This window comes from Pseudomonas sp. G1002 (assembly GCF_013385455.1).
Lineage (GTDB): Bacteria > Pseudomonadota > Gammaproteobacteria > Pseudomonadales > Pseudomonadaceae > Aquipseudomonas.
In genome coordinates this window covers 1-93,266 of sequence record NZ_JACAPY010000020.1, presented here as the reverse complement: position 1 = coordinate 93,266, position 93,266 = coordinate 1, and the positions used below count along the sequence as shown (strand labels likewise).

Annotated in this window: 89 protein-coding genes, 1 tRNA gene and 2 pseudogenes; 48 read left to right on the top strand and 44 right to left on the bottom strand. The window is 62.0% G+C overall.

The window, feature by feature from the left end; all coding sequences use genetic code 11:
• Positions 1-419 precede the first annotated feature (419 nt).
• Complete coding sequence (locus tag HX801_RS10885) at positions 420-1,910, bottom strand: aldehyde dehydrogenase family protein (protein WP_177022060.1); 1,491 nt, start codon at positions 1,908-1,910, stop codon at positions 420-422.
• A gap of 13 nt (positions 1,911-1,923) precedes the next feature.
• A complete protein-coding gene (locus HX801_RS10880) occupies positions 1,924-2,313 on the bottom strand; it encodes a cytochrome c family protein (RefSeq protein WP_003212617.1) in 390 nt (129 codons plus the stop codon).
• Positions 2,314-2,539: 226 nt separating this feature from the next.
• Between HX801_RS10880 and HX801_RS10875 the strand changes: the two genes are divergently transcribed.
• From HX801_RS10875 to HX801_RS32275, 3 genes and pseudogenes are all read left to right on the top strand, one after another.
• A complete protein-coding gene (locus tag HX801_RS10875) occupies positions 2,540-3,862 on the top strand; it encodes a hypothetical protein (protein WP_177022059.1) in 1,323 nt (440 codons plus the stop codon).
• Positions 3,863-3,915: 53 nt separating this feature from the next.
• A pseudogene (locus HX801_RS32280) lies at positions 3,916-5,202 on the top strand (HAMP domain-containing protein); the annotation flags it as partial.
• Between the two features lie 24 nt (positions 5,203-5,226).
• Entirely contained in the window at positions 5,227-6,057 is an 831-nt protein-coding gene (locus HX801_RS32275) for a methyl-accepting chemotaxis protein (protein WP_371316564.1), read from the top strand.
• Positions 6,058-6,186: 129 nt separating this feature from the next.
• On the opposite strand, the gene hpaC is transcribed toward HX801_RS32275, so the two are convergent.
• Positions 6,187-6,699, bottom strand: a complete 513-nt coding sequence (hpaC, locus tag HX801_RS10865; RefSeq protein WP_003212611.1) for a 4-hydroxyphenylacetate 3-monooxygenase, reductase component — start codon at positions 6,697-6,699, stop codon at positions 6,187-6,189.
• A gap of 219 nt (positions 6,700-6,918) precedes the next feature.
• Here hpaC and HX801_RS10860 point away from each other — a divergent pair, with 219 nt between their 5' ends.
• Entirely contained in the window at positions 6,919-7,524 is a 606-nt protein-coding gene (locus HX801_RS10860) for a response regulator transcription factor (protein WP_003212609.1), read from the top strand.
• A 146-nt stretch (positions 7,525-7,670) separates the two neighbouring features.
• Here HX801_RS10860 and feaR (HX801_RS10855) read toward each other — a convergent pair whose 3' ends face one another.
• The 9 genes from feaR (HX801_RS10855) to HX801_RS10815 form a co-directional block, all read right to left on the bottom strand.
• A complete protein-coding gene (gene feaR / locus HX801_RS10855; protein ID WP_023658728.1) occupies positions 7,671-8,591 on the bottom strand; it encodes a transcriptional regulator FeaR in 921 nt (306 codons plus the stop codon).
• A 60-nt stretch (positions 8,592-8,651) separates the two neighbouring features.
• Positions 8,652-9,602, bottom strand: a complete 951-nt coding sequence (locus HX801_RS10850; protein ID WP_177022057.1) for a PDR/VanB family oxidoreductase — start codon at positions 9,600-9,602, stop codon at positions 8,652-8,654.
• Between the two features lie 100 nt (positions 9,603-9,702).
• Entirely contained in the window at positions 9,703-10,443 is a 741-nt protein-coding gene (locus HX801_RS10845) for an SDR family NAD(P)-dependent oxidoreductase (RefSeq protein WP_003208858.1), read from the bottom strand.
• 139 nt (positions 10,444-10,582) lie between these two features.
• Positions 10,583-11,074 carry an aromatic-ring-hydroxylating dioxygenase subunit beta gene (locus HX801_RS10840; RefSeq protein WP_008431075.1) on the bottom strand — a complete coding sequence of 164 codons (492 nt, stop codon included), beginning with the start codon at positions 11,072-11,074 and terminating at the stop codon, positions 10,583-10,585.
• Complete coding sequence (locus tag HX801_RS10835) at positions 11,071-12,354, bottom strand: Rieske 2Fe-2S domain-containing protein (protein WP_003208861.1); 1,284 nt, start codon at positions 12,352-12,354, stop codon at positions 11,071-11,073. The genes HX801_RS10840 and HX801_RS10835 overlap by 4 nt, the downstream gene beginning before the upstream one ends.
• Before the next feature lie 24 nt (positions 12,355-12,378).
• Positions 12,379-13,506 carry an amidase gene (locus tag HX801_RS10830; RefSeq protein ID WP_177022056.1) on the bottom strand — a complete coding sequence of 376 codons (1,128 nt, stop codon included), beginning with the start codon at positions 13,504-13,506 and terminating at the stop codon, positions 12,379-12,381.
• Entirely contained in the window at positions 13,503-13,973 is a 471-nt protein-coding gene (locus tag HX801_RS10825) for a nuclear transport factor 2 family protein (protein ID WP_008431069.1), read from the bottom strand. Before HX801_RS10825 ends, HX801_RS10830 begins: the two co-directional genes overlap by 4 nt.
• A gap of 3 nt (positions 13,974-13,976) precedes the next feature.
• Complete coding sequence (locus HX801_RS10820; RefSeq protein WP_003208867.1) at positions 13,977-14,348, bottom strand: hypothetical protein; 372 nt, start codon at positions 14,346-14,348, stop codon at positions 13,977-13,979.
• 17 nt (positions 14,349-14,365) lie between these two features.
• Positions 14,366-15,514 (bottom strand): acyl-CoA dehydrogenase family protein, encoded by a 1,149-nt coding sequence (locus HX801_RS10815; protein WP_003208868.1) that lies wholly within the window; start codon positions 15,512-15,514, stop codon positions 14,366-14,368.
• 211 nt (positions 15,515-15,725) lie between these two features.
• Between HX801_RS10815 and HX801_RS10810 the strand changes: the two genes are divergently transcribed.
• The 6 genes from HX801_RS10810 (at position 15,726) to HX801_RS10785 (ending at position 20,706) form a co-directional block, all read left to right on the top strand.
• On the top strand, positions 15,726-16,850 hold the full coding sequence (locus tag HX801_RS10810) for a sensor histidine kinase (protein ID WP_177022055.1): 1,125 nt from the start codon (positions 15,726-15,728) through the stop codon (positions 16,848-16,850).
• A 344-nt stretch (positions 16,851-17,194) separates the two neighbouring features.
• A complete protein-coding gene (locus HX801_RS10805; RefSeq protein WP_003208872.1) occupies positions 17,195-18,343 on the top strand; it encodes an amine dehydrogenase large subunit in 1,149 nt (382 codons plus the stop codon).
• Positions 18,344-18,355: 12 nt separating this feature from the next.
• On the top strand, positions 18,356-18,895 hold the full coding sequence (locus tag HX801_RS10800) for a MauE/DoxX family redox-associated membrane protein (protein WP_003208874.1): 540 nt from the start codon (positions 18,356-18,358) through the stop codon (positions 18,893-18,895).
• A 3-nt stretch (positions 18,896-18,898) separates the two neighbouring features.
• Positions 18,899-19,519, top strand: a complete 621-nt coding sequence (mauD, locus tag HX801_RS10795) for a methylamine dehydrogenase accessory protein MauD (protein WP_003208875.1) — start codon at positions 18,899-18,901, stop codon at positions 19,517-19,519.
• Between the two features lie 19 nt (positions 19,520-19,538).
• The gene (locus HX801_RS10790) at positions 19,539-20,060 is read left to right on the top strand and encodes a methylamine dehydrogenase light chain (protein WP_003208877.1); all 522 of its coding nucleotides are present in this window, start codon (positions 19,539-19,541) and stop codon (positions 20,058-20,060) included.
• A gap of 124 nt (positions 20,061-20,184) precedes the next feature.
• Positions 20,185-20,706, top strand: a complete 522-nt coding sequence (locus HX801_RS10785; RefSeq protein WP_177022054.1) for a cytochrome C — start codon at positions 20,185-20,187, stop codon at positions 20,704-20,706.
• A gap of 130 nt (positions 20,707-20,836) precedes the next feature.
• On the opposite strand, the gene feaR (HX801_RS10780) is transcribed toward HX801_RS10785, so the two are convergent.
• From feaR (HX801_RS10780) to paaY, 3 genes are all read right to left on the bottom strand, one after another.
• Entirely contained in the window at positions 20,837-21,751 is a 915-nt protein-coding gene (gene feaR / locus HX801_RS10780) for a transcriptional regulator FeaR (protein ID WP_003208881.1), read from the bottom strand.
• A 76-nt stretch (positions 21,752-21,827) separates the two neighbouring features.
• Complete coding sequence (gene paaX, locus HX801_RS10775; RefSeq protein ID WP_003208883.1) at positions 21,828-22,751, bottom strand: phenylacetic acid degradation operon negative regulatory protein PaaX; 924 nt, start codon at positions 22,749-22,751, stop codon at positions 21,828-21,830.
• 61 nt (positions 22,752-22,812) lie between these two features.
• Positions 22,813-23,403, bottom strand: coding sequence for a phenylacetic acid degradation protein PaaY (gene paaY, locus HX801_RS10770; RefSeq protein WP_134326259.1), 591 nt, complete (start codon positions 23,401-23,403; stop codon positions 22,813-22,815).
• A 361-nt stretch (positions 23,404-23,764) separates the two neighbouring features.
• Between paaY and paaG the strand changes: the two genes are divergently transcribed.
• The 12 genes from paaG to paaZ all read left to right on the top strand — a co-directional run bounded on the left by paaG (position 23,765) and on the right by paaZ (position 35,862).
• Positions 23,765-24,556, top strand: coding sequence for a 2-(1,2-epoxy-1,2-dihydrophenyl)acetyl-CoA isomerase PaaG (paaG, locus tag HX801_RS10765; protein WP_177022053.1), 792 nt, complete (start codon positions 23,765-23,767; stop codon positions 24,554-24,556).
• 14 nt (positions 24,557-24,570) lie between these two features.
• Positions 24,571-25,020: a hydroxyphenylacetyl-CoA thioesterase PaaI gene (gene paaI / locus HX801_RS10760; protein WP_177022052.1), complete on the top strand. Its 450-nt coding sequence runs from the start codon at positions 24,571-24,573 to the stop codon at positions 25,018-25,020.
• Positions 25,013-26,224: a 3-oxoadipyl-CoA thiolase gene (gene pcaF / locus HX801_RS10755; RefSeq protein WP_177022051.1), complete on the top strand. Its 1,212-nt coding sequence runs from the start codon at positions 25,013-25,015 to the stop codon at positions 26,222-26,224. The genes paaI and pcaF overlap by 8 nt, the downstream gene beginning before the upstream one ends.
• Before the next feature lie 101 nt (positions 26,225-26,325).
• Positions 26,326-27,651: a phenylacetate--CoA ligase PaaK gene (paaK, locus tag HX801_RS10750; RefSeq protein WP_102368711.1), complete on the top strand. Its 1,326-nt coding sequence runs from the start codon at positions 26,326-26,328 to the stop codon at positions 27,649-27,651.
• Positions 27,652-28,064: 413 nt separating this feature from the next.
• Positions 28,065-29,054: a 1,2-phenylacetyl-CoA epoxidase subunit PaaA gene (gene paaA, locus HX801_RS10745; RefSeq protein ID WP_003208897.1), complete on the top strand. Its 990-nt coding sequence runs from the start codon at positions 28,065-28,067 to the stop codon at positions 29,052-29,054.
• A gap of 27 nt (positions 29,055-29,081) precedes the next feature.
• Positions 29,082-29,363, top strand: coding sequence for a 1,2-phenylacetyl-CoA epoxidase subunit PaaB (paaB, locus tag HX801_RS10740; RefSeq protein ID WP_003208899.1), 282 nt, complete (start codon positions 29,082-29,084; stop codon positions 29,361-29,363).
• An 8-nt stretch (positions 29,364-29,371) separates the two neighbouring features.
• Complete coding sequence (gene paaC, locus HX801_RS10735) at positions 29,372-30,133, top strand: 1,2-phenylacetyl-CoA epoxidase subunit PaaC (RefSeq protein ID WP_003208901.1); 762 nt, start codon at positions 29,372-29,374, stop codon at positions 30,131-30,133.
• Entirely contained in the window at positions 30,120-30,653 is a 534-nt protein-coding gene (paaD, locus tag HX801_RS10730) for a 1,2-phenylacetyl-CoA epoxidase subunit PaaD (RefSeq protein WP_003208903.1), read from the top strand. Before paaC ends, paaD begins: the two co-directional genes overlap by 14 nt.
• Positions 30,654-30,686: 33 nt before the next feature.
• Positions 30,687-31,763: a 1,2-phenylacetyl-CoA epoxidase subunit PaaE gene (gene paaE, locus HX801_RS10725; RefSeq protein ID WP_177022050.1), complete on the top strand. Its 1,077-nt coding sequence runs from the start codon at positions 30,687-30,689 to the stop codon at positions 31,761-31,763.
• A 63-nt stretch (positions 31,764-31,826) separates the two neighbouring features.
• Positions 31,827-32,135, top strand: coding sequence for a DUF485 domain-containing protein (locus HX801_RS10720; RefSeq protein WP_003208907.1), 309 nt, complete (start codon positions 31,827-31,829; stop codon positions 32,133-32,135).
• Positions 32,132-33,778, top strand: a complete 1,647-nt coding sequence (locus HX801_RS10715) for a cation acetate symporter (protein ID WP_177022049.1) — start codon at positions 32,132-32,134, stop codon at positions 33,776-33,778. Before HX801_RS10720 ends, HX801_RS10715 begins: the two co-directional genes overlap by 4 nt.
• A 29-nt stretch (positions 33,779-33,807) precedes the next feature.
• Positions 33,808-35,862 carry a phenylacetic acid degradation bifunctional protein PaaZ gene (gene paaZ, locus HX801_RS10710; RefSeq protein WP_177009351.1) on the top strand — a complete coding sequence of 685 codons (2,055 nt, stop codon included), beginning with the start codon at positions 33,808-33,810 and terminating at the stop codon, positions 35,860-35,862.
• 135 nt (positions 35,863-35,997) lie between these two features.
• Here the strand turns inward: paaZ and HX801_RS10705 are convergent, their stop codons facing one another.
• The 5 genes from HX801_RS10705 to HX801_RS10685 form a co-directional block, all read right to left on the bottom strand.
• A complete protein-coding gene (locus HX801_RS10705; protein WP_177022048.1) occupies positions 35,998-37,029 on the bottom strand; it encodes a GNAT family N-acetyltransferase in 1,032 nt (343 codons plus the stop codon).
• Positions 37,030-37,043: 14 nt separating this feature from the next.
• A complete protein-coding gene (tauD, locus tag HX801_RS10700; RefSeq protein WP_003208917.1) occupies positions 37,044-37,877 on the bottom strand; it encodes a taurine dioxygenase in 834 nt (277 codons plus the stop codon).
• Between the two features lie 2 nt (positions 37,878-37,879).
• On the bottom strand, positions 37,880-38,866 hold the full coding sequence (gene tauA, locus HX801_RS10695; RefSeq protein WP_177022047.1) for a taurine ABC transporter substrate-binding protein: 987 nt from the start codon (positions 38,864-38,866) through the stop codon (positions 37,880-37,882).
• 165 nt (positions 38,867-39,031) lie between these two features.
• Positions 39,032-39,901 carry an oxaloacetate decarboxylase gene (locus HX801_RS10690; protein WP_003208921.1) on the bottom strand — a complete coding sequence of 290 codons (870 nt, stop codon included), beginning with the start codon at positions 39,899-39,901 and terminating at the stop codon, positions 39,032-39,034.
• Between the two features lie 142 nt (positions 39,902-40,043).
• Positions 40,044-41,168, bottom strand: a complete 1,125-nt coding sequence (locus HX801_RS10685) for an alpha/beta hydrolase (protein ID WP_177022046.1) — start codon at positions 41,166-41,168, stop codon at positions 40,044-40,046.
• A 163-nt stretch (positions 41,169-41,331) separates the two neighbouring features.
• Between HX801_RS10685 and HX801_RS10680 the strand changes: the two genes are divergently transcribed.
• Together HX801_RS10680 and HX801_RS10675 are read left to right on the top strand one after the other, a co-directional pair.
• Positions 41,332-42,171, top strand: coding sequence for an EcsC family protein (locus HX801_RS10680; protein WP_177022045.1), 840 nt, complete (start codon positions 41,332-41,334; stop codon positions 42,169-42,171).
• A 216-nt stretch (positions 42,172-42,387) separates the two neighbouring features.
• Positions 42,388-44,148, top strand: coding sequence for an EAL domain-containing protein (locus tag HX801_RS10675; protein ID WP_003208926.1), 1,761 nt, complete (start codon positions 42,388-42,390; stop codon positions 44,146-44,148).
• A gap of 44 nt (positions 44,149-44,192) precedes the next feature.
• Here HX801_RS10675 and katG read toward each other — a convergent pair whose 3' ends face one another.
• Positions 44,193-46,463: a catalase/peroxidase HPI gene (gene katG, locus HX801_RS10670; protein WP_177022044.1), complete on the bottom strand. Its 2,271-nt coding sequence runs from the start codon at positions 46,461-46,463 to the stop codon at positions 44,193-44,195.
• A 278-nt stretch (positions 46,464-46,741) separates the two neighbouring features.
• Between katG and HX801_RS10665 the strand changes: the two genes are divergently transcribed.
• From HX801_RS10665 to HX801_RS10635, 7 genes are read left to right on the top strand one after another with little or no spacing between them, the layout of a single operon-like run.
• Positions 46,742-47,332, top strand: coding sequence for an amino acid synthesis family protein (locus HX801_RS10665; RefSeq protein ID WP_087694298.1), 591 nt, complete (start codon positions 46,742-46,744; stop codon positions 47,330-47,332).
• A 41-nt stretch (positions 47,333-47,373) separates the two neighbouring features.
• Entirely contained in the window at positions 47,374-48,207 is an 834-nt protein-coding gene (locus tag HX801_RS10660) for an alpha/beta fold hydrolase (protein WP_087694299.1), read from the top strand.
• On the top strand, positions 48,204-49,685 hold the full coding sequence (locus tag HX801_RS10655; protein WP_087694300.1) for an aldehyde dehydrogenase: 1,482 nt from the start codon (positions 48,204-48,206) through the stop codon (positions 49,683-49,685). The genes HX801_RS10660 and HX801_RS10655 overlap by 4 nt, the downstream gene beginning before the upstream one ends.
• A gap of 12 nt (positions 49,686-49,697) precedes the next feature.
• A complete protein-coding gene (locus HX801_RS10650) occupies positions 49,698-50,183 on the top strand; it encodes a flavin reductase family protein (protein ID WP_010567340.1) in 486 nt (161 codons plus the stop codon).
• A gap of 11 nt (positions 50,184-50,194) precedes the next feature.
• The gene (locus HX801_RS10645) at positions 50,195-50,584 is read left to right on the top strand and encodes a carboxymuconolactone decarboxylase family protein (RefSeq protein WP_087694301.1); all 390 of its coding nucleotides are present in this window, start codon (positions 50,195-50,197) and stop codon (positions 50,582-50,584) included.
• 23 nt (positions 50,585-50,607) lie between these two features.
• Entirely contained in the window at positions 50,608-51,360 is a 753-nt protein-coding gene (locus HX801_RS10640) for a GntR family transcriptional regulator (protein WP_087694302.1), read from the top strand.
• Positions 51,361-51,362: 2 nt separating this feature from the next.
• The gene (locus HX801_RS10635; protein WP_102368699.1) at positions 51,363-51,926 is read left to right on the top strand and encodes an NUDIX hydrolase; all 564 of its coding nucleotides are present in this window, start codon (positions 51,363-51,365) and stop codon (positions 51,924-51,926) included.
• A 47-nt stretch (positions 51,927-51,973) separates the two neighbouring features.
• On the opposite strand, the gene HX801_RS10630 is transcribed toward HX801_RS10635, so the two are convergent.
• Positions 51,974-52,267, bottom strand: coding sequence for a DUF1330 domain-containing protein (locus HX801_RS10630; protein WP_087694313.1), 294 nt, complete (start codon positions 52,265-52,267; stop codon positions 51,974-51,976).
• Positions 52,268-52,335: 68 nt separating this feature from the next.
• On the opposite strand from HX801_RS10630, the gene ribBA reads away from it, so the two are divergent.
• The 5 genes from ribBA to HX801_RS10605 all read left to right on the top strand — a co-directional run bounded on the left by ribBA (position 52,336) and on the right by HX801_RS10605 (position 57,601).
• On the top strand, positions 52,336-53,445 hold the full coding sequence (gene ribBA / locus HX801_RS10625; protein WP_087694304.1) for a bifunctional 3,4-dihydroxy-2-butanone-4-phosphate synthase/GTP cyclohydrolase II: 1,110 nt from the start codon (positions 52,336-52,338) through the stop codon (positions 53,443-53,445).
• 228 nt (positions 53,446-53,673) lie between these two features.
• A complete protein-coding gene (locus HX801_RS10620) occupies positions 53,674-54,699 on the top strand; it encodes an ABC transporter substrate-binding protein (RefSeq protein ID WP_177022043.1) in 1,026 nt (341 codons plus the stop codon).
• Positions 54,696-55,613: an ABC transporter permease gene (locus HX801_RS10615; protein WP_168197505.1), complete on the top strand. Its 918-nt coding sequence runs from the start codon at positions 54,696-54,698 to the stop codon at positions 55,611-55,613. The genes HX801_RS10620 and HX801_RS10615 overlap by 4 nt, the downstream gene beginning before the upstream one ends.
• A 6-nt stretch (positions 55,614-55,619) precedes the next feature.
• Positions 55,620-56,429: an ABC transporter permease gene (locus HX801_RS10610; RefSeq protein WP_087694306.1), complete on the top strand. Its 810-nt coding sequence runs from the start codon at positions 55,620-55,622 to the stop codon at positions 56,427-56,429.
• Positions 56,430-56,446: 17 nt separating this feature from the next.
• The gene (locus HX801_RS10605) at positions 56,447-57,601 is read left to right on the top strand and encodes an ABC transporter ATP-binding protein (RefSeq protein ID WP_087694307.1); all 1,155 of its coding nucleotides are present in this window, start codon (positions 56,447-56,449) and stop codon (positions 57,599-57,601) included.
• 182 nt (positions 57,602-57,783) lie between these two features.
• Here the strand turns inward: HX801_RS10605 and HX801_RS10600 are convergent, their stop codons facing one another.
• Positions 57,784-59,190, bottom strand: a complete 1,407-nt coding sequence (locus tag HX801_RS10600; protein WP_087694308.1) for a cytosine permease — start codon at positions 59,188-59,190, stop codon at positions 57,784-57,786.
• A 321-nt stretch (positions 59,191-59,511) separates the two neighbouring features.
• Here HX801_RS10600 and HX801_RS10595 point away from each other — a divergent pair, with 321 nt between their 5' ends.
• On the top strand, positions 59,512-59,997 hold the full coding sequence (locus tag HX801_RS10595; protein WP_087694309.1) for a flavin reductase family protein: 486 nt from the start codon (positions 59,512-59,514) through the stop codon (positions 59,995-59,997).
• Positions 59,998-60,039: 42 nt separating this feature from the next.
• Here HX801_RS10595 and HX801_RS32270 read toward each other — a convergent pair whose 3' ends face one another.
• Together HX801_RS32270 and HX801_RS32265 are read right to left on the bottom strand one after the other, a co-directional pair.
• On the bottom strand, positions 60,040-60,768 hold the full coding sequence (locus tag HX801_RS32270; protein ID WP_371132431.1) for a methyl-accepting chemotaxis protein: 729 nt from the start codon (positions 60,766-60,768) through the stop codon (positions 60,040-60,042).
• A gap of 129 nt (positions 60,769-60,897) precedes the next feature.
• A pseudogene (locus HX801_RS32265) lies at positions 60,898-61,830 on the bottom strand (cache domain-containing protein); the annotation flags it as partial.
• A gap of 344 nt (positions 61,831-62,174) precedes the next feature.
• Between HX801_RS32265 and HX801_RS10585 the strand changes: the two are divergent.
• Positions 62,175-63,218 (top strand): LLM class flavin-dependent oxidoreductase, encoded by a 1,044-nt coding sequence (locus tag HX801_RS10585; RefSeq protein WP_102368697.1) that lies wholly within the window; start codon positions 62,175-62,177, stop codon positions 63,216-63,218.
• Between the two features lie 297 nt (positions 63,219-63,515).
• Here the strand turns inward: HX801_RS10585 and HX801_RS10580 are convergent.
• The 5 genes from HX801_RS10580 to HX801_RS10560 form a co-directional block, all read right to left on the bottom strand.
• A tRNA-Gly gene (locus HX801_RS10580) sits at positions 63,516-63,591 on the bottom strand.
• Positions 63,592-63,654: 63 nt separating this feature from the next.
• Positions 63,655-64,215 (bottom strand): CDP-diacylglycerol--glycerol-3-phosphate 3-phosphatidyltransferase, encoded by a 561-nt coding sequence (gene pgsA, locus HX801_RS10575; RefSeq protein ID WP_003208929.1) that lies wholly within the window; start codon positions 64,213-64,215, stop codon positions 63,655-63,657.
• A gap of 32 nt (positions 64,216-64,247) precedes the next feature.
• Positions 64,248-66,086, bottom strand: coding sequence for an excinuclease ABC subunit UvrC (gene uvrC / locus HX801_RS10570; protein WP_218166150.1), 1,839 nt, complete (start codon positions 66,084-66,086; stop codon positions 64,248-64,250).
• A gap of 1 nt (position 66,087) precedes the next feature.
• Positions 66,088-66,729 carry a UvrY/SirA/GacA family response regulator transcription factor gene (gene uvrY / locus HX801_RS10565; RefSeq protein WP_008436066.1) on the bottom strand — a complete coding sequence of 214 codons (642 nt, stop codon included), beginning with the start codon at positions 66,727-66,729 and terminating at the stop codon, positions 66,088-66,090.
• Between the two features lie 151 nt (positions 66,730-66,880).
• Positions 66,881-67,246, bottom strand: coding sequence for a helix-turn-helix domain-containing protein (locus HX801_RS10560; RefSeq protein ID WP_032899473.1), 366 nt, complete (start codon positions 67,244-67,246; stop codon positions 66,881-66,883).
• A gap of 81 nt (positions 67,247-67,327) precedes the next feature.
• Between HX801_RS10560 and HX801_RS10555 the strand changes: the two genes are divergently transcribed.
• Positions 67,328-67,567, top strand: coding sequence for a DNA-binding protein (locus tag HX801_RS10555; RefSeq protein WP_008436063.1), 240 nt, complete (start codon positions 67,328-67,330; stop codon positions 67,565-67,567).
• Positions 67,568-67,631: 64 nt separating this feature from the next.
• On the opposite strand, the gene HX801_RS10550 is transcribed toward HX801_RS10555, so the two are convergent.
• Together HX801_RS10550 and HX801_RS10545 are read right to left on the bottom strand one after the other, a co-directional pair.
• Positions 67,632-68,066, bottom strand: a complete 435-nt coding sequence (locus HX801_RS10550) for a GNAT family N-acetyltransferase (RefSeq protein WP_134326247.1) — start codon at positions 68,064-68,066, stop codon at positions 67,632-67,634.
• Positions 68,067-68,079: 13 nt separating this feature from the next.
• Positions 68,080-68,832, bottom strand: a complete 753-nt coding sequence (locus HX801_RS10545; protein ID WP_177022062.1) for a carbon-nitrogen hydrolase family protein — start codon at positions 68,830-68,832, stop codon at positions 68,080-68,082.
• Between the two features lie 145 nt (positions 68,833-68,977).
• On the opposite strand from HX801_RS10545, the gene HX801_RS32005 reads away from it, so the two are divergent.
• Positions 68,978-69,112: a hypothetical protein gene (locus tag HX801_RS32005; RefSeq protein ID WP_017475425.1), complete on the top strand. Its 135-nt coding sequence runs from the start codon at positions 68,978-68,980 to the stop codon at positions 69,110-69,112.
• A 338-nt stretch (positions 69,113-69,450) separates the two neighbouring features.
• Positions 69,451-70,527, top strand: a complete 1,077-nt coding sequence (locus HX801_RS10540) for a 3-deoxy-7-phosphoheptulonate synthase (protein WP_003208943.1) — start codon at positions 69,451-69,453, stop codon at positions 70,525-70,527.
• 124 nt (positions 70,528-70,651) lie between these two features.
• Here the strand turns inward: HX801_RS10540 and HX801_RS10535 are convergent, their stop codons facing one another.
• The 11 genes from HX801_RS10535 to HX801_RS10485 all read right to left on the bottom strand — a co-directional run bounded on the left by HX801_RS10535 (position 70,652) and on the right by HX801_RS10485 (position 83,863).
• A complete protein-coding gene (locus tag HX801_RS10535) occupies positions 70,652-71,350 on the bottom strand; it encodes an NAD(P)H-dependent oxidoreductase (RefSeq protein WP_177020177.1) in 699 nt (232 codons plus the stop codon).
• A 9-nt stretch (positions 71,351-71,359) separates the two neighbouring features.
• Complete coding sequence (locus HX801_RS10530) at positions 71,360-72,979, bottom strand: ABC transporter ATP-binding protein (protein WP_177022042.1); 1,620 nt, start codon at positions 72,977-72,979, stop codon at positions 71,360-71,362.
• Between the two features lie 2 nt (positions 72,980-72,981).
• The gene (locus HX801_RS10525; protein ID WP_177022041.1) at positions 72,982-73,809 is read right to left on the bottom strand and encodes an ABC transporter permease; all 828 of its coding nucleotides are present in this window, start codon (positions 73,807-73,809) and stop codon (positions 72,982-72,984) included.
• A 3-nt stretch (positions 73,810-73,812) separates the two neighbouring features.
• The gene (locus tag HX801_RS10520) at positions 73,813-74,772 is read right to left on the bottom strand and encodes an ABC transporter permease (protein WP_003208950.1); all 960 of its coding nucleotides are present in this window, start codon (positions 74,770-74,772) and stop codon (positions 73,813-73,815) included.
• A 165-nt stretch (positions 74,773-74,937) separates the two neighbouring features.
• Positions 74,938-76,524 (bottom strand): ABC transporter substrate-binding protein, encoded by a 1,587-nt coding sequence (locus tag HX801_RS10515; RefSeq protein WP_177022040.1) that lies wholly within the window; start codon positions 76,522-76,524, stop codon positions 74,938-74,940.
• A 12-nt stretch (positions 76,525-76,536) separates the two neighbouring features.
• Entirely contained in the window at positions 76,537-78,147 is a 1,611-nt protein-coding gene (locus tag HX801_RS10510) for a 5-guanidino-2-oxopentanoate decarboxylase (RefSeq protein ID WP_177022039.1), read from the bottom strand.
• 11 nt (positions 78,148-78,158) lie between these two features.
• Positions 78,159-80,258, bottom strand: coding sequence for an acetate--CoA ligase family protein (locus tag HX801_RS10505; protein ID WP_177022038.1), 2,100 nt, complete (start codon positions 80,256-80,258; stop codon positions 78,159-78,161).
• 18 nt (positions 80,259-80,276) lie between these two features.
• Positions 80,277-81,437 carry an acyl-CoA dehydrogenase family protein gene (locus tag HX801_RS10500; RefSeq protein ID WP_008436052.1) on the bottom strand — a complete coding sequence of 387 codons (1,161 nt, stop codon included), beginning with the start codon at positions 81,435-81,437 and terminating at the stop codon, positions 80,277-80,279.
• A gap of 41 nt (positions 81,438-81,478) precedes the next feature.
• A complete protein-coding gene (locus HX801_RS10495; RefSeq protein ID WP_177022037.1) occupies positions 81,479-82,270 on the bottom strand; it encodes an enoyl-CoA hydratase/isomerase family protein in 792 nt (263 codons plus the stop codon).
• Positions 82,271-82,424: 154 nt separating this feature from the next.
• A complete protein-coding gene (locus HX801_RS10490) occupies positions 82,425-83,063 on the bottom strand; it encodes a TetR family transcriptional regulator C-terminal domain-containing protein (protein ID WP_003208961.1) in 639 nt (212 codons plus the stop codon).
• Positions 83,064-83,104: 41 nt separating this feature from the next.
• Positions 83,105-83,863 (bottom strand): class II aldolase/adducin family protein, encoded by a 759-nt coding sequence (locus tag HX801_RS10485; protein WP_177022036.1) that lies wholly within the window; start codon positions 83,861-83,863, stop codon positions 83,105-83,107.
• A 131-nt stretch (positions 83,864-83,994) separates the two neighbouring features.
• Between HX801_RS10485 and HX801_RS10480 the strand changes: the two genes are divergently transcribed.
• The 7 genes from HX801_RS10480 (at position 83,995) to HX801_RS10450 (ending at position 92,123) form a co-directional block, all read left to right on the top strand.
• Positions 83,995-85,950, top strand: a complete 1,956-nt coding sequence (locus tag HX801_RS10480; protein WP_177022035.1) for an FAD-dependent oxidoreductase — start codon at positions 83,995-83,997, stop codon at positions 85,948-85,950.
• A complete protein-coding gene (locus tag HX801_RS10475; RefSeq protein ID WP_371316563.1) occupies positions 85,938-86,516 on the top strand; it encodes a helix-turn-helix domain-containing protein in 579 nt (192 codons plus the stop codon). Before HX801_RS10480 ends, HX801_RS10475 begins: the two co-directional genes overlap by 13 nt.
• Before the next feature lie 121 nt (positions 86,517-86,637).
• A complete protein-coding gene (locus tag HX801_RS10470; RefSeq protein WP_003208968.1) occupies positions 86,638-86,826 on the top strand; it encodes a hypothetical protein in 189 nt (62 codons plus the stop codon).
• 3 nt (positions 86,827-86,829) lie between these two features.
• Complete coding sequence (locus tag HX801_RS10465) at positions 86,830-87,657, top strand: hypothetical protein (RefSeq protein WP_087694888.1); 828 nt, start codon at positions 86,830-86,832, stop codon at positions 87,655-87,657.
• Positions 87,658-87,838: 181 nt separating this feature from the next.
• A complete protein-coding gene (locus tag HX801_RS10460) occupies positions 87,839-89,227 on the top strand; it encodes an amidase (protein WP_008436038.1) in 1,389 nt (462 codons plus the stop codon).
• A 95-nt stretch (positions 89,228-89,322) separates the two neighbouring features.
• Complete coding sequence (locus HX801_RS10455; RefSeq protein ID WP_008436037.1) at positions 89,323-90,675, top strand: citrate-proton symporter; 1,353 nt, start codon at positions 89,323-89,325, stop codon at positions 90,673-90,675.
• Between the two features lie 101 nt (positions 90,676-90,776).
• On the top strand, positions 90,777-92,123 hold the full coding sequence (locus HX801_RS10450) for an OprD family outer membrane porin (protein WP_102368688.1): 1,347 nt from the start codon (positions 90,777-90,779) through the stop codon (positions 92,121-92,123).
• A gap of 9 nt (positions 92,124-92,132) precedes the next feature.
• Here HX801_RS10450 and HX801_RS10445 read toward each other — a convergent pair whose 3' ends face one another.
• Positions 92,133-93,035, bottom strand: coding sequence for a LysR family transcriptional regulator (locus tag HX801_RS10445; RefSeq protein ID WP_003208975.1), 903 nt, complete (start codon positions 93,033-93,035; stop codon positions 92,133-92,135).
• Positions 93,036-93,266: the final 231 nt, after the last annotated feature.

Sequence of the window (93,266 nt, the reverse complement as noted above, 5' to 3'; positions counted from 1 at the left end):
CCTGCGATGGCATCAACTGGGTCTGCCTGATGCACCGAGTTGTCTGCATCGCCGGCAAGCCAGCTCCTACAGAAAAGCAGCTCTGCTTTCGCTCTGGTTTTTGATCTGGCTTTTAACACTCAGGTCGGCTTTCAGGCCGCCGTGCTTTTGCTTTTGATTTTGATCTTGATCTGACTGCCCCNNAACGCAGGTATTGCGGAGCGGGTAAACCGGCAGGACGCCGGTTTAGCCGCGCCGGGCCATGGATGGCCCGTCGCGGCGGCCCGCGGAGTAATGCCGGAGTGAGGGAACGCCGAGCCTAGGCGAGGCGCCGACAGGCGGGGCAGAGCGCTTTGGTTACTTTGCCGCTTTTGCAAAGTGACTCGCTGTAAGAGCGAAACCATAAGTCGCCGTGACCTAAATAACGGATATGCCCCCAATCAATGCGCAATACACACCGACTTCAGCTCGGTATAAGCCTCAATCACCGCCCGCCCAAACTCCCGCCCCATCCCCGATTGCTTCACCCCGCCAAACGGCATCGCCGGGTCCAGCAACACATGCGCATTCACCCAAACCGTCCCCGCCTCGATCCGCGGCACCAGGTTCATCGCCTTACCCAGATCATTGGTCCAAAGACTGGCCGCCAACCCATACCGATTGTCATTGGCCAACTCAATCACCGCATCCTCATCATCAAACGCCATCACCCCCAACACCGGCCCAAACACCTCCTCCCGGGCCACCGCCATCCCATGATCGATATCCGCCAAAATCGTCGGCCGCACATAAAACCCCTCACCCGCAACCTCATCCCCACCGATCACCACCCGCGCCCCTTCAGCCCGGGCCTGCTCGATATGGCGCAGTACCCCTTGCTGCTGCTTGCGCGACACCAACGGATTAATCGCCGCCTCACCATCCATCCCCGCCCCCAACGGCATCACCGACACCGCAGCCGCCAACCCCTCGACAAACCGGTCATACACTGAACGATGCACATAAAAGCGCGAAGCCGCCGCACACACCTGCCCGTTGTTCAGCAACCCACCCAGGATCGCCCCCTGGATCGCCTTATCAATATCCGCATCCGCCAACACGATCATCGGATTCTTGCCCCCCAACTCCAGGGCAAACCGCGTCATGTTCTCCATGCACGCCACCCCCACGCTCTTGCCCACCGCAGTCGAACCGGTAAACGACACCTTGCTCACCAACGGATGAGCAGTCAGAACGCCCCCCACCGAGGCCCCGCCGCCGGTCACCACGTTGAACACCCCCGCCGGAATCCCCGCCTCCAGCGCCAGCTCCGCCAGGCGCATCGCCGTCAGCGGCGTTTCCATCGCCGGCTTGATGATCACCGTGCACCCGGTCGCCAGCGCCGGCATCAATTTCCAGGCCGCAATCAGCAGCGGGAAATTCCACGGCACGATGCCCACCACCACGCCCACCGGCTCGCGCTTGGTGAACGCAGTGAACCTGGCCCCCGGCGGCAAAGGGATGGACACGTCAAAGGTCTGCCCTTCGATCTTGGTCGCCCAGCCCGACATGTAGCGCATGAACTCCACCGCGGCGTTCAGATCCAGCCCCCGCGCCAGGTTGATCGACTTGCCCTGGCTCAGGGTTTCCAGCTGCGCCAGCTCCTCGGCATGGGTCTCAACCAACGCGGTGAAGTTCAGCAAAATCCGCTCACGGTCGGCCGGGCGCAATCCAGACCACACGCGGGACTTGAACGCCGCATGGGAAGACTGCACCGCCTGCTCCACCACGTGCAGCGGCGCGTCGAGGGTTTCGCACAGGGTTTGCCCGGTGGCCGGGTTGATCACCTTGATGTGTTCGCCCTCGGCAAATACCCACTGGCCATCGATAAAGCAGCCATGACGACGGTCCAGGAATGCAGCCACCTGCGGCAGGATTTCAACGTTGCTCATGATTCACCTGTATTCAATGTTGTTCTTTGAGAAAGCAGGCGACCGCTTGGCGATCGTCGGCCGAAGCCAGGCCCATGTAGGGCATGTAGGTGCCAGGCACAAACGCCTGGGGTTGGGTGATGAATTGCGCGATGGTCTCGGCTTGCCACTCGACGTTTTTGTCACGCATCGCCTGGGAGTAGCTGAAGCCCGCCAGGGAGCCGGATTTACGCCCGTAAACGCCTGCCAGGTTCGGCCCCATCATTGTCGCGCCGCCCTTCGCCACCGCATGGCACACGCTGCATTCGTTGGCGAAAACCTGGGCGCCACGGCTCTGGTCAGGGCTGCATTCAGCGGCGAATGCGCTGTGGGCCAGGACCAGCGACAGCAGGCCGGCCAGGGAAAATCTGTGTGCAGTGAACATAGAAAAACGACCTTGGAAATCATCGAAGTTGCCGACGATTGTCAGGGCTCAAGGTCGCTCGGGTTTTGCCCTGCGTGCCAGTCGTATTGGCCGGGCTGCCAAACCGTGGATTCTGGCAAGCACAGTCAAGTCTTTGGCAACCAGACAAAAGGCACGTCACTTCGCCAGCATTAGTATCGCGGCAGACCCCAACCCTGTGGTCATGAACAAGAATGGATGCCACACCATGCTCAAGTCCCCCTTGCTTCGTCTCTCGACCCTCGCGCTGATGATCGGTGCCAACCCGGCCGGCGCTTATGAGCTGTACGCCGATGACAGCAGTCATCTGAACGCCACGCTGGAAGCGGTATTCGGTGCCTTCCACAGCCAGCAGAACTACAGTCAATCCGGCCGCCTGGCCAAGGGCTCCTCGTCCTGGCGCGAGGGCTACGTGAAGTACGGCCTGAGCTTCGACAAAAGCTTCAGCGGCGCCGGCACCACCTACGGTGCGGCCAACCTGCTGAGTTCCGGCACCTGGGGCGACGGCGATGCCGCAGGTTTCAGCGACGGTTCGGAGCGCACCACAAAATTCGAAGACGCCTACCTCGGCTGGCGCTCGGGCAAGTTGTTTGAGGCCTTGGGCGAGAATGGCGTGGACCTGTCCTTCGGCCGCCAGAACATCGTGGTCGGCGACGGTTTCCTGATTGACGGCGACGCGCTGAACTTCGGCAAGGGCGTGGCCGATGGCGACCTCAATCGCGGCGGCGGCTACTACGTCGCCGCCCGCAAGGCATTCGACGAAACCGCCGTGTTGCGCCTGGGCGGCAAGGACGGCTGGCGCAGCGACCTGATGTGGCTCAAGTCCGATAACCGTGCCCAGGCCAAGACCGAGATGTACGTCGCCACCCTCGAACACGTGGCCGCCGAAGGCACCGTGGGGCTGACGTACATCGACACCACCGACGTCGACAAGCAGTACGCCTCCCCCACGCAGCTGGAACGTGATGGCATGAAGACCTACAGCCTGCGGGCCACGGGCAATGCCGGGGTGACCAACCTGTTCCTGTCCGGCGAATACGCCTGGCAGGACAAGCCCCACACCGGCAACGAAGACGCCTGGTACCTGGAAGCTGGCTGGACCTTCTCCGACGTGACCTGGACGCCGTATGTGAGCTACCGCTACAGCCGCTTCTCGGAAGGCTTCGACCCGCTGTTCTACGGTTTCAGCCGTGGCTACGGCACCTGGTTCCAGGGTGAAGTGGCGGGCAACTACGCCGGGCCGTTCAACAACAACTCACGCATCCAGAACGTCACGTTCAAGGTTTCGCCCCTGCAGAACCTCAACGTCGGCGCGGTGTTGTTCGACTTCAAGACCATCGACCGCAACCTCGGCAACAACGACGGCCACGAGCTGGACCTGTACGCCGAATGGCACGTCAACGACCACCTGACGGTGATGCCGCTGATCGGCCTGTACCAGCCGGACAAGAGCGCCGAGCAAGGCGGCACGCAGCTGGGCAACCACGATAAAAACCTCTACAGCCAAGTGGTGTTCGCCACTAACTTCTAAGCCCGGCCGGGGCGGTGGCGCCGCCATCGCCCCGCCTGGCCAAGGCCTTCGCAATGCACAAGAAATTCCTCACGATCCAGAGCAAGATCGCCCTGCTCGCCGGCCTCTGCCTGTTATTGGTAGTCAGCCTGCTGATGAGCCTGTCGCTGTACCAGACCCACCAGAGCAGCCAGCACGTGGCCCAGGCCAGCAGCGACATGCTCGCTGCCGCCGCCAAGGAACACATGCAGGCCCTGGGGCAAGTTCAGGCCATGCAGGTGCAACGCACCTTCATGCAAACCCATGAATACGGCCAGGGCTTGTCGCGTTATGTGCTGTACCTGCGGCAACTGCAACAACAGGGCAAACTGACCCGCCCAGAGTTGCGCCAGGAGCTGAATACCCAGCTGCGCCAGGCCCTGGTCGACAAGCCCGACCTGCTCGGGATTTACGTCATTTTCGAAGCCAATGCCCTGGACGGTGACGATGCCCAGTTCGTCGACCAGGCCGCCGTCGGCAGCAACGAGGCCGGGCGCTTCGCCCAATACTGGGTGCAGGCCACCCCGGGTGAACTGACAGCGGTAGTCGGCGACGAAGCGCTGCTGGCCAATACCTCGCCCGGCCCCAGCGGCGCGCCGTACAACGCCTTCTACACCTGCGCCCGCGACACCGCCAGGGCCTGTGTGCTGGAGCCGTATTTCGACGAGGCTTCCGGCAGCCGCAAGCTGGTGACCAGCATTGCGTTCCCGCTGATGGAGCACGGCAAGGTGATCGCGGTGATTGGCCTGGACATCAACCTGGCGGCCTTGCAACAGGCCAGCCATACCAGCGCCGGGCAACTGTTCGACGGCCACGGGCAAGTCAGCATCGTCAGCCCCAAAGGCGTGATTTCCGCCTACAGCGAGGACGCCAGCCGCCTCGGGCAGCCGATCAGCGAAGTCATGCACGATGGCGCCCAGGTACTGGACGCGTTGCGCCAGGGGCAACCGCAAACCTTTGTCGATCAACAGCAAATCAAGCTACTCGAACCGCTGGCACCGATTGCCGGTGCCGCACCGTGGGGCGTTCTGGTGGGCGTGCCGCAGTCGGTGCTGCTGGCGCCGGTCACTGCGCTGCAACAGCAACTCGATGCCCAAGGGGTGAAAAGCACCGCCCTGGAACTGCTGCTGGGTGGCGGCTCGGCCCTGCTCGGCCTGCTGTTGATCTGGTACGCCGCGCTGCGCATCACCCGGCCGCTGCAAACCCTGACCCGGGTGATGGAGGACATTTCCCGTGGCGAAGGCGACCTGACGCGGCGGCTGGAGGTGCAATCCCGGGACGAGATCGGCCAGTTGGCCAGCGCCTTCAACCGTTTTGTCGAACGCATCCACCAGTCGATCCGCGAAGTGTCTTCAGCGGGGCTCGGGGTCAACCAGGTGGTCAAGCGGGTGCTGCTGGCCTCGAATTCCTCGCTGAACAACTTCGATGAACAGGCGACCCGCACCAACAGTGTCGCGGCGGCGATCAACGAACTGGGCGCCGCCGCCCAGGAAATCGCCCGTAATGCCTCCGATGCTTCGCAGCAAGCCTCCGACGCCCGGCAACAGGCTGAGGACGGGCGCCAGGTGGTGGAGCGCACGATTGCCGTGATGAATGAACTGTCGGGCAAGATCAGCGCCTCGTGCGTGCACATCGATGCGCTGAATCACAAGACGGTGAACATCGGGCAAATCCTGGAGGTGATCAAGGGCATCTCCCAGCAGACCAATCTGCTGGCACTGAACGCCGCCATTGAAGCGGCCCGGGCCGGTGAGGCCGGGCGCGGGTTTGCGGTGGTGGCCGATGAGGTGCGCAGCCTGGCCTATCGCACCCAGGAGTCGGCGCTGGAGATTCAGCAGATGATCGAAGAGCTGCAGGTGGGCGCACGGGAATCCGTCAGCACCATGACCGAGAGCCAGCAGCACAGCGAGGAAAGCGTGAGCATCGCCAACCTGGCGGGTACGCGGCTGGCCAGCGTGACGCAGAGGATTGGTGAGATTGATAACGTCAACCAGTCGGTAGCGGCGGCGACCGAGGAACAGACGTCGGTGGTGGAAGCGCTGAATGTGGACATTACCGAGATCAATATGCTGAACCAGGCCGGGGTGGAAAACCTGCAGTCGACGCTGCAGGCCTGTACCGAGCTTGAGCGTGAAGCGGAACGCTTGAATCAGCTGGTGGGCAGCTTTCGCATCTGACCAACAACTACCCCGCAGGCCCCATGTGGGAGCGGGCTTGCTCGCGAAGACAGAGTGTCAGCCAATGAATAGGTTCTGATACACCGCCTTCGCGAGCAAGCCCGCTCCCACATTTGATCCCCTGCATCTTCAGCAATGGGCGCCAGCATGCTCAATCCGGTGAAACAGCCGGTTGAAGTACACCAGGCTGTCGCCCTGCCCCCGCACCCCAACCCGCGACAATTCCACGAACATCACCGAATGCGACCCTACCTCCTTGCACTCACTGATACGCCCTTCCAGCTGCACCAGCGCATCCCGCAGCACCGGCACCCCCGCCTCGCCTCCGTCCCACAGGTCCCAGGCAAACCGCTCCGCCATGGGCACCTGGGTCATCCCGGCAAAGTGCCGCGCCAGCTCTTCCTGCTCCCCGCACAGCACGTTCACGCACAGCTGCCCATTGGTACGGAACACATCATGGGTCGCACTCCCGCGGTTCACGCACACCAACACCGTGGGTGGCGAATCCGTCACCGAGCACACCGCACTCGCCGTGATCCCGCAACGCCCGCCCGGGCCGTTGGTGGTGATGATGTTCACCGCGGCCGGCAGTTGCGCCATGGCGTTGCGAAAGTCGATTTGCTGCTGGCTCAGGTCGGCCATGTCGGTGCCCCTTTACGGTCCGTGGGTGATGCCACAACACTAAGACGCCCCGTGCGGCGCGACCATTCAGACGATCCCCATGCCGACTAGGTGGTTTCTTTATCGTCAGGGCCGTTCACACTGGGTATTCTGCTGGCAAGGCTCCACAGATGAGCCAATGTCCGCCGCAGCGTGCCCGCGTGCGAAAACAATAATTAGAAATTCTCGTGGCAGTCCCTGATGGAAATTCGCACACCGATTGTTTACATCGTTGATGACGACAAAGACCTGCGTACCTCGCTGGCCTGGCTGCTGGAGTCGGTCAGCGTAAAGGCCCAATGTTTCGCCGGGGCCGAAGAGTTCCTTGCGCATTACGACCCGCGCCAGCCCGCCTGCCTGGTGCTGGACGTGCGCATGCCGCAGACCAGCGGCTTCCAGTTGCAGGAGATCCTCAACCGGCGCGGCAGCACCTTGCCGACCATCTTCGTGTCGGCCCACGGCGACATACCGATGTCGGTCACCGCAATGAAAAACGGCGCGCTGGATTTCGTCGAGAAGCCCTACAACCCGCAACAGATGATCGACCGCATCCAGGCCGCGCTGAAGACCGCTGTACAGGCCCAGGCCGACCAGGAACAGCGCGAGCACCTGCAAGGCAAGCTGGCGCTGCTGACGAGTCGGGAGCGAGAAGTGTTGATGCTGGTGGTGGACGGCAAGGCGAGCAAGGTGATTGCCCGCGAGCTGAACATCAGCGTGAAGACCGTTGACGTGCACCGCACCAAGATCAAGGAAAAGATGGGCGTGACCAGCATCGCCATGCTGGTCCGCGAGGTGCTGTATCCCTAGGGCGCGATGATTGAATGTGGGAGCTGTCGAGCCTTGGCGAGGCTGCGATGGGGTCGCGGCGGTGTACCTGTCAGACCGAGTGGCCTGCATCGCGGGCAAGCCCGGCTCCCACAGGAAAATGCATTCCAGGTTCGGGAGCGGCACCATCAATGATGGCTATAGCGCTTGCGGTACTCGCCCGGTGACACGCCAAAGCGCGACTTGAACGCCGATGAGAAGTAGCTGGAGTCGGAGAAGCCCCAGGCATAACAGAGTGCCGACAGCTTCTGCTCCGCCGGCGAATGGCGCAGGGTTTCGGCGCAGAAATCCAGGCGTCGGTGCTTGATGTATTGCGCCACCACCAGCCCGCGTTTGGAAAACATCCGGTACAGCCCGCGCACCGACACCCCGACTTCCCGGGCGATCAGCTCGGGGCAGAGTTCTTCGGCGCCGATGTGCGCATCGATGTAGGCGATGGTCTTGCGAAACTGCCGTTCCTGGGTGTCCACGCCGTTGTCCCGGGCGCTGATCCCCGGCAGCAGCAGGCTGACCAATGCATCCAGCACGGCTTCGCTTTCCTGCATGCCCAGGTCGTTTTGCTGGCGGGTGTCGAGCACCATCTGGCTGGCCATCAGCGCCAACGGCGTGCGCGCCGAGATCCGCGTCGCGCAGTTGACCGCCGTGAAGTGCGAACCGCGCTCCACCACCTGGCGCGGCAGGATCAGCGACAATTGCCGGGAGTTGTCGTGGTAGGTCATGTCACTGGGGCGGCAGGCGTCGATCAGGGCGATGTCACCGCAGCCCAGTTGCGCACGGTTGTCGCCCTGTTCCAGCTGTGCGCTGCCCTGCAACTGGAACACCGCGTAGTAGTGCCCTTCATTGCCCGTACTGACTTCCTTGCTGCTGCGATACAGATGCACCTGGGCCATATCGACCACGCTGAGCTTGATCGCGCCGCTGCGAAACTCGCTCAACTCCCCATAAAACCCCGCGCCCAGGGCCCTGGCATCGAAGCGTCCACAGGCCTGGTTAACCTGCTGTAACCAACGCTCGAACGATTCGTTACGTTGCACCGTTGAACTCATCATGACCGCAAGGCCTCACATTTTTTATTTTTTTGGTCCCAGCAATCTTACGGGTAGCGCCGATCAAATATCCAATACCAGACGAGCGGATACCGCCCGGGAAACACACGCACAAATCTGCCGGTTGGCGGCCTTCTCCTTGGTCGACAGGCAATTGTCACGGTGCTCGGGCACGCCTTCCAGCACCTCGACAATGCAGGTGCCGCAGAGGCCTTCGCGGCACTCGGTGTCGATGTCGCAACCGTGGGCCTGCAATACGTCCACCAGGCTGGTATTCGCCGGTACTTGCAGCACCACGCCGGAGCTGGCCAGCTCCACCTCGAAACCACCGCTGGGCCCGACATTCACCGCTGGGTCGGCCTGGAAGTGCTCCAGGTGGATCGCTTCCTCGGGACGGCTGCGGGCCGCCACTTCCACCACCTTGTGCATGAACGGCGCGGGGCCGCAGGTGTAGACGTGGGCAGCCGCGCCCGCCTGGTCCAGGCAGGCGCTCAAGGCCGCATCCAGCGCGCCCGGCTCGACGCCATAGTGAAACTGCACATGCTCGCCGAATGTATCGGCCAACAGCTGGGTAAACGCCGCGTACTGCGCCGAACGTGCAAAATAGTGCAGGCGCCACGGCTGGCCGCTGTCGGCCAGTCGATAGGCCATGCTCAACAGCGGCGTCACCCCGATACCGGCGGCAAACAGCGCATGGGCCGGCGCCTCCGGGTCGAGGCGGAACAGGTTGCGCGGCGCGCCCATCTCCAGTTCCATGCCCTCCCGCACCTGCTCATGCAGGGCCAGGGAGCCGCCACGGGATTGCGCCTCTTTCTTCACCGCCACCAGGTACGCGCGGCCATCGTGGGGCGGGCTGCACAGCGAATACTGGCGGGTGACGCCGGTTGGCCCGGTAAGGTCCACATGGGCCCCGGGCTCATAACTGTCGAGGGGCTGGCCGTCACTGCGCACGAGGCGAAAGGAACGGATATCCAGCGCTTCATCGACGATGCGTTCGATCTTCACCTTCATCATTGCAGCACCTGAATCCTGTTGTTTCGGTTGAACGCTAACCTGTGGCGAGGGAGCTTGCTCCCGCTGGACTGCGCAGCAGGCCCACTCTCTTCGGCGATGACTAGCGCATGAACAGCCCGCCGTTGATGTCCCAGCACGCGCCCGTGATCGAGGCGGCGTGGTCGGCGATCAACAGCAGCACAGTGTCGGCGATGGTGTGCGGGTCGCCGAGGGTGCCCGTCGGGATAATCTTGAGGATCTGCTCCAGGCGCTCCGGCGCCACGGTTTCGCGCACTACCGGCAAATCAAGCGGGCCTGGCGAAATGCTGTTGACCGTCACGCCCCGGGGCGCCAGTTCACGGGCGAAGACCTTGGTCAGCGTAGCCACGCCGCCCTTGGCTGCGGCGTAATGCGCGCCAGTGGCAGTTCCGCCGTTTTGCCCGGCGAGGGAGGCGATATTGACGATGCGGCCGAACCCTCGTTCGGCGAAATGCGCACCAAACACCTGGCAGGCCACGAACGTGCCCCGCAGGTTGATCGCCATCGATTCGTCGAATTCCTCGGGTGTGATGTCCATCAGCGCCGCAACTTTCGACACCCCGGCGTTGTTCACCAGGATATCGGTGCCGCCCCAGCGCTCGCTGAGCAGGTCCCGGGCGCGAATAAAATCGGCCTTGTTGCGCACATCCAGCTCGATGGCGACGGCGGTTTCGCCGCGGTTGTCGAGTTCAGAGGCCAGGCGCTGCACGCCGTCCAGGTGCACATCCGCCAGGCCCACGCGGTAGCCTGCGGCGTGCAGGCGCCGGGCGATGCATTCGCCGAGGCCACGGGAGGCGCCGGTTACAAGCGCGATTCGGTTCATCAGGATGTCCTCATCTCAACTGTGGGAGCGGGCTTGCTCGCGAATGCGGTGTGTCAGTCAATGCATGTGGCGACTGATCCACCGCATTCGCGAGCAAGCCCGCTCCCACATTGGTTTTGTGTCGTTGTTTGAATCGTGCTTACAACAGAAAGCCGAGCGCACTCAGGCTGTCGGTGGAATTGATCAGCCGCACCACCTTGCGCTCCAGGGTCGCGACCCCGGCGCTGAACCGGATGCGGTAATTCAGGTCGGCCACGAACGGCGTGTGCACCCCGCGCTTGTAGGCATAGAGCAGCTGCGCACAGTTAACCTCCACCACCTCGCCCGCCGCTTCCACCAGGGTGAATCGCGAGACACTGCGCACGGTTTTCGCCGCATCCACCGCTGACGGTGAATACCCCGCCGTCAGCCGTTCGATGCGCAGGTCACGCATGCGCGCATCGTCATAGGCGTAGTTGAGGTTGGCTTCAAAATCCTCGGTGTCCGGGTCGATCGGCACGACGTAGCGCCCGCTCTCGCTCCACAACGCGGCCCATTGCACGTAGTCCTTGTGGTCCAGCAGTTCGGCTTCACGCCAGATGAATTCGATGGCCTGGGCCAGCGGTGCGGTAAAACCAGTCAGGGTGTTCATTGGCTCATCATCCTTTTCCACATGTCATAGGCCCCGCGCATGCCGCCTTCATCAGTGGCGTGGGATACCTTGTCGCCGTTGTCGGCCAGCACTTCGCGGTTCAGGCCACGGTTGACCAGGATCGGTGCGTCCACGCCGGCATACGAGCCGCGTTGCACCCGGTCCCAGGCTTCGGCGTCGTCGGGGCTACCAAAGCCGAACGGGCCCTGGAAGTGTTCGTGGATGCGCAGGCGCTCGCGGTTGGCAACCTGTGGGCCGCCCTCCATGCCCAGGGCGACGTGGCGGATTTCGGTCTCGGTGACCGACACCGGGCGCAGCACCCGGAAGAACGACATCGACATGGCGACATTGGGAAACAGGTTGAGGTTGAACCCGGCGCCGTGCAGCGAGCGCACGATGCGTCGCACCTGGGCCGGCTCCATGGTTTTCGACAGTTCTTCGGTGACGTGGGCGAAACGCTCCTGCAACTGCTCGGTACCGTCGTCGTGGTCCAGGTCGACATGCTCGGGCACCATCACCATCACACTGTGGCCATTGCCCAGGGAATGGGTGACGGCCTGCTCGTCGGTCATGAACGAGAGCATTTCCGAGGTCTCGGCGTCCACCGACGACATGAACGACTTGTGCACGATCGGGAAGTGGTAGCCGTCGGTGGTGTTTTCCAGCTGGATCTTCCAGTTGCCCTTGAAGCTGAACTTGTGTTCGCCCTGGGTCTTGATCGGGTAGCCGGCGCCCTGCTTCATGAACAGGTCCATCCAGTGTTTGGCGCCGCCGAGAAAGTCGGCCAACGGTTCGATATCGTCGTTGTAGCTGGCGAATACCATCCCGGCGTAGCTGTCCACCCGCAGGCTGGTCAGGGGTAACTCGGACTTTTCCAGGATGCCTTCGTAGCCGTCCGGGTAAGGCAGCGCCCGCAGCTTGCCGTCCAAACCATAGGACCAGCTGTGATACGGGCAGGTGAAGCCGGTGGCGTTGCCCTTGTGCTTCTCGCAAACCGTGGCGCCACGGTGGCGGCAGCGGTTTTCCAGCACGTTGATCGCGCCTTTCTTGTCGCGCACCACAATCACCGGGCGCCGGCCAATGGTCGCGGTCTTGAAGTCGCCGCTGTTGCGCACTTCGCTTTCATGGGCGACCCAGACCCAGGTGCGGTAGAAGATCTTTTCCAGTTCGGCCTCGAACAGCGCCGGGTCGTTGTACAGCGAGACGTCGACGCGATCGTGCTTGACCAACTCGTCGAGGCTTTTCGATTTGGCAATCAGCCGGTATTCATGGGTACTCATGGAGCCCTCCTCAAGGCGTTGTTCTTATTGGCGAGCCGTGATGCTCTGCTGCAGTTGTGCGCCGAGGGCACACACCCATTCGTCCTGGCCCTTACGGCCGACAATCTGTAGCCCCACCTTCAGCCCGCTGTCGGCCAGGGTCACCGGCACCGTCAACGCCGGGTGGCCGCTGAGGTTGAATGGCCGCACCAATGGCGTCATGCGGGCCACGGCCTGGCTGCCGTTGCGGGCTTCGGCCAGGGTCGGCGGCAGGTCTGGCATCGTCGGCAGCAGCAACACGGAGAATTCTTCGAGCGCGGCGTCCACCTGATGACTGAAGCGGGTGCGCACGACTTCGGCTTCGGCCAAATCAGCAGCGCTGGTGCGGCTGGCAGCCAACAAGCGTTGTTCGACATCCGCACCGATCAGGCCCTTGCCGGTGAGGTGACCGAAGGCTGCCCAGTTTTCGACGTTAATCACCGTAAGGCCGGCGCCGAACGCCGTGTCAAAGTCGTCCAGATGCAGACGCTGCTGACGCCAGCCGGCCGCGTCGACGGCAGCCATCAGGCTCGCCTTCAGCCATGGCTCACAGGCCACATCCAGAAAGCCCACCGGCACGCTGCCGGGCGGCGCCGCCTGTGCCTGGAAACCCGGGCAAATCACCTGCATCGCGGCAATCAGGTCCTGCATGTTCGCGGCAAACGGCCCGACGCAATCGAGGCTGGATACCGCCGGTTGCGCGCCAATGCGGCTGACTCGGCCATAGGTCGGTTTCAACCCGGCAATCCCGCAGCACGCCGCCGGCACCCGCACCGAGCCGCCGGTGTCGGTACCAATGGCGATATCCGCCAGGCCCGCCGCAACCGCCGCGGCCGAACCGCTGGAGGAGCCGCCCGGCACGCGGTCTGGCGCCTGGGGATTGACGGGCGTACCGCTCCAGTCGTTGACGCCGGTGACGCCAAATGCCAATTCATGCAGGCTGGTCTTGCCGACGATCTGCCAGCCGGCATCCAGGACCGCCTGCACCACGTGCGCATGCCGCGTCGCCGGCGGAGCATCGGCAAAGGCACGACTGCCCGAGCGGGTCGGATACCCGGCGATGTCGATGGAATCCTTGATGGCCACGCGTCGGCCGCTGCCACCGAGTAAAAATTCGCTGACGAAGGTACTCATGGGTTCACCCCCAACATGCTATTGAACAGGCGCTGCGTACGGAAATGCGCGATCAGCCAGGTGCCGTCGACACGGCGAAAATCGATGGTCAGCCGCGTGCCGAACAACTCGCTGCGCTGGTCGGCGTAGGTGGAAATCTGTTGCATGATCCACTGCCCTGCAGCCGCGCTGCCGTCTACCTGGATCGACTCACTGGTGAGGTAATGCAGGTTCAGCGCAAAGTGTTCCGACGGTGGCAGGTAGCTGCCGACAAACGCCGCCACCGCGTCGCGCCCCCGATGCTGGCCGAAGGTCTGCGCGGTACTTGTGCCAATGCCTTCCCACACCGCATCCACGGTGAACAACTCGGCCAACTCGCGAACGTTGGTCGCCGCCCGGGGCACGTCGCACAGGTCCATGTAGCGCGCCATCAAGCGCCTTACCTGGCTCTCCCCTTCAAGGGTTTCAACACGCTGCAACAGGTCCATGGCTCACACCCTGGCCGCTTCGGGAATGGTCAGCGGGCGGCCGATCCGTGCTTCGACCTTGGCGTAGCGCCACAGGCTGTATTCACCCACCGGCGTGGTACGGAACAGGTTGCAGGCGTCGATCACCGACTGGTGGCAGTCGACGTCGGCCATGATGTAGACGGTCCACGGCGAGGTGGTCGACGGGCCGACCATCAAGCGGTCGTCATCCATCGCCCCCAGCACGTTGATGCCCGGCATGGCGCCGAGGTCGCCCATCATCTGGCTGAAGCCTTTCCACACGCTCAGGCCTTCGCCGGTAGGCAGGTCGAAAAAGTTCTGGGTGATGCCGATGCAGAAGACGACGCGCAGCGGTTCTTGAGTGGCTTGGGACATGGGTTGATCCTTGAAAGTCAGATGTAGCCAGGAAATGGAGGAACGCCGAGGAACACCGAGCCCGCGCCGTCGTACAGGCCTTCGCTGAGGAAGGCGTGCTGGGTCACCACCATGGCGTCGCGCAGGTAGCGTTGCAGCGGGTGGCGCAGGTAGATCGCGGTGGTGCCCGCCAGGCTGTAGGCGCTTTGCACCACGGCGGCGCCGGCCTGGGACACGTGAATGGCGGTCAGGCGCAGCAGGCTGGTTTGCTCGGCCGTGACCGGGTTGCCGGCGAGGATCGAGTTCCACACTTGTTCGGTGGCGCCGTAGAAAAAGCCCCGAGCGGCGCTCAGCCGGGCTTCGGCCTTGGCGATTTCGATGCGCACGTAGGCGCGGTCCGCCAGTTTCGGCGCGCCGGTGATGCCGCTGCCGCTGGCCATGGCGCTGATTTCATCGAGGGCCGCGCGGGCCAGGCCGAGGTTGACCACCGCCAGCACCTGGGCGGCGTAGGCAATCGAGGGATAACGAAACAGCGGCTCGTCGATGGTGGCGGCGCCGCCACGGATGAAGGTCCAGCGCTCGTCGATGTATTGGTCGGTAACTCGCAGGTCATGGCTGCCCGTGCCCTTGAGGCCGACCACGTCCCAGTTTTCGATGATTTCAACCTGGCCGGGCTTGAACACGGCAGTGCGTGGCTTGCCGCCCGCCGCACCGATGCCCACGCCCAGCAGGTCGGCGCCTTTGCAGCCGCTGGCAAACTTCCAGGTGCCGTTGACCTGCCAGCCGCCCTCGACGGTTTCCGCCGGCTGCAACGGGAACAGGCCACCGGCAAACACCAGATCGGGGCTGTCGGCATACAGTTCGGCGAGGGTTTCCTGGGGCAAGGCCGCAAGATAGACGCCGGCGCTGCCGAAGCTGGCGACCCAGCCGGCGGAGCCATCGGCTTCGGATATGCGCTCGATCATCTGCAAGAACGTTGCGGGGGCCAGGGCATCGCCGCCGAAACAACGGGGCGTGGCCGCCCGGTAGATGCCCACCTGCTTGAAGCGTTCGATCATGTCCCGTGGCACGTGGGAGCCGGCGTCGAACTCGTCGCGGCGCTGGCGCACTTCATCGAGCACCTGCTGGAACAGCGTGGGCTGCACGTCGGGTAAAGCGTCTGGTTGCACGAGGGCCGAACGCAGCATGGGCTTTCTCCGTTGTAGTTGTTATGGACGCCGTGTCGGGCGTTGATAGGTCCAGTGTAAAAAGCCCGACCACCGTCAACTATTGGGGCGTGCAGCCCACCGGCTAAAGAAATCCCCTAGTGCGCCCCCGATTACTTCTGAGCGTGCCCCCGGATGCAAACCGGTATAACTTGCCACCGTAGTCGTCCCCTCCACCGCCAAGGGCTACGCGATGTACCTACCCAATAACAATGATTTCCACACCCTGATCGAAGCCATGCCGATCTGCACCATCCTTCACGATGCGCAGAGCAAGGACATCCTCTGGGCCAACACCGCGGCGCTGTCGGCGCTGGGGTTTACCCTGGAAGAACTGATCCCGCTCAAGGCCCCGGACATGACCCGGGACGCACCGAAGTACAAGCGCTCCATCGGCCTGCGTTGGCTTGAGCGCGCGGCCCGCAGTGGCCAGCGCACCATCGAGTGGTGTTATCGCTCCAAGGCCGGGGTGGAGATTCTTTCGGAAGCGGTCGCGACGCTGGTGCACCTGGACGGGCGCGACGTGCTGATGGTGCAGTTCCGTGATATTTCCCGGGAAGACAAGGTGAAGCGGGACCTGATCCGCGCCGAGGAAGCCCGGCGTGTCAGTGAACAGCAGCTTGAATACCTGGCCCGATACAACGCCATGGGCGAGATGGCGGTGGCGATTGCTCATGAGTTGAGCCAGCCACTGGCGGCCACGCGCAATTTTATCGAGGGGGTTTTGATTCGTCTGGGCGATACCCACAGTGCCGACCAGGGGGTGAACTGGGGGCTGCAAAGTGCCGTGCGGCAGGTCGAGCATGCGTCAACGATCATCAAGAGTGTGCGTGATTATGTGGTCAAGCTGGAGCAGAGCGCGGAGTGGGTGGACCTCAATGAGTTGCTGCAGGAAACCCGATATTTCATCAGCCTGCGGGCCGAGCCGAGTCAGGTGCGGCTGGAGATCGTCCCGAGCGCGCAACCGCTGATGGTGCAGTGCGAGAGGGTGCTGATTGGGCAGGTGATTCTGAACCTGGCGTTCAATGCCATTGAAGAGATGAGTGAGCTGCCCGTGGAGCGTCGGGTGCTGCGGTTGCATGCCTGCCGGGATGGAAACGTGGCGCGGTTGAGTGTCGAGGATTGTGGGCGCGGGATTCAGGCCGTGGCGCGGGAGAAAATCTTTGACGGGTTCTTTTCGTCGAAGGTGGGTGGTAACGGGATTGGGCTGGCGTTGTGCAAGAACATCATTGGTCGGCATCAGGGGGATATCTGGGCGCAGAATCTGGAGCCGTGTGGGGCGGTGTTCAGTTTTTCGTTGCCTTTGATGGGGCCGTGAGATTGGGGCATTTGCGAAGCGGCTTTTCTGTAGGAGCCGGCTTGCCGGCGAAAAATGTGAGGTCGCCGCGTTTATTCAGGATGCCAACGTCATCGTTAACGACCATCGCCGGCAAGCCAGCGCCTACAGGGCTGTTCAAAAGTGAGCCGCTGCAAGAGCGGAACCCGTTTCTGCCATAACAAAAATAACGGATATACACCCTACCCCAAACCATTGGCACAGACACACAACCACTTGGCAGACACAACAATTCTTGCAATCGCCCCACAAGGCAGAATCCACTTGCAAGAATCTGCCAAAGCACCCGCGATTAGCAAAACACAATAATTCAGGGAGTGCCCCTAATGCGAAGCAACAGGATCAACGTACAGTCAGCGCTGGGTCTGGGCCTGCTTGTACTCGGCTTGAACAGCGCCCAGGCGGATTTACCGCCAGACACCATCGGCCAGACCACCCTGGCCTTTCCACCGGAAGCCCACCGCGCATTCGTGGTAGACGTCGAATTCGAAAGCTTCGTGGTCGGCCGCGTCACCGTGGTAGATCCCGACAAGAAGCGCGTCCTCGGCATGGTCCCCACCGGCTTCGCCGCGCCCTCGGCCCTGAGCCACGACCAGAAGACCCTGTACAGCGCCGACATCTACTATTCTCGCGGCACCCGGGGCGATCGCACCGATGTGCTCACCGCCTGGGACAGCTCCAGCCTGTCGCCCGCCTGGGAAGTGCTGATCCCGAACAAACGCGCCGAATCCCTGACCCAGCGCTATGGCCTGAAGACCAGCGGCGATGACCGCTTCGTCTACGTCTACAACTTCACACCCTCCACCTCGGTGACCGTGGTCGACACCCAGTCCCGCTCCGTCACCGCCGAAATCGCGATCCCGGGCTGCGTACTCAATTACCCGGTCGGCACTCGCCGCTTCGCCTCCCTGTGCGGTGACGGCAGCCTGCAAGTGGTGACGCTGAACGAGCAGGGCCAGGAAACCTCGCGCAACCGCACGCACTTCTTCGACCCCAACGCCGAGAAGCTCAACGAACGCGCGGTGAACGTGGGCGACACCTACTACTTCACCACCACCACCGGCACCATCCGCCCGGTAGATTTCTCCGGCGATGAGCCGAAAATCCTGCCGTCCTGGTCACTCACCACCGACGCGGAAAAGAAAACCGGCTGGGCCCCGGGTGGCTGGCAGTTGATGGCCGTGGCACCGAAACTCAACCGCATGTACGTGCTGATGCACGACAACCACGAGCCGATGAAGTGGGAAGACCCGAGCACCATCATCTGGGCCTACGACCTCAAGACCATGAAGAAGATAGCCACCCTGGAAGCCCCGACCCCGGTCTGGAGCATGCAGGCCACCGGCGACGACAAGCCCCTGTTGCTGGGCGCCGACGTCGAAGGCGGCTTGCAGATCTTCGACCTCAAGACCAACAAACTCACCGGTAGCATGGCCAAGGTAGCGAAGACCGCAACCCAGATCATGAGCTACTAAAGAGGTTCGGCCATGCATATCGACCCGATCTTCATCATTGCCAGCGCCCTCGCCATCGCGGTGTTGCTGGCCAGTGCCGCGACCCACAAGTTGCGCGCACCGGCACGCTTCGCCCGGCAACTGGCCGATTACCAGTTGCTGCCAGAGGCAGTGACTCGCCCCGCCGCCCGGGTAATCCCGGTGCTGGAACTGGTGATTGCCTTTGCCCTGCTGGTGCCGGCCAGCCGTTCCTGGGCCGCCCTCGGCGCCGCCGGCCTGATTGCGCTGTACGCCGCCGCCATTGGCATCAACCTGTGGCGCGGCCGCCGGGACATCGACTGCGGCTGCGCAGGCCCCGACCAGGCGCAGCCGTTGCGGCCAATCCTGCTGTTGCGCAACGGCGCACTGGTGGCCGTGGCCCTGCTGGCCAGCGTGCTGCCGATTGCCCGTGACCTGGGTTTTTTCGACGGCTTCGTCACCGTCGCCGCCAGCGCCGTCGCGCTGCTGATTTACGCCGCAGCCGATGGCCTGCTGGCGAACTCCCCTCTTCTGCTCAAACTGATTGGTAGGTGATCAATGGAAGGCCTTATTGTTTCCAACGTACTGCTGTGGGTACTGCTGCTGGCGCTGGCGTTTGCCGTGATGGGCCTGGTGCGCCAGATTGGTGTGCTGCACGGGCGCATCGCCCCGGCCGGCGCACTGATGGTCGACAAGGGCGTGGCGGTGAATGAGCCGGCCCCGCAAGTCACCGCTTCCGACCGTAAAGGCCGCCCGGTGAACTTCGGCTATGCCGGTGAGAAGAACCAGTTGCTGTTCTTCCTCTCGCCCACCTGCCCGATCTGCAAATCCCTGTTGCCGGCGATCAAGTCCATCGCCAGGGAACAGGCTGACCGACTCGACGTGGTGTTTATCAGCGACGGCGACATGGAAGCCCAGCACGCGCTGATCACCGAACACAAGCTGGACGACGTCACCTACGTGGTCGGCCCGGAAGTCGGCATGACCTACCAGATCGGCAAGCTGCCGTATGCCGCGCTGATCGACAAGAGCGGCACCTTGCGCGCCAAGGGCCTGGTCAATTCCCGCGAGCACCTGGACAGCCTGTTCGAAGTCGAACACCTGAAAAGCGCGACGCTGCAGGAATACCTCAACAGCCAGCCGCAGCCCCACGACCACAGCCACGGCCATAGCCACTGATTAAGGCAGGGAGACTCTCATGAAATTGCTGGATCTGTTATTCGAGCGCTCGACCCGTCGCCTGGCCGACACCACGTCGCGACGCAAACTGTTGGCCCGTATGGGTTCGCTGATGGTCGCAGGCGCCGCGTTGCCCCTGCTGCTGCCCCTGGACCGCACCAGCAAGGCGCTGGCTGCCGATAACCCGAAAGCCGGTGACCCGGGCGACCCGAACAGTTGCGACTACTGGCGCTACTGCTCCATCGACGGTTTCCTGTGCAGTTGCTGTGGCGGCTCGGTGACCTCCTGCCCACCGGGCACCGAGGCGTCCCAGGTGACCTGGATCGGCACCTGCCGCAACCCGGCGGATGGCAAGGACTACATCATTTCCTATAACGACTGCTGCGGTAAGCAAAGCTGCGCCCAGTGCGCGTGCACGCGTAACGACAGTGAGGAACCGGCATACCGGCCGTTCAACAACAACGATGTGAACTGGTGCCTGGCGGCCAAATCCCACATCTACCACTGCACGGTCTCGATCATTCGCGGCGTCGCGGTTTAACTCACCCTTGTGGCGAGGGAGTTTGCTCCCGTTGGAGTGCGAAGCGCTCCCAAAGATCTTGGGGCCGCAGCACAGCCCAACGGGAGCAAGCGCCCTCGCCACAGGTCAGTGCAAGAGGCTTGTCATGCGTACGTTGTTTTTGCTGAGCTTGATGTGTGTCTTCGCCACCCCGCTCGCCCAGGCTCGGGCCATTCCCAATCCAAACCAGAAGCACGCACCGGGCAATGAGTCGCCGCAAACGCCGATCGCCCAGGCCGGGTACAGCGTGGCGACCAACTATCAGCTGCAGTGTGCCGGCTGCCATCTGGGCAGCGGCATGGGCTCGGCGGCAAACGACACACCGAGGATGACCGGGTTTGTCGGCAACTTTCTGAAGGTGCCAGGCGGGCGGGAGTTTTTGGTACGGGTGCCGGGGATGTCGCAGTCGGCGCTGAACGATGGGCAACTGGCGGATTTGCTGAACTGGCTGATGCGCCCGGACGGGATGGCGGGCGAGAGTACGCCGGTGGATTACAAGCCCTATAGCGCCGAGGAAGTCACTGAATTGCGGCACAAAGCTATGCTCAATCTGCCGGGCACAAGGGCGGGGTTGATCAAGGAGATGCGGGCGCAAGGGATTGCGATTGAAGACGGAATGCCCAACTGAACGAAACGCGATCCAAATGTGGGAGCGGGCTTGCTCGCGAATGCGGTGTGTCAGTCACCCAATGCATCAACTGAACCACCGCATTCGCGAGCAAGCCCGCTCCCACATTTTTGATCGGCGTATCCCCTGATCAGGCGTGTTGTTTGCGGTACTCACCCGGCGCAATGCCGAACCGTGACTTGAACGCCGTCGAAAAATAACTCGAATCCGAAAACCCCCACGAGTACCCCAGCACCGAAAGCTTTTCCTCCACCCTGGATTGGCGCAGGGATTCAGCACACAAATCCAGCCGTCGGTTCTTGATGTACCGCGCCACCACCAGGCCCTTGCGGGCAAAGATCCGGTACAGCCCGCGCACCGACATCCCCACCTCCCGCGCCAGCCACTCGGGGCACAGCTCTTCGGAGCGAATGTGCTGGTCAATGCACTCCAGCGTCTTGCGGAACACTCGCTCATGGGCGTCGCTGCCCTCGCCCGCCTGGCTGATCGCCGGGCGCAGCAGGTTGATGATCGCCTCCAGCGTCGCCTCGCTTTCCTGCAAGGTCAGGTTGTCTTGCCGGGTGGCCTCCAGAATCAGCTGCCGGGACAGCATCGCCATCGGCGACGTCGCCTCGATCCGGTGCCCGCATTTGACCGGGTTGAAACGCAAGGTCTGCTCCACCAGGTACGACGGCAGGATCAACGACAACTGCCGCGAATTCTCGCTGTAGGTGAAGTCGCTGGGGTGCGCCGCATCGATCAGGGTAATGTCGCCGGCGCGCAACAGCGCCTTGCTGTCACCCTGGGCCATGCCGGCCGTGCCGTCGAGCTGGAACACGGCAAAGTACTTGCCGCCCTCGCCCGCCGCGATTTGGCTGGGGGTACGAAACAAGCGAGCCTGGCAGGCGTCGACAAAGCTGAGTTTCAGCGCGCCGCTCTGGTACTCGCGGATCTGCCCGGAAAAACCATCCCCCAGGATCTGCCCATCGAATGCGCCACAGATCTGATTGATCTGATGGATCCATTGGTCGAACCCATCACAGCGCTGTGCAATTGAAGACATCATGTTCAGGCCTCACGCAGGCTTATTTTTATTCTCTACGCCACATCACTCCACCCGTTCTCCTGAACAGCGTCGCTCCTTATTTCAGGCCTCCGAACCGCCGGTAAAAGCTTTCGCCAACGTCCGGCAACGGGCCGTCGGCAGTTTCCAGCGCGCTGTTCAGCCATTCCTCGGCCTTGGCGTAGATCAACCGGTAAATATTGCGGCACAACTGGCGGGCGGCGCGGCCTTCCCAATCGCCGGGAAGCAATTCATCGGGCAATTGCGGGTCGCGCAGCAGCAGTTTGCGGTACTCATGAATAAGCAGGACCCGTGCCAGGAAACAATCCGCAGGCTGTAGCTGTTCCTGCTCGCGAAGCGCTTGCCAGAGCGGTCGGAACAGTTGGATGAACTCGCTGTAATGGGCCGCCAGCTCCTCGATGTTCCAGCTCTCGCGCACCTGCACCCGCAGGGCCTTGGAGGCCAGTACATCCTGGGCGGTGGTTTCGAAGACGATGGTGTCTTCCTGGGCGCCGAGGTCGAGCAAGGTGGCGTTGACGTCGGCGCGGTCGCTGCGTGGGCAGGCCAGCACGGTCGGGGCAATCGCACCAAAACCTTGCCACTCAAGCTCTTCACGCACTTGTTTGCGCTTGTCCTGGGTCAACTGCGTGAGCATCACCAGGCACCATGAACCATCCCATGCCGGCACGCTGGAGCTGTAGACCCGCTTGAAGGCCTTGTCGAAACGCCGACGCCCGGCACCGGTCAGGCTGTAGTAGCTGCGGCGCCCGACTTTTTCGGCGGTCAGCCAGCCTTCCTTGGTCAGGCGGAAGATCGAGGTGCGGATCAGCCGTTCATTGATGCCGATGGGTTCGAGCAACTGGATCAGGCTGCCCAGCCACACCGTCCCGCCGTGGGGTTCGATGGCGTCCCCGTACAAGGTGATGATCAAGGAACTGGCGCGAATCGGCGTCTGCTCCTGGAAGCGGGTAATCAGTTGGTTCAGGGGTGTCAGTGACGACATGGGCGTACCGAGGCAAAAAGAGAAAATATACCGTTTTTAGCGGCGTCGGGATGCAGGCGATTCATCTGCCCTTGGGCCGCAGGCCGCTGTCGCTGATGCGTGGGCGATCAGCTTCCGGTGCGCTCAGGGGGGCGCATTCCTGCATCTGCTCCAGGCAACGCTGAGCCAGGCGCTGGTATTCACGGGTGCCGGTTTGTTTCCAGTGCACCTCTTCATCACTGAGGCTGCGCTTGACGCTGGCCGGCGTGCCCATCACCAACGACTGCTCAGGGCACTCGAAACCGGCCTTGACGAACGCCGCCGCCGAGACGAATGAGCGAGCGCCGATACGGGCGTTGTCCATCACCACCGCATTCATGCCCACCAGCGCATCGGTGCCGATCCGGCAACCGTGCAGCACGGCGCCGTGGCCGATATGGCCGTTGCGCTCGACCACCGTATCGCTGTCCGGGAAGCCGTGCATCACACAGGTGTCCTGCAGGTTGGCGCCTTCTTCGAGGACGATGCGCCCGAAGTCGCCGCGCAAACTCGCCAGCGGCCCTACATAGCAATGGGGGCCGATGATCACGTCGCCGATCAGTACCGCCGAGGGATGGACGTAGGCCGTGGGGTCGACCACCGGGGTCAGGCCGTCGAGGCTGTAGCAAGTCATGGGGATTCCTTTTATGGCGTATTCGCAAAGCGATGCCGATCTTTGCTTATTTTGTATCACATCATTTTTACAAGCACAAAGCCGAAAAAGCGTATCGCTTGAATCATGTGTCGCCGTGGCTTGATATGGTGCCGCTGATAATCAACGTAAAGCCAATAAAATAGGGGATTTATCAGGTATTTACCAACCAGCATAGGGAGCAGTTCATTTTCATCAAACTCAAAACAAGACACACCAAATCAATTTTATCGTTGCATTTATGTATCACGTTGAAGCTATACTCCGGCAAAACCGGCTGACCACGCCGATCCAATAATGAGCCGGCTGACCGCCGAGCGTGCACCGTGAGGGCCTCACGACCATGAACTTCGAACACATCCTGTTTTCCATCGAGGCCGGCGTCGCCCTGCTCAGCCTCAATCGCCCCGACCAGCTCAACAGCTTCAACACGCAGATGCACGGCGAAGTCCAGCAAGCGTTGAAGCAAGTCCAGGAAAACCCCGACGTGCGCGTGCTGCTGCTGACCGGTGAAGGCCGCGGCTTTTGCGCCGGGCAAGACCTCAGCGACCGCAACGTGGCACCCGGCAGCGCGGTGCCGGATCTGGGCGAATCCATCGAGAAGTTCTACAACCCGCTGATCCGCCAACTGCGCGACCTGCCTTTGCCGGTGATCTGCGCGGTCAACGGCGTGGCGGCCGGTGCCGGCGCGAACATCCCGCTGGCCTGCGACCTGGTGCTGGCAGCACGCTCGGCGAACTTCATCCAAGCCTTCTGCAAGATCGGCCTGATCCCCGATTCCGGCGGCACCTGGACCCTGCCGCGCCTGGTGGGCATGGCCCGCGCCAAGGCGCTGGCCCTGCTGGGCAACCGCCTGAGCGCCGAGCAGGCGGAGCAATGGGGCCTGATCTACCGCTGCGTGGACGACGCCGACTTGCGCAACGAAGCCCTGACCCTGGCCCGCCACCTGGCCACGCAACCGACCTACGGCCTGGCGCTGATCAAGCGCAGCCTGAACGCCAGCCTGAGCAACAGTTTTGACCAACAGCTGGAGCTGGAGCGCGACCTGCAACGCCAGGCCGGGCGCAGCGAGGATTACCGCGAAGGCGTCGCCGCCTTCATGGAAAAACGCAGCCCAAGCTTCAAGGGCCGCTGAAAGGAGCGCACCACATGACCAACCATGAAGCCATGAACCTGGCCAACCAGTGCGCCCAGGCCATGTTCAGCCGCGATGCCGCCAGCCAGGCCATGGGCATGCGCCTGCTCTCGGTGGCGCCGGGTTGCGCACGACTGGGCATGAGCGTGCGCGCCGACATGATCCAGGGCCACGGCACCTGCCACGGCGGCTACCTGTTTGCGCTGGCGGACTCGGCATTCGCCCTGGCCTGCAACAGCTACAACGACGCCACCGTGGCGCTCGGCTGCAGCATCGACTACATCGCCCCGGCCCACCTGGGCGACACCTTGAGTGCCGATTGCCGCGAGCAAAGCCGCTCGGGTCGCACCGGCAACTACGACGTCCGTATCGAAAACCAACTGGGCCAGCTGATTGCGCTGTTCCATGGCAAATCCTACAAAGTGCGCGGCACGGTGCTGGCGCAGGAGAATCCGAATGAATGACGCCTTGATCATCGACGCAGTCCGTACCCCGATCGGCCGCTACGCCGGCGCCTTGAGCAGCGTGCGCGCCGACGACCTCGGAGCGGTGCCGCTGCGCGAACTGCTGCGCCGCCACCCGCAAGTGGACTGGAGCAGCGTCGACGATGTGATCTACGGCTGCGCCAACCAGGCCGGCGAAGACAACCGCAACGTGGCGCGCATGTCGGCGCTGCTGGCCGGGCTGCCGGTGAGCGTGCCGGGCACCACCCTCAACCGTTTGTGCGGCTCGGGGCTGGACGCCATCGGCAGCGCGGCCCGGGCGATTCGCTGTGGAGAGGCCGGCTTGATGCTGGTAGGCGGCGTGGAGTCGATGTCCCGTGCGCCGCTGGTAATGGGCAAGGCCGAACAGGCGTTTTCCCGCGATGCGCAGCTATACGACACCACCATTGGCTGGCGCTTCGTCAACCCGCTGATGAAAAAGGCCTACGGGATCGACTCGATGCCGGAGACCGCTGAAAACGTCGCCGAGCAGTTCAATATCTCCCGTGCCGACCAGGACGCGTTTGCCCTGCGCAGCCAGCAACGTGCAGCCGCCGCCCAGGCCAGCGGGCGCCTGGCCAGGGAAATCGTCGCGGTGCAGATCCCCCAGCGCAAAGGCCCGGCCAAGGTGGTGGAACACGACGAACACCCCCGCGGCGACACCACCCTTGAGCAACTGCAGAAACTCGGCACGCCATTCCGCGAGGGTGGCAGCATCACCGCCGGCAATGCATCCGGAGTCAACGACGGCGCCTGCGCCCTGCTGCTGGCCAGCGCGGAAGTTGCCAAGCGTCACGGCCTGGTCGCCCGCGGCCGGGTGGTGGCGATGGCCACCGCCGGCGTGGAACCGCGCATCATGGGCATCGGCCCGGTGCCGGCGACCCGCAAGGTGCTGGAACTGGCCAACCTGAGCCTGGCGGACATGGACGTGATCGAGCTCAACGAAGCCTTCGCCGCCCAGGGCCTGGCGGTGCTGCGCGAGCTGGGCCTGGGGGACAACGACCCACGGGTGAACCCCAACGGCGGCGCCATCGCCCTCGGCCATCCACTGGGGATGAGCGGCGCACGGCTGGTAACTACCGCCCTGCATGAATTGGAGGAACGTGGTGGCCGCTACGCGCTGTGCACCATGTGCATCGGCGTGGGCCAAGGCATCGCGCTGATCATCGAGCGCCTGTCCGACTAAAGATTCGCGATTCCCGGGGAGCCTAGCGGTATCCTTGGGGCATGCACTCAAAGCCCACGGTGTGCGGTGGGCTGATACACAAAAATAATTCGAGTGAACTCATGAACATGCCTATTCCAAACGCCGTGCTTAACCCTGTGCTGGACCCGCTGGAAACCGCCAGCGTCGACGAACTGCGCGCCCATCAACTGGAGCGCCTGCGCTGGAGCCTGCGCCACGCCTACCAGAATGTGCCGCTGTACCGTCAGCGCTTCGACGCGCTGGGGGTGCACCCGGATGACATCAAGTCCCTGGACGACCTGGCCAGGTTCCCGTTCACCACCAAGGGCGACCTGCGGGACAGTTACCCCTACGGCATGTTTGCCGTGCCGATGAACGAGGTGGTGCGCCTGCATGCGTCCAGCGGCACCACCGGCAAGCCGACGGTAGTGGGTTACACCCAGAACGACATCGACACCTGGGCCAACGTGGTGGCCCGCTCGATCCGCGCGGCCGGTGGGCGACGTGGCGACAAGGTGCATATTTCCTATGGCTACGGGCTGTTCACCGGCGGCCTTGGTGCCCACTACGGCGCGGAACGCCTGGGTTGTACGGTGATTCCGATGTCCGGCGGGCAGACGGAAAAACAGGTGCAACTGATCAAGGATTTCCAGCCGGACATCATCATGGTCACGCCCTCGTACATGCTGAACATTGCCGATGAAATCGAGCGCCAGGGCATTGATCCACAGAAGCTGGCGTTGCGACTGGGGATCTTTGGGGCCGAGCCGTGGACTGCCGAGCTGCGCAGTGCAATCGAGGCGCGACTGGGGATTACGGCGCTGGATATTTACGGGCTGTCGGAAATCATGGGGCCTGGGGTGGCCATGGAGTGTGCGGAAACCAAGGATGGCCCGACCATTTGGGAGGATCACTTCTACCCGGAGATCATCGACCCGGTGACGGGTGAGGTGCTGCCGGACGGGCAGATGGGTGAACTGGTGTTTACCTCCTTGAGCAAGGAGGCGCTGCCGATGATTCGCTACCGCACCCGGGATTTGACGCGGTTGCTGCCGGGGACTGCGCGGCCGATGCGGCGGATCGACAAGATCACCGGGCGCAGTGATGACATGTTGATCATTCGCGGGGTTAATGTGTTTCCCACGCAGATCGAGGAGCAGGTGCTTAAAATAAAACAGCTTTCAGAGTGTTATGAGATACATCTGTATCGTAATGGCAACCTGGACAGTGTGGATGTGCATGTGGAGCTCAAGGCTGAGCATCAGCACCTCAATGATGAACAACAGAAAGCCGTCTCCAGCGAACTGAGCAGGCACATCAAGACGTATATCGGGATCAGCTCGCGCATCGTTTTGCAGCCGCTGCATTCGATCAAGCGGTCTGAGGGCAAGGCTTGCCATGTGATGGATCGTCGCCCTAAGGCATGACTGCTGCACCTTTTTGGCCCCGCATTTGCGGGGCTTTTTTTTGCTCGTTTTTTTGGGGTGGGGGTAGAGCACCAGCAAAATCAAAGGCGCACACGGTTCAAATGTGGGAGCGGGCCTGCTCGCGAAGGTCGTTAACGATGACGCGGGCATCCTGATTCAACGCGGCGCACTCAGGTTCTTCGCGAGCAAGCCCGCTCCCACATAAAGCGGCCCTGTTTTTTGCCTACTGGCCCTGCTTACCACGATGACCGGGAACCCTATGCCGCCGTTACCGTAGCGACAGATATCTGCTCCCTTCCCGCAAAGCGATACAAAATCAAATAACGACACCATATTTTGTGTTTGATATTAATTTCCGTATCGCTTATAAAGTCCTCCATGCCTACGACAAAACACAAGGCGGGAGACCCCCCATGTACGCACAGCTTGTAGAAACCGGAGTAAAGCGCATCAAGGACCTCTCCGAGATGTCCGACCAGGAACGCGCTTTCCAGGAAAAAATCGACGCCGAAATCAAGATCGAAGCCAAGAACTGGATGCCCGACGCCTACCGTCAAACCCTGATCCGCCAGATCTCCCAACACGCCCACTCGGAAATCGTCGGCATGCTGCCCGAGGGCAACTGGGTCACCCGCGCCCCCACCCTCAAACGCAAGCTGCAACTGATGGCCAAGATCCAGGACGAAGCCGGCCACGGCCTGTACCTCTACAGCGCCATGGAAACCCTGGGCGCCGACCGCGACGAAGAAATCGCCAAGCTCCACAGCGGCAAGGCCAAGTACTCCAGCATCTTCAACTACCCCACCCTGAACTGGGCCGACATGGGCGCAGTAGGCTGGCTGGTAGACGGCGCCGCCATCGTCAATCAGGTGGTACTGCAGCGCACCTCCTACGGCCCCTACTCCCGGGCCATGGTGCGCATCTGCAAGGAAGAAAGCTTTCACCAGCGCCAGGGCTACGAACTGCTGCTGACCATGATGCGCCAGGGCACCCAGGCGCAAAAAGACATGGTCCAGGACGCGATCAACCGCCTCTGGTGGCCATCGCTGATGATGTTCGGCCCCAGCGACGAACACTCCCCCAACAGCGCCCAGTCCATGGCCTGGAAAATCAAGCGCCAGAGCAACGACGAACTGCGCCAGCGCTTCATCGACCAGACCATCCCGCAGCTGGAGCTGCTGGGCTGCACCTGCCCCGACCCGGACCTGAAGTGGAACGCCGAACGCGGCCATTACGATTTCGGCGAGATCCAGTGGAGCGAGTTCTACGAAGTGCTCAAGGGCAACGGCCCGTGCAACCAGGAACGCGTCGCCACCCGCCGCAAGGCGATTGAAGACGGTGCCTGGGTACGCGAAGCCGCCGTCGCCCACGCCCGTAAAAAACAGAACAAGAACGCCGCCTGACCGGCCACCTGATGTGGAGTCACCGTTATGTCTGAATGGACCCTGTTTGAAGTCTTCGTGCGCAGCAAGCACGGCCTGAATCACAAGCATGTGGGCAGCGTGCATGCCGCCGACACCACCATGGCCATCGAAAACGCCCGGGAGCTGTACACCCGCCGCAGTGAAGGCGTGAGCCTGTGGGTAGTGCCTTCCGCGCTGATCACCGCCTCGTCGCCGGACGAGAAAGACCCGCTGTTCGACCCGGCCGATGACAAGGTCTACCGCCACGCCAGCTTCTACGAGTTGCCGGCCGAAGTCGGGCATATGTGAGGTCGACCATGAACCCTGAAACCGATCTGATCGAATACCTGCTGCGCCTCGGCGACAGCGCCCTGATCCAGGGCCAGCGCCTGTGCCAGTGGTGCGGCCATGCGCCGGCGCTGGAAGAAGAACTGGCACTGATGAACGTCGGCCTCGACCTGGTGGGCCAGGCGCGCAACTGGCTGGAATACGCCGCCGAGCTGCTGGACGACGGGCGCGACGCCGATCACCTGGCCTTCCGCCGGGATGAGCGGGCCTATCGCAACCTGCTGCTGGTGGAACAACCCAACGGCGACTACGCGGTGACCATCCTCAAGCAATTCCTGTATGACGCCTGGCACTTGCCGGTGTTGAGCGGCCTGGCCCAATCCAGCGACGAACGCATCGCCGGCATCGCGGCCAAGGCGGTGAAGGAAGTCACCTATCACCTGCGCCGCTCCGGCGAGTGGGTGGAGCGCCTGGGAGACGGCACCGAGGAAAGCCATAAACGCATGCTCGCGGCGATCCCCGAGCTGTGGCGGTTCACCGTGGAACTGACCGGCGCCGACGACAGTGAACAGCGCCTGCACGCCGCCGGCATTACGCCGGACGCCGCTCAGGTTGCCGCAGCGTGGCAGACCCAGGTCAGCGAAATCTTTACCAGCGCCACCCTGCCCCTGCCGCCTGCTGCGAGCTATTTCTACCTGGATGCACGCCGCGGTTTGCACAGCGAGCACTTGGGAATTTTGTTGGCGGAAATGCAGTTTTTGCCCCGAGCGTACCCCGATGCAACCTGGTGAGCTGATCGCCAGCGACCAGGGCGCACGCCCGGCGCAACCCACCGACCTGGCTGCCGCGTGGGCCACCCTGGCGCAGGTCATGGACCCGGAAGTGCCGGTGGTGAGCGTGGTCGACCTGGGCATAGTGCGCGACCTGGACTGGCAGGCCGGCCACTTGCATGTGGTGGTCACGCCGACCTACTCCGGCTGCCCCGCCACCGAAGTGATCGAGGGCGACATCCGCGATGCATTGGAGCTGGCAGGTTTCCGCGCGCCGCAACTGGAACGCAAGCTGACCCCGGCCTGGACCACCGACTGGATCACCAGCAGCGGCCGCGAACGCCTGCGGGCCTACGGCATCGCACCGCCCCAAGGCAGTAGCAGCAAACGCAGCCTGCTGGGAGAAAGCCCGGTGATTGCCTGCCCGCAATGCGGCAGCACCCACACCGAAGTGCTCAGCGAATTCGGCTCCACCGCCTGCAAGGCGCTGCACCGCTGCCGCGATTGCCTGGAACCGTTCGACTATTTCAAGTGCATCTGAGGGGCCAGCGGCCCGCTTGGTTGGAGAACAACAATGAGCAAATTTCACAGCCTGACCATCAAGGATGTGCGCAACGAGACCCGTGACGCGGTGTCCATCGCCTTCGAGATTCCGCAGCACTTGCAAGACAGCTTCCACTTCACCCAGGGCCAGCACCTGGTGATGCGCACCCAGCTGGATGGCGAGGAAGTGCGCCGTTCCTATTCGATCTGCACCGGGGTCAATGACGGCGAACTGCGCATCGCCATCAAGCGCGTGGCCGGTGGACGGTTCTCCGCTTTTGCCAATGAGCAGCTCAAGGCCGGGCACAGCCTGGAAGTGATGCCGCCCGCCGGGCATTTTCATGTGGACCTTGATCCGGCTCGCCACGGCCATTACCTGGCAGTGGCGGCCGGCAGCGGTATCACGCCGATCCTGTCGATCATCAAGACCACCCTGCAAACCGAGCCCCACAGCCGCGTGACGCTGCTGTACGGCAACCGTTCCAGCTCCGGTGCACTGTTTCGCGAACAGCTGGAAGACCTGAAGAACCGCTACCTGCAGCGCCTGAACCTGATCTTCGTGTTCAGCCGCGAGCAGCAGGATGTCGACCTTTACAACGGCCGCATTAATGCCGCGAAGTGCGAGCAACTGTTCTCCCGCTGGCTCGACGTGAAAGCCCTCGACGCGGCCTTTATCTGCGGCCCGCAGGAGATGACCGAGACCGTGCGCGACAGCCTCAAGGCCAAGGGCATGGCGCCGGAGCGCATCCATTTCGAACTGTTCGCCGCCGCCGGCAGCCAGCACAAGCGCGAGGCCCGCGAAGCGGCGCGGCAAGTGGATGCGGCGGTCAGCCAGATCACGGTGATCAGCGATGGCCGCGCCCTCGCCTTCGACCTGCCCCGCAACACTCAGAGCATCCTCGACGCGGGCAATGCCCAGGGCGCCGAGCTGCCGTATTCGTGCAAGGCCGGCGTGTGCTCCACCTGCAAATGCAAAGTCATCGAAGGCGAAGTGGAGATGGACAGCAACCACGCCCTCGAAGACTACGAAGTGGCCGCCGGCTATGTGCTGTCGTGCCAGGCATTCCCGGTCAGCGACAAGGTGGTACTGGATTTCGATCAGCTTTAAGGACACACCGCTCCTACAGGACGCAGGTTTAACCACAACAACAATAAAAAGGAGCACACCACCATGACCCCCGACGATATCGAGCGCATCCGTCGACATCCCGATTTCATCCAGTTGGTACGCCGCAAACAGAACCTGTACTGGTCGCTGTCGCTGATCATGCTGGTGATCTATTTCGGGTTTGTGCTGTTGGTGGCGTTCTCCCCGGCTACCCTCGGGCAGTCGTTGAGCGGCGGCGTGACCACCGTGGGCATGCTGGTGGGTGTGGTGATTGTGCTGCTGGCGTTCGCGCTGACCGGCTTTTATGTGTACCGCGCCAACCATGTGATCGACCCGCTGAACGACAAACTCAAGCAGGAGTGCACAGCATGAGCCGGCTGGTAGCGTGGTTTCTCCTGCCGCTGGCATTGGCCACGGACCTTGCAGTCGCCGCCGACGGCGCATCCCGGCCACTGAACTGGAACGCCATCGGCATGTTCCTGGTGTTCGTGCTGTTCACCCTCGGCGTGACTCGCTGGGCCGCCCTGCGCACCCGTTCCGCCAGCGACTTCTACACCGCCGGCGGCGGCATGAGCGGCTTCCAGAATGGCCTGGCGATTGCCGGCGACATGATCTCGGCGGCGTCATTCCTCGGCATCTCGGCGATGATGTTCCTCAACGGTTATGACGGCCTGCTCTACGCCCTGGGCGTGTTGGCCGGCTGGCCGATCATCCTGTTCCTGATCGCCGAGCGCCTGCGCAACCTGGGCAAGTACACGTTTGCCGATGTGGTGTCCTACCGCCTGGAGCAGACCCCGGTGCGCCTGACCTCGGCCTTCGGCACCCTGACCGTGGCGCTGATGTACCTGGTGGCGCAGATGGTGGGCGCCGGCAAGCTGATCGAGCTGCTGTTCGGCATCGACTACCTGTACGCGGTGATGCTGGTGGGCGTGCTGATGGTGTTCTACGTGACCTTCGGCGGCATGCTCGCCACCACCTGGGTGCAGATCATCAAGGCGGTGATGTTGCTGTTCGGTACCACCTTCATGGCATTCATGGTGCTCAAGCACTTTGGTTTCAGCACCGAGGCGATGTTCGCCGGGGCCACCGCCGCGCACGCCAAGGGCAGCGCGATCATGGCGCCGGGCGGCTTGCTGTCGAACCCGATCGATGCGATTTCCCTGGGGCTGGGCATGATGTTCGGCACCGCCGGGTTGCCGCATATCCTGATGCGCTTCTTTACCGTCAGCGACGCCAAGGAAGCGCGCAAGAGCGTGTTCTACGCCACCGGTTTCATTGGCTACTTCTACCTGCTGCTGATCATCGTCGGCTTCGGCGCCATCGTCATGGTGGGTACTGACCCAAGCTTCCGGGATGCCAACGGCGCGATCATCGGCGGCGGCAACATGATCGCCGTGCACCTGGCACAGGCCGTGGGCGGCAACCTGTTCCTCGGGTTCATTTCGGCGGTGGCCTTCGCGACCATCCTGGCCGTGGTCGCCGGGCTGGCGTTGTCCGGCGCGTCGGCGGTGTCCCACGACCTGTATGCCTGCGTGATCCGCAAGGGCCAGGCCAGCGAGCAGCAGGAAATCCGCGTGTCGCGCATCGCCACGCTGTGCATCGGCGTGCTGGCGATCATCCTCGGCCTGCTGTTTGAGTCGCAGAACATCGCGTTCCTGTCCGGCCTGGTACTGGCAATCGCCGCCTCGGTGAATTTCCCGGTGCTGTTCCTCTCGATGTACTGGAAGGGCCTGACCACCCGTGGCGCGGTGACCGGCAGCCTGGCGGGACTGGTCTCGGCCATCGTGCTGCTGGTGCTGAGCCCGGCGGTGTGGGTCAACGTACTGCATTACGACAAGGCGCTGTTCCCCTATTCCAACCCTGCCCTGTTTTCCATGAGCCTGGCGTTTTTCAGCGCCTGGGTCTTTTCCGTCACCGACCGCTCGCCCCGCGCTGCCGTTGAACGCGGGCGTTACCTGGCGCAGTTCATTCGCTCCATGACCGGCATTGGTGCCGCAGGCGCCAGCAAACACTAACTCTCATTTTCCAACCCGGAGGAATCGTGATGTCTCACGCCCCTACCCTGCAAAGTTTTATCGCTGGCCGCTGGATCGGCCAACACGGCGCCCAGGTGCTGCGCAGCGCCATTGACGGCCACGAGCTGGCACGCACTCACGAGGAGCGCCCGGACTTCGCCGAAGCCATCGAACACGGGCGCCGCCAGGGTGTCAGCGGGCTGATGGCCCTGGATTTCCAGCAGCGGGCCCAGCGCCTCAAGGCCATCGCGCTGTACCTGAGCGAGCGCAAGGAACAGCTCTATGCCCTCTCCCACCACAGCGGCGCGACCCGTGCCGACAGCTGGATCGATATCGAAGGCGGCAACAGCACGCTGTTCACCTACGCCAGCCTGGGCTCGCGGGAATTGCCGTCGGGCAATATCGTCCACGAAGGCCCGGCGATGCAGTTGAGCAAGCTCGGCAGCTTTGCCGGCACCCATATCCTGGTGCCTCGTGGCGGCCTGGTGGTGCACATCAACGCGTTCAACTTCCCGATCTGGGGCATGCTGGAAAAATTCGCCCCGAGTTTCCTGGCGGGCATGCCATGTATCGTCAAGCCGGCCAGCGCCACCAGCTACCTGACCGAAGCCGTGGTGCGCCTGATGGACGAATCCGGCCTGCTGCCACCCGGCAGCCTGCAACTGGTGATCGGCAGCACCGGCGACCTGCTCGACCGCCTGCAAGGCCAGGACGTGGTGACCTTCACCGGCTCCGCCGACACCGCCGCCAAGCTGCGGGTCAACCCGAACCTGATCCGCAACTCGGTGCCGTTCAACGCCGAGGCCGACTCGCTGAACTGCGCGATCCTCGCCCCGGACGTGAGCCCGGACGACGAAGAGTTCGAGCTGTTCATCAAGGAAGTCGCCCGGGAAATGACCACCAAGGCCGGGCAGAAATGCACCGCCATTCGCCGCGCCATCGTGCCGGCCAAACACATCGACGCCGTCGCCACCCGCCTGCGGGACCGCCTGAAAAAAGTTGTGGTGGGCGACCCGTCGGTGGAAGGCGTGCGCATGGGCGCACTGGCCTCCCACGACCAGCAGAAAGACGTGGCCGATCGCCTGGAAAGCCTGTTGCAGAGCAGCGACATGCTGTTCGGCGCCCGCGACGGCTTTGAACCCCGCGGTGAAAACGTCAGCCAGGGCGCGTTCTTCGCCCCGACCCTGCTGCAAGCCCGCGACCCGCATGCAGAAGGCGGCGCCCACGACATCGAGGCCTTCGGCCCGGTGAGCACGCTGATGGCCTACGACGACCTCGACGAAGCCCTGGCCCTGGCCGCACGCGGCAAAGGCAGCCTCGTCGCGAGCCTGATCACCAAAGACCCGCAGATCGCTGCCAAAGCCATCCCGGTGGCTGCCGCGTGGCACGGCCGCCTGCTGGTGCTCGACCGCGAATCCGCCGCCGAATCCACCGGCCACGGCTCGCCCCTGCCGCAACTCAAGCACGGCGGCCCGGGCCGCGCCGGTGGCGGCGAAGAACTCGGCGGCTTGCGCGCCGTGAAACACTACCTGCAACGCGCAGCCGTACAGGGCTCACCGACCATGCTGGCGGCGGTCACCGGCGAGTACGTACGCGGCGCCAAGGTCATCGAGACCGAAGTGCACCCGTTCCGCCGCTTCTTCCAGGACCTGCAGATTGGCGAATCGCTGCTGACCCACCGCCGCACCGTCACCGAGGCCGACCTGGTGAACTTCGGCTGCCTGTCGGGCGATCACTTCTACATGCACTTCGATGACATCGCCGCCAAGGAATCGCAATTCGGCAAACGCATTGCCCATGGTTACTTTGTGCTGTCGGCGGCGGCCGGGCTGTTTGTGTCTCCGGCACCGGGGCCGGTGCTGGCGAACTACGGACTGGACACCCTGCGGTTTATCAACCCGGTGGGCATTGGCGACACCATCCAGGCGCGGCTGACCTGCAAGCGCAAGATCGACCAAGGCAAGAAGAGCCCCCAGGGCATTCCGCAAGGCGTGGTGGCGTGGGATGTGGAGGTGACCAACCAGCTGGGTGAGCTGGTGGCCAGTTATGACATCTTGACGTTGGTGGTCAAACGCGAGGAGTGAGTGCTGAGACCAATGTGGGAGCTGTCGAGCCCCGGCGAGGCTGCGATGGGATCACCGCGCCGTACCTGCCAGACCGCGGCGCCTGCATCGCAGCCTCGCTGGGGCTCGACAGCTCCCACAGTTGATCTCAGTTGATCAGGAGCGTGTGTTCGTATCCCGTGACGTCCGGCGGTAAACCAGCGTATCGCGTACGCCGAAGTACTCGCAGCGCCGCGCGCCTTGAAGGGTTTCCACCCATTCAAACCCCGTTGCCTCAGCCAGTCGTTGACTGGATATGTTCGCCGAAGAAGTGGTCAGGCGCAGTGTGTGCCCGCTCAACTGCGAAACCAGAGCGTTCAATGCCTCCCTCATCAGCCCATGACCGGCGTGTGCCTGATTGCCCCAATAGCCAACTTCGTAGCTGTGAATCTCATCGGCCAGCGGCAGCAGGCCGATACAGCCCACCAATGCCTGGGGATCGTCGCGAGATAACAGGAAATACCGTTTCTCCCCGACAGGCGCATCGAAGTCTTTTGCCGCGCGCTGCAGGCTTTCCTGCGTGTCCTCCCGCGTCCAGTGCGGCTTGCTCCATACGAGAAACCGGCGGTGCAGTGCGTAGCTGGCGTTCAAGGCATCGGCGAGTTTTTCAGCGAGCGCCACATCAGGCGCAACCAGGGTCATCCGGTCAGTTTGCAGGGTTGTGGGCAGCGGCGCCTGCTGTTCAATGGTTTGCACCCACACGAATCCTTCGTCTTCACTGGGTGGTTCGAGCATGCTGAACACGCTTTTCAGCGCGTCCTCCGGCACCTTTTTGTCGGCATTGCGTTGGACATTTCGCGATAACGCCAGCTCCAGCGGTGCGCTCACCAGGATGCCGATCACCGGGACTGCATAGTGCCTCGCGATGGACAGCAGCTCCTGCCGATGACGACGCGCCGGCAAAGCAGCATCGAAGACGATTGCGCCGTGCCCCAATCGCTCAAGGTTTTCCGCCACCCAGCGAGATTTGCCCGCCCCCTGCACGCCCATGACCACGTACACATGAGTGCCCTTTGCCGCCTGTGACAGCTCGTGCCTCAACCGCGCATACGCGAGCTGCCATGCCTGTCGATTTCGTTCAGGCGTGAATTCCCTGCCGAACTCGGTTTCCAGATAGTCGTCAGGGTTGATCACCAAGGGCAAGTCCATCGACCGATCCTCCATCAAAAAGGCACGTCACCCAACATCGTCGCGCGGTGCATCACCCGCCTTTGCGGTCGGTAATCATCAATCGCGTAATGCTGGGTAATGCGGTTATCCCAGAACGCTACATCATTCGCCTTCCATCGCCAACGCACGGTGAATTCCGGACGGCTCACGTGGCTGAACAATAACCGCAACAACGCATCACTTTCCGCCGCCTCAAGCTCATTGATCCGCGTGGTAAAGCCTTCATTCACAAACAACGCCTTGCGCCCGGTGGCAGGATGCGTCCTGACCACCGGGTGTGACAGCGGCGGGTGATCCTTCCGGGCTTTTTCGTAGCGCGCCAATGCTTCGGGCGTGCTGCCGAAGCGCTCGGTGGGAAATGATTTGGTCAATTCGTGGGTGGCGGTCAGGCCGTCGAGCAGTTGCCTGACGGGGGCCGATAACCCTTCAAACGCAGCCACGCCATTGGCCCACAACGTATCCCCGCCGAACGCAGGCACTTGCCTGGCCGCCAACACGGAGCCCATCGCCGGTGCGGCGAGGAAGGTCACATCGGTGTGCCAGATGGCGTTGTCGCGGACATCGGTCACGGCGGTGTCGATCAGCAGCAGTTCCGGGTGCCGGTCAACGTGCGGGTAAATCGGATGCCGGTGCAAATCACCAAACCGCGCGGCAAATGCCACGTGCTGCCCGGGGGTAATGGCCTGGTTACGGAAGAACAACACCTGGTGCTGCAGCAGTGCTTGCTCCACCCAGTCGTGTTGTTGATCCGTCAGAGGCAGGGCCATATCCAGCCCCTCAACCTCGGCGCCGATGGTAGGGCCAAGGGGATGAAGCGTCAGGCCCATGATTATTCTCCGATGAACTTGTCGCTGACGAAGGCGGAATAGTCAGGCAGGACCTTTTCGATTTTTCCCTGCTCTTTCAGAAATTCGGCGGTCTTGCCGATTTCCCTGGCGGTGCCACCGGCGAGGTATTGCGCGCTTTTTTGTTCGGCGGCCGTCGGGAACGACGAGCCTTCGAGCAGCTCGGGAATGTCCGCAGCGTTGGCGCCTGTGAGTCGGGCGATGCTCTTCACGGGGGCAGAATCAGCGGTCCAGTCTTTTTTATGCGCGGCGTAATCGGCAATCGCCGCCAGGCTGACCCTGGCAAAATCGGCAACGACCTTCGGATTCTTTTCAGCGAAATCCTTGCGCGCTACCCACACCTCAAAGGTCGGGGCGCCCCAGTTGGAAACTTCGGCAGCATCCGTGAGGATCTTGCCGGTCTTGCGGATTTCACCCAGGGCAGGCGACCAGGTAAACGCCCCGTCGATATCGCCGCGGGCCCAGGCGGCGGTGATTTGTGCCGGTGTCAGGTTGACGATGTTGACTTTGCGCGGGTCCAGGTTCCAGTGCTTCAGCGCGCCCAGCAGGCTGTAATGGGAGGTCGACACAAAGGGCACGGCGATGGTTTTGCCGATCAGGTCATCAGGGGTCTTGATCCCGCTGCCGTCGCGAACCACCAGGGCCTCGGAACTGCGAATCTGCGCGCTGACAATGAACGCCACCAGCGGCATGTTTCGCGAAGCCGCCGCGGCCAACGGGCTGGAACCCAGGTTGCCGATCTGCACATCACCGGAAGCCATGGCGGCCAGGACGGCCGGGCCCGCGTCGAATCTGCGCCAATCGATCTTCTGGCCGATACCTTTTTCATATTCGCCATCGGCGATGGCGCGTTTGATCGGGTCGATGCCGTTGATGTAGCCGATGGTGAGGTCAGCGGATTGAGCGCTTAGGGAGAGGACAGCGAGGCCCGCGGCCGAGAGGAGGTTGCGGGCCAGTTTCAGCGTGTTCATTTTTATAGATTCCTGAGCGGATAAGACTTGAACAGCGCGGACTCCGGCTCTCCAAGGGTCAACTCAGTTAGATGATATTGATCTATAAAAAATAAAATAAATAATTTTATGGAATTAGCTTAGAGCTTCTGCAGGAGCGATCAAGCTCGCTCCTGCAGGGTCATGTCACTCTTGAACATCCATGAACTCTTTGGCCCAGCTCACGTAGGTGTCGGGGAACGTGTAGGTGTGGGTCAGTTCGCTGGCGGTCAGGTTTGATGTGCTGCGCGTGAGATTGCGCTGTTCGCGAAGGCTGTCGTAGGTGGCCTTGATCGAGGCGAAGTACGCGCCGTGCCCGGCAACCACAATCCGCACACCCAATTTGGCCAGGCGTTCGTTGTCATTGAGATGCGGGTTGGCGTAGGTCACCAGCATCAACGGCACCGTCAGGCCTTCGGCGATCTGTTCAAGGTGGTCGAAGTCACGGACACCCACCATGCAGATGCCGTCTGCGCCAGCCTCTTGATACGCCTTGGTGCGATGGATAACGTCTTCCACCGGCAATACGGCGGCGTTGGTCCGGGCGATGATCGAAAGCTGCGGATCGACCCGGGCCTCCAGGGCCGCCTTGACCTTGCCCACGCCCTCTTCCGTGCTGATGAGGTCGGTGGATTTGCGCCCGAACTGCGCGGGCAGCAGGGTATCTTCAATGGTCAGCGCCGAGACGCCAGCACGCTCCAGTTCCTGGACGGTGCGCATCACGTTCAGTGCATTTCCGTAGCCGTGGTCGGCGTCGGCGATCACCGGAAGCTGCGCCACCCGGCCGATGCGGGTGGCCTGCTCGACGAACTCACTCAGGGTAATCAGCGCGAAGTCCGGTGCAGCCAGGACCTGTAATGACGCCACCGAGCCTCCCAGGATGCCGACTTCGAAGCCCAGGTCTGCAGCGATCCTGGCGGACATCGGGTCGAACACCGAGGCGGTGTGAAAGCAGTGTTGGGAGGCCAGCAGCTCGCGAAACGAGCGCCGTAGATCCTGGTGGGAAATTTTCGACATGTTCACTCCTCACTGTCGCCGTATACGCGGGAACGACCAGTGCCAATTCAAAAGTAAGGCTAGCGTATCACGCCGGAAAAAGATGGTTGATGACGTTTGAGAAACTTATACATCACGCTTGGCGGGGGGAAGCCCGCCGCCATTACTTCAACCGTCCCGCCTCACCCAGCCAGGTTGACGCGCCCTGTTGCAACCATTCGGTGGCGGCGGGATTGTGTTTGACCCGGCTATCCAGGAACGCCACACCCATGGCCTGAATCGCGGCCACCTGCTTGGGGTCCGGCGCCGGTTCGCCCGCCATCGGGCCGCCGCCAGGTTTGGCGCCGTGCTTGTGCCCTCGACCCTTGGGCGCGTCGCCAGACGAAGCACTGCCCTTGTCGGCCTTTTTCGCCGGCCGGCTGAACAGCTCGCTCCCGGACAAGGTCTTGTGCGTCGCACTGTTCAACTCCAGCTGAACACTGCCCGCCGCTGTCACCGACTCGCCCAACACCTCTCGCTGACGGTAAGAGCTGACCCAGTTGAACGGGTCTTCATCCTGCTGGCCGGTCATCGACAGCACGGGCGTCGTTATCCGGGCGAACACGTCCGGCCGGGCATCGGCGTCCACATAAGGGCTGAGCAGCAACACCGCCTTGGGTTGAATCCCGACGCCCGGGGTGGCCCCGGGCTCCAGCGCCCCGGCGAGTGCCTCAGCGGTCTGCGCGCCAAAATCAAAGCCGGCCACCACCACCTGGTTCCAGTCGATGGCCGCCAGTTGCGCGTCGCCTTTGGCGGCCCGTGCCCGAACTTCGCTCAGGACTTTCTGCAAGATCGACAGCCTGTCACGCAGGGCGGCGGCGGAGTAATGACTGCTCGCCATCCCGCGAAAGTCGCCATATAACGCCTGCTGCGAGGCAAAGATCGACTGATCATGGGCGGGTTCCTGAACCGACAACACCGCATAACCGGCCTGCGCCCAAGCCTTGCGCCACGCCACCCCGCCCGAGGCCGGCTCACCCAAACCCGGCAAGTAGATAATCAGCGGCAGGCGCTCATGGGTCACCGGTGCCAGCCACGCAACGTTCACCGATTGCTTGTCGAGCTGCCAGGTCGCGCCCCAGCCGGACGTTTCATAATGGGACGGTTGATACGCGGTGCTCAGTTCCTTGTTGACCCGCTCGCTGAATTCGGCCCGCGGGTTTGGCGGATCGCCCGCACACCCCGCAATCAATCCCAGGCTGCCCACCAGGGCGCTCACCGCCAGCCAGTACCGAGGTTGAAGGTTCATTCGATTCACACCGCCGTTCAGTTCAAGGTAACTGGCAGCCTAACCGACCCGCCGGCGAACGCAGCACCCGCGCAGGTAAAGAATGGGTAAAGCGTGACGGCACGATGGCCCTCTTCGCGGGTCTTTGTTTTATCAAAGCCGGAAAAATTTCAAGGAGACGCCTGTGAGCATCAGCGACAATCCCGAGGACTATCAGGATCTCAAGCGGGCCGTCGGTTTGTTGGAGTCACCCTCCCTGACGGCCAGGCTGTCCGGCATGATCGGCTCCCCGATTGAAAGCGCGGTAAAGGCATTGCCGGGGGTGGTTTCCAAACGGATCAATGGCGCGGTGGCGGCAGCGCTGCATTCATCCGCCGGCGCGGCGCTGAAAAGCCTCGACAACAGTCCGAGAAAACCGGCCTCGACCCGGCTGCACAAGGCTTTTGCGGCCACCTCGGGCGCCATCGGCGGGGCCTTCGGTTTCGCGGCGCTGTTTATCGAGCTGCCGATCTCCACCACCATCATGATGCGCGCGGTCGCCGACGTGGCGCGCAGCGAGGGTTTCGACCTGGGCGACTTTTCGACCAAACAAGCCTGCATCGAGGTGTTTGCCATGGGTGGCACCAGCCAGGCCGATGATGCAACGGAGACCGGTTACTACATGACCCGCAGCTTCACCACCCAGGCCATGCAACAACTGTCCAAGGAGCTGGCGGGGATCGCCGCCAAGCAGGGCTCCAAGGCCATCAGCAGCTTGTCCCCGGGCCAAGCCGGGAAATGGCTGGCGATCCTCATCGATAAAGTCGCGACACGTTTTGGCTTTACCATTTCCAGCAAGTTCGCAGCCCAGGCCGTTCCCGTGATAGGCGCCTTTACCGGGGCGACAATCAATGCACTGTTCACCCACTTCTACCAGGACATGGCGCGGGGGCACTTCATCGTTAAACGGCTGGAAGAGAAATATGGTTTTGAGCCCATCAAGGATGCGTACATGGCCATCAAGGCGGCGCCACGGGTGAACTAGAAGCGCGGAAATGCCGGAAAAATTTTTAATGCCGTGCATCCACTTCGCTGCCCCGCGCGTACATTCATCCGCAGGGCGCAAGAATTAGGGAGATACGCAGGAAGAGATCACCCGGACGCCATACCCTTGAGCTATCTGATGAATAGAAAAACAACATCATAATGATGGCACTGTCTGATACCTTGTTGTACGAACATAACCACTTTGAGGATTGTCATGGGCGAAGGCGCTCCTATTCCGCCGAATGAAATTGAACGGCTAAAAGAGGTCGCGAAATTTTGTCCAACCGACAGCGATAGTGATGATGTATTTGAAAAGATCGTCGAGATGGCGTCTGCCTATTACAACGCCCCCATCGCACTGATTTCAATTGTCGATAAACACCGGCAATGGTTCAGGGCACGCGTGGGAATTACAGAAACGCAGACACCGCGAGAAGTGTCTTTTTGCGCCTACTCTACCCTGGACAACGCCCTGCTGGAGGTGTCGGACGCAACGCTGGATGCCCGCTTTAAAGACAATCCCCTGGTCACGGGGCCGCCGCATATTCGTTATTACGCGGGCGCGCCATTGATCACGGAGGATGGCTTTACCCTGGGAAGTCTCTGCATCATTGATACTGTCCCCCGCCCTCCCATGAGCGAGCGTGACAGTGCAATGCTCAACGACTTTGCCGAGCTGGTCATGATGCGCATACAGGGCATGCGGTCCCGCAACTTCGTAGACCAACCGACTGGGCTATTCAATCGACTCAGGCTTGAGGAAGATATACGTCAAGCGCTTAAGCTTGAAAACGCGTGCCATGTGTACGCAGTTGACATTATCTCGCCAAAGTTTCTCAACGATATTGTAAAGGCCCTGGGCTACAGCTTTGCCGGAGACCTGGTTCTGGCGATCAAATCTCGCCTGCAAAACCTGTTACCCGCGCAGTGCCTGCTTTACAAAATCAGCCCGACGCGGTTTGGCTTCATCCTAGAGGAGAATCAAACCACCGAGCACATCTGCGAAAGTATTCTCAAGGACTTCAAAAAGCCTGTTGAATGCCACGGCATCCCCATCCTCATGCAAGTCGGGATTGGCGTGCTGCCCATTCACCATTCCGGCCCGCAAGACTGGCTACGCCTGCTGGTGAGTGCGGCAGATGAGGCGCGTGACCGCAAGCTGGGCTGGTCTCTTTATGAACCCCAGTTTGATGCAGCTCAACAACGCGCGTTCATGTTGCTGAGTTCGTTGCCGGAAGCGGTCAGCTGCGACAAACAGTTCAGCCTGGTGTATCAGCCCAAAGTCAAACTGCCCTCGGGAAGCTGTGATTCGGTAGAGGCATTGCTACGCTGGACCCATCCGTTGCTTGGCCCCATCAGCCCTGCCGAGTTCATCCCCCTGGCCGAAAAAACCGCGTTGATACCGTCCGTTGGATTATGGGTGCTCAACGCAATCATCCGGCAAGCCGCAGCCTGGAAAGCACAAGGCGTGCGCCTGCGAATAGCGATGAACATTACCGTCAGCGATCTGGAAAGCTCCGAGTTCGTGGACGCGATGATTGATGAGCTTCACCGGCATGACCTTGACCCTGCCGACTTTGAACTTGAGTTTACCGAAAGCATGTTGATGACCAACCCTGAGGAAGTCATCCGGCAACTGCAGCGCGTTCGGCAGATTGGCATAGAGGTCGCGGTTGATGATTTCGGCACGGGCTACAGCAACTGGGCGTACCTGAAGGAACTGCCGGCCACTACCGTCAAGCTGGATCAATCATTGATCAGCGGGCTGGGCAGCAATCAAAATGACAAGCAGTTGGTTAAAACCCTGATAGGCCTGGCGAAAGGGCTCGGCTACCGAGTCGTTGCCGAAGGCGTAGAAAACCAGGAAATCCTCGACCTCTTGATACAGTGGGGATGTTCCGAAGCGCAGGGCTACCTGATAGCAAAGCCCATGACCGCAACGGACCTGGAAACCTGGATAAGCCAGGGCCGCTAGCGAACAGGCCCACAGCGTGGGCCTGTAAACGTCAGGCGCCAGTGTCAGGCCAGTTCAAAGCGATCCAGGTTCATCACCTTGGTCCAGGCCGCCACGAAGTCCTCGACGAACTTCTCCTCGGCGTCGGCACTGCCATAGACCTCGGACAGCGCCCTCAACTGGGCATGCGAACCGAACACCAGGTCGACCCGGGTGCCCGTCCACTTGACGGCACCGGTCTTGCGGTCATGCGCCTCAAAGGTATCGTGGGTGCCGGTGACTGGCTTCCATTCAACGCCCATGTCCAGCAGGTTCCTGAAGAAGTCATTGGTCAGGGTTCCCGGGCGCTCGGTGAACACCCCGTGCTTGCTTTCCCCGACATTGATACCCAAGACCCGCAGTCCGCCCAACAGCACCGTCATTTCGGGTGCGGTCAATGTCAGCAGTTGCGCCTTGTCGATCAGCAACGCTTCGGCCGACACCTTGTAGTGCCCCTTCTGGTAGTTGCGAAAGCCATCGGCGACCGGTTCAAGGAAACCGAACGACTCGACATCCGTCTGCTCCTGGGAAGCATCCGTGCGCCCTGCCGTGAAAGGCACCGTGGTCTTGCGGCCGGCATTTTGGGCCGCCCGCTCAACCCCCACATTGCCCGCCAGCACGATCAGATCGGCCAGGGAAATCCTTTTGCCTCCCGTCTGTGCGGCATTAAAGTCGCCCTGAATAGCTTCGAGACGCTTCAGTACGCCCGACAGTTGCTCAGGCTGGTTGACCGCCCAGTCCTTCTGCGGAGCCAGGCGCAGGCGCCCGCCATTGGCTCCCCCGCGTTTATCGGAGCCGCGGAAGGTGGACGCCGCTGCCCATGCCGTCGAAACCAGCTGCGAGACCGTCAGCCCGGCGGCGAGAATCTTTTGCTTGAGCGCCGCCACATCCTGCTCATCCACCAGTGGATGATCGACCGCAGGAATCGGGTCCTGCCACAGCAACTCTTCCGCGGGGGTTTCCGGGCCGAGATAACGCGCAAGCGGGCCCATGTCGCGGTGGGTAAGCTTGAACCAGGCACGGGCAAAGGCGTCTGCCAGTTGGTCCGGGTTGGCCAGGAAACGTCGGGAGATCTGCTCGTACGCCGGATCGAAGCGCAGCGCCAGGTCCGAGGTCAGCATGCTCGGCGCATGCCGCCTGCCGGCATCATGGGCATCCGGAACCTTGCCGGCGCCGGCACCGTTCTTCGGTGTCCACTGATGGGCGCCCGCCGGGCTCCTGGTCAGTTCCCATTCAAAGCCGAAGAGGTTTTCGAGGTACTCATTGCTCCATCTTGTCGGCGTCGAAGTCCAGGTCACCTCCAGCCCGCTGGTGATGGTGTCACCGCCCTTGCCGCTGCCGAAGCTGTTTTTCCAGCCCAGCCCCTGCTCTTCCAGGCCAGCCGCTTCCGGTTCCGGGCCGACGTTATCCGCCGGACCTGCGCCGTGGGTCTTGCCGAAGGCGTGACCGCCGGCGATCAGGGCTACGGTCTCTTCGTCATTCATCGCCATGCGACCGAAGGTTTCACGGATATCCTTCGCCGAGGCGACCGGATCCGGAACACCTTCAGGCCCTTCCGGGTTCACGTAGATCAAGCCCATCTGCACAGCGGCGAGGGGATTTTCCAGGTTGCGCTCACCGCCTCCGGTGCGGCTTTCTTCGTTGCCATGGTTCTGCGGTTCAGCCACCAACGGACCATCACCCGGCTGCTGCATTTTCTTTTGCACGCCGTAACGCTCTTCTCCCCCCAGCCACGTGGTCTCGGCGCCCCAGTAAACGTCCTCGTCCGGCTCCCAGACATCCGGGCGACCGCCGGAGAACCCGAAGGTCTTGAACCCCATCGACTCCAGCGCGACGTTACCGGTGAGTACGATCAAATCGGCCCAGGAAATCCGCCGGCCGTACTTTTGCTTGACCGGCCAGATCAGGCGACGGGCCTTATCCAGGCTGACGTTGTCAGGCCAGCTGTTGAGCGGTGCAAAGCGCTGCTGACCGGAACCGGCACCGCCGCGACCGTCGGCGGTACGGTAGGTCCCGGCGCTGTGCCAGGCCATGCGAATGAACAGCGGGCCGTAATGGCCAAAGTCCGCCGGCCACCAGTCCTGGGATTGCGTCATGACATCGCGCAAATCCTGCTTGACCGCTTCGAAGTCAAGGCTCTTGAACGCCTTGGCGTAATCGAAGCCCTGACCCATGGGGTCGCTGAGGGAGGAATGCTGATGCAGGATCTTCAGGTTCAGTTGCTGGGGCCACCAGTCTCGGTTCGTGGTGCCGCCACCCGCAGCGTGGTTGAAAGGGCATTTCGATTCAGTTGACATGCTTGGCACACCTTTTAGTGACGTTTTCAAAGATTAGCCTCGTTCGCAGAAAACTCTAATAGCTGCAACGTTATCCCCTGATAGACCTGTTCTTGGGATTGAAAGCCGTCCTGGGGCCCCGCCCTGCATAAGAGCCACTGGGATCTCAAGACCAGAAAAAGCCATCCGCTCGACCTTTTATCGCGCGAACCCATCTTCAGTTTGCTTGCAGCTCTTGCGCTTGCGGTATTATGGTATACCATCATACACAAACCAATCAGCACCCAGGTGGAGCAGCCATGAGTTTTGAAATCCGCAAGATCGTCAGCTATGTAGAAGAAACCTTTATTGAAGGCGGCAAGGCCTCCGACACGCCAGTGACTATGGTGGGCCTGGCTGTCGTCCTGAAAAACCCGTGGCTGGGTCGCGGTTTTGTCGAAGACCTGAAACCGGAAATCCGTGCCAACTGCTCGGATCTCGGCGCACTGATGGTGGAGCGCCTGATTGGCATTATCGGTGGTGCAGACAACATCGAAGCCTATGGCAAGGCCGCCGTGGTCGGTGCCGACGGTGAAATCGAACACGCCTCGGCAATCATCCATACCCTGCGCTTTGGCAACCACTACCGCGAAGCGGTCAAGGCCAAGAGCTACCTGAGTTTTACCAACAAGCGCGGTGGCCCGGGCACATCGATTCAAATCCCGATGATGCACAAGGATGACGAAGGGCTGCGCTCGCACTACATCACCTTGGAAATGCAGATAGAAGATTCCCCGCGTGCCGACGAGATCGTGGTGGTCCTTGGGTGCGCCGACGGCGGCCGCCTGCACCCACGCATCGGCAACCGTTACATCGACCTGGAAGAGCTGGCAGCCGAGAAAGCCCAGTAAGCAAGACCGGTCACCCAAACAAAAACATGCAGGAGCGCTCCATGATTCAGCTCACCGCTGATCGCACCCCGGCTGGCACCAGTTATCTGGCGACCGGCCAAGGCCAGCCTGTGGTTTTGATCCACGGCGTGGGCCTGAATAAAGAAATGTGGGGCGGGCAAGTCGTTGGCCTGGCCACGAATTATCGCGTGATCACCTATGACATGCTGGGCCATGGCGCCAGCCCACGCCCGGCTGCCGGCACCCCGCTGCTGGGGTATGCCGACCAGTTGCTGGAACTGCTCGACCACCTGCAACTGCCTCAGGCAACGGTGATCGGGTTTTCCATGGGCGGCCTGGTTGCGCGGGCGTTTGCCTTGCATTACCCCGAACGCCTGCAAGGCCTGGTGGTGCTCAACAGTGTGTTCAACCGCAGCGCCGAACAGCGTGCCGGGGTGATCGCACGCACTGCCCAGGCCGCCGAGCATGGCCCGGATGCGAATGCCGAAGCCGCGCTGTCACGCTGGTTCAGCCGCGAGTACCAGGCAGCCAACCCGGCGCAGATCGCTGCGCTGCGTGAAACCCTGGCGGGCAACGACCCCCAGGGCTACCTCACCACGTACGAGCTGTTCGCGACCCAGGACATGTACCGCGCCGACGACCTTAAGGGTTTGCGCACGCCGACCCTGGTCGCCACCGGTGAACTCGACCCGGGCTCGACCCCGGAGATGGCCCGGCAACTGGCCGATCGCATTCCCGGTGCGACGGTTGCAGTGCTGGCCGAGCAACGGCATATGATGCCAGTGGAATCGCCGCGGCTGGTCAACCAACTGCTGCTGGGCTTTCTTGACACGGTGTACACCCAAAAAAATCCAATAAAGGGGATCGTTGCATGACACTCGCACGCTTCCAGATGTGCATCGGCGGTGAATGGGTCGATGCCCTGTCCGGCAAGACTTTCGACAGCCTCAACCCGGCCCTGGCCGAACCCTGGGCGCAACTGCCCGACGCCGACGAGACGGATGTGGAGCGCGCCGTGCAGGCCGCGCAAAGCGCCTTCGACAGCCCGGCCTGGCGTGGCCTCACCGCTACCGCGCGGGGCAAACTGCTGCGCCGCCTGGGAGATTTGATTGCCGAAAACAAGGAACAACTGGCACAGCTCGAAAGCCGCGACAATGGCAAGCTGATCCGCGAGACACGCGGTCAGGTCAGTTACCTGCCGGAGTTCTTCCATTACACGGCAGGCCTGGCCGACAAGCTTGAGGGCGGCACCCTGCCGCTGGACAAGCCGGACCTCTTCGCCTACACCGTGCACGAAGCCATGGGCGTGGTGGCCGCGATCATTCCATGGAACAGCCCGCTGTACTTGACCGCGATCAAACTCGCGCCGGCCCTGGCAGCGGGTAATACCATCGTGATCAAACCGTCGGAGCACGCCTCGGCGACCATCCTCGAACTGGCGCGCCTGGCCCTGGAGGCTGGCATTCCGCCGGGCGTGGTCAATGTGGTGACTGGCTACGGCCCAAGCACCGGCGCCGCCCTCACCCGCCACCCTTTGGTGCGCAAGATCGCCTTTACCGGCGGCGCAGCCACGGCGCGGCACGTAGTACGCAGCAGCGCCGAGAACTTCGCCAAGCTGTCGCTGGAACTGGGCGGCAAGTCACCGAACATCATCTTTGCCGATGCCGACCTCGACAGCGCCATCAATGGTGCGATTGCCGGGATATACGCGGCGTCGGGGCAAAGCTGTGTGTCTGGCTCGCGCCTGCTGGTGCAGGATGAAATCTACGACGAATTCGTCGAGCGCCTGGTAGAGCGCGCCAAACGCATTCGCATCGGCAACCCGCAGGACGACGCCAGTGAAATGGGCCCCATGGCCACCGCACAGCAACTGGCCGTGGTCGAAGGCCTGGTGGCGGATGCCATCGCTGAAGGTGCGCGCCTGCGTACCGGTGGCAAGCGTCCGCAGAACCTGGGCGAAGGCTGGTTCTATGAGCCGACCCTGTTCGAGTGCGACCGCAACTCGATGAAGATCATGCAGGAAGAAGTGTTCGGCCCAGTGGCCTCGGTCATCCGTTTCAAGGACGAAGCCGAAGCCCTGGCCATCGCCAACGACTCTCAGTTCGGCCTCGCCGCCGGCATCTGGACCCGCGACCTCGGTCGTGCCCACCGCCTGGCCCGCGACGTGCGTTCGGGGATTATCTGGGTCAACACCTACCGCGCCGTCTCGGCCATGGCGCCCATTGGCGGCTTCAAGAACAGCGGCTATGGACGTGAAAGTGGCATCGATTCAGTACTGGCTTACACCGAGCTGAAGACGGTGTGGATCAACCTTTCCCAGGCGCCCATGCCTGATCCTTTTGTGATGCGTTAAGAGACCCCGACCATGATCGAACCCGGCATTTACAAAGACGTCATGAGTTCATTCCCGTCCGGGGTGACGGTCGTCACTACCCTCGACCCGGATGGCGGCATCGTCGGCATCACCGCCAGCGCATTCAGTGCGCTGTCGATCGACCCGGCACTGGTCCTGTTCTGCCCCAACTATGCATCGGACACCTATCCGATCCTGCGCGACAGCAAGCGCTTTGCGATTCATTTGCTGTCCGCCGACCAGACCGCCGAAGCCTATGCCTTTGCCAGCAAGGGGAAGGAAAAGGCCAAGGGCATCGAGTGGCACTTGAGCGAACTGGGCAATCCGCTGCTGGCCAAGGCCACGGCGATCATCGAGTGCGAGTTGTGGCGCGAATACGACGGTGGCGATCACGCGATCATCGTCGGAGCGGTGAAAAACCTGATCCTGCCCGAGCAACCGGTCACACCGATGATCTACCACAAGGGCAAGCTGGGCCCGCTGCCCACCCTGGCCTGAGGAGCTGATTGATGAGCGACGACAAGTACCAACGGGGCCTGAAAATCCGTACGCAAGTGCTGGGCGAAGCCTATGTGCAACGTTCGATCGAGAACGCCGACGACTTCACTCGCCCCCTGCAGGAGATGGTCACCGAATACTGCTGGGGCCATGTGTGGGGCCGTGAGGGTTTGTCGCTTAAAGAACGCAGCATGATAAACTTGGCGATGATTTCGGCCCTCAATCGGCCCCATGAACTCAAGCTGCACGTGCGCGGCGCCTTGCGTAACGGGCTGAGTCGTGAACAAATACGCGAAATTCTGCTTCAGGTCGGCATTTATTGCGGGGTTCCCGCCGCCGTGGACAGTTTCCGACTGGCCCGTGAAGCCTTCGCCGAAACCGACGCCGAGGCCTCCAGTTAACCGCAACATTCAGAGCAGCCCCCATGAAACGCCTGCCACTCGACGACAGCTTCAAGGTCAATCACAACCCGGTCACCCTGCGCGAAATCGTGCTGGCAAAACTGCGCAGCGCCATCATGAACTTCCAACTGCTGCCGGGTGACCGCCTGGTGGAACGCGACCTTTGCGACCGCCTCGGCGTCAGCCGCACCTCGGTGCGCGAAGCCTTGCGCCACCTGGAGTCCGAAGGCCTGGTGGAGTTCGCCGATGCCAAGGGCCCGCAAGTGGCGATCATCACCCTGGCCGATGCCGTCGACATCTATGAACTGCGTTGCGTGCTCGAAGGCTTGATCGTGCAGTTGTTCACCCTGCGCGCCAAGGCCAAGGACATCAAGGCACTGGAAAAAGCCCTCGAGGAAAACCGCAAGGCCCTCAAGGACGGTGAGCTGCAACAGGTCATTGATTCGGTACAAGGATTCTACGACGTGTTGCTCGAAGGCTCCGGCAACCACGTGGCGGCCACCCAACTGCGTCAGTTGCAGGCACGTATCAGCTACTTGCGCGCGACCTCGGTATCCCAGGAAAACCGTCGCGGTACCAGCAACCAGGAAATGGAGCGTATGGTCCAGGCGATCAAGAGCGGCGACCCGCTCGCCGCCCACCAGGCCTGTGTCGACCACGTGCGCGCCGCCGCCGCCGTGGCCCTGGATTACCTCAAGCGCAAGCAGGAAGAGACCGGCAAGATCCCCGAGATCACACTGCCCATCGCCCTCAAAGAACCGCGCATAGGTCACTGACCATGCCCAGCCCCAGTTTTTGCCCGACATGTGGCAGCAGTGACCTCGGTCACCAGCTGCCACCGGGTGATACCCATGAGCGCCTGATGTGCCGGGGCTGCGGCTACATCCACTACATCAACCCGAAGATTATCGCCGGCTGCATCATCGAGCGGGACGGCAAATATCTGCTTTGCCAGCGGGCCATCCCGCCGCGTCCTGGCACCTGGACGCTGCCGGCCGGCTTCATGGAAGGTGGCGAAACCACTGAACAGGCCGCACTACGCGAAGTCTGGGAAGAAAGCGGCGTACGCGCGGAGATCCTCTCGCCCTACTCGATTTTCAGCGTGCCGAAGATCAGCGAGGTGTACATCATCTTCCGCGCCATCGCGCTGCAGATCACCGGCCAGTTCGGGCCGGAGACCCTCGACTACAAGTTCTTCGCGCCCGAGGACATTCCTTGGGACAGCATCTACTACCCGGCGATCCGGCAGATCCTCGAGCGTTATATCGAGGAACGCCAGGCTGGGGTGTATGGCATCTACATCGGTAACGACGACAGCGGCAAGATTCACTTCATCCGCTGATCGTCAGACCCGACACGGATCAAAAATGTGATGTATGCCTGATACCCCTAAGGCACCAGCCCTTCCACGATGATGATCTGCGCCTCGCCCGCCCCTTCACGACGCGCCTTTGCCTCCTGATACTCCGCAGACTCATAACAGGCCAGCGCCTGCTCGTAGCTGTCGAACTCGATCACCACATTACGTTGCCTGGCAGGCCCGCCTTCCATCGCGGCGCTGCGCCCGCCCCTGGCCAGGAAGCGCCCGCCAAACTTCGCGAAGGCCGCAGGCGCGCGCTGGGTGTACTGCGTGTACTGCTCTGCATCGGACACATTTACATGGGCAATCCAGTAAGCCTTCATCGTGACATCCTCTTGCTTGGTTTTGTGGTATACCATAATACATACAACCAATAAATCGAGCAGCCACCATGTCTTTCAACAACATCGCAGACATCATCGAAGACTACCGCCAAGGCAAAATGGTGCTCCTGGTGGACGACGAGGATCGGGAGAACGAAGGCGACCTGTTGCTGCCCGCGGTGTGCTGCACCGCCGAGACTATCAGCTTCATGGCCCGGGAAGCGCGTGGCCTGATTTGCCTGACCCTCACCGACGAACACTGCCAGCGCCTCGGCCTGCAGCAGATGGTGCCGAGCAATGGCAGCGTGTTCAGCACCGCGTTTACCGTGTCCATCGAAGCCGCCACCGGCGTGACCACCGGCATCTCCGCCGCCGACCGGGCGCGCACGGTGGCCGCGGCCGTGAATGCCGATGCGGGGCCGGCCGACATCGTGCAACCGGGGCATATTTTCCCGTTGCGCGCCAAGGATGGCGGCGTGTTGACGCGCGCCGGGCACACCGAAGCCGGTTGCGACCTGGCGCGCCTGGCCGGGCACACACCAGCCTCGGTGATCGTCGAAGTGATGAACGATGACGGCACCATGGCACGTCGCCCTGACCTTGAGGTGTTCGCGCACAAGCATGGGATCAAGATCGGCACCATCGCCGATCTGATCCACTACCGCCTCAGTACCGAGCGCACCGTAGTGCGCATCGGCGAGCGCGACCTGCCCACAGTGCACGGCACGTTCCGCCTGATCACCTTTGAGGACCGCATTGATGGCGGCGTGCACATGGCGATGGTCATGGGGCAGTTACACCGCGACACGCCCGCCCTGGTGCGCGTGCACGTGATCGACCCGCTGCGCGACCTGGTGGGCGCCGAGTATAGCGGCCCCTCCAACTGGACCTTATGGGCCGCCCTGCAACGCGTCGCGGCAGAAGGCAGCGGCGTGGTGGTGGTGCTGGCCAATCATGAATCCTCCCAGGCCCTGCTCGAACGCGTCCCGCAGTTGACCCAGACGCCGCGCCAGTTCAGCCGTTCGCAGTCGCGGATCTATTCGGAAGTCGGCACCGGCGCGCAGATATTGCAGGACCTTGGCGTCTGCAAGCTGCGCCACCTTGGCCCTCCGCTGAAATACGCCGGGCTGACAGGCTACGACCTGGAGGTGGTGGAAAGCATTCCGTTCACCGAATGACGGATAACCGGTAAGGCAAAGTGCTTGCACAAAGCTTGGAATACCATAATATGATATTCCATCGACCGAGTACTTTTGCCAAATGCGCATGCCAGGGATAGCGCCAGTAACAAGCCTTGGTACGGTCGACTTTTGAGGCTTCGCAATAGAGGCTTCGAGAGACCTACTGCTCCCGATAGGCGGGCATTACCAGGCCCGCTCAATAACAAAACAAATGAGGGCGTGAAAATGGTGTTGAACAAACGTGCAACCGCGATGCTGTTCGCGGGTTTGCTGGCCACGGCCACTCACGCGGCCCTGGCGGCCGAAAGCGTCAATTTCGTGAGCTGGGGCGGTAGCACCCAGGATGCGCAAAAGCAGGCGTGGGCCGATCCTTTCAGCAAGGCCAGCGGGATCACTGTGGTGCAGGACGGTCCCACCGACTATGGCAAGCTCAAGGCCATGGTCGAGAGCGGCAACGTGCAGTGGGACGTGGTAGACGTGGAGGCTGACTTCGCCTTGCGCGCCGCCGCTGAAGGGCTGCTCGAACCCCTGGATTTTTCGGTGATCCAGCGCGACAAGATCGACTCGCGGTTTGTCTCCGACCATGGCGTCGGCTCGTTTTTCTTCTCCTTCGTACTCGGCTACAACGAGGGCAAGCTCGGCGCTGGCAAGCCACAGGACTGGGCCGCGCTGTTCGACACCAAAACCTACCCCGGCAAACGTGCCCTCTACAAATGGCCAAGCCCTGGCGTGCTCGAACTGGCGCTGCTGGCTGACGGCGTTCCCGCCGACAAGCTCTACCCCCTGGACCTGGACCGCGCCTTCAAGAAACTCGACACCATCAAGAAAGACATCGTCTGGTGGGGCGGCGGCGCACAGTCCCAGCAACTGCTGGCCTCGGGCGAAGTCAGCATGGGTCAGTTCTGGAACGGCCGCATTCATGCCCTGCAGGAAGATGGCGCACCCGTAGGCGTAAGCTGGAAACAGAATCTGGTGATGGCGGACATCCTGGTCGTGCCTAAAGGCAGCAAAAACAAAGGCGCGGCGATGAAGTTCCTGGCCAGTGCCAGCAGCGCCAAGGGCCAGGCCGACTTCTCTAACCTGACCGCTTATGCACCGGTGAACATCGACAGTGTGCAGCGCCTGGACTCAGTGCTGGCGCCCAACCTGCCGACGGCGTATGCCAAGGACCAGATCACCCTCGATTTCGCCTACTGGGCCAAGAACGGTCCGGCCATTGCGACACGGTGGAATGAATGGCTAGTCAAATGAAAATGACGGCAACCACGCCGACCGGGAGCGCCCTCGGCGTTGCTGGCGCAGTTTCCTGCAAACCAGGTGCGCCATCCCTGGCGCAGCGCTGGCGGGGGTCGAGCAACCTGATCCCGGCGCTGCTGTTCCTCGGCCTGTTCTTCCTCGCGCCGCTGATCGGCCTGTTGCTGCGCGGCGTGCTGGAGCCCGTACCGGGCCTTGGCAACTATGAGCAACTGTTCGCTAACTCGGCATACGCCCGGGTACTGCTCAATACCTTTTCGGTGGCCGGCCTGGTGACCCTGTTCAGCCTGTTGCTGGGCTTCCCGCTGGCCTGGGTGATTACCCTGGTACCACGCGGCTGGGGGCGCTGGATCCTGAACATCGTGCTGCTGTCGATGTGGACCAGCCTGCTCGCCCGCACCTATTCATGGCTGGTATTGCTGCAAGCCTCCGGGGTGATCAACAAGGCACTGATGGCGATGGGCATCATCGACCAGCCGCTGGAGATGGTGCACAACCTGACCGGCGTGGTGATCGGTATGAGCTACATCATGATCCCGTTCATTGTGCTGCCATTGCAGGCAACCATGCAGGCCATCGACCCGATGATCCTGCAGGCCGGCTCCATCTGCGGTGCCAGCCCTTGGACCAACTTCTTCCGGGTGTTCCTGCCGCTGTGCCGACCGGGGTTGTTTTCCGGCGGCTTGATGGTGTTTGTGATGTCCCTCGGTTACTACGTCACCCCGGCGCTGCTCGGCGGCGCGCAGAACATGATGCTGCCTGAGTTCATCATCCAGCAGGTGCAGTCGTTCCTCAACTGGGGCCTGGCGAGTGCCGGCGCCGCATTGCTGATCTTTATCACGCTGGTGCTGTTCTACTTCTACCTGAAGCTTCAGCCGGAATCCCCGGTTGGCGCCAGCAACGCGAGGTAAGCCGTCATGCTCCTGACTTCCAATGCCATGAGCCGCAGGATGCGCCTGGGCCTCTACACCACCACCGGCATGATTGGCCTGTTCTTGCTGTTGCCGATCGTGTTCATCGTGTTGCTGTCGTTCGGCTCGTCCCAATGGCTGGTGTTCCCGCCACCGGGCTGGACGCTGAAATGGTACGGCCAGTTCTTCTCCAATGCCGACTGGATGAACGCGGCGGTAGCGAGCCTCAAGGTTGCGGTACTGACCACCGTGTTCGCCGTGGCGCTGGGCCTGCCCACCGCATTTGCCCTGGTGCGTGGGCGATTTCCTGGCCGCGAGTTGCTCTACGGCCTGTTCACCCTGCCGATGATCGTGCCGTTGGTGATCATCGCGGTGGCGGTGTACGCACTGTTCCTCAAGCTCGGCTATACCGGCACGATGTTCGCCTTTGTAGTGAGCCATGTGATTGTCGCGCTGCCGTTCACCATTATCTCGATCATCAACTCGCTGAAGCTGTTCGACCAATCGATTGAAGATGCGGCGGTGATCTGCGGCGCATCGCGCCTGCAGGCCGTATTCAAGGTGACATTCCCGGCGATTCGCCCGGGAATGGTGGCCGGCGCGTTGTTCGCCTTTCTCGTCTCATGGGACGAAGTGGTGCTCAGCGTGATGATGGCCAGCCCGACCCTGCAAACCCTTCCCGTAAAAATGTGGACCACCCTGCGCCAGGACCTGACGCCTGTGATTGCCGTCGCCTCGACGTTGCTGATCGGCCTCTCGGTGCTCGTCATGGTCATCGCCGCCGCCCTTCGCCGGCGCACAGAAACCCGCGCTTGAGCGCCCAGGAGCAAGACATGAGTGCAGTGATCCAAGATACCGCGCAAAACCATGGCCAACCCCTGGTCAGCTTGCGCAACCTGAACAAGTACTACGGTGAATTTGCCGCCGTGGATAACATCTCGCTGGACATCAAGGACGGCGAATTCCTGACCTTCCTCGGCTCCAGCGGCTCTGGCAAAAGCACCACCCTGTCGATGCTCGCAGGCTTTGAAACGCCAAGCAGCGGCGAGATCCTGGTGAGCGGCCAATCCCTGGTCAATGTGCCGCCGCACAAACGCGACATCGGCATGGTGTTCCAACGTTACTCGCTGTTCCCGCATTTGTCGGTGCGCGACAACATCGCCTTCCCCCTGGCGATTCGCAAACTGGCCAGCGCCGAGCGCGAGAAGCGCGTCGACGCCATGCTCAAGCTGGTGCAGCTTGAGCAATTTGCCCATCGCCGCCCTTCGCAACTCTCCGGCGGCCAGCAGCAACGCGTCGCCATCGCGCGGGCGCTGGTGTACGAGCCGCGCATCCTGCTGATGGACGAACCCCTCGGCGCCCTCGACAAAAAACTGCGTGAAGACCTGCAGGACGAACTGCGCCAATTACATCGGCGCCTGGGCATCACCATCGTCTACGTAACCCACGACCAGGAAGAAGCCATGCGCCTGTCCCAGCGCATCGCGATTTTCAGCCACGGCAAGATTGTCGGCCTGGGCAGTGGCTACGACCTGTACCAGAACCCGCCAAATGCGTTTGTAGCCTCGTTCCTCGGTAACTCCAACTTCCTCAAGCTCAAGGCGCAGGGGAATGCGGTGGCATCGTTTGAAGGCCAATCGCTGTCGATCCGCCTGACCAGCGGCTTGCAAACCGAGCAGGAGGTGCTGTTGATGGTACGCCCGGAAAAAGCCTTGGCGCTGAGTGTCGAGCAAGCTACCGAGCAGGCATTGGCGGCGGGTTGGAATGAGGTGTCAGCGATTGTAGGCGAGGTGCTGTTCCTCGGCGAAAGCCAGACCTGCACCGTGAAAACCCTTGGCGGCACCTCGATGACAGTCAAGGCGTTGTCTGCTGCGGGCATGCCACTCAAGGCCGGCGACCCGGTGCGCGTGCGCTGGGCCACGGCGGATGCTTGCGTCTATACCGCATGGGCTGAAAGCGATCTGAACAAGGCCGCCGGCGCCCATTGAGTCACCCTTGGGCCGCCACAACGTCGGGTTGTGGCGGCCTTTTTTTGCCTGCTAACATTGGACCTGGCCGGATGTCATTGATCATCAAGCCAGCTTGCTACAAGGATACGGCTGCATCGGCAGGCCTTAACTGCAGATAAAAAATGCCCGGCATTGGCCGGGCATTTCAGTTCATTCGATGATCAGTCGGTATAGCCCAACTTTACCGTCCTCATCTTCCGGCTATGCTCGCGCGTCGCCAGGCAGTAATACAGCGGACACGTCACCACCAACCCCACCAGCCACGACAGGTCTGCGCCCTCTACCAGATTGGCCCATGGCCCCACGTACAGCGACGTATTGGCAAACGGCAGTTGCACGATGATGCCGATGAAATACGCCACGATCGCATGCAGGTTAAAGCGTCCGTAAACCCCGCCGTCCGCCTGAAAGATCGACGCAATGTCATAGGCGCCACGCTTGATGATGTAGAAATCGATCAGGTTGATCGACGCCCACGGCACCAGCACCAATAGCAGCGCAAGGATCAGGCCGATAAATTGCGAGATGAAGTCCGCCGACGCGCCCAATGCCACCACGCAGCATCCGGCCAGCACCACGCTGGACAGCACCACACGCACTTTGATGCCGGGTGTCCACTGGCTGGCGAAGGTTTGGATCGAGGTGATGATCGACAGCACCGCACCATACAGATTCAGGGCGTTGTGGCTGATGATATTGAGCAGAAACAGCACCATCAGGATCGACCCCAGCCAGCCGGTGGCTTGCTTGACCGCGACCATCGCCTCAGTGCCTTCGGGTGTCGCCAGGGCGGCGACCAAGCCAAAGGAGAACGACAAAATGGTGCCGAGAGTGGCCCCCAGGTAGGTGGCGACAAAGGGTCGGGTGATGCCGATATCAGCCGGCAGGTAGCGCGAATAATCGCTGGTATAGGGGGAGAAGCTGATCTGCCAGATCACTCCCAACGACACCGTCGCCAGCCAGCCGGCCGGATTGAAGCCGCCACGGGTGAGGAAGTCTGCCGGCAGGTCGTGGGAAAAAATGTAGAGGAAACCCGCCAGCAATGCGCTGCCCATCACCCAGGTGCCGATGCGGTTCAGGGTATGGATAAAGCGATAGCCGATCACGCCAATGGCCGTGGCGCTGAGCGCGCCGATCAGGATGCTGGCCGGCACCGGTACCGACGGCACGATGCCGACGATGGACTTGCCCGCCAGCACAATGTTGGAGATGAAAAAGCCAATGTAGATCAGGGCCGCGAAGAAAACGATCAGCAGCGCTCCGTAGCGCCCGAACTGACCCCGGCTCTGCACCATCTGCGGGATGCCCATGCGCGGGCCCTGGGCCGACGCGAGGGCAATGACAATACCGCCGAGCATGTGCCCGAGGGCAATCGCCAGCAGCCCCCACACCAGGTTGAGATGGAACACCTGAGTCACCATAGCGCCGGTGACGATGGGCAGCGGTGCAATGTTAGTGCTGAACCATAGGGTGAACAGGTCGCGGGCCTTTCCATGGCGCTCCGCGAGGGGGACGTAATCGACCGTGTGATTCTCGATCAGGGGATCTTGCCGGGACATCTGGGGCATGGAAATGAACTCGCGTTTGTCTGATCTTATAGTTGTTTGACGCCAAACCGGGGGAGCTCTCTGGCCACCCCCATACGAACACCATATTATGGTATTCCAACATTTTCACAAGACTGATCCGTAGTCCTGGCACGCATCTGATCCGCTATTGTGCCACACGGCCCCTCTTCATTCAGCGGGCTAACCCCCGTATTCATTGGCTATAAGACCAAAGGTCAACGTTCATCGGCCGCCTGAAAAAGCCCTTGATTAGATTGTATTACGGTATACCATCAGACCTACAAATCTATAAAATCCGCTTCACCCTACGAGGACCGTCCCATGATCGATGCCGCCATCTACAAACAAGTGATGGGTTCGTTTCCGTCCGGAGTCACCGTGATCACCACGCTCGATGATGACGGGCAGATAGTCGGACTTACCGCCAGTGCGTTCAGCTCGTTGTCCATGGAGCCGGCCCTGGTGCTGTTCTGCCCCAACTACAGTTCCGACTCCTATCCGGTGCTGATCAAGAATCAGCGCTTTGCCATTCATGTGCTGTCCGGTGGGCAGCAAAGCGAAGCCTATGCTTTTGCGCGCAAGGGCAAAGACAAGGCGCAGGGCATCGAATGGACGTTGAGTGAACTGGGCAACCCGATCCTCGCCAATGCCACGGCGGTGATCGAGTGCGAGTTGTGGCGTGAGTATGAAGGCGGTGACCATGCAATCATGGTCGGTGCGGTGAAGAACCTGATCGTGCCCCGGCAGAACGCCGGGCCACTGGTGTATTGCCACGGCAAGATGGGCGCCCTGCCCGCCATTGCCTGATCGTTACCGTTGCAGGCGCCCGGCAGCCCGGGCGCCCACCGGTCAGGTGCGGAAGCGGCTGACCAACTGATTCAACGTCTGAGACAACGTCGTCAATTGCTGCGCATCCTGGCGCGTGGAATCAGCCAGGCTCGCCACCAACTGTGCATCCCCGTGAATCTGGCTGATGTGCCGATTGATGTCTTCAGCCACCTGGTGCTGCTCTTCGGCAGCCGTTGCGATTTGCGTATTCATGTCGCGGATCACGTCCACCGACTCGCGAATCAACCCAAAACTGGCCCGTGCGTCGTTGATCGACACCACCGTTTCCTGGGACACCTCCAGGCTGGCATGCATTTGTTTACCCATCTGATGGGTACGCCGGGCGAGGTTGCCCAGCAGCCCGTCGATCTCGCCGGTGGAGTCCGAAGTACGCTTGGCCAGGGCCCGCACTTCGTCTGCCACCACGGCAAAACCACGCCCCTGTTCACCGGCTCGGGCGGCTTCGATGGCAGCGTTCAGCGCCAGCAGGTTGGTCTGTTCGGCGATGGAGCGGATGGTGCCGAGTATCGACTGGATGTCGTTGCTGTCTTTTTCCAGTTGCTCCATGGACTGGGCGGAGTGGCCGATTTCCTCACTCAGGCGCCCTACGCTGCTCACTGCTGCGTCGATCTGCTGCTGGCCGGTGTGCGCCTGGCGCTGTCCGTTGTCGGCAGAGTCGGCGGCCTGGCTGCAGGAGCGCGCGACTTCATTGGAGGTGGCGACCATCTCATGAAACGCGGTGGACACCATGTCCACGGCCTCCCGTTGGCGTGAGGCGACCTCAGCCATTTCCACCGAGACCTCCATGGCACTCCCCGAACTGCTGTGGATCTGCCCGGCCGCCTGGCCGATGCGCTGGATCAGCGTGCGGATCGCTTCGAGGAACTGGTTGAACCAGCCGGCCAGTTGTGCCGTCTCGTCTCGCCCTTTTACCGGCAGGCGCGCCGTCAGGTCTCCTTCGCCCTGGGCGATGCCTTCCAGGCCGCTGGCCACACCACGAATCGGCTTGACGATCAGCCCGGCAAACCAGGCGCCCACCACTGCAAACAACACGGCACACACCAGGGCGATCGCCGCGATCAGCCAGGTCAGGCGCGCCGCGCCGGCCATCACTTCACTTTCCCGCACCACCCCGACAAACCGCCAGCCCAATGCCCTGGACGGCCAGACAAACGCCATGTAGCGCTCGCCTGCCAACTCGACCTGCACCAGGCCCTGCCCAGCCTCGCTCAACTGCCGGTAACCCTCGCCCAACTCACTAAGTTTCTTGAAGTTGTGAGACGGGTCATTCGGGTCCACCAACACGGTGTTATTGGCTTCCATCAACATCAGGTAGCCGCTGTCACCCAGCTTGATCTGTTTGACCAGGTCGGTCAGTTGCTTGAGGGAAACATCGATGTTCACCACCCCGCTCGCGTTGCCCTGGCGGTCATTGAAGCTTCGCACCGTACTGACCAGCACCACGTCATCGGCGGCCCAGTAATACGCCTCGGTGCGCAGGGTCTTGCCCGGTTGCGCCATGGCCGTCTTGTACCAGGGCCGGGTGCGCGGGTCGTAGCTCGCCAGCTTCGGGTCACCCGGCCAGAATACATAGCCGCCATCTTCAGTACCCAGTGACAGGTAGGTGTAGGCCGAATGACTCTTGGCCAGGCCCTCGAACAGCTTGAACAACTGCTGATCGCGCTCGCCGAGTGCGACTTGGGCGGCGTCGCTGGCCAGATAGCGTTTCACATCGCCGTTGATACTTTGCAACTGCGGATGCGCCGCCAGGTAGGCGACGTTCTGACTGATACCTTCAAAAAACAATTGCATGGCATTGTCGACTTGGCGAATCTCGCGTTCGCTGCCGTCGATAAAGCCGTCCCGTGCCTCATGGCGCACGTTGAGGATGATCATCACTGCCACCAGAATGACTGGCAGGCTGGCGATCACCGCAAAGGCCAGGATCAATTTTTGTTTTATGTTCATCTAGCTCGCCTTCCTTGTGAAGTGAATGTGCGACCGCTGGAGAGAAAAGTTTTGCAGATATTCCGTATTATGGTATACCAACAATCAATCCGCCGAATAGCCTTCATCACTGGCAAGCTTCACATTGGCGAGAGCACCTAAGGGCCCGCAGTCGACAGGCCGATCACAATAGATCCGAGGTAAGCGTCATGAAATTTTCCCTGTTCGTGCACATGGAACGCTGGGATGAAAGTGTCAGCCATCGCCAGTTGTTCGAAGACTTGACCGAACTGACCCTGATGGCGGAAGCCGGTGGTTTCAGCACCGTCTGGATTGGCGAACACCACGCCATGGAATACACCATCTCGCCCAGCCCGATGCCGCTGCTGGCTTACCTCGCGGCCAAAACCACCACCATTCACCTGGGCGCCGGTACCATCATCGCGCCGTTCTGGCACCCACTGCGGGTGGCAGGCGAATGCGCGCTGCTCGACGTGATCAGTAACGGACGCATGGAAGTCGGCCTGGCCCGTGGTGCCTACCAGGTGGAGTTCGACCGCATGGCCGGCGGCATGCCCGCCTCATCCGGCGGCCAGGCGCTGCGCGAGATGGTGCCGGTGGTACGTGCGTTGTGGAAAGGCGACTATGCCCATGACGGCGACATCTGGAAGTTCCCCACCTCCACCAGCGTGCCCAAGCCGATCCAGCAGCCCAACCCGCCGATGTGGATTGCCGCACGCGACCCGGACTCGCATAACTTTGCGGTAGCTAATGGCTGCAACGTGATGGTCACGCCGTTGATGAAGGGCGACGAAGAAGTCCTCGACCTGAAAAATAAATTCCAGGCTGCCCTGGACAACAACCCGGATGTGCCACGCCCACAACTGATGGTGTTGCGTCACACCCACGTGCACGCGGTAGACGACCCTGACGGCTGGAAAGTCGGGGCCAAGGCAATCGCCCGATTCTATCGCACCTTTGATGCCTGGTTCGGCAACAAGACCGTGCCGGTCAACGGCTTCCTTGACCCGAGCCCGGAAGAAAAATTCGCCGGGCGTCCGGAGTTTGAACTGGAAAGCCTGCACAAGACCGCAATGATTGGCACGCCTGAAGAAATCATCCCGCGCATCCAGTACTACCAGGAGCTGGGTGTGGACGAGTTCAGCTTCTGGTGTGATAACAGCTTGCCCCACGCGGAGAAGAAAAAATCCCTTGAGCTGTTTATCAAGCACGTGGTGCCGGCATTTCGCTGAGGGTAATGCCTGAACCGCACACAGCGCCGGCACTTGCCGGCGTTGTTGTTTCGGGTGGCGGGAATGCGGCAAGTGCTTCGGGTCGAGGAGATGTATACGATGCCGGACCGGGGTGCTCCGCCCAAAAACCGCTGTGCCCACTGCCCGTATTCCATGTACTCAAAAATGTACTAAAAAAAGTGGCTGGAGACGGATTTCAGTAGTTTTGCGTAGAAACGAAAAAAGACGCCGAAGCGTCTATTCCTTAAATCCCAGGCAAAAAAAAGCCACTCTATTGAGTGGCTTTTTCTTTGTGTTTGGAGCGGGAAACGAGACTCGAACTCGCGACCCCGACCTTGGCAAGGTCGTGCTCTACCAACTGAGCTATTCCCGCGTCTTGGTGATGCGCATTCTATAGAATCCTCATCACCCGTCAACCCCTTGATTCAAAAAAGTTTTATTTCTTTTCAACCTCGGTGCGCAGATGCGGCCAGGCGGCGCGCAAATATTGCAGCATGGACCATAAGGTCAGGCCCGCGGCGATCAGCAGCAAGGCGTAGCCCAGCAATACCCAGAAGGAGAAATCCGATGGGTTGGCCAGCAGGATCACCAGGGCAAGCATCTGCGCCGCGGTTTTCCATTTGCCCATGTTGGACACGGCCACGTGGGCTCGGGCGCCGATTTCGGCCATCCACTCCCGCAGGGCGGAGACCACGATCTCGCGACCGATGATCACGGCCGCCGGCAACGTCAGCCAGAGGTTGCCGTGTTCCTGCACCAGCAGCACCAGGGCGACCGCTACCATCAGTTTGTCGGCCACCGGGTCCAGGAACGCGCCAAACGGCGTGCTCTGTTCCAGGCGACGGGCCAGGTAACCGTCCAGCCAGTCGGTGGCGGCTGCGAAGGCAAACACCGAACTGGATGCCATGTAGCTCCATTCGTACGGCAGGTAAAACAGCAATATGAAAATCGGTATGAGCAGGACGCGTAGTACGGTGATCAGATTAGGGATATTCATCGGCACAACTGGCTACGAGGTGAGAAGGCATTCTACTCGCTGTGCAGATTTGCATAAATCAACTCTGCGAGCTTTTTACTGATACCGGGAGCTTTGGCTATTTCTTCGATGCTGGCACGGGACAGCTCCTGCAAGCCACCAAAATGTTTTAACAAGTCCCGCCGCCGTGTCGGCCCGACCCCTGCCACCCCTTCCAGGGTTGAGGTACGCCGGGTTTTGCCACGTCGGGCACGGTGGCCGGTGATGGCGAAACGGTGGGCTTCGTCGCGGATCTGCTGGATAAGGTGCAGCGCCGGGGAGTCGCCCTTCAAGGTGAACTCATGGGCTGCATCATTCAAGTACAAGGTTTCAAAACCGGCCTTGCGGGTGGCACCCTTGGCCACGCCGAGCAGGATCAGGTCGGGTACCGCCAGTTCGTTGAGTACGTCGCGGGCCATGGACAGCTGGCCCTTGCCACCATCCACCAGCAGGATGTCCGGCAGCTTGCCCTCGCCGTCCTTCAGTTTGCTGAAGCGACGGGTCAGGGCCTGGTGCATGGCGGCATAGTCATCGCCCGGGGTGACGCCTTCGATGTTGTAGCGCCGGTAATCGGACTTGATCGGCCCTTCCGGCCCGAACACCACGCAGGAAGCCACGGTGGCCTCGCCGCTGGAGTGGCTGATGTCGTAGCACTCCAGACGCTGAGGCGGCTCGTCGAGCTTGAGCACTTCGGCCAGGGCGTCAAACCGCGCGGCGACGTGCTGGCGATTGGCCAGACGTGCGCCCAGGGCCTGTTCGGCGTTGGTTACGGCCAACTGCTGCCAGCGCGCACGGGTGCCGCGCACGCGGTGGCTGATGTCCAGCTCGCGGCCACGCAGTTCGTGAATCGCTTCGATCAGCGCCGGGAAGTCCTCGTGCACCACGTTGACGATCAGTTCGCTCGGCAGGTCGCGCTCGGGGCTGCTGACGTAGTATTGGCCGAGGAACGCCGCCATGACTTCGGCGACATCCTCTTCTATACCGGTCTGGGGGAAGAAGTTCTTGCTGCCCAGCACCCGGCCGCCGCGCACGCTGATCAGGTGCACACAGGCGCCGCCCGGGTTGACGAAGGCGGCGATGACGTCGACGTCACCGGTGCCGCCCTCCATGCTCTGCTGGTCCTGCACGCGACGCAGCAGGGAGATCTGGTCGCGTAGCTCTGCGGCGCGCTCGAAATCCAGGGTGCTGGCCGCTTGCTCCATGGCGCCGGACAGCTCATCGGCCAGGGCATTGCTGCGGCCTTCGAGGAACATCACCGAGTGACGCACGTCCTCGGCATATTCCGCAGGCTCAACCAGGCCCACGCACGGCGCCTTGCAGCGCTTGATCTGGTACTGCAGGCACGGGCGGTTGCGGTTCTTGTAGAAACTGTCTTCGCACTGGCGCACGAAAAACGCCTTTTGCAGCAGGCTCAGGCTTTCGCGGATGGCGCCGGCGCTGGGGTAAGGCCCGAAGTACTTGCCCTTCTGCTTCTTGGCGCCGCGATGGATGCTCAGACGCGGAAAGTCGCCGTCCGAGAGAAACACGTACGGGTAGGACTTATCGTCACGCAGCAGGATGTTGTAGGGCGGCCGCCATTCCTTGATCAGCGTCTGCTCAAGCAGCAGTGCCTCGGTTTCATTGGCAGTGATGGTGGTTTCCACCTGGGCGATACGCGCCACCAGCGCCGCGGTCTTCGGCGCCAGGCCCGTCTTGCGGAAGTAACTCGCCAGGCGGCTTTTCAGGTTCTTGGCTTTACCGACGTAGAGCAGGCGCGCTTCGCTGTCGAACATGCGATACACGCCAGGACGGCCACTGCAGGTTGCAAGGAACGCACTCGGATCGAACAGCACTTTAATTTCAGAGGCTGTCATTTCAGGCGCTGGCGTCTACCATGCCGTGGCGTACCGCCAGCAGGGTCAATTCAACATCACTGCTGATGGAAAGCTTTTCGAAAATCCGATAACGGTAGGTGTTTACGGTTTTCGGCGACAGGCACAGCTTGTCGGAGATCGACTGGACTTTTTGACAGCCGACAATCATCAGGGCGATCTGGATTTCCCGCTCCGACAGCGCATCGAACGGCGAGTCGCTGGTGGGCTGGAACGACTTGATCGCCAGCTGCTGGGCAATCTGCGGGCTGATGTAGCGTTGGCCGGCGAATACCAGGCGGATAGCCTGGACCATCTCGGCCAATCCCGCGCCCTTTGTCAGATAGCCGGCAGCGCCCGCCTGTAGAAGCCGTGTAGGAAAAGGATCTTCCTCGCACACGGTCACTACCACGACTTTGATATCCGGATGGCTGCGCAACAACTTCGTAGTGGCGCCAAGACCGCCGATCCCGGGCATCTTGACGTCCATCAAAACCACATCGGGCTTCAACTCCCGGGCCTTGATCAGGGATTCCTCCCCTGACTCGGCCTGGCCGACTACTTGCAGGCCATCGATGTCAGCCAGCATTCGTGTAATGCCTGTACGAACGAGATCATGGTCATCGACTACTAGCACCCTAATCAAGCAGACACCTCGCGATATGGTCTTATAGGTTGCTGAACACCTTAGCAAAAAACCACGGCGCAGACCTAGCTGCAAGCGTCATATATATAGAGTTTCAATGCACAACGGGCCGCCGCCGAATGGCGGACGGCTCAATTTCCTGGGTAAAAGGTCAGGAATCCGGGGCCGATGACCGGTTTTTTCCATTGGTGGTGAGTGAATGCTCGGCCAGGGTAGAAGTCAGGCGATGGATTGCATCCTGGTCTTCCTTGAACATCGCACGGTAGTTCCCCAGCACTTTCTCCTCGACCTGGCTCAGGTTTTCAAGTTGGGTCGGCGTTGGATTGCCGGTCAACACGTACAGGATATCGACACCTCTTTCTGCCACGCGGGACAAGTAATCAGCCTTTGGCGCGCGTCCGCCATTTTCATATTTACCCTGTGCGTTCGCCTCTACACCTCCTATTTCACCAAAAGTTTTCTGCGACAGACCAAGCCGCTCTCTTTCTTGCCTTAACCGGAAACCGATTCCACTCATTTGGATGTATGATCCTATTTGGCACACCCCTAGAGGTGACACACTCATCTCGTTTTACACAAACTTGAACGGTTTTGAACTATGCCCGGTATTCGCACTGCTGCACAAGCCAAGGCCTGGCTGGAACATCAAGGTAAGTCTGTTCAAGCGTTCGCCCGGGAACATGGCGTGGACCCGGCAACCACTTATCAAGTGCTCGCTGGGCGCAAAAAGGGACGGCGTGGAGAAGCCCACAAGGTGGCGGTCCTGTTGGGCATGAAGGACGGAATCATCCCGGTTGAGGGCGAAACCGTGAGACAAGAGCAGGAAGTCATTTCTTGAAGTGAGTATGCGCTTATTAAAACCAAGTGCCTGTTTTCCTCGAACTGGCAGTACTCGCACCCGATCACGGCCGGCAATTGCGCTCCATGCGCCAGAAGCAATCCTCCGCTCCAACGATTTCCAGGCCCTTGCGCTGATAGAGCCTTCGCGCCGGGTTGGTCTTGAAAACGGTCAACCGTAAAAGACCCAGCCCTTGCGCGCGCGCCTTGTACACCATCTGCTCGATAACCCAGCCGCCAGCTCCTTGATGACGAAACGCCTCAAGGATGTGCAGCTCGCGGATATACAGTGCCTTGGGGTCACGACTGATGCTGATGAAACCCAGCACCTCGTTATCGCGACAGATCAGCCAGTTTTCTCGTCCGGCCCAGGCGGTATCGAAACCGGCATCGGACCACGACAAGTCGTATTGGCGATAATAATTACCCATGGCCTGGTGGGTCAGGGTCCGGGCGAAGGCCAGGTGTTGGTTGGTCGCGGCCTGCAGTTGAAACGCCATGTGCCTGAACTCCCTAGATTGCCACCTGTTCTCCCTGCCACTGGCCGCCGGTGTCGCGTCGTGCAATCACCAGCGTATCGCCTACACCCGGGCTAGCCGCGATCAAACCACCGTCGGCGCCCCAGATTGCGCTGCGCCCGGCGCAGGCCCAGCCACCGGATGGACCGCCGTGGTTGGCCATCAGCACCAGCATCCGGTGCTCGGCGGCATAGCCCTGTAGCAAGGCGGTGTCCGGCGCGTAGCCGCCTTCGCTGATCAGCACACCCGCAGCGTAGATGTTCGCCCCGTCCTCGGCAGCCTGTCGAGGGTGGCTGGCGTGGGAAAAATCCGCGCATACCGCCAGGGCGATCCGGTCGTCCCCCCATTCAAGGGCCGCCCCGCCCTGCCCCGCAGCAAACGCCACGTCTTCACCGGGATGCAGATGCTGCTTGGTATAGACCGACACCGAACCATCCGGCCCCAGCACCAGCGCGCCGATCAACACCTCACCGGCGGCTCCCAAGCGAATCGGCATGCCCACCACCGCGGTAATGCGCAATTCACGGGCCATCTCCCGCAGCGGCGCCACTACATCATCCCCGGGCGCGATCGCCAGCCCGGCAGCCAGTGACGGTTCATAGCCGGTCAGGGACAGTTCCGGAAACACCAGCAACTGCACGCCGTGCTCCGCCGCCACGCGCATGAAAGCCAAGTGACGAGCGATATTGCCGGGCACATCGCCTGCAACGGAAATGGATTGGGCAGCAGCAATCGTCAAGGCCGTCATGGTCGCATCCAGGCAATCATCGTGAAGTCCGTGCAGCATATCGACACTTGGGTCATAGCCGTAAGTACCCACACTCAATAGAAATTACTGATTGAATCCACCCGCTCGCCTCAGTTAAGCTCCCCCCATCATTTGGAGACACACCATGTTGCAACTCACCCACATTCAGGTTTGCCCTGCTGCCAGCGCCCAGCGCTCGGTCGTGGCTGCCCGCGTGAGCGGTTTGAGCGCACTGGTCAGCTTTTATTTTGGGTATTGGTTTAGCCACTGGCGCGCCTGATACCTGAAATCGGCGCCCACTACTCAAGGGGTCGCCTACCAGAGAAATCTAACCCCCGGTCGGCTCCCCGACCGGGGGTTTTGTTTTTTCAGCCCTTATTATTTTTGCCACACACCGAACACTTAAAGGACTCACGCCATGAACTACGCCACCTATTACCGCTACGACACCTCCACCGCCTGGCGATTTAGCAAGCTCCGTTCGGGACAGCCTGCCGCCTCCGATCGGTCACCTATTGGTGGCAAGCCAACACACGTAGCCAATACGGCCAATTGTCGAACACCCCAGTAGGGCAGAGCGTGCGGGAACAGCCCGCCGCTTGCCCAGGAAGCCCGAATATGAACGCCTCGATCGCCGCTCTGCCTGTTTCCACCCTGTCCTGCGCCAATGAAGCGCTGACCCAGCGTTTGCCCAGTGCCCTTGAGCTCAAGCACCAACTGCCCCTGAGCCCATTCCTCAATGAACAGATCCACGCCCATCGCCAAGCCGTGCGCGCCATTCTCAAGGGTGAAGACTCACGCCTGCTGGTGATTGTCGGCCCGTGCTCGATCCACGACCCGGAATCGGCCATGGAATACGCACGCAACCTGAAAAAACTGGCCCATGAAGTCAGTGACCAGATGCTGCTGGTGATCCGCGCCTACGTCGAAAAACCCCGCACCACCATCGGCTGGAAAGGCCTGGCGTACGACCCGCGCCTGGATGGCAGTGATGACATGGCCGCCGGCCTGACCCTGTCCCGGGAACTGATGCGTGAAATGCTGCGCCTGGGCCTGCCGGTGGCCACCGAGCTGCTGCAACCGATGGCTGCCGGCTACTTCGATGACCTGCTGAGCTGGGTCGCCATTGGCGCGCGCACCACCGAATCGCAGATCCACCGCGAAATGGCCAGCGGCCTCGGCATGCCCGTCGGCTTCAAGAACGGCACCGACGGCGGCGTGGCCATCGCCTGTGACGCCATGCGCTCCGCCGCTCACCCGCACCGTCACTTCGGTGTCGACAGCCAGGGCCATCCGGCGATCATCCAGACCCCGGGCAACCCCGACACTCACCTCGTGTTGCGCGGCGGCCATCGTGGGCCGAACTACGATCGCCAGAGCGTGGCCCAGGTTCACGCCGACCTTGCCAAGAGCAAAGTCGCGCCGCGGATCATGGTCGACTGCAGCCACGCCAACAGCGGCAAAGACCCGCTGCGCCAACCGGCGGTGTTCAACGACGTGCTGGAGCAGCGCCTGCAGGGCGACACCTCGCTGATCGGCATGATGATCGAGAGCCACCTGTTCGAAGGCTGCCAGCCATTGAGCCCGTCGATGAAATACGGCGTGTCGATCACCGATGGCTGCCTGGGCTGGGACGGCACGGAACAGCTGCTGCGCAGCGCTGCCGAGCGGTTGCGGGTACACAATCGCGCCTGACAATGAAGATCAAATGTGGGAGCGGGCTTGCTCGCGAATGCGGTGGTTCAGCCAGCACATGCATCAACTGGCGCACCGCTTTCGCGAGCAAGCCCGCTCCCACACTGGATCTTCATTCACTTGACTAAAGTGGATAAAGAGCCTCATCAAACTGCGCCAACTTCGGAAACACCAACGGCTGGTCATCCGCCAGCCCTTCCAATCGCTGCTGGTAACTGTGCAGGAAAGTCTGCCGGGCCTCGGCGCTGATATACGGCACATGCCACGCCACAAACGGCTCCAGCACTTCAAACCCGACATACGCCAGCGTGCCACGCAGGATCGGCCGCAGCATGTCCTCCAATGGCCCGTGAATCGCACCCTCGCCAAACATATGCTCGCGCCCGCCAAGGGTGACCGTGACGAGCGCTTTCTTGCCGGCGAGCCCGCCCTGATCATAGAACCGCTTGCCGCCGTAGCACACGCCCGACACCAGCACCCGGTCAATCCAGCCCTTGAGCATCGCGGGCGCCGAGAACCAGAAGATCGGGAAATTGAGGATCAGCAGATCGGCCCACAGCAGCTTGTCCAACTCCTGCTGGATATCCGCCGCGATGGATTGGCTTTTCACCCCCAGGCGCTGCTCCAGGGCATACACCAGGTAGTCGGGGTTCTCCCGCGAGGTGAAGTCCGAGGCGCTGGCTACGGGATTCCAGTTCATCGCGTACAAATCACTGACCTGCACCTCATGCCCCTGCGCTTGCAGGGTAGCCGTGGCCTGGTCACGCAAGGCCGCGGTAAACGACTGCGGCTCGGGATGGGCGTGGACAATCAACACCTTCATAAAAACTCCTCAAGAAGTAAGCGCGGCCCGTTTGGCCAGCAAATGGTCGAGCCAGTCGGGGTCCATTTCCGGCTCCGATGAAAACAGCAGGCCGGTGTAGTCCTGATACGGCGGGGTGAAGATCGCGCTGCGGCTGCCCTGGTCCACCACTCTGCCCCGCTGCATCACCACCACTTCGTCGGCAATGGCGCGCACCGTGGCGACGTCGTGGGTGATAAACAGGTAGGCCACGCCCAACTGCTGCTGAATGCGGTTGAGCAGTTTCAGCACGCCCTCGGCCACTAACTGATCCAGGGCCGAGGTCACTTCATCGCAGATGATCAATTGCGGATCGGCCGCCAAAGCGCGGGCGATGCAAATCCGCTGCTTCTGGCCGCCGGACAGCTCACGGGGCTGACGCTCCATGAAGGTGGCCGGGTCCAGCTCGATCATCTCCAGCAACTCGGCGACCCGGGCACGCATGGCCTTGCCCTTGAGACCGAGGTAGAAGGTCAGCGGCCGGCCGATGATGTCGACGATGCGCTGGCGCGGGTTCAGCGCGGTATCGGGGATCTGGTAGATCATCTGGATCCGTCGCAACTGCTCCTTGCTGCGCCGACGAAAGTCCGCCGGCAACGCTTCACCGTCATACAGCACCTGCCCCGCCGTAGCCGGCAGCAACCCGGTAATCAGGCGTGCGGTGGAGCTTTTGCCGCTGCCGGACTCACCGATCACCGCCAACGTCTGGCCGCGATGCAAGCTCATCGACACGTCATGCAGCACCGGCTGATGCCCGTAGCTGGCGCACACCTGACGCACTTCCAGCAACGGCATCTGCTGCTGGGGACAGGCCTTGGGTTCGGTGCGAAAGCTGCGCACCGCCCACAGGGATTTGGTGTAGTCCTGCTGCGGGGCGCTGAGCATGGTGCGGGTCTCGGCCTCCTCCACCAGCTTGCCGTGGCGCAGCACCATGATGCGGTCGGCCATCTGCGCGACCACCGCCAGGTCATGGCTGATATACAGCGCGGCACTGCCGAAGGTTTTCACCGCATCGCGAATCGCCGCCAGCACTTCGATCTGGGTGGTGACGTCGAGGGCGGTGGTGGGTTCGTCGAAGATGATCAGGTCCGGGTGACAGGCCATCGCCATGGCGGTCATCACCCGTTGCAGTTGCCCGCCGGAGACCTGATGCGGATAACGCTGGCCGATGGTTTCCGGATTGGGCAGGCGCAGCACGCGGTACAACTCCACCGCCTCGCGTTCAGCCTGGGCGCGGCTGATGCCACCGTTGATCACGGCGGTTTCCACATGCTGGTCAATCAGCCGGTGGGCCGGGTTGAACGACGCGGCAGCGCTTTGCGCCACGTAGGCAATCCGCAGTCCTCGAAGCTTGCGCAAGGCTTCGGGTTTGGCCTGCAACAGTTGAATGCCGTCAAAGCACACCGAGCCACCGGTGATGCGACAACCGTCGCGGGCAAAGCCCATGGCCGCCAGGCCCAGGGTTGATTTACCCGCGCCAGACTCACCAATCAGCCCCAGTACCTCACCCCGTTGCAACGTCAGGTCGATACCCTTGATCAACGGATGCCAGGCGTCTTCGTAATGCCCTTCAATCTGCAGGTTGCGGATTTCCAGCAGTGGCTTGTCCATCCTCAACACTCCTTCAGGCCGCTGGATTTATGCAGCATCCAGTCGACGACAAAATTCACGCTGACGGTGATCAACGCCACCGCCAGGGCCGGCAGCAACGGGCTGATGTCGCCGAAGGTAATCAGCACCGCATTGTCGCGGACCATGCTGCCCCAATCGGCGGTGGGCGGTTGAATGCCCAGGCCAAGGAACGACAGCGCGCTGATAAACAGGAACACGAAACAGAACCGCAGGCCGAACTCGGCAATCAATGGCGCGGCGGCATTGGGCAGCACTTCGCGGGTGACCAGCCACCACAGCCCTTCCCCACGCAGCCGGGCGGCTTCGACGAAGTCCTGCACCACCACGGTCATCGCCACGGCCCGGGACAGGCGAAACACCCGGGTCGAATCCAGCAGTGCAATCACCAGCACCAGCGAGGTGGCATTGGTGCCCACCACGCTGAGGATCAGCAAGGCGAAGATCAGTTGCGGGATCGCCATCAGGATATCCACCACCCGCGACAATCCCTGGTCGACCCAGTCGCCCTTGATCGCGGCTATCAAGCCGCTCAAACCACCCAGCAAAAACGCCAGCACCGTGGTCAAAAAAGCGATGCCCAGGGTGTTGCGCGCGCCATACACCAGGCGGCTGAACATGTCCCGCCCAAGGTTATCGGTGCCCAGCAGGAACTGGCCGCTCCAGGGCGCAAACCCGTCACCCACCACCTGGGTTTCCCCGTAAGGTGCGAGCACCGGCGCAAATAACGCCACCAGCACGTACAGCACGATGACCAGCAGGCCGAACTTCGCGCTCAATGGCGCCCGGGCCAGTTGTCTGAGAAGGCTCATGGTCTACCCCTTGGGATGCATCAGGCGTGGGTTGGTGGCGATGGACAGCACATCGGCGCCGGTATTGAGCAGGATGTAGGTGGCGGCAAAGATCAGGCTGCACGCCTGCACCACCGGGATATCGCGCTTGGACACCGAGTCCACCAGCAACTGGCCGAGGCCCGGGTAGACAAACACTACTTCCACCACCACTACGCCCACCACCAGGTACGCGAGGTTGAGCGCGATCACGTTGACGATGGGCGCCAGGGCATTGGGCAACGCGTGGCGCCAGATAATCCGCGACTGGCTGATGCCCTTGAGCCGGGCCATTTCGATATACGGGCTGGCCAGCAGGTTGATCAGCGAGGCGCGGGTCATGCGCATCATCTGCGCGATCACCACCAGGCTCAGGGTGGCCACCGGCAACACCGAACGTTCGAGAATGGTGGCGAATGAGGCATCCGGCGCCAGGTTGGACAGGCTGGGAAACCAGCCCAGCTTGACCGAAAACACCAGGATCAGCAGGTAGGCGACGAAGAACTCCGGGAACGACACCGCACTCAGGGCCGAGGTGTTGAGCAGGCGGTCGAACCAGCTGTTGCGGTACAGCGCGGCAAGCATGCCCAGCACCAGCGCGAGGGGCACCGAGACCAACGCCGCCAGTGCCGCCAGGCGCAAGGTGTTGCCCAGGCGTGCGCCGATCAGTTCGGCGATGGGCCGCTGGTTGGCCAGGGAAGCGCCGAGGTCGCCGTGCAGGAGGCGCAGCAGCCATTGCACGAACCGGCTCAGGGGCGGCAGGTCCAGGCCCAGTTGGGCGCGAAAGGCGGCGACGGTTTCCGGCGTGGCGGACTGGCCGAGCATGGCCTGGGCGATATCACCGGGGAGCATGCCGACCGCCAGGAAGATGATCACCGAGACGGCGAACAACGACAGCAGGCCGAGAGCGAGACGTTGGAGTACCAGTTTGAATAGGCTATTCATGTTCGGTTCTCATGAGTGGGGCATGTTCTCGAAGGCGACACAGGACCAATGTGGCAGCGGGCTTGCTCGCGAAAGCGGTGTGTCAGCCAATACAGATAGAGACTGACCCACCGCATTCGCGAGCAAGCCCGCTCCCACATTTGATTTGTGGCGTATCTGAAATCTTCACGCCTGCCACCACCGCTCGATCAGCCGCAACCCATCCAGTTCCCCATACGGCGCCGTCAGCGGTCCATGGCTGACGCGGTTCGAGCGGGCCGCCACGGAGCTGGCGAACAACGGCACAATCGCACCGCCGTCGTCCCGGCACAGGCTCTGCATTTCGTTGTACATCTCCTGGCGCAGCGGCGCGTTCATCTCGCCTCGCGCTGCGTTGAGCAACTGGTTGAAGCGGTCGTTATCCCAATGGGTTTCGTTCCACGCGGCGCCCTTGGCGTAGCCGATGCTGAACATGCGGTCGGCAGTCAGGCTGCTGTACCAGAACGAGGTGGTGAACGGCTGCTTCATCCAGATATTGGAGAAATAGCCATCCGCCGGCTCGCGCACCACGTCGATATCAATCCCGGCCTGGCGCGCCTGCTCCTTGAACAGCACCGAAGCATCCACCGCGCCGGTGTAGGCGGCATCGGAAGCTTGCAGGCGCACCTTCAGCGCCTCCACACCGGCCTTGCGCAGGTAGAATCGCGACTTGTCCGGGTCGTAGGTGCGCTGCTCCAGGGCGGCGTTGATGAAACGGCTGCCCGGCTGGATCGGATGGTCGTTGCCCACCAGGCCATAGCCATGCAGCACCGAGGCCAGCAGGGTTTCGCGGTTGATCGCATGCTTCATCGCCATGCGGATGTCGTTGTTCTTGAACTCGTTGCTGTCGCACAACATCGGGAAGGTGTAGTGCTGGGCGCCCTTGGTTTCTTCGATGACCAGCGTGGGATTGCGCTTGAGCAAGGCCACGGTTTTCAGGTCGACCTTGTTGATCACGTCGACTTGCCCGGTGACCAGCGCATTGACCCGCGCTGCGCCGTCGGCAATCGCCAACAGCTCGGCGCTGGCGAAGTGTGCCCTGCCCGGCTTCCAGTAATCAGGGTTGCGCTCCAGGTCCATGCGTACGCCCGGCTCGAAGCTTTTCAGGCGATAACCGCTGGTGCCGATCCCGGCCTGCCAGTCGGCGGCGCCGTCCTTGGCGGGCATGATCACCAGGTGGTAATCGGCGACTACATAAGCGAAATCGGCATTGCCCGAGTGCAATTCGAACACCACTGCATCGCTGCCCTTGGCGCTGACACTGGCCACATCGCCGATCACCGTCTTGGCCGCCGAGGTGGAGTTGGCTGCCAAGTGATGGTTGATCGAGGCCACCACGTCGTCAGCGGTCAGGCTTTTGCCGTTATGGAAGGTCACGCCCTGGCGCAGCTTGAAGGTCCAGGTGCGCGCGTCGGGCGTCGACTCGAAGCTTTCGGCCAATTCGGGGATAGCGCTGCCGTCCACCGCGATTTCCGTGAGGGTGTTGTACACCGCCGAAAAGCCGACGAAGGTGAAGGTGTCGACCCAGGATCCCGGGTCGCGGGAGTCGGTGGTGCTGCCGCCGGCCAGGCCCATGCGCAGCACGCCGCCCGGCTTGGGAGTGGCCTCCTCGGCAAAGGCCTGCAGCGGCAGGCCCATGGAAAACGCGGCGGCCACGGCACCGGCCAAGGCGCTGTGCTTGAGGAAGTCCCGCCGGTGCATCGCTTGAGTCATTTTGTTGTTGTTTTCGCTCATGGTGTTGCTCCTCTAAAGGTTCACACAGGCATGCTTCAACTCGATCAAGGTCACGCCGTTGCACTTGAAACCGTTACGCAAATCCGTCTGCAGCTCATCCAGGTTCTGTGGCTCGCTGACCGTGCAGCCGAACGCCCGCGCCAGGGCGGCGAAGTCCGGGTTGCGCGGCAGTACGCCGATGGGTTCGATGTCCAGGTTCAGCATGTCGTCGCGAATCTGACCCAAGGCGTCGTTGTTCCAGAGCAACACCACCAGCGGGCTGTCCAGTTCTTCCACGGCCGTGGCCAGTTCCTGGGCGGTGTAGAGAAAGCCGCCGTCGCCCACCAGCACCAGGCCGGGCCGTTGCGGTGCGCCGAACTTGGCGCCGATACCGGCCGGCAGGCCATAGCCCAGGGTGCCGTAGCCGGTGGGATGCAGCCAACTGCGGGTGGCGTTGCTGGGAAAGGCGTAGTTACCGGTGTAGGCCAGTTGGGTCATGTCACTGCTGATGAAGGCATTGGCGGGCAACTCGGCGGCGACGCGGTCGAGAATCGCCTGGTGAATGCGTTGCAACGGACCATGGCCGCTGCTGACTGCCTGGCGTAACGTCGCGACCGCAGCGGTGGCGGCATCCGCGTTGCGCGGCGTGGCTGGCAAGCGTTCCAGCAAAGCCAGCGTCGTTTGCTGGGCATCACCGTGCAACGCGACGGCGCAAGGATAGAAATCGTTGAACTTGCGCGGGTCGATATCCACCCGCAGCAGCTCGCCATTAATCGGCAGGCGTTCACGCCAGAAGTCGGTATCGGCCATTTCGGTGCCGATGGCCAACACCACATCCGCCTCGGCGATGAGCTGCCAGCCGGGCTCGACACACAGGGTCGAACCGGCATTCAGCGGATGCTCCACCGGCAACAATCCCTTGCCGGCGACACTGCTGAAAAACGGCGCCGCCAACTGCGTACTCAAGCGCTGCAAGGCATCGGCCGCCAACAGCGCACCGCCACCGGCAATGATCATCGGGCGCTTGGCCGCGGCCAGTTTTGCCACTGCCTGATCAAGACTTTCAGCCGATGGCAAACCGCGCCCGGGACGGCGCACCACCTCATTGCTCCAGTCCCGTTTGATCGGCGCCGACAGTACATCCAGCGGCACCGAAATATGCACCGGGCGCGGTCGCTCACTGTCGAACACCGCGTAGGCCCGCGCGATCAACTCCGGCAAATCCTCGGCACTCAACGCTACTGCCGAAAACGCAGTGATGGGCGCGGTCATCGCCCGCTGGTCCTGGGTTTCATGCAGGCAGCCCCAGCCCTTGCCGAGGCTGGCGGTGTGGTTGACGCTGGAAATCACCAGCAACGGAATCGAGTCGGCATACGCCTGGCCGATCGCCGTCGCGGCGTTGGTCACCCCCGGCCCGGTGATGATGAAACACACGCCCGGCTTGCCGCTGACCCGCGCATAACCGTCGGCCATGAAGCCGGCGCCCTGCTCGTGGCGGGTCAGCACATGCCGAATACCGCTGCCCGGCAAGCCGCGATACAGCTCCAGCGTGTGCACGCCGGGAATCCCGAACACCGTGTCGACACCATAGTTGGCCAGCAATCGCACCAGGGCCTGGCCGCCCGTCAAGGTTTTGCTTTGCATTGTCATCTCCTTCACGCCTGGGCGAGACGGATCAATGCATCGACCGCCGTGGCGCCCCGGGCATTGACCAGCAATGGGTTTACATCGAGTTCCAGCAATTGCCCGGCGTTGGCGCAGGCGTAGTCGGCCACCGCACGAATCGCCGCCACCAGGGCTTCCATGTCGGCCACTTCGCGTCCGCGAAAGCCTTGCAGCAATGCGGCGCTGCGCAGGCCGAGCAAGGCGTTGCGGATTGCGTCGTCGGTGGTGGGCAGCAGCAGGCTGCGGCTGTCCTTGAGCAACTCCACGAGGATTCCACCAGCGCCGATCACCAGCGCCAGGCCGAAGTCGTTTTCGCGCTTGATGCCCACAATCAGCTCGGCCAGCGGCGGCGTAGCCATGGACTCCAGCAGCAGCTGATCGAACGGCACATCCGGCGCATAAGCGGCGATTTGCTCGCGCATATGAGCCAGGGCAGCAGTCAAGGCGAAGCCGTCCTGCAGGTTGAGCGCCACGGCGCCGGCTTCGGTTTTATGCGGCAAGTCGGCACTGACGGCCTTGAGTACCAGCGGGTAACCCAGCACTTTGGCATCGGCGATGGCCCGCTCGGGAGTGCTCAAGACACCGGCTGGCGTGGTCAGGCCGAAAGCCCGTAAAGCCTGCTTGGAATCCCACTCATCAAGCGACTGTCCGTGTTGTTCAAGCGCTTGCGGGCACAGCGGCACCAGTATCGACTCACCCCGCGCCAACAACGCCCGGCGATTGTTTTGATAGTCGGCAATCCGGCCCCAGGCCGCCAGCGCATCTTCCACGCCTTGCAACGCGGCAACGCCCTGGGCATGCAGACGCTCGCGAGCGTGGGCCGGCAGCAATTCGGGAAATGCAGAGGTGACAAAGCCAGTCTTGCCGTGGCGAGTCAGCGCACTGCAAAACAGCTCCAGCAGCAGGTCGCACTCCTTGCGCTCACCGGTAAATTCCGCCGGGTAGTCGAGCACCAGCATTGCCGCATCCGCTTCGGTGCGCAGTGCCGTGTCGAGCATCGTATTAAGCGCGTCGCTGTTGCCCCAGATGGCCGTGGTGAAATCCAGCGGGTTGACCAGGTTGGCGTAGCTGGGCAGCACCTGCGCCAACTCTTCACGCTGGCCTTCGTCGAGCTTCGGCAGGCTCAAATCGTTGCGCTCGGCGTAGTCGGCAATCAACCCGGCATCACCACCGGAACAGGCCAGGGCGATCAGGCTGTTGCCCGCCGGCAGATTACCGCAGGCCGCCGCCTTCAGGGTCTCGACAAAACTCACCGGCCCGCTGACCCGGATCACACCCAGGCGCGCGAACAGACTGTCGTACAGCGCATCGGAACCCGACAACGAACTGGTATGACTCAAAGCCAACTCGGCGCCGATCTGTGACACCCCGGTTTTCAGGGCGATGATCGGAATGCCTTTTTCCAGGGCCTTGTGGGCCGCACGGGCGAACCCCGGCACATTCTTCAAGCCTTCCAGGTGCAAGCCAATCGCTGTAACGCGCGGCTCGTCGAGCAGCACGTCCATCAACTCGGCAACCCCCAACTGCGCCTGGTTGCCCACCGATGCCATATAGGCCACCGGCAGCGAACGGTCGCTCATGGACAGGTTGTAGGCAAAGTTGCCGCTCTGGGTCAGCACCGCAACGCCCTTCTCGACCGGCTTGCCGCCATGGGCCACCGGCCACAACGCCGAGCTGTGCAGGTAATCCAGCAGGCCATAGCAATTGGGGCCCAGCAGTGCCATCTCGCCAGCGGCCTTGAGCAGTTGTTGCTGCAAGGCTTGGCCCTCGGCGCCGGTTTCGGCAAACCCGGAGGCGTAGCAGATGGCGCCACCGGTGCCAATGGCCGCCAGTTCGGCGACACAGGTCAGGGTCAGCTCGCGATTGGTAGCGATAAACACCGCATCCGGACCGCACGGCAAATCGGCCACGCGACGCACGCAGGGAACGCCATCGAGGCTGTCATGTTGCGGGTTGACCAGCCACATCTGGCCGGCAAAACCACCCTCGGCGCAGCGCTTGAGGGCACGGGCCATGCTGCGCCCTCCGACAAACGCCAGGTGACGGGGCGCCAGCAGGCGCTTGAGATTGTCGCGAATAGCCTGGGACATAAGCGTTCTCCGACCCGATCAACGCAACAGTGGCCGCAACAGTTCGCGGGCAATAATGTGGCGCTGGATTTCCGAAGTGCCTTCCCAGATCCGCTCGATCCGCGCGTTGCGCCAGATGCGCTCCACCGGGCCTTCGTCCATCAAACCCATGCCGCCATAGATCTGCACTGCTTCATCGGCAACCTTGCCCAGTACTTCACTGGCAAACAGCTTGGCCATGCCGGCCTCGCCGTCGGTCATGGTGCCCTGGTCCATTTTCCAGGCGGTGTTCAGGGTCAGCAGTTCGGCTGCACGGATTTGCGTGGCCATGTCGGCGAGCTTGAACGAGATGCCTTGATAGGTGCCGATGGGCTGGCCGAACTGCTTGCGGTCGGCCGCCCATTGCAGGGAAACGTCCAGCGCACGCTGGGCCTGGCCGACGCAGTTGGCAGCCACCATCACCCGGCCTGCGGTCAGCCAGGCATTGGCGACTTCCCAACCTTTGCCGACTTCGCCGAGGACTTTGGAGGCTGGTACGCGGCAGTCGTCGAAGAACATTTCATAAGTGTGGTAGCCGCGGTTGCTGACGCACTTGGGGCCCCGGCGAATGGTCATGCCCGGCGTGCCACGGTCCACCAGGAACGAGGTCACGGCATTGCGTTGGCGACCGTTGTGTTCGTAGGTGTCGGTAACGGCAAACACGATGGCGAAATCCGCGTGGCCGGCGTGGCTGATGAAGTGCTTGCTGCCATTGAGCACAAAGTCATCACCGCTGCGCACGGCGCGGGTCTTGATCGCATTGGCGTCGGAACCGGCACCCGGTTCGGTCAGGGCAAAGCAGTCGATCTTCTTGCCCTGCACGCACGGCAACAGGTACTCGCCAATCTGCGCGCCGGTGCAGGCCATGAGGATTTTCGACGGCCGGGCGACAAACACATGCAGCGCCCAGGAGACTTTCGACAACTCGCGCTCAATCAACGCCTGTGACAGGTAATCCAGGCCGCCACCGCCGACGTCTTCCGGCATGTTGAAGGCATAGAAACCGGCAGCGATGGCCTTGTCACGAATCTGCGCGGCAAGCTCCGGCGAAACTTCATCGGCGCGGTCCACCGCCTCCTCGTGGGGCAACAACTCCTTGGCAACAAAACTGCGTACCGCGTCCACCAACATGTCTTGTTCTTGGCTGGGCTGGAAATTCATGGCGCTACCTGTCGATCGTTCGAGGGTGTTTTGAAGGGGAATCAGTTGCCGGAGAAGTTCGGTGGGCGCTTTTCCATCGAGGCGCACAGGGCTTCAGCACCGTCGGCGCTGCGTCCACACAGCAGGCCGGCGGCGAGTTCCGCCTGGAGCTGCTCGGGCAGGCTGCGCCCGGCGCCTTCGCGGATGAGGGTTTTGGTCTGGGCAAACGCAAAGGTCGGGCCGTTGGCCAGGCGCGTGGCCAGCTCGGCGACGTGGGTATGCAGTTGCTCGTCGGCAACGACTTCGCCCACCAGCCCGGCGGCCAGGGCGCGGTCGGCGCTCCACAATTCATCGAGGAACAGCAGGCGCTTGGCTTGCTCGCTGCCGATCAGGCGCGGCAGATGCCAGCTGGCGCCGGCGTCCGGCGAGTAGGCCATGCTGGTGTAGCCGGCCTTGAAGCGTGCCGATTGCGCGGCGACGCGCAGGTCGCAGCACAGGGTGAGGTCCATGCCGGCACCGACCGCCGTGCCGTTGATGGCGGCGAGGGTAGGTTTGTCGAGGGTGTGCAGGCGGGTCATCAGGCCGTGGGCGGTTTCGGTCCAGCCGTAGGTTTCGAGGGCGCCACGGGCTTCGGCATCGGCCCATTCGGCAAGGTCGGCACCGGCGCAGAAGCTGCGACCGCTGCCGGTCAGTACCACCACGCGCACAGCCGGGTCGCGGTTGAAACCGTCCAGCAAGGCATGCAGGTGCTTGAGGGTCGGGATGTCCAGGGCGTTGCGCTGGGGGCCGCGATTGAGGGTGATCCAGGCAACACCTGCCTGCACCTGAGTGAGCACGGACGGATCTGTAGTCATGGAATCCTCGAATTATTTTAATTGGCTTGAGGGGTGCGACATGGGGCGATACTAAACGAGTGTTCAGTAAGGAGGCAATCGGGTAACTGCAAATATTTTTCGAGGGGAAAATGCCGGCCCGGACATTGCGTCCAGGCGGCGCGGAATCGTCAGTTCAGGGTTTGATCTGGAAGCGCTTGCGCCCGCCCGACTGCAAGCCATCGACCCAGGCTTCGCAGATCTGGATGCCCTGCTCCGGGGTGAAGGTGCCGGGATTGAGCCCCGATTCCAGCCACAAGCCGTCGAGCAAGGCGCTCAAGGCGATGGCCGCCAAATCGGCATCGAACTGCTTCCAGCCCTCCTCCCCGGCCATGTCCACCAAGGCCGAACGCATGATGGTGCGATACTCGCCATAGGAGTGTTCGTGGGCCTGGTTGATCGCCGGGGCCGTCTTGACCGCCCCCCAGAACACCAGCCAGGCATCCAGCAGTTGCGGGTCGAGCAATTCGGGGGAGAACGAGCCGCGAAAGAACGCCGACAGCCGCTCCCGCGGACTGGGCGGCGCCTTGGCCATCGCATCCCGCAGCAGGTCCATGACCTGCCGGGTGATTGACCGATAGGCCTCGGCCACCAGCTCATCCTTGCCCGAGTAGTGATGACTGATCAGCCCCACCGACACCCCGGCCTCGGCGCTGATCTTGCGGATCGACGCGCCCTGGAAGCCGTCGCGCTTGAGGCAGGCCAACGTCGCCTGCACCAGATTGGCCTTGCGCAACTCCGGTTCCATGCGGGAGAAACGGGATTCCTGGGTCATGAGGCGGTGTCCTTGGGTTGAGTCGGCTGGACGACTCTACCTCACTCCCGGAACCCCGGCGACACCCGATCCAGTAACCGCAGCAATGCCGCCCATGCCAGTTGCATGGCGTCCGGGTCTGCCAGTTCGCCCTCTTCCAGTGGCCGGCCTGGCTCATTGAACTGCCGCTCGGTGTATTCACACACGTGCGCAGGCGGCAGGATCAGCTTGCCGCACGCCTGGGCGGCGATCTGGATATCGCAGGCCTTCTCCAGGTAATACATGCGCAGGAACGCCTGGCTGACCGTCTCCCCTACCGTCAACAAACCATGGTTGCGCAGCATCAACACCGGCTTGTCGCCGAGGTCGCGCACCAGTCGCTGTTGCTCGTCCATGTCCAGCGCCACGCCTTCGTAGTCGTGGTAGGCGACCTTGCCGTAGAACTCCATGGAAATCTGGTTCACCGGCAACAGCCCGCATTCCAGTGCCGCCACCGCACAGCCGGCGCGGGTGTGGGTGTGCAGCACGCACTGCGCATCTTCGCGGGCGCCGTGAATCGCGCTGTGAATCACAAACCCCGCCGGGTTGACGCCATGGGCCGAAGCCTCGACCGCACGTCCGTCCAGGCCGATCTTCACCAGGCTGGAGGCGGTGATCTCCTCGAACATCAGCCCATAGGGGTTGATCAAAAAGTGATGCTCGGGCCCCGGGATACGCACCGAGATATGGGTGAAAATCAAATCGCTCATGCGAAAGTGCGCGATCAGCCGGTAGCAGGCGGCAAGCTCTTCGCGCAGCTGTCGTTCGGTGGCCCCAGGCATTTTTATTCTCCAGGCGGGTGGGTGATGTGGTTGACGCTAATCCAGTCACCAGTAAAAAAACAAGTTGATTTTTTACTGAGGCTGACCTCCTATAGAAAAATAATAACAACAGCGCCTGGAGTATCCGCACCATGTCGCCCCATGCCTTTCCGCATCTTTTTGAACCGCTGGTACTGCGCGGCAAACGCCTGAAAAATCGCATCATGTCCAGCGGGCACGACACCTCGATGCCCACCGACAACCAGGTCAACGAGCAGTTGATCGCCTACCACCGGGCACGCGCCGAAGGCGGCGTGGGGTTGATTGTGTTGCAAGTGGCCGGGGTGCACGACAGCGCCCGCTACACCTCCCATGTGCTGATGGCCACCGATGACAGCTGCATCGACGGCTATCGCCGACTGGCCGAAACCTGCCACGCCCACGGCACCGTGGTGCTGTCGCAGATTTTCCATCCAGGACGGGAAATCATGGAGTCGGCCGACGGTTTGCTGGCGGTGGCTTACTCGGCTTCCGGGGTGCCCAACGAACGCTTCCGGGTGATGCCGCGCGCCCTTGACCAGACAATGATCGACGAGATCGTCGCCGGCTACAGCGCTGCGGCAAGGCGCCTGTATCAGGCCGGGATTGACGGTGTGGAAGTGGTCGCCAGCCATGGTTACCTGCCCGCGCAATTTCTCAACCCGCGGGTGAATCGCCGCACCGACGGCTACAACGGCGAGCTGGAACAACGCCTGCGTTTCCTGCGGGAAATCATCGCCACGGTGCGTGCCGAAACCGACGAGCACTTCATCATCGGGCTGCGCATTTCTGCCGATGAACGCGACCCCGAAGGCCTGACCGAAGAGGATTCCCTGGCCGCCGTGCAACAGCTGCAATCACACCTGGATTATGTGCACATCGTTGCCGGCACCTCGGCCTCCCTCGGCGGCGCGATCCATATCGTGCCGCCCATGGCCATTGCCCCGGCGTACCTGGCGACAGAAGCGGCGACGTTCAAGACGCACCTGTCGATTCCGCTGTTCGTCACCGGGCGCATCAACCAGCCCCAGGAGGCCGAACTGATGCTGCAACGCGGCCAGGCCGATGTGTGCGGGATGACCCGCGCGCTGATCTGCGACCCGCGCATGCCGGCCAAGACCTCAAGCGGCCATGCCGGGGATGTACGCGCCTGCATCGCCTGCAATCAGGCGTGCATCGGCCACTTCCACAAAGGCCTGCCGATCTCCTGCATCCAGCATCCCGAGACCGGCCGCGAATTGCAGTTTGGCCAACTGCAACCGGCACTGCGACGCCAGCGGATCATGGTCGCCGGTGGCGGCCCGGCAGGGATGAAAGCGGCAGCGGTGGCGGCGCAGCGCGGACATGAGGTGACCTTGTATGAAGCCAGTGCCCAATTGGGCGGCCAAGTGCTTCTGGCGCAGTTACTGCCCCGACGCAGCGAGTTCGGCGGGGCCAGTACCAACCTGCAGCGCGAGATGGAACTGGCCGGGGTCCGCGTGGTGCGCAACACCCGCGTCGACCGCGCATTGGTGGAACGCGAACAACCTGACCGGGTGATCATCGCCACCGGCGCCGAGCCCTACTGGCCGGCCTTCGAACGCGGCGGCGAGCTACAGGTGGTGGATGCCTGGCAAGTGCTGCGCGATGAGGTGCAACTGGGCCGTTCGGTGGTCGTCGTGGACTGGCGTTGCGACTGGATCGGCCCGGGCATTGCCGAGCGCCTCACCCGCGCCGGCCATCAGGTGCAACTGGCGGTGAACGGCACCCATTGCGGGGAAAACCTGCCGTTGTACGTGCGTGACCAACTGGCCGGCGAACTGCATCGGCTGGGCATTCCGATCATCCCTTACGCCCGTTTGTACGGCTGCGACGACACTACCGTCTACCTGCAACACACCGCCAGCGGCGAGCCGATGTTGCTGGAAAATATCGACACCCTGGTGTTGTGCCAAGGCCACCAGCCGGTGGACACTCTGGGCGCAGAACTGGAAGGCCTGGTGGCGTTCACGCGGATCGGCGATTGCCTGGCGCCGCGTACCGCCGAAGAGGCGATTTATGAAGGATTGAAAGTAGCGTGGGACATTTGAACGACCAACCTCCACAACTGTTTCTCGGCACCCGCATCCGCGGCTTGCGCAAGGCCCGGGGCATGACGCTTACCGAATTGGCGCAGATGAGCGAATTGACGGCCGGCTATATCAGCCAACTGGAACGCAACCTCGCCTACCCGTCGATCCCGGCCCTGTTCAACATTGCCCGCAGCCTGGGGGTGACGATCCAGTGGTTTTTTGCCAGCGAGACCACGCCGGCAGCGGAGGATGAAGGTTTTGTGGTGCGCAGGAACAATCGCCAGAGCATTCACTATGAGGACGGGATCGTCGACCAGTTGCTGACGCCCCTGCCCAATCATCAATTGGAGATGCTGCACTCGCGCTTTCCACCGGGCACCTATAGCCAGCAGAGCTATAGCCATGAGGGTGAAGAGGCGGGTTATGTGTTGAGCGGAACGTTTGAGTTATGGGTGGGCGAGCGGCATTTTCAGCTGGTTGAAGGGGACAGTTTCAGCTTCTCCAGCAGTGAGCCCCATCGGTATGGCAACCCCGGAAAGGTGGATGCGGTGGTGATCTGGGTGATTACGCCGCCGACGTTTTAGACCGTTGGGGCAACTAAGGACGTTTCCTACGATACGCGGGGAGTTCTGGATGGGGGCCATCAGTAGTCGGTAAAAACGGCTCTTGCTATAAAACCGACTACTTTTTATGAGGGTGCCGGTCATGTTTGAGTCGTTTGCGTGGTTCAAGAAACCCACTGAGGAAGATCTGGAAAATATCAGGGCTATCAAGCGGTACAAAACCATGAGGATAGTGGGTGAGTGGGGTATTTCTGTCGACCCGGCGGAAATCGCCAACTCACCCGAGTTCAAGGAACACAAGCGCAAGATACGTGAACTGATATTCAAATAACCCATGGGGCTACTACTGATACTGCCGTTACTGGTGAGTGGCTATTTGGTGTGTTTGAAACACCCCGGCCATTACTGCCGCCTCCACCGCTTTGAAGGCCAGTTACTCTATCTACAGGTCGCAAGATTAGGCTGGACCTGCCTCGTACTGTCGTTCGTACTGACCACTTTGATTCTTTGCCTGTCCAAACAGCCGCTGCAACTGGCTGGCCAGACAATCCCCATTGATTACAGTGCTTATCTGGGCAAGCTGCTGATAGAGCTGGATATTGCCACCGAGAGAAATCATGGCCTCTGGGTATTTTTGCTCCAGGTCGGCCTGACAGCCATGATCATTCCCTACTGCTGGGCGCGATTATTTGTGCGCTGGCGTCGACGAAGACTGCAACTTGCTTCAGAGGAGGAACTGAACCAGCAATTGATGCTCGAGCTTCTAACGGGGCGCCCCCTCAGGACCCTACTCAGGGAATCCATTGCGCGCGGCTCTCAATGCATGTTCACGCTGAACGATCGGAATGTTTATGTGGGCGTTGTTTCATCCATCTGCGAGCCGAATGAGTCCGAAGGTATAGATCACGCCTTCAGTCTGATTCCGACCTGCAGCGGCTATCGCGACAAGGACACCTTGGAAATCATCCTCGATACTGAATACCCGGACGCGTCAGACGCTATTTCCATCATGCTGCTCCAGGAAGCGGTGGTATCAGCCACCCGCTTTGACCCTGCGACGTGGATGTCTTTCCAATCCCGCATACGGGCGAAACCCCAGCCTATCCGGAGCTATCGTCGTGAGTCGGCACGCAGGAAAAAGACGCCAGGTGCCTGCGCCTGAGGTCCTCCCGCCAAACAGTAAACCTTCCAGCCATTCCCACATCTACCCGCCGGTTTCAGTGCACACAAAAACGCAACACTGAACTGCACCGATTGTGATGGCCGCTTCACACCGGGGTTTATATAGTCGTTCCTACTGCAACCCGCCATGAGCCAGCCGGCCCATCACAAGGAAGCGTTCGATGACTGACCTGCATACCCTTACGGCCGCCGAACTGTTGGCGCAATTTGCCAGCCGGCAACTCGCGCCCATCGACTACTACGACCAGCTCCTGGCCCACATCGACCGCTGGGAGCCGCAGATCAACGCGCTCTATGCCTTCGACCCGCAACAGGTGCGCCAGCAGGCCCAGGCCTCCACCGAGCGCTGGAACAAGGGCCAACCCAACGGCGCCCTTGATGGCGTACCGGTGACTCTCAAGGAATTGATCGCCACCGAAGGCGTGCCCATTCCCCTCGGCAGCGCGGCCACCCGCCTGACCCCGGCCCTCAGGGACGCACCGCCCGCAGCCCGCATGCGTGAAGCGGGCGCGATAATCCTGGCCAAGACCACCAACCCGGACTTCGGCATGCTGTCTTCCGGCCTGTCGAGCTTCCACGGCATCACCCGCAACCCGTGGAACACCGCCAACAACACCGGCGGTTCCAGCTCCGGTGCCGCCGCAGCGGCCGCCGCCGGTTACGGCCCGCTGCACGTGGGCACCGACATCGGTGGCTCGGTGCGCCTGCCCGCCGCCTGGTGCGGCTTGGTGGGATTCAAGCCGACCCTGGGCCGCATCCCCATCGACCCGTACTACACCGGCCGCGCCGCCGGGCCCATGACCCGCACCGTCGATGATTGCGTGCTGTTGATGCAACACCTGGCCCGCCCCGATGCCCGCGATGCCACCAGCCTTCCGCCGCTCACCACCCAGTGGAGTAACCAGCCGCTGTCGGTCAGGGGCCTGCGCGTCGGCCTGATGCTTGAACCCGGCGCAGGCATGCAGCCTGAGGGCTTCGTCTGTGAAGCCGTGGAGCAAGCCGCGCGGCTGTTCGAAGCCCACGGCGCCAAGGTCACGCTGATCCCGCCAATCATGGACCGCGCACAACTCGATGGCCTCGACCATTTCTGGCGCGCCCGCCAGTGGGGCGATTTGTCGGCCCTGAGCAGCGAGCAGTTCGACAAGGTCTTGCCGTACATCCGCGACTGGGCCGCGCCGGGCGCCGAGATCAGCGGCGTACAAGCCGTAAAGGGTTTCAACCAGACCTTTGAAATGCGCCGCCGCGCCGCGCAGGTGTTCACCGAACTCGACCTGGTGCTGTCCCCCACTAACCAGGTCAATGCCTTCCCGGCCGAGTGGCCATCACCGAGCAACAACCCGCAACTGCCGTTCGAACACATCGTGTTCACGGTGCCGTGGAACATGGGCGAGCAACCGGCGTTGTCGATCAACTGCGGTTTCGCCGCCGATGGCATGCCCATCGGCCTGCAGATGATCGCCCCGCGTTTTGCCGATCAATGGCTGCTGCAAATCGCTAAAACCTACGAGAGCTGGCGTGGCGCAATCCACCACTGGCCGAATCCTTCCTGACTTTTGACGCTGTAAGAACTGCCCACCCACACGCCAGCTCCGGGCCCTCTTGGCCTGGAGCTCGGACGACCTATAACTAAAATCGAGGGGCTGGTATGCACACTGAGCAATTGACACGATCCGATCCTGATCACGCACCCGAAACACCGTCCCCGGACGCCGGCAAAAAGAGCATCTTCGCCGTGGTCCTGGGCAACGCCGTGGAGTTTTTCGACTTTGGTGTGTACGCAACCTTTGCGGTGATGATCGGCCACACGTTCTTCCCGTCCGACAGCGCCTTCGTCAGCCTGATGCTGTCGGTCACGGCGTTCGGTATCGGCTTTATCGTCCGGCCCCTGGGCGCAGTACTGATCGGCGCCTACGCCGACCGCGTCGGGCGCAAACCGGCGATGCTGTTGACCCTGGTGATGATGGCCGTGGGCACCGGCAGCATCGCGATATTGCCCGGTTACGAGACCATCGGTATCGCGGCGCCGATCCTGCTGGTACTCACCCGCATGATCCAGGGCCTGGCCTGGGGCGGTGAAGCCGGCCCCGCCACCACCTACATCCTCGAAGCGGCGCCACCCCACAAACGCGGGACCTACGCCTGCTGGCAAGTAGTCGCCCAGGGCGTCGCAGCCATGGTGGCCGGGCTGGTAGGGTTCACCCTGACCAAGGTCATGTCCCCGGAAGACCTCAACAGCTGGGGCTGGCGCGTGCCGTTCGTGTTCGGCCTGCTGGTGTTGCCGATCGGCATCTACATCCGCCGCAACCTCGCCGAAACCTTCCACGGCCACGGCGAGCAGACCAGCACCGGCGACCTGGTACGGGAAGTCTGCGGCAAGCACCGGCGCGCACTGGTGCTGGGGTTGCTGATCCTTTCCGGCAGCACCATCACCCAGTACTTCCTCAACTACATGACCACCTTCGCCCTCACCGAACTGAAGCTGCCCACCAGCATCTCGATGCTCTCGACCCTGGTGGCCGGCGCAGCGATGGCCGTGTGCGCGGTGGCCGGCGGCATGCTCTGCGACCGCTTCGGGCGCCGTACGATCCTGATGACACCGCGGGTGGTGTTGCTGTTGATTTTGTTCCCGGCCCTGCAACTGATGACCGAGCACCCAAGCCCGGCGACCTTCCTGCTGACCCTGGCGGTACTCTCGGGCCTGCACGGCATGAGTGGCGCGGCGCTGATCGTGTTGCTGGTGGAAAGCTTCCCGAAATCCGTGCGCTCCACCGGTTTCTCCATCGTCTACGCCTTCGGTGTGGCGGCGTTTGGCGGCACCGCGCAGATCATCATCACCTGGCTGATCGGCACCACCGGCGACCCGATGTCGCCGGTCTGGTACCTGCTGATCGCCAACCTGGTGTGCCTCACCGCCGCCTGGTTCGCCAAGGAAACCCGTCCGCCGCTGCCCGGCAGCCCGGCCCGCGAAACCCGGCTCACAGAAGCTTCGGTTCGCTGAATACCTTTTCCCACTGTCCCGCGTCTTTTCGCCACCGACCAGCAGCACCTGAAGGCCTGCCGGGACGGTCGCCTTACGTCTGATTTGTATGGGGATTTACCATGTATCCACGTCTTTTGCTGGCCGTCACCCTGGCGTCCAGCACCCAGGCTTTCGCCCAGGAAAACGCCCAGGCCAGCGCACCGGGCTTCCTCGAAGGCAGCACCCTGGACCTGAACCTGCGTCACTACTATTCCAACCAGCACACCCAACGCACCACCCACTTGAGCATCAAGAAAGCCGGCGGCGTCGAGCCCACGCGTGTACGGGAAACCTGGGTGCAGACCAGCATGCTCAAGTACAGCTCCGGCTACACCCAGGGCCTGATTGGCGTGGGTGTGGACGCGGGGATCTTCAGCGCGGTCAACCTGGAACGCGGCCACGGCAAGGTGGCCAATGGCGGCGACCGGGTGCTGGTGGACGGCGACGGCGATGCGATTCCCACTTGGAGCCGCCTGGGGGTGGGCGACGTGCGTTTTCGCCTGTCCAGCACCGAGATCAAGGCTGGCCGGCTGATGACCGACAATCCGATCCTGCGTTACAAGGACAACCGCGCCCTGCCCTCCAGCTTCCAGGGCGTGGGCTTGTTCAGCAACGAATTCGACTGGCTGTCGGTGCAGGGCGGCAGCTTCGAGCGGGCGATTCCGCGCACCGGCACCGGCGCCGAAAAGCTCACCACCACCTTCGGCAACCGCGCCTACAGCGGCGCACGCATCAGCTACCTGGGAGCCACGGTAAAACCGGGTTACGGGCTGGAAGCCAGCGTCTACGCGTCGCGTTTCGAAGACATGTGGGACCAGACCTACGTCGGCCTGACCCACCGCATCGGTGACAAGAGCGACATCGCCTTGAAGACCGCCTTCAACTACTACCACACCAGCGACTCGGGCGACAAAAACCTCGGCTACATCGACAATAACGCCGCCAGCCTGGCCTTCACCGCCACGCACCTGGCCCACAGCCTGACCCTGGCCTGGCAGCAGGTATTCGGCAACGAATACTTCGACTACGTGTGGGAGTCCACCGGCAACTACATGGCCAACTCGCTGTACTCGGACTACAACGGCCCCAACGAAAAGTCCTGGCAGTTGCGCTACGACCTGGACTTCGCCGCCTACGGTGTGCCCGGCCTCACCGCCAGCCTGTGGCACGCCAAGGGTTGGGACATCGACGGCACCCATTACGATGGCGACCGCAACGGCCACAACACCGGCTACAACGTGCGCAGCCTGGATGGCGCCAAGCACAACGAAAACGGCTTGATGCTGGCCTATGTGATTCAGTCCGGAACACTCAAGAACACCGTACTGCGCACCATCGTCTACAACCATCGCGCCAGCGGCGGGCAGATTGACGGCAGCTACGATGAGTTCCGCCTCGTCGCCAATGTGCCGATCAACATCTTCTGAGGCTCAGGCTCAGTTCAGCGAACAACGCTGCATCGCCCCCGCCAGCATTTCCTGGCACTTGAGCACCGCCACCGAGCGGGGGCGGTTGCGGTACACGCAGAGGTCGATGCGGATGCGGCCGAGGTCTTCATCGGCGATCGGCACGGCGACCAGGCCGTCGCCCAGGTCCCGCACGTCTGCCTCGACCTGGGGCAAAATCAGCACCGCTGCCCGTTGCCGGGCCAGGCTCTTCTGCACTTCCAGGGAACTGGTGGTGAACACCGGTTCGAGGGTGACGCCGCGTTTTTTTGCCGCCACTTCCAGGGCCTGGCGCACGCCGTAGGCCGAGTCGGGAATCGCCAGGGGCTGGCCTTGCAGTTCGCTCAATTCGATGCTGTCGCGCTGGGCGAAGGGGTGTTCGGCGCTGACCAGCACCCGGTGCCATAACTGGCAGTGGGCGGTGACTTCGACGTCGGCGCGCTCTTGCAGGTAGAACGCCAGGCCCAGGTCCGCCTCGCCGCTGCACAGGGCGTCGAGGGTGGCCGAGGCGCTGGCGATCACGATGTTGAAGGTGACCTTGGGGTGGGCGCGGTAGAAGGTGGCGAGCACCGGGGCGAGCACGGTGGAAACGATACTTTCTGACACATGGATGCTGATGTTACCGGCCACCTGGCTTTGGCGGCTGGCGATGACTTCGCGTACCTGGTCGAGGCCGCGCAGGGTTGAGGTGACTTGTTCGGCCAGGCACTCGCCCTCGGCGGTGAGGCGGATGCCGCGGGGGCCGCGCTCAATCAGGGCGGCGCCGAAGAAGTGTTCCAGGTGTTCGATCTGGCGGCTGACGGCGGTGGGGGTGACGTAAAGACGTTCGGCGGCCTTACGCAGGGAGGCGCAGCGGGCGACCTCGTGGAAATATCGCAAGGCGCGTAGTTGCATGGGGGGTGCTCCTTTTTTGGGGGGGTGGATTGGGGAGGACGCAATTACTGCGCCATGCGGGTGTACATATCCGTTTCTTCGGTCACGGCGTCCTGCCGGTTTACTCGCTCTGCACTACCCGCGTTCGCTCAGATCAAGATCAAAAGCAAATCTGCTTTTCTGTGGGAGCTGGCTTGCCTGCGATGCAGACAACTCGGTGCATCAGGTACACCCAGTTGATGCCATCGCAGG

Excerpts from the sequence above, each read along its gene's own strand:
- HX801_RS10595 (WP_087694309.1), top strand. The coding sequence starts at position 59,512 with ATGATCGATGCCGCCATCTACAAACAAGTGATGGGTTCGTTTCCGTCC.
- HX801_RS10560 (WP_032899473.1), bottom strand. The coding sequence starts at position 67,246 with ATGAGTGGAATCGGTTTCCGGTTAAGGCAAGAAAGAGAGCGGCTTGGT.
- HX801_RS10550 (WP_134326247.1), bottom strand. The coding sequence starts at position 68,066 with ATGGCGTTTCAACTGCAGGCCGCGACCAACCAACACCTGGCCTTCGCC.
- HX801_RS10535 (WP_177020177.1), bottom strand. The coding sequence starts at position 71,350 with ATGAAGGTGTTGATTGTCCACGCCCATCCCGAGCCGCAGTCGTTTACC.
- HX801_RS10880 (WP_003212617.1), bottom strand. The coding sequence starts at position 2,313 with ATGTTCACTGCACACAGATTTTCCCTGGCCGGCCTGCTGTCGCTGGTC.
- paaK (WP_102368711.1), top strand. The coding sequence starts at position 26,326 with ATGAACATGCCTATTCCAAACGCCGTGCTTAACCCTGTGCTGGACCCG.
- HX801_RS10690 (WP_003208921.1), bottom strand. The coding sequence starts at position 39,901 with ATGTCGAAAATTTCCCACCAGGATCTACGGCGCTCGTTTCGCGAGCTG.
- HX801_RS10830 (WP_177022056.1), bottom strand. The coding sequence starts at position 13,506 with ATGAGTACCTTCGTCAGCGAATTTTTACTCGGTGGCAGCGGCCGACGC.
- HX801_RS10500 (WP_008436052.1), bottom strand. The coding sequence starts at position 81,437 with ATGAATTTCCAGCCCAGCCAAGAACAAGACATGTTGGTGGACGCGGTA.
- paaA (WP_003208897.1), top strand. The coding sequence starts at position 28,065 with ATGTACGCACAGCTTGTAGAAACCGGAGTAAAGCGCATCAAGGACCTC.
- paaZ (WP_177009351.1), top strand. The coding sequence starts at position 33,808 with ATGTCTCACGCCCCTACCCTGCAAAGTTTTATCGCTGGCCGCTGGATC.
- mauD (WP_003208875.1), top strand. The coding sequence starts at position 18,899 with ATGGAAGGCCTTATTGTTTCCAACGTACTGCTGTGGGTACTGCTGCTG.
- paaB (WP_003208899.1), top strand. The coding sequence starts at position 29,082 with ATGTCTGAATGGACCCTGTTTGAAGTCTTCGTGCGCAGCAAGCACGGC.
- HX801_RS10645 (WP_087694301.1), top strand. The coding sequence starts at position 50,195 with ATGAGCGACGACAAGTACCAACGGGGCCTGAAAATCCGTACGCAAGTG.
- HX801_RS10705 (WP_177022048.1), bottom strand. The coding sequence starts at position 37,029 with ATGGACTTGCCCTTGGTGATCAACCCTGACGACTATCTGGAAACCGAG.
- HX801_RS10610 (WP_087694306.1), top strand. The coding sequence starts at position 55,620 with ATGCTCCTGACTTCCAATGCCATGAGCCGCAGGATGCGCCTGGGCCTC.
- HX801_RS10465 (WP_087694888.1), top strand. The coding sequence starts at position 86,830 with ATGGGGCTACTACTGATACTGCCGTTACTGGTGAGTGGCTATTTGGTG.
- HX801_RS10845 (WP_003208858.1), bottom strand. The coding sequence starts at position 10,443 with ATGAACCGAATCGCGCTTGTAACCGGCGCCTCCCGTGGCCTCGGCGAA.
- paaY (WP_134326259.1), bottom strand. The coding sequence starts at position 23,403 with ATGACTTGCTACAGCCTCGACGGCCTGACCCCGGTGGTCGACCCCACG.
- HX801_RS10450 (WP_102368688.1), top strand. The coding sequence starts at position 90,777 with ATGTATCCACGTCTTTTGCTGGCCGTCACCCTGGCGTCCAGCACCCAG.
- paaE (WP_177022050.1), top strand. The coding sequence starts at position 30,687 with ATGAGCAAATTTCACAGCCTGACCATCAAGGATGTGCGCAACGAGACC.
- HX801_RS10825 (WP_008431069.1), bottom strand. The coding sequence starts at position 13,973 with ATGGACCTGTTGCAGCGTGTTGAAACCCTTGAAGGGGAGAGCCAGGTA.
- HX801_RS10820 (WP_003208867.1), bottom strand. The coding sequence starts at position 14,348 with ATGTCCCAAGCCACTCAAGAACCGCTGCGCGTCGTCTTCTGCATCGGC.
- HX801_RS10715 (WP_177022049.1), top strand. The coding sequence starts at position 32,132 with ATGAGCCGGCTGGTAGCGTGGTTTCTCCTGCCGCTGGCATTGGCCACG.
- HX801_RS10850 (WP_177022057.1), bottom strand. The coding sequence starts at position 9,602 with ATGATGAAGGTGAAGATCGAACGCATCGTCGATGAAGCGCTGGATATC.
- tauD (WP_003208917.1), bottom strand. The coding sequence starts at position 37,877 with ATGGGCCTGACGCTTCATCCCCTTGGCCCTACCATCGGCGCCGAGGTT.
- feaR (WP_003208881.1), bottom strand. The coding sequence starts at position 21,751 with ATGATGTCTTCAATTGCACAGCGCTGTGATGGGTTCGACCAATGGATC.
- HX801_RS10635 (WP_102368699.1), top strand. The coding sequence starts at position 51,363 with ATGCCCAGCCCCAGTTTTTGCCCGACATGTGGCAGCAGTGACCTCGGT.
- HX801_RS10810 (WP_177022055.1), top strand. The coding sequence starts at position 15,726 with ATGTACCTACCCAATAACAATGATTTCCACACCCTGATCGAAGCCATG.
- HX801_RS10800 (WP_003208874.1), top strand. The coding sequence starts at position 18,356 with ATGCATATCGACCCGATCTTCATCATTGCCAGCGCCCTCGCCATCGCG.
- HX801_RS10540 (WP_003208943.1), top strand. The coding sequence starts at position 69,451 with ATGAACGCCTCGATCGCCGCTCTGCCTGTTTCCACCCTGTCCTGCGCC.
- HX801_RS10525 (WP_177022041.1), bottom strand. The coding sequence starts at position 73,809 with ATGAGCCTTCTCAGACAACTGGCCCGGGCGCCATTGAGCGCGAAGTTC.
- HX801_RS32005 (WP_017475425.1), top strand. The coding sequence starts at position 68,978 with ATGTTGCAACTCACCCACATTCAGGTTTGCCCTGCTGCCAGCGCCCAG.
- HX801_RS10510 (WP_177022039.1), bottom strand. The coding sequence starts at position 78,147 with ATGCAAAGCAAAACCTTGACGGGCGGCCAGGCCCTGGTGCGATTGCTG.
- HX801_RS10505 (WP_177022038.1), bottom strand. The coding sequence starts at position 80,258 with ATGTCCCAGGCTATTCGCGACAATCTCAAGCGCCTGCTGGCGCCCCGT.
- HX801_RS10815 (WP_003208868.1), bottom strand. The coding sequence starts at position 15,514 with ATGCTGCGTTCGGCCCTCGTGCAACCAGACGCTTTACCCGACGTGCAG.
- HX801_RS10790 (WP_003208877.1), top strand. The coding sequence starts at position 19,539 with ATGAAATTGCTGGATCTGTTATTCGAGCGCTCGACCCGTCGCCTGGCC.
- paaG (WP_177022053.1), top strand. The coding sequence starts at position 23,765 with ATGAACTTCGAACACATCCTGTTTTCCATCGAGGCCGGCGTCGCCCTG.
- HX801_RS10685 (WP_177022046.1), bottom strand. The coding sequence starts at position 41,168 with ATGAACCTTCAACCTCGGTACTGGCTGGCGGTGAGCGCCCTGGTGGGC.
- HX801_RS10600 (WP_087694308.1), bottom strand. The coding sequence starts at position 59,190 with ATGCCCCAGATGTCCCGGCAAGATCCCCTGATCGAGAATCACACGGTC.
- pcaF (WP_177022051.1), top strand. The coding sequence starts at position 25,013 with ATGAATGACGCCTTGATCATCGACGCAGTCCGTACCCCGATCGGCCGC.
- HX801_RS10615 (WP_168197505.1), top strand. The coding sequence starts at position 54,696 with ATGAAAATGACGGCAACCACGCCGACCGGGAGCGCCCTCGGCGTTGCT.
- HX801_RS10460 (WP_008436038.1), top strand. The coding sequence starts at position 87,839 with ATGACTGACCTGCATACCCTTACGGCCGCCGAACTGTTGGCGCAATTT.
- HX801_RS10630 (WP_087694313.1), bottom strand. The coding sequence starts at position 52,267 with ATGAAGGCTTACTGGATTGCCCATGTAAATGTGTCCGATGCAGAGCAG.
- HX801_RS10545 (WP_177022062.1), bottom strand. The coding sequence starts at position 68,832 with ATGACGGCCTTGACGATTGCTGCTGCCCAATCCATTTCCGTTGCAGGC.
- HX801_RS10480 (WP_177022035.1), top strand. The coding sequence starts at position 83,995 with ATGTCGCCCCATGCCTTTCCGCATCTTTTTGAACCGCTGGTACTGCGC.
- HX801_RS10515 (WP_177022040.1), bottom strand. The coding sequence starts at position 76,524 with ATGAGCGAAAACAACAACAAAATGACTCAAGCGATGCACCGGCGGGAC.
- HX801_RS10720 (WP_003208907.1), top strand. The coding sequence starts at position 31,827 with ATGACCCCCGACGATATCGAGCGCATCCGTCGACATCCCGATTTCATC.
- HX801_RS10655 (WP_087694300.1), top strand. The coding sequence starts at position 48,204 with ATGACACTCGCACGCTTCCAGATGTGCATCGGCGGTGAATGGGTCGAT.
- HX801_RS10665 (WP_087694298.1), top strand. The coding sequence starts at position 46,742 with ATGAGTTTTGAAATCCGCAAGATCGTCAGCTATGTAGAAGAAACCTTT.
- HX801_RS10470 (WP_003208968.1), top strand. The coding sequence starts at position 86,638 with ATGTTTGAGTCGTTTGCGTGGTTCAAGAAACCCACTGAGGAAGATCTG.
- HX801_RS10785 (WP_177022054.1), top strand. The coding sequence starts at position 20,185 with ATGCGTACGTTGTTTTTGCTGAGCTTGATGTGTGTCTTCGCCACCCCG.
- katG (WP_177022044.1), bottom strand. The coding sequence starts at position 46,463 with ATGTCAACTGAATCGAAATGCCCTTTCAACCACGCTGCGGGTGGCGGC.
- HX801_RS10675 (WP_003208926.1), top strand. The coding sequence starts at position 42,388 with ATGGGCGAAGGCGCTCCTATTCCGCCGAATGAAATTGAACGGCTAAAA.
- paaD (WP_003208903.1), top strand. The coding sequence starts at position 30,120 with ATGCAACCTGGTGAGCTGATCGCCAGCGACCAGGGCGCACGCCCGGCG.
- uvrC (WP_218166150.1), bottom strand. The coding sequence starts at position 66,086 with ATGACAGCCTCTGAAATTAAAGTGCTGTTCGATCCGAGTGCGTTCCTT.
- pgsA (WP_003208929.1), bottom strand. The coding sequence starts at position 64,215 with ATGAATATCCCTAATCTGATCACCGTACTACGCGTCCTGCTCATACCG.
- HX801_RS10605 (WP_087694307.1), top strand. The coding sequence starts at position 56,447 with ATGAGTGCAGTGATCCAAGATACCGCGCAAAACCATGGCCAACCCCTG.
- HX801_RS10885 (WP_177022060.1), bottom strand. The coding sequence starts at position 1,910 with ATGAGCAACGTTGAAATCCTGCCGCAGGTGGCTGCATTCCTGGACCGT.
- paaI (WP_177022052.1), top strand. The coding sequence starts at position 24,571 with ATGACCAACCATGAAGCCATGAACCTGGCCAACCAGTGCGCCCAGGCC.
- HX801_RS10805 (WP_003208872.1), top strand. The coding sequence starts at position 17,195 with ATGCGAAGCAACAGGATCAACGTACAGTCAGCGCTGGGTCTGGGCCTG.
- tauA (WP_177022047.1), bottom strand. The coding sequence starts at position 38,866 with ATGAACACGCTGAAACTGGCCCGCAACCTCCTCTCGGCCGCGGGCCTC.
- paaX (WP_003208883.1), bottom strand. The coding sequence starts at position 22,751 with ATGTCGTCACTGACACCCCTGAACCAACTGATTACCCGCTTCCAGGAG.
- HX801_RS10835 (WP_003208861.1), bottom strand. The coding sequence starts at position 12,354 with ATGAGTACCCATGAATACCGGCTGATTGCCAAATCGAAAAGCCTCGAC.
- HX801_RS10620 (WP_177022043.1), top strand. The coding sequence starts at position 53,674 with ATGGTGTTGAACAAACGTGCAACCGCGATGCTGTTCGCGGGTTTGCTG.
- paaC (WP_003208901.1), top strand. The coding sequence starts at position 29,372 with ATGAACCCTGAAACCGATCTGATCGAATACCTGCTGCGCCTCGGCGAC.
- HX801_RS10840 (WP_008431075.1), bottom strand. The coding sequence starts at position 11,074 with ATGAACACCCTGACTGGTTTTACCGCACCGCTGGCCCAGGCCATCGAA.
- HX801_RS10585 (WP_102368697.1), top strand. The coding sequence starts at position 62,175 with ATGAAATTTTCCCTGTTCGTGCACATGGAACGCTGGGATGAAAGTGTC.
- HX801_RS10485 (WP_177022036.1), bottom strand. The coding sequence starts at position 83,863 with ATGCCTGGGGCCACCGAACGACAGCTGCGCGAAGAGCTTGCCGCCTGC.
- feaR (WP_023658728.1), bottom strand. The coding sequence starts at position 8,591 with ATGATGAGTTCAACGGTGCAACGTAACGAATCGTTCGAGCGTTGGTTA.
- HX801_RS10520 (WP_003208950.1), bottom strand. The coding sequence starts at position 74,772 with ATGAATAGCCTATTCAAACTGGTACTCCAACGTCTCGCTCTCGGCCTG.
- ribBA (WP_087694304.1), top strand. The coding sequence starts at position 52,336 with ATGTCTTTCAACAACATCGCAGACATCATCGAAGACTACCGCCAAGGC.
- HX801_RS10650 (WP_010567340.1), top strand. The coding sequence starts at position 49,698 with ATGATCGAACCCGGCATTTACAAAGACGTCATGAGTTCATTCCCGTCC.
- HX801_RS10455 (WP_008436037.1), top strand. The coding sequence starts at position 89,323 with ATGCACACTGAGCAATTGACACGATCCGATCCTGATCACGCACCCGAA.
- HX801_RS10875 (WP_177022059.1), top strand. The coding sequence starts at position 2,540 with ATGCTCAAGTCCCCCTTGCTTCGTCTCTCGACCCTCGCGCTGATGATC.
- hpaC (WP_003212611.1), bottom strand. The coding sequence starts at position 6,699 with ATGGCCGACCTGAGCCAGCAGCAAATCGACTTTCGCAACGCCATGGCG.
- HX801_RS32270 (WP_371132431.1), bottom strand. The coding sequence starts at position 60,768 with ATGGTGTCCACCGCGTTTCATGAGATGGTCGCCACCTCCAATGAAGTC.
- HX801_RS10660 (WP_087694299.1), top strand. The coding sequence starts at position 47,374 with ATGATTCAGCTCACCGCTGATCGCACCCCGGCTGGCACCAGTTATCTG.
- HX801_RS10490 (WP_003208961.1), bottom strand. The coding sequence starts at position 83,063 with ATGACCCAGGAATCCCGTTTCTCCCGCATGGAACCGGAGTTGCGCAAG.
- HX801_RS10530 (WP_177022042.1), bottom strand. The coding sequence starts at position 72,979 with ATGGACAAGCCACTGCTGGAAATCCGCAACCTGCAGATTGAAGGGCAT.
- HX801_RS10640 (WP_087694302.1), top strand. The coding sequence starts at position 50,608 with ATGAAACGCCTGCCACTCGACGACAGCTTCAAGGTCAATCACAACCCG.
- HX801_RS10445 (WP_003208975.1), bottom strand. The coding sequence starts at position 93,035 with ATGCAACTACGCGCCTTGCGATATTTCCACGAGGTCGCCCGCTGCGCC.
- HX801_RS10495 (WP_177022037.1), bottom strand. The coding sequence starts at position 82,270 with ATGACTACAGATCCGTCCGTGCTCACTCAGGTGCAGGCAGGTGTTGCC.
- HX801_RS10555 (WP_008436063.1), top strand. The coding sequence starts at position 67,328 with ATGCCCGGTATTCGCACTGCTGCACAAGCCAAGGCCTGGCTGGAACAT.
- HX801_RS10860 (WP_003212609.1), top strand. The coding sequence starts at position 6,919 with ATGGAAATTCGCACACCGATTGTTTACATCGTTGATGACGACAAAGAC.